At 69.0% G+C, this 113,154-nt stretch carries 100 protein-coding genes, 2 pseudogenes and 1 CRISPR repeat array (2 of these 103 only partly in view); of the genes and pseudogenes, 59 read left to right on the top strand and 43 right to left on the bottom strand.

Annotated features, from left to right (window positions below):
- The 3 genes from moaA to WI697_RS07720 all read right to left on the bottom strand — a co-directional run.
- Nucleotides 1-312 carry the 5' end (the start) of a GTP 3',8-cyclase MoaA gene (moaA, locus tag WI697_RS07730; RefSeq protein ID WP_345958034.1) on the bottom strand. Its footprint begins 732 nt before the window's first position, so the window shows 312 of its 1,044 coding nt (coding positions 1-312); the start codon lies at nucleotides 310-312; its stop codon lies beyond the left edge, outside the window.
- 152 nt (nucleotides 313-464) lie between these two features.
- On the bottom strand, nucleotides 465-1,574 hold the full coding sequence (locus WI697_RS07725; RefSeq protein WP_062763294.1) for a DUF2336 domain-containing protein: 1,110 nt from the start codon (nucleotides 1,572-1,574) through the stop codon (nucleotides 465-467).
- A gap of 313 nt (nucleotides 1,575-1,887) precedes the next feature.
- The gene (locus WI697_RS07720; protein WP_014744739.1) at nucleotides 1,888-2,100 is read right to left on the bottom strand and encodes a DUF3553 domain-containing protein; all 213 of its coding nucleotides are present in this window, start codon (nucleotides 2,098-2,100) and stop codon (nucleotides 1,888-1,890) included.
- A 275-nt stretch (nucleotides 2,101-2,375) separates the two neighbouring features.
- Between WI697_RS07720 and WI697_RS07715 the strand changes: the two genes are divergently transcribed.
- From WI697_RS07715 to WI697_RS07690, 6 genes are all read left to right on the top strand, one after another.
- Nucleotides 2,376-3,044: a histidine phosphotransferase family protein gene (locus WI697_RS07715; RefSeq protein WP_062763292.1), complete on the top strand. Its 669-nt coding sequence runs from the start codon at nucleotides 2,376-2,378 to the stop codon at nucleotides 3,042-3,044.
- 119 nt (nucleotides 3,045-3,163) lie between these two features.
- Nucleotides 3,164-5,905, top strand: coding sequence for a hybrid sensor histidine kinase/response regulator (locus WI697_RS07710; RefSeq protein ID WP_296719311.1), 2,742 nt, complete (start codon nucleotides 3,164-3,166; stop codon nucleotides 5,903-5,905).
- On the top strand, nucleotides 5,902-6,399 hold the full coding sequence (locus tag WI697_RS07705) for a chemotaxis protein CheW (protein WP_014744742.1): 498 nt from the start codon (nucleotides 5,902-5,904) through the stop codon (nucleotides 6,397-6,399). Before WI697_RS07710 ends, WI697_RS07705 begins: the two co-directional genes overlap by 4 nt.
- Before the next feature lie 96 nt (nucleotides 6,400-6,495).
- Nucleotides 6,496-6,861 (top strand): response regulator, encoded by a 366-nt coding sequence (locus WI697_RS07700; protein WP_014744743.1) that lies wholly within the window; start codon nucleotides 6,496-6,498, stop codon nucleotides 6,859-6,861.
- 47 nt (nucleotides 6,862-6,908) lie between these two features.
- Nucleotides 6,909-8,102 carry a protein-glutamate methylesterase/protein-glutamine glutaminase gene (locus WI697_RS07695; protein ID WP_345958109.1) on the top strand — a complete coding sequence of 398 codons (1,194 nt, stop codon included), beginning with the start codon at nucleotides 6,909-6,911 and terminating at the stop codon, nucleotides 8,100-8,102.
- On the top strand, nucleotides 8,102-8,911 hold the full coding sequence (locus tag WI697_RS07690) for a CheR family methyltransferase (RefSeq protein ID WP_062763893.1): 810 nt from the start codon (nucleotides 8,102-8,104) through the stop codon (nucleotides 8,909-8,911). Before WI697_RS07695 ends, WI697_RS07690 begins: the two co-directional genes overlap by 1 nt.
- A 146-nt stretch (nucleotides 8,912-9,057) precedes the next feature.
- Here WI697_RS07690 and ctrA read toward each other — a convergent pair whose 3' ends face one another.
- Nucleotides 9,058-9,789, bottom strand: a complete 732-nt coding sequence (gene ctrA, locus WI697_RS07685; protein ID WP_014744746.1) for a response regulator transcription factor CtrA — start codon at nucleotides 9,787-9,789, stop codon at nucleotides 9,058-9,060.
- A gap of 276 nt (nucleotides 9,790-10,065) precedes the next feature.
- On the opposite strand from ctrA, the gene fliI reads away from it, so the two are divergent.
- The 5 genes from fliI (at nucleotide 10,066) to WI697_RS07660 (ending at nucleotide 15,469) form a co-directional block, all read left to right on the top strand.
- A complete protein-coding gene (gene fliI, locus WI697_RS07680; RefSeq protein WP_062763891.1) occupies nucleotides 10,066-11,403 on the top strand; it encodes a flagellar protein export ATPase FliI in 1,338 nt (445 codons plus the stop codon).
- A gap of 6 nt (nucleotides 11,404-11,409) precedes the next feature.
- The gene (locus WI697_RS07675) at nucleotides 11,410-11,850 is read left to right on the top strand and encodes a flagellar FliJ family protein (protein WP_014744748.1); all 441 of its coding nucleotides are present in this window, start codon (nucleotides 11,410-11,412) and stop codon (nucleotides 11,848-11,850) included.
- 500 nt (nucleotides 11,851-12,350) lie between these two features.
- Nucleotides 12,351-13,529 (top strand): COG1470 family protein, encoded by a 1,179-nt coding sequence (locus tag WI697_RS07670; RefSeq protein ID WP_228382268.1) that lies wholly within the window; start codon nucleotides 12,351-12,353, stop codon nucleotides 13,527-13,529.
- A gap of 4 nt (nucleotides 13,530-13,533) precedes the next feature.
- Nucleotides 13,534-14,526, top strand: a complete 993-nt coding sequence (locus WI697_RS07665) for an ABC transporter ATP-binding protein (protein ID WP_082828503.1) — start codon at nucleotides 13,534-13,536, stop codon at nucleotides 14,524-14,526.
- A complete protein-coding gene (locus WI697_RS07660; protein ID WP_014744751.1) occupies nucleotides 14,519-15,469 on the top strand; it encodes an ABC transporter permease in 951 nt (316 codons plus the stop codon). Before WI697_RS07665 ends, WI697_RS07660 begins: the two co-directional genes overlap by 8 nt.
- 34 nt (nucleotides 15,470-15,503) lie before the next feature.
- On the opposite strand, the gene WI697_RS07655 is transcribed toward WI697_RS07660, so the two are convergent.
- The 3 genes from WI697_RS07655 to WI697_RS07645 all read right to left on the bottom strand — a co-directional run bounded on the left by WI697_RS07655 (nucleotide 15,504) and on the right by WI697_RS07645 (nucleotide 17,783).
- On the bottom strand, nucleotides 15,504-16,757 hold the full coding sequence (locus WI697_RS07655) for an MFS transporter (RefSeq protein ID WP_345958033.1): 1,254 nt from the start codon (nucleotides 16,755-16,757) through the stop codon (nucleotides 15,504-15,506).
- A 62-nt stretch (nucleotides 16,758-16,819) separates the two neighbouring features.
- A complete protein-coding gene (locus WI697_RS07650) occupies nucleotides 16,820-17,428 on the bottom strand; it encodes a TetR/AcrR family transcriptional regulator (protein ID WP_345958032.1) in 609 nt (202 codons plus the stop codon).
- Between the two features lie 28 nt (nucleotides 17,429-17,456).
- Entirely contained in the window at nucleotides 17,457-17,783 is a 327-nt protein-coding gene (locus tag WI697_RS07645) for a hypothetical protein (RefSeq protein WP_062763883.1), read from the bottom strand.
- 183 nt (nucleotides 17,784-17,966) lie between these two features.
- Between WI697_RS07645 and WI697_RS07640 the strand changes: the two genes are divergently transcribed.
- The gene (locus WI697_RS07640; protein WP_062763881.1) at nucleotides 17,967-18,317 is read left to right on the top strand and encodes a hypothetical protein; all 351 of its coding nucleotides are present in this window, start codon (nucleotides 17,967-17,969) and stop codon (nucleotides 18,315-18,317) included.
- Nucleotides 18,318-18,400: 83 nt separating this feature from the next.
- On the opposite strand, the gene WI697_RS07635 is transcribed toward WI697_RS07640, so the two are convergent.
- The 17 genes from WI697_RS07635 to WI697_RS07555 all read right to left on the bottom strand — a co-directional run bounded on the left by WI697_RS07635 (nucleotide 18,401) and on the right by WI697_RS07555 (nucleotide 42,632).
- Complete coding sequence (locus WI697_RS07635; RefSeq protein ID WP_345958031.1) at nucleotides 18,401-18,868, bottom strand: hypothetical protein; 468 nt, start codon at nucleotides 18,866-18,868, stop codon at nucleotides 18,401-18,403.
- A 75-nt stretch (nucleotides 18,869-18,943) separates the two neighbouring features.
- Nucleotides 18,944-22,801 (bottom strand): hypothetical protein, encoded by a 3,858-nt coding sequence (locus WI697_RS07630; protein ID WP_345958030.1) that lies wholly within the window; start codon nucleotides 22,799-22,801, stop codon nucleotides 18,944-18,946.
- A gap of 137 nt (nucleotides 22,802-22,938) precedes the next feature.
- Nucleotides 22,939-23,724, bottom strand: a complete 786-nt coding sequence (locus tag WI697_RS07625; protein ID WP_062767245.1) for a MinD/ParA family protein — start codon at nucleotides 23,722-23,724, stop codon at nucleotides 22,939-22,941.
- A complete protein-coding gene (locus WI697_RS07620; protein ID WP_296719352.1) occupies nucleotides 23,721-25,043 on the bottom strand; it encodes a flagellar biosynthesis protein FlhF in 1,323 nt (440 codons plus the stop codon). Before WI697_RS07620 ends, WI697_RS07625 begins: the two co-directional genes overlap by 4 nt.
- An 85-nt stretch (nucleotides 25,044-25,128) precedes the next feature.
- Nucleotides 25,129-27,228: a flagellar biosynthesis protein FlhA gene (gene flhA, locus WI697_RS07615; RefSeq protein WP_062767241.1), complete on the bottom strand. Its 2,100-nt coding sequence runs from the start codon at nucleotides 27,226-27,228 to the stop codon at nucleotides 25,129-25,131.
- A 108-nt stretch (nucleotides 27,229-27,336) separates the two neighbouring features.
- Nucleotides 27,337-28,866 (bottom strand): sigma-54-dependent transcriptional regulator, encoded by a 1,530-nt coding sequence (locus tag WI697_RS07610; RefSeq protein WP_345958029.1) that lies wholly within the window; start codon nucleotides 28,864-28,866, stop codon nucleotides 27,337-27,339.
- Between the two features lie 115 nt (nucleotides 28,867-28,981).
- Nucleotides 28,982-29,749 carry a motility protein A gene (locus tag WI697_RS07605; protein ID WP_014744760.1) on the bottom strand — a complete coding sequence of 256 codons (768 nt, stop codon included), beginning with the start codon at nucleotides 29,747-29,749 and terminating at the stop codon, nucleotides 28,982-28,984.
- A gap of 102 nt (nucleotides 29,750-29,851) precedes the next feature.
- Nucleotides 29,852-30,205: a flagellar motor switch protein FliN gene (gene fliN / locus WI697_RS07600; RefSeq protein ID WP_014744761.1), complete on the bottom strand. Its 354-nt coding sequence runs from the start codon at nucleotides 30,203-30,205 to the stop codon at nucleotides 29,852-29,854.
- A gap of 78 nt (nucleotides 30,206-30,283) precedes the next feature.
- Nucleotides 30,284-30,991, bottom strand: a complete 708-nt coding sequence (locus WI697_RS07595) for a FliH/SctL family protein (RefSeq protein WP_014744762.1) — start codon at nucleotides 30,989-30,991, stop codon at nucleotides 30,284-30,286.
- A 44-nt stretch (nucleotides 30,992-31,035) separates the two neighbouring features.
- On the bottom strand, nucleotides 31,036-32,058 hold the full coding sequence (fliG, locus tag WI697_RS07590) for a flagellar motor switch protein FliG (RefSeq protein ID WP_014744763.1): 1,023 nt from the start codon (nucleotides 32,056-32,058) through the stop codon (nucleotides 31,036-31,038).
- Between the two features lie 6 nt (nucleotides 32,059-32,064).
- Nucleotides 32,065-33,771: a flagellar basal-body MS-ring/collar protein FliF gene (gene fliF, locus WI697_RS07585; RefSeq protein ID WP_345958028.1), complete on the bottom strand. Its 1,707-nt coding sequence runs from the start codon at nucleotides 33,769-33,771 to the stop codon at nucleotides 32,065-32,067.
- 379 nt (nucleotides 33,772-34,150) lie between these two features.
- Nucleotides 34,151-34,480 (bottom strand): DUF1153 domain-containing protein, encoded by a 330-nt coding sequence (locus tag WI697_RS07580; RefSeq protein ID WP_081598994.1) that lies wholly within the window; start codon nucleotides 34,478-34,480, stop codon nucleotides 34,151-34,153.
- 195 nt (nucleotides 34,481-34,675) lie between these two features.
- Nucleotides 34,676-36,379, bottom strand: a complete 1,704-nt coding sequence (locus WI697_RS07575) for a flagellar hook protein FlgE (protein ID WP_062767233.1) — start codon at nucleotides 36,377-36,379, stop codon at nucleotides 34,676-34,678.
- A 167-nt stretch (nucleotides 36,380-36,546) separates the two neighbouring features.
- Nucleotides 36,547-37,326, bottom strand: a complete 780-nt coding sequence (locus WI697_RS07570; protein WP_345958027.1) for a flagellar hook assembly protein FlgD — start codon at nucleotides 37,324-37,326, stop codon at nucleotides 36,547-36,549.
- A gap of 22 nt (nucleotides 37,327-37,348) precedes the next feature.
- Complete coding sequence (locus WI697_RS07565) at nucleotides 37,349-40,273, bottom strand: flagellar hook-length control protein FliK (RefSeq protein WP_345958026.1); 2,925 nt, start codon at nucleotides 40,271-40,273, stop codon at nucleotides 37,349-37,351.
- Between the two features lie 114 nt (nucleotides 40,274-40,387).
- The gene (locus WI697_RS07560) at nucleotides 40,388-41,665 is read right to left on the bottom strand and encodes a sensor histidine kinase (RefSeq protein WP_062765403.1); all 1,278 of its coding nucleotides are present in this window, start codon (nucleotides 41,663-41,665) and stop codon (nucleotides 40,388-40,390) included.
- Between the two features lie 127 nt (nucleotides 41,666-41,792).
- On the bottom strand, nucleotides 41,793-42,632 hold the full coding sequence (locus tag WI697_RS07555; RefSeq protein ID WP_345958025.1) for a gamma-glutamylcyclotransferase: 840 nt from the start codon (nucleotides 42,630-42,632) through the stop codon (nucleotides 41,793-41,795).
- 261 nt (nucleotides 42,633-42,893) lie between these two features.
- Between WI697_RS07555 and WI697_RS07550 the strand changes: the two genes are divergently transcribed.
- Nucleotides 42,894-44,921 carry an acetoacetate--CoA ligase gene (locus WI697_RS07550; RefSeq protein ID WP_345958024.1) on the top strand — a complete coding sequence of 676 codons (2,028 nt, stop codon included), beginning with the start codon at nucleotides 42,894-42,896 and terminating at the stop codon, nucleotides 44,919-44,921.
- Between the two features lie 140 nt (nucleotides 44,922-45,061).
- Nucleotides 45,062-46,006, top strand: coding sequence for a sensor domain-containing diguanylate cyclase (locus WI697_RS07545; RefSeq protein WP_345958023.1), 945 nt, complete (start codon nucleotides 45,062-45,064; stop codon nucleotides 46,004-46,006).
- On the opposite strand, the gene WI697_RS07540 is transcribed toward WI697_RS07545, so the two are convergent.
- Complete coding sequence (locus WI697_RS07540) at nucleotides 45,987-47,054, bottom strand: hypothetical protein (protein WP_345958022.1); 1,068 nt, start codon at nucleotides 47,052-47,054, stop codon at nucleotides 45,987-45,989. The genes WI697_RS07545 and WI697_RS07540 overlap by 20 nt on opposite strands.
- Nucleotides 47,055-47,203: 149 nt before the next feature.
- Between WI697_RS07540 and WI697_RS07535 the strand changes: the two genes are divergently transcribed.
- Nucleotides 47,204-48,106, top strand: coding sequence for a LysR family transcriptional regulator (locus WI697_RS07535; protein WP_345958021.1), 903 nt, complete (start codon nucleotides 47,204-47,206; stop codon nucleotides 48,104-48,106).
- Between the two features lie 50 nt (nucleotides 48,107-48,156).
- Here WI697_RS07535 and WI697_RS07530 read toward each other — a convergent pair whose 3' ends face one another.
- A complete protein-coding gene (locus tag WI697_RS07530) occupies nucleotides 48,157-49,233 on the bottom strand; it encodes a zinc-binding metallopeptidase family protein (protein ID WP_345958020.1) in 1,077 nt (358 codons plus the stop codon).
- Nucleotides 49,234-49,400: 167 nt separating this feature from the next.
- On the bottom strand, nucleotides 49,401-51,563 hold the full coding sequence (locus tag WI697_RS07525; RefSeq protein WP_345958019.1) for an anthranilate synthase component I: 2,163 nt from the start codon (nucleotides 51,561-51,563) through the stop codon (nucleotides 49,401-49,403).
- Between the two features lie 377 nt (nucleotides 51,564-51,940).
- Between WI697_RS07525 and WI697_RS07520 the strand changes: the two genes are divergently transcribed.
- The 7 genes from WI697_RS07520 (at nucleotide 51,941) to WI697_RS07490 (ending at nucleotide 57,954) form a co-directional block, all read left to right on the top strand.
- Complete coding sequence (locus WI697_RS07520; RefSeq protein ID WP_231889447.1) at nucleotides 51,941-52,267, top strand: ArsR/SmtB family transcription factor; 327 nt, start codon at nucleotides 51,941-51,943, stop codon at nucleotides 52,265-52,267.
- Nucleotides 52,264-52,701 carry a YeeE/YedE family protein gene (locus tag WI697_RS07515; RefSeq protein ID WP_345958018.1) on the top strand — a complete coding sequence of 146 codons (438 nt, stop codon included), beginning with the start codon at nucleotides 52,264-52,266 and terminating at the stop codon, nucleotides 52,699-52,701. The genes WI697_RS07520 and WI697_RS07515 overlap by 4 nt, the downstream gene beginning before the upstream one ends.
- A 60-nt stretch (nucleotides 52,702-52,761) precedes the next feature.
- Nucleotides 52,762-53,223 (top strand): DUF6691 family protein, encoded by a 462-nt coding sequence (locus WI697_RS07510; protein ID WP_296719407.1) that lies wholly within the window; start codon nucleotides 52,762-52,764, stop codon nucleotides 53,221-53,223.
- A 4-nt stretch (nucleotides 53,224-53,227) separates the two neighbouring features.
- Complete coding sequence (locus WI697_RS07505; RefSeq protein ID WP_345958017.1) at nucleotides 53,228-54,136, top strand: MBL fold metallo-hydrolase; 909 nt, start codon at nucleotides 53,228-53,230, stop codon at nucleotides 54,134-54,136.
- A 48-nt stretch (nucleotides 54,137-54,184) separates the two neighbouring features.
- Complete coding sequence (locus WI697_RS07500; protein WP_014744781.1) at nucleotides 54,185-54,403, top strand: YgaP family membrane protein; 219 nt, start codon at nucleotides 54,185-54,187, stop codon at nucleotides 54,401-54,403.
- A 39-nt stretch (nucleotides 54,404-54,442) separates the two neighbouring features.
- Nucleotides 54,443-56,182: a SulP family inorganic anion transporter gene (locus WI697_RS07495; protein WP_345958016.1), complete on the top strand. Its 1,740-nt coding sequence runs from the start codon at nucleotides 54,443-54,445 to the stop codon at nucleotides 56,180-56,182.
- 125 nt (nucleotides 56,183-56,307) lie between these two features.
- The gene (locus WI697_RS07490; protein WP_345958015.1) at nucleotides 56,308-57,954 is read left to right on the top strand and encodes a right-handed parallel beta-helix repeat-containing protein; all 1,647 of its coding nucleotides are present in this window, start codon (nucleotides 56,308-56,310) and stop codon (nucleotides 57,952-57,954) included.
- 41 nt (nucleotides 57,955-57,995) lie between these two features.
- On the opposite strand, the gene hxsA is transcribed toward WI697_RS07490, so the two are convergent.
- The 5 genes from hxsA to WI697_RS07465 form a co-directional block, all read right to left on the bottom strand.
- Nucleotides 57,996-58,604, bottom strand: coding sequence for a His-Xaa-Ser repeat protein HxsA (gene hxsA / locus WI697_RS07485; protein WP_345958014.1), 609 nt, complete (start codon nucleotides 58,602-58,604; stop codon nucleotides 57,996-57,998).
- Nucleotides 58,592-59,818 (bottom strand): His-Xaa-Ser system radical SAM maturase HxsC, encoded by a 1,227-nt coding sequence (gene hxsC / locus WI697_RS07480; RefSeq protein WP_345958013.1) that lies wholly within the window; start codon nucleotides 59,816-59,818, stop codon nucleotides 58,592-58,594. Before hxsC ends, hxsA begins: the two co-directional genes overlap by 13 nt.
- An 18-nt stretch (nucleotides 59,819-59,836) precedes the next feature.
- Nucleotides 59,837-61,297, bottom strand: a complete 1,461-nt coding sequence (hxsB, locus tag WI697_RS07475) for a His-Xaa-Ser system radical SAM maturase HxsB (RefSeq protein ID WP_345958012.1) — start codon at nucleotides 61,295-61,297, stop codon at nucleotides 59,837-59,839.
- Nucleotides 61,294-61,641 carry a hypothetical protein gene (locus tag WI697_RS07470; RefSeq protein ID WP_062765445.1) on the bottom strand — a complete coding sequence of 116 codons (348 nt, stop codon included), beginning with the start codon at nucleotides 61,639-61,641 and terminating at the stop codon, nucleotides 61,294-61,296. The genes hxsB and WI697_RS07470 overlap by 4 nt, the downstream gene beginning before the upstream one ends.
- Nucleotides 61,642-61,739: 98 nt before the next feature.
- Nucleotides 61,740-63,224 (bottom strand): methyl-accepting chemotaxis protein, encoded by a 1,485-nt coding sequence (locus WI697_RS07465; protein WP_345958011.1) that lies wholly within the window; start codon nucleotides 63,222-63,224, stop codon nucleotides 61,740-61,742.
- Between the two features lie 474 nt (nucleotides 63,225-63,698).
- On the opposite strand from WI697_RS07465, the gene WI697_RS07460 reads away from it, so the two are divergent.
- From WI697_RS07460 to WI697_RS07405, 12 genes are all read left to right on the top strand, one after another.
- Nucleotides 63,699-64,526: a putative hydro-lyase gene (locus WI697_RS07460; RefSeq protein ID WP_345958010.1), complete on the top strand. Its 828-nt coding sequence runs from the start codon at nucleotides 63,699-63,701 to the stop codon at nucleotides 64,524-64,526.
- Nucleotides 64,527-64,618: 92 nt separating this feature from the next.
- Complete coding sequence (locus tag WI697_RS07455) at nucleotides 64,619-65,695, top strand: TRAP transporter substrate-binding protein (RefSeq protein WP_345958009.1); 1,077 nt, start codon at nucleotides 64,619-64,621, stop codon at nucleotides 65,693-65,695.
- A gap of 63 nt (nucleotides 65,696-65,758) precedes the next feature.
- Nucleotides 65,759-66,367 carry a TRAP transporter small permease subunit gene (locus WI697_RS07450; RefSeq protein WP_062765453.1) on the top strand — a complete coding sequence of 203 codons (609 nt, stop codon included), beginning with the start codon at nucleotides 65,759-65,761 and terminating at the stop codon, nucleotides 66,365-66,367.
- A 73-nt stretch (nucleotides 66,368-66,440) separates the two neighbouring features.
- Entirely contained in the window at nucleotides 66,441-67,727 is a 1,287-nt protein-coding gene (locus tag WI697_RS07445) for a TRAP transporter large permease (protein ID WP_345958008.1), read from the top strand.
- A 93-nt stretch (nucleotides 67,728-67,820) separates the two neighbouring features.
- Complete coding sequence (locus WI697_RS07440; protein ID WP_345958007.1) at nucleotides 67,821-68,501, top strand: DUF2848 domain-containing protein; 681 nt, start codon at nucleotides 67,821-67,823, stop codon at nucleotides 68,499-68,501.
- 54 nt (nucleotides 68,502-68,555) lie between these two features.
- Nucleotides 68,556-69,914, top strand: coding sequence for an amidase (locus WI697_RS07435; RefSeq protein WP_345958006.1), 1,359 nt, complete (start codon nucleotides 68,556-68,558; stop codon nucleotides 69,912-69,914).
- Nucleotides 69,915-69,937: 23 nt separating this feature from the next.
- A complete protein-coding gene (locus tag WI697_RS07430) occupies nucleotides 69,938-70,756 on the top strand; it encodes a hypothetical protein (protein WP_345958005.1) in 819 nt (272 codons plus the stop codon).
- A gap of 90 nt (nucleotides 70,757-70,846) precedes the next feature.
- A complete protein-coding gene (locus WI697_RS07425; RefSeq protein WP_345958004.1) occupies nucleotides 70,847-72,004 on the top strand; it encodes an NADH:flavin oxidoreductase/NADH oxidase in 1,158 nt (385 codons plus the stop codon).
- A gap of 126 nt (nucleotides 72,005-72,130) precedes the next feature.
- Nucleotides 72,131-72,292, top strand: coding sequence for a hypothetical protein (locus WI697_RS07420; RefSeq protein ID WP_345958003.1), 162 nt, complete (start codon nucleotides 72,131-72,133; stop codon nucleotides 72,290-72,292).
- The gene (locus tag WI697_RS07415) at nucleotides 72,292-73,050 is read left to right on the top strand and encodes a metal ABC transporter ATP-binding protein (RefSeq protein ID WP_345958002.1); all 759 of its coding nucleotides are present in this window, start codon (nucleotides 72,292-72,294) and stop codon (nucleotides 73,048-73,050) included. The genes WI697_RS07420 and WI697_RS07415 overlap by 1 nt, the downstream gene beginning before the upstream one ends.
- Before the next feature lie 14 nt (nucleotides 73,051-73,064).
- Nucleotides 73,065-73,949, top strand: a complete 885-nt coding sequence (locus tag WI697_RS07410) for a metal ABC transporter permease (protein WP_296719465.1) — start codon at nucleotides 73,065-73,067, stop codon at nucleotides 73,947-73,949.
- On the top strand, nucleotides 73,946-74,905 hold the full coding sequence (locus WI697_RS07405; RefSeq protein ID WP_345958001.1) for a metal ABC transporter substrate-binding protein: 960 nt from the start codon (nucleotides 73,946-73,948) through the stop codon (nucleotides 74,903-74,905). Before WI697_RS07410 ends, WI697_RS07405 begins: the two co-directional genes overlap by 4 nt.
- Here WI697_RS07405 and WI697_RS07400 read toward each other — a convergent pair.
- The 5 genes and pseudogenes from WI697_RS07400 to WI697_RS07380 all read right to left on the bottom strand — a co-directional run bounded on the left by WI697_RS07400 (nucleotide 74,874) and on the right by WI697_RS07380 (nucleotide 79,206).
- Nucleotides 74,874-75,566 carry a helix-turn-helix transcriptional regulator gene (locus tag WI697_RS07400; RefSeq protein ID WP_062765473.1) on the bottom strand — a complete coding sequence of 231 codons (693 nt, stop codon included), beginning with the start codon at nucleotides 75,564-75,566 and terminating at the stop codon, nucleotides 74,874-74,876. The genes WI697_RS07405 and WI697_RS07400 overlap by 32 nt on opposite strands.
- A 5-nt stretch (nucleotides 75,567-75,571) precedes the next feature.
- Nucleotides 75,572-75,889 (bottom strand): hypothetical protein, encoded by a 318-nt coding sequence (locus tag WI697_RS07395; protein ID WP_062765474.1) that lies wholly within the window; start codon nucleotides 75,887-75,889, stop codon nucleotides 75,572-75,574.
- 95 nt (nucleotides 75,890-75,984) lie between these two features.
- The gene (locus WI697_RS07390) at nucleotides 75,985-76,755 is read right to left on the bottom strand and encodes an enoyl-CoA hydratase-related protein (RefSeq protein WP_385998661.1); all 771 of its coding nucleotides are present in this window, start codon (nucleotides 76,753-76,755) and stop codon (nucleotides 75,985-75,987) included.
- Nucleotides 76,756-76,947: 192 nt separating this feature from the next.
- Nucleotides 76,948-77,172 (bottom strand): annotated as a pseudogene (locus WI697_RS07385) (MarR family winged helix-turn-helix transcriptional regulator); the annotation flags it as partial.
- Between the two features lie 138 nt (nucleotides 77,173-77,310).
- Nucleotides 77,311-79,206: an acyl-CoA synthetase gene (locus tag WI697_RS07380; protein ID WP_385998659.1), complete on the bottom strand. Its 1,896-nt coding sequence runs from the start codon at nucleotides 79,204-79,206 to the stop codon at nucleotides 77,311-77,313.
- A gap of 235 nt (nucleotides 79,207-79,441) precedes the next feature.
- On the opposite strand from WI697_RS07380, the gene WI697_RS07375 reads away from it, so the two are divergent.
- The 9 genes from WI697_RS07375 to WI697_RS07335 all read left to right on the top strand — a co-directional run bounded on the left by WI697_RS07375 (nucleotide 79,442) and on the right by WI697_RS07335 (nucleotide 90,623).
- Nucleotides 79,442-80,200 carry an SDR family oxidoreductase gene (locus tag WI697_RS07375; RefSeq protein ID WP_345957999.1) on the top strand — a complete coding sequence of 253 codons (759 nt, stop codon included), beginning with the start codon at nucleotides 79,442-79,444 and terminating at the stop codon, nucleotides 80,198-80,200.
- A gap of 167 nt (nucleotides 80,201-80,367) precedes the next feature.
- Entirely contained in the window at nucleotides 80,368-81,069 is a 702-nt protein-coding gene (locus WI697_RS07370) for a TetR family transcriptional regulator (RefSeq protein WP_345957998.1), read from the top strand.
- A gap of 322 nt (nucleotides 81,070-81,391) precedes the next feature.
- Nucleotides 81,392-82,429 carry a substrate-binding domain-containing protein gene (locus WI697_RS07365; protein ID WP_298645427.1) on the top strand — a complete coding sequence of 346 codons (1,038 nt, stop codon included), beginning with the start codon at nucleotides 81,392-81,394 and terminating at the stop codon, nucleotides 82,427-82,429.
- A 133-nt stretch (nucleotides 82,430-82,562) separates the two neighbouring features.
- Entirely contained in the window at nucleotides 82,563-84,128 is a 1,566-nt protein-coding gene (locus WI697_RS07360; RefSeq protein WP_345957997.1) for a sugar ABC transporter ATP-binding protein, read from the top strand.
- A gap of 110 nt (nucleotides 84,129-84,238) precedes the next feature.
- A complete protein-coding gene (locus WI697_RS07355) occupies nucleotides 84,239-85,162 on the top strand; it encodes an ABC transporter permease (protein ID WP_322111416.1) in 924 nt (307 codons plus the stop codon).
- A gap of 60 nt (nucleotides 85,163-85,222) precedes the next feature.
- Nucleotides 85,223-86,230: a sugar-binding transcriptional regulator gene (locus WI697_RS07350; protein ID WP_345957996.1), complete on the top strand. Its 1,008-nt coding sequence runs from the start codon at nucleotides 85,223-85,225 to the stop codon at nucleotides 86,228-86,230.
- 168 nt (nucleotides 86,231-86,398) lie between these two features.
- The gene (locus tag WI697_RS07345) at nucleotides 86,399-88,201 is read left to right on the top strand and encodes a glycerol-3-phosphate dehydrogenase/oxidase (RefSeq protein ID WP_345957995.1); all 1,803 of its coding nucleotides are present in this window, start codon (nucleotides 86,399-86,401) and stop codon (nucleotides 88,199-88,201) included.
- 18 nt (nucleotides 88,202-88,219) lie between these two features.
- Nucleotides 88,220-89,062, top strand: coding sequence for a class I fructose-bisphosphate aldolase (locus WI697_RS07340; protein WP_062765497.1), 843 nt, complete (start codon nucleotides 88,220-88,222; stop codon nucleotides 89,060-89,062).
- Between the two features lie 64 nt (nucleotides 89,063-89,126).
- The gene (locus WI697_RS07335) at nucleotides 89,127-90,623 is read left to right on the top strand and encodes an FGGY-family carbohydrate kinase (protein ID WP_345957994.1); all 1,497 of its coding nucleotides are present in this window, start codon (nucleotides 89,127-89,129) and stop codon (nucleotides 90,621-90,623) included.
- 4 nt (nucleotides 90,624-90,627) lie between these two features.
- Here the strand turns inward: WI697_RS07335 and WI697_RS07330 are convergent, their stop codons facing one another.
- A complete protein-coding gene (locus WI697_RS07330; RefSeq protein ID WP_345957993.1) occupies nucleotides 90,628-91,422 on the bottom strand; it encodes an SDR family oxidoreductase in 795 nt (264 codons plus the stop codon).
- A gap of 55 nt (nucleotides 91,423-91,477) precedes the next feature.
- Entirely contained in the window at nucleotides 91,478-92,617 is a 1,140-nt protein-coding gene (locus WI697_RS07325; RefSeq protein WP_345957992.1) for a DUF2855 family protein, read from the bottom strand.
- Between the two features lie 67 nt (nucleotides 92,618-92,684).
- On the opposite strand from WI697_RS07325, the gene WI697_RS07320 reads away from it, so the two are divergent.
- On the top strand, nucleotides 92,685-93,314 hold the full coding sequence (locus WI697_RS07320; protein WP_345957991.1) for a TetR/AcrR family transcriptional regulator: 630 nt from the start codon (nucleotides 92,685-92,687) through the stop codon (nucleotides 93,312-93,314).
- A gap of 12 nt (nucleotides 93,315-93,326) precedes the next feature.
- Here WI697_RS07320 and WI697_RS07315 read toward each other — a convergent pair whose 3' ends face one another.
- The gene (locus WI697_RS07315) at nucleotides 93,327-93,572 is read right to left on the bottom strand and encodes a hypothetical protein (RefSeq protein ID WP_345957990.1); all 246 of its coding nucleotides are present in this window, start codon (nucleotides 93,570-93,572) and stop codon (nucleotides 93,327-93,329) included.
- Between the two features lie 112 nt (nucleotides 93,573-93,684).
- On the opposite strand from WI697_RS07315, the pseudogene WI697_RS07310 reads away from it, so the two are divergent.
- From WI697_RS07310 to WI697_RS07285, 6 genes and pseudogenes are all read left to right on the top strand, one after another.
- A pseudogene (locus tag WI697_RS07310) lies at nucleotides 93,685-94,200 on the top strand (RNA polymerase sigma factor); the annotation flags it as partial.
- Nucleotides 94,201-94,253: 53 nt separating this feature from the next.
- Entirely contained in the window at nucleotides 94,254-95,276 is a 1,023-nt protein-coding gene (locus WI697_RS07305; RefSeq protein WP_345957988.1) for a FecR family protein, read from the top strand.
- Nucleotides 95,277-95,440: 164 nt separating this feature from the next.
- Nucleotides 95,441-97,765: a TonB-dependent receptor domain-containing protein gene (locus tag WI697_RS07300; protein ID WP_345957987.1), complete on the top strand. Its 2,325-nt coding sequence runs from the start codon at nucleotides 95,441-95,443 to the stop codon at nucleotides 97,763-97,765.
- A gap of 194 nt (nucleotides 97,766-97,959) precedes the next feature.
- On the top strand, nucleotides 97,960-98,256 hold the full coding sequence (locus WI697_RS07295) for a hypothetical protein (RefSeq protein ID WP_345957986.1): 297 nt from the start codon (nucleotides 97,960-97,962) through the stop codon (nucleotides 98,254-98,256).
- A gap of 20 nt (nucleotides 98,257-98,276) precedes the next feature.
- Entirely contained in the window at nucleotides 98,277-99,815 is a 1,539-nt protein-coding gene (locus tag WI697_RS07290) for a PepSY-associated TM helix domain-containing protein (RefSeq protein ID WP_345957985.1), read from the top strand.
- Nucleotides 99,812-100,153: a DUF3325 domain-containing protein gene (locus WI697_RS07285; RefSeq protein WP_345957984.1), complete on the top strand. Its 342-nt coding sequence runs from the start codon at nucleotides 99,812-99,814 to the stop codon at nucleotides 100,151-100,153. The genes WI697_RS07290 and WI697_RS07285 overlap by 4 nt, the downstream gene beginning before the upstream one ends.
- Here the strand turns inward: WI697_RS07285 and WI697_RS07280 are convergent.
- On the bottom strand, nucleotides 100,104-101,078 hold the full coding sequence (locus tag WI697_RS07280) for a DMT family transporter (RefSeq protein WP_345957983.1): 975 nt from the start codon (nucleotides 101,076-101,078) through the stop codon (nucleotides 100,104-100,106). The genes WI697_RS07285 and WI697_RS07280 overlap by 50 nt on opposite strands.
- Nucleotides 101,075-101,746: a TetR/AcrR family transcriptional regulator gene (locus WI697_RS07275; RefSeq protein WP_345957982.1), complete on the bottom strand. Its 672-nt coding sequence runs from the start codon at nucleotides 101,744-101,746 to the stop codon at nucleotides 101,075-101,077. Before WI697_RS07275 ends, WI697_RS07280 begins: the two co-directional genes overlap by 4 nt.
- A gap of 308 nt (nucleotides 101,747-102,054) precedes the next feature.
- A CRISPR array of direct repeats spans nucleotides 102,055-104,056; the repeat unit is 32 nt; unit sequence GTCGCACCCCGCGGGGGTGCGTGGATTGAAAC.
- Nucleotides 104,057-104,408: 352 nt separating this feature from the next.
- On the opposite strand from WI697_RS07275, the gene WI697_RS07270 reads away from it, so the two are divergent.
- The 4 genes from WI697_RS07270 (at nucleotide 104,409) to WI697_RS07255 (ending at nucleotide 106,734) form a co-directional block, all read left to right on the top strand.
- Nucleotides 104,409-104,597: a DUF1843 domain-containing protein gene (locus WI697_RS07270; protein ID WP_062765517.1), complete on the top strand. Its 189-nt coding sequence runs from the start codon at nucleotides 104,409-104,411 to the stop codon at nucleotides 104,595-104,597.
- 69 nt (nucleotides 104,598-104,666) lie between these two features.
- Nucleotides 104,667-104,882, top strand: a complete 216-nt coding sequence (locus WI697_RS07265) for a DUF1843 domain-containing protein (RefSeq protein ID WP_345957981.1) — start codon at nucleotides 104,667-104,669, stop codon at nucleotides 104,880-104,882.
- Between the two features lie 23 nt (nucleotides 104,883-104,905).
- Nucleotides 104,906-105,109, top strand: a complete 204-nt coding sequence (locus tag WI697_RS07260) for a DUF1843 domain-containing protein (RefSeq protein ID WP_014744828.1) — start codon at nucleotides 104,906-104,908, stop codon at nucleotides 105,107-105,109.
- A 110-nt stretch (nucleotides 105,110-105,219) separates the two neighbouring features.
- Entirely contained in the window at nucleotides 105,220-106,734 is a 1,515-nt protein-coding gene (locus tag WI697_RS07255; RefSeq protein WP_345957980.1) for a GDL motif peptide-associated radical SAM/SPASM maturase, read from the top strand.
- A gap of 36 nt (nucleotides 106,735-106,770) precedes the next feature.
- Here WI697_RS07255 and WI697_RS07250 read toward each other — a convergent pair whose 3' ends face one another.
- The gene (locus tag WI697_RS07250) at nucleotides 106,771-107,688 is read right to left on the bottom strand and encodes a LysR family transcriptional regulator (RefSeq protein ID WP_345957979.1); all 918 of its coding nucleotides are present in this window, start codon (nucleotides 107,686-107,688) and stop codon (nucleotides 106,771-106,773) included.
- 98 nt (nucleotides 107,689-107,786) lie between these two features.
- Between WI697_RS07250 and WI697_RS07245 the strand changes: the two genes are divergently transcribed.
- The 5 genes from WI697_RS07245 to WI697_RS07225 all read left to right on the top strand — a co-directional run.
- Nucleotides 107,787-108,776, top strand: a complete 990-nt coding sequence (locus WI697_RS07245; protein ID WP_062765529.1) for a TAXI family TRAP transporter solute-binding subunit — start codon at nucleotides 107,787-107,789, stop codon at nucleotides 108,774-108,776.
- 4 nt (nucleotides 108,777-108,780) lie between these two features.
- Nucleotides 108,781-110,640: a TRAP transporter permease gene (locus WI697_RS07240; RefSeq protein WP_345957977.1), complete on the top strand. Its 1,860-nt coding sequence runs from the start codon at nucleotides 108,781-108,783 to the stop codon at nucleotides 110,638-110,640.
- Entirely contained in the window at nucleotides 110,637-111,974 is a 1,338-nt protein-coding gene (locus WI697_RS07235) for an acyclic terpene utilization AtuA family protein (RefSeq protein WP_345957976.1), read from the top strand. Before WI697_RS07240 ends, WI697_RS07235 begins: the two co-directional genes overlap by 4 nt.
- Nucleotides 111,971-112,279, top strand: a complete 309-nt coding sequence (locus WI697_RS07230; protein ID WP_345957975.1) for an AtuA-related protein — start codon at nucleotides 111,971-111,973, stop codon at nucleotides 112,277-112,279. Before WI697_RS07235 ends, WI697_RS07230 begins: the two co-directional genes overlap by 4 nt.
- 144 nt (nucleotides 112,280-112,423) lie before the next feature.
- A protein-coding gene (locus WI697_RS07225; RefSeq protein ID WP_345957974.1) for a TonB-dependent receptor crosses the window boundary here: on the top strand, nucleotides 112,424-113,154 show its beginning. 1,489 nt of this gene lie beyond the right edge of the window; only the first 731 of its 2,220 coding nucleotides appear in the window; its start codon is at nucleotides 112,424-112,426; its stop codon lies off the right edge, out of view.

Raw genomic sequence — 113,154 nt, 5'->3', positions numbered from 1 at the left:
GGCGGCGACGTCCCGGCCCAGCTCGCCGATCAGATCCATGATCCCGCGGCGGACCAGCGGCTCGCCGCCGGTCAGGCGCAGCTTGCGTACCCCCAGGGCCATGAAGGCGCGCGACAGCCGGGCCAGTTCTTCCAGCGTCAGCAGATCGGCCTTGGGCAGGAAGGTCATGCTTTCGGCCATGCAGTACACGCAGCGCAGATCGCAGCGGTCCGTGACCGACAGGCGCATGTAGTGCACATGCCGGCCGAAGGGATCGACCAGCGACGGGCGATCGCTCAGGGAGATGGGGGAGGCATTGCGGATCTGGCTCACTGCGGCGGCTCGCTCGTCCGGAGGCCCGTCATGGAAAGGCCGTCATCAGGGGCGTGTCCCGTTCACCGGGCTGTCTTGAGACAACATTGTGGGGGTGCAGAGGTTGCCGCGCAAGGGCCGCAACGCAACCGGGCGGGGCCGCGTCCGGCGGTTCAGATCGCGTCGCCGTCCCACAGCGCCAGAATGGCGAGCGCCCGCCGGCGGTCGACCATGTCGAAAAACGCCACCGCTTCAAGCAGATCCTTGGGATCCGACACCCTGGTGCCGCGGCTCATCTTGCGGGTGAGCATGAACAGCGTCGAGAAGCCCTGACGGGTGACGTCGGCCGCCCTGCAGGCGATCGCCAGGGCCTGGCCGGTGGTCTCGAAGGCGATCCGTCGGGCGGTGATCGGGCGGATCTCGGTCATATGGGCGAGCGCCGCCTCGAACAGCGCGATCTCGCCCTGGCGGTAGCTTTGCAGCAGGAAGGTCTCGGTGACGCCGCCGCCGCGCGCCAGCATGGCGACGCGCTGCCGCGCCCGGCCCTGATCTTCGGCCAGGCGGCCGGTTTCGGTCACCCTGCGGTCCACCACCCGGGCGACCGCCCGCTCGATCATCTCGGGCGAGACGTCGAACCGCTGGACGATGTGGCGGCGCAGCGACGCCCCCACCCACCAGAACATCCGATAGGCCAGCCCCGCCGGCAGTTCCTGGCGCTGCAACAGCGGCGGCTGGATCACCTCCATCCGCTGCGACAGCATCACGATACGCTCCAGCAGCTTCGGCGAGAGCGGCGCCGCCCGGTTCGCCAGCCGCGCCGTCACCACCTCGGCCTCGGCGGCATCCAGCAGGGCGCCGGTGACGGCGTCGCTCAGATCCGGGCGCTGGGCGATGGCGGTGCGGTGGGCGGAAGAGCGTTCGCGGGCGATCGCGATCAGATCCGGATCGGTCAGGATCGGCGAGCGCGACAGCAGGGGATGGGCGACCTCGATCCGGTCGTTGGCCAGCATCACGAACAGGTTGGGCGGCAGTTCCCCCGCTTCGGGCATCGCCGCCAGTTCTTCCGCCAGTTCGCGGCGGAGCGTGTGCTCGATATCTGCAACCAGGGGTTGGATCAAATGGGCAACGACGCCGCGCACCCGTTCGGTCAGCTTGCGCTCACGGTCGATCAGCATCGTTGCGATGGTGCCGGCAATCGCCTGCCGCTGCGATGGTGGCTTCTGGAGAGCCGCCCGCGCGAGTGCTTCGACCTCGCGTTCGATCACGATCCCCCCGCCGACCACCAGCAGCTTCCCCGATATGGCCCGGCTTCCCTCTCCACGACAACGGGATCCACGATGCGGATCATCGAAGCGTCCCGGGGCGGGTATGGTGATGCGGGGGCAGGTATCATCACGTTCCGTGGCAGAGCGGCCGCAGGCCGGCCCATAGCAGAGTGACCGCAGGTGCTGGTCTTTGGCGGAGAACCGCAGACCCTGCCCTTCGGCGGAGAAAGTCTCGCGGGACGAAGCGTCCGGCGCATCCTGTATTTACGAAGCCCGGATGGCGGCTGCAACCGCAAAAGCTGTACCGTGGCTTTCCGGTGCCCCTGGTCGCTCAATCGTCATCATCCGGCGGGTTCGGTCCGCGGACCAGTTCCAGATCGACGACATCGGCATGCACGGTGCGCTTCCCGCCATGTTCGAAATTGACGGTGACGCGATGGGCGGCCACGCTCTGGACCTGACCCAGCCCCCAATCGGGCTGACCGGGCAGGCGGACGAGGCTTCCCGGCGGGTACAGCATGCCGTAAGGTGCCGGCGTGGTCATCTGACGATCCTTCCGGATTGGGTCCGTTCCCGACACAGATGGGGTGGCGGCATCGCCTGCACCAGGGGCCGTTTCCGGGGAGCCGATGCCGTCCGTGGCCCGGATCCGGGGGGTGCGCGCATATGGTTACGGCAATCGCGCTGCGCCTAAGGGAAATTTAACGCTTGCCGCCGTAAAAGAAGAAGGCGAGCCCCGGTAGGTTCACCGGGGATGCGATCGGTTTCAGGGAGTGACGCGACGTGGGCGAGGGAGATTGGGTACGACTCTCCGGACTGGTGTGTGCCAGGCTCTGCCACGACCTGGTCGGTCCCGTCGGTGGTGTCGTCAACGGCGTTGAGTTCCTGGCCGAAGACGGCATGGGAGACGACGCGCTGCAGCTGCTGGCCGACAGTGCGGCCCGCGCCGCCCGCCGGTTGAGTTTCTATCGTCTGGCCCTGGGCGCCGGCGGCAATCCCGACGAACGGGTGGCGGCCGGCGATCTGTCGGCGGCACTCGCCGGATACTTTACCGACGAGCGTGCCGGTCTGGACGTCATCGCCTGGCCGAGCGACGGCAATGTGCTGAGGGCCCATGGCGGCATCGTGCTGTGCCTGGCGGCAATCTCGGCACAGGCCCTGTTGCGCGGCGGCACGGTCACCATCGCCTGGCGGACCACGGTCGAGGGCGGCAGCGTGAGCGTGGTGGCCGAAGGCGGCGCCATGCGCCTGCCCGAGACGCTGGTCCCGTCGATCGAGGGACGGATCGATCCGGCGGCGCTGGATGCCCGCACCGTGCTGCCTTTCATGGTTTCCGAAATGGCCGCCGCCGTCGGCGGCCGGCTTGCGGTTGCCACCGACTGGTCGGGCGCCGATCTGCGCCGCCTGACCATCACGGGCGATCTGCCGGTCTTCACCGCCCGGGCCGGCGTCTCCAGCCTGGAGCGGACCGGCGAAACCGGCCCCTGAACCCCTCTCTTCGCCGCCGGCGGGCCTGCCCGCGGCGGCCCCGTCTGCGGACACTCCGACGACTTCACACGCAAGGCGCCACGGCGCCAGCCATTCACGGCAGCAGGGATGAGAACGCCATGGACGAGCTGCTGAGCGAGTTCCTCACCGAAACGACGGAGAGCCTGTCCACGCTCGACGTCGAACTGGTGCGCCTGGAGCGCAATCCAGACAATCCGGAACTGCTGCAGAACATCTTCCGCCTTGTACACACCATCAAGGGAACCTGCGGGTTCCTGGGCCTGCCCCGGCTCGAGAAGGTGGCGCATGCGGCCGAGAACGTGCTGGGCAAGGTGCGTGACCGCGAGCTGACGGTCACCCCCTATATCGTGACGCTGATCCTGGAGAGCCTGGACCAGATCAAGGAGATCCTGGCCGAGCTGGAACGGACCCAGGCCGAGCCGGCCGGCAATGACGCCGACCTGATCGGCCGCCTGGATGCCGCGGCCGAAGGCGTCGAGGCTCCGGCCAAGACCGCCGCGCCGACCGGTGCCGACGGCGCGCCCGATTTCGAGGCGGTGCGCCGGATGATGGCGGCCGAAATCTCGGGCAACGCCCTGCCGGACGACGAGGACGAGACCGAGGCCGAAGCCCCGGCGGGCCTGCCGGTGGGCACGGCCCAGCCGCAGGCGCTGGTGGCCGCCGGTGCCGGTGCGGTCGCGACCCAGCAGGCGCCGGCGGCGGCAGAGGCCGCACCGCGGGCCGATGCCGGCGATCACCACGATGCCGGCAGCAATGGCGGCCCGCGCGAAAGCCACATCGCCGGTCAGACCATCCGCGTCAATGTCGACCTGCTCGAACATCTGATGACCATGGTCAGCGAACTGGTGCTGACCCGCAACCAGCTGCTCCAGATGGTGCGCGGCCGCAGCGACAGCGAGTTCACCGTGCCGCTGCAGCGCCTGTCCCATGTCACGTCCGAGCTGCAGGAAGGGGTCATGAAGACCCGCATGCAGCCGATCGGCAATGCCTGGGCCAAGCTGCCGCGCATCGTCCGCGACCTGGGCCAGGAACTGAACAAGAAGCTCGACCTGAAGATGTACGGCTCCGAAACCGAGCTGGACCGTCAGGTTCTGGAGCTGATCAAGGATCCGCTGACCCACATGGTCCGCAACTCGGCCGATCACGGTCTGGAGCGGCCCGACGAGCGGCGGGCGGCGGGCAAGCCCGAGACCGGCACCATCACCCTCAACGCCTATCACGAAGGCGGCCACATCATCATCGAGATCGCGGATGACGGCCGCGGCATCGATCTTACCAAGGTGCGCCAGAAGATCGTGAAGGTCGGCCTTGCCACCGAGAACGAACTCGACGGCATGACCGACACCCAGATCGCCCAGTACATCTTCCGGCCGGGCTTCTCCACGGCCGAGAAGGTGACCAGCGTCTCGGGTCGCGGCGTCGGCATGGACGTGGTGCGGACCAATATCGAGAAGATCGGCGGCACGATCGAGCTGCGGACCGTCAGCGGCAAGGGTTCGACCTTCGTCATCAAGATCCCGCTGACGCTGGCGATCGTGGCGGCGCTGATCGTGGAAGCCGCGGGCGACCGTTTCGCGCTGCCGCAGATCAGCGTGGTGGAGCTGGTGCGTGCCTCCAACACTTCCGAGCATCGCATCGAGCGGATCAACAGCCGGCCGGTTCTGCGCCTGCGCGACCATCTGCTGCCGCTGGTGAGCCTGGGCCACGCCCTGGCCCTGGTCGACGAGCACGACCCGCAGGTCGAAATCGACGACGACGGCCTGTTCGTGATCGTCTGCAAGGTGGGCACCTTCTCGTTCGGCATCATCGTCGACCAGGTCTTCGACACCGAGGAAATCGTGGTCAAGCCGGTGGCGCCGATCCTGCGCGACATCACCATGTTCTCGGGCAACACCATCCTGGGTGACGGCAGCGTGGTCATGATCCTGGATCCGAACGGCCTGGCGACCTCGGTGGGCGAGATCCAGACCGCCAGCGACCGCCGCGCCGAGGCGGCAGCGGCCGAGGCAGCCGCCAATGCCGACGACAAGCTGTCCCTGCTGGTGTTCCGCGCCGGCGGCGAGGATCCGAAGGCGGTGCCGCTGTCGCTGGTGGCGCGCCTGGAAGAGATCGACCTGGCGACGGTGGAACGCTCCGACGGCCGGCCGGTGGTGCAGTATCGCGGCCAGATCATGCCGCTGGTCATGGTCAACGAGGGCCAGGAGCTGGCGCGCGAGGGCCGGCAGCCGGTGGTGGTCTTCACCGAGCGCAACCGCACCATGGGCCTGGTGGTCGACGAGATCGTCGACATCGTGGAAGACAGCTTCAATGTGGAGCTGCGCAGCCGCCGCGACGGCCTGATCGGCACCGCGGTGATCGCCGGCCGCACCACCGACATCGTGGATGTGGGCTATTACCTGCTCCGCGCCACCGGCGACTGGTACGAGGCCGAGCCGCGCAAGATCGGCGCCGCGCGCGCCCGTCGGGTGCTGCTGGTCGATGACAGCGCCTTCTTCCGCAGCCTGATCGCGCCGGTTCTGCGCGTGTCCGGTTACGAGGTCTCGGGTGTGGAAAGTGCCGAAGCGGCGCTGAAACTGCGCGACCAGGGCGCCGAGTTCGATATCATCGTCAGTGACATCGAGATGCCGGGCATGGACGGCTTCGCCTTCGCCCGCACCATCCGCGAAGAGGGCGCCTGGTCCCAGGTCCCGATGATTGCGCTGTCGTCGCATACCGCGCCCGAGGATTTCGATCGCGGCCGCGACAGCGGGTATGACGACTATGTGGCGAAGTTCGACCGTGAGGGCCTGATCGCGGCGATCGGTCAGGTGATGAACATGGCGAAGGGGAGCGTGGCATGAGTGCGGATATCGTCCGCTACGCCGGTGGCGGCAACGCCCTGGCCCGCACCGGTGACGACGAGGTCGTCGGCGCCCAGCGGCAGTTCGTGACGGTGGTGATCGAACGGCAGACCTTTGGCATCCCGGTGCTGGTGGTCCAGGACATCCTGGGCCCCCAGAAGATCACCCGGGTGCCGCTGGCCCCGGCCGAGGTCGCGGGCGCGCTGAACCTGCGCGGCCGCATCGTCACCGCGATCAATGTCCGCCGGCGGCTGGGCCTGGCGCCCCGCCCGGCGGAGATGAAGGGCATGAACGTGGTCGTCGAACACGACGGCGAGCTGTACAGCCTGATGGTCGACGGGGTGGGCGAGGTGCTCTCGCTCGACGACGCCCGGTTCGAACGCAACCCGGCCAATCTCGCGCAGCATTGGCGAGACGTCTCTCTCGGGGTATACCGACTGAACGACAAGCTGCTGCTGGTGCTTGATGTCGAGCGTCTGTTCGAATTCGGCTGATGCCGCCCCTCGCGCCGGCCCGGCCTGTCCGACCGAAGCCTTTCCTCCCCACAAGTGCCCGGGCGTCGGGCGGCGCGTTCGAGGATCCGATCTGAAATGAAGACCTGCCTGATCGTTGACGACTCCAAGGTCATCCGCATGGTCGCGCGGCGCATCCTTGAGGGTCTCTCCTTCGCCACCAGGGAAGCCGCGGATGGTCAGGAGGCGGTGGATCGCTGCCGCGAGGCCATGCCGGACGCCGTGCTGCTGGACTGGAACATGCCGGTGATGAACGGGCTGGAGTTCCTGAAGGCGCTGCGTCAGATGCCGGGCGGCGACGCGCCGATCGTCGTCTTCTGCACCACCGAGAACGATCTCTCCCATATTCAGGAGGCGATCATGGCGGGTGCGAACGAATACATCATGAAGCCGTTCGACAGCGAGATCATCGAAACCAAATTCACGCAGGTGGGCCTCATCTAGTGAGCTCTTACACAGCAGGGGGCGGAGGCGTCGAACCCTATCGCGTGATGGTGGTCGACGACAGCGCGGTCATTCGCGGTCTGTTCATCCGTGTCCTAGAAGCCGATCCCGAGATCCGTGTCGTCGCCTCTGCCGCGAATGGCCGGATCGCACTCAACCAGCTGAAGCGCCAGCCGGTGGAAGTGGTCGTGCTCGACATCGAGATGCCGGAAATGGACGGTCTGACCGCCCTGCCGGAGCTGGTGCGGGCGCAGCCCGGGCTCAAGGTCATCATGGCATCCACGCTGACCCGCAAGAATGCGGCGGTCAGCATGGAGGCCCTGGCCAAGGGCGCGGTCGACTACATTCCCAAGCCGAGCGCCACCAGCGAGGTCTACTCGAACGAGGGTTTCTCGCGCGAGCTGCTGGCCAAGGTGAAGGCCCATGCCGATCGCGGTCGCCGCGACGGCACGGCGCCGGCACTCGGCAGCGGTGGCGGTGCCGCCGCACCGGCGGCGCCTTCAGCCGCCGCCAGCCCGACCACGGCCTATCGTCCGCGGACCGAGCCGGCGGCACCTGCCGCACGTCCGGTCGCGGCGCCGGCCACGGCGGCGGATCTGCCGCAGCGGCTGGGCCTGCAGCGCAAGCCCGTGGTGCTGCGCCCGTTCCCGCCGGCCTTCCGTGCCAAGGCGCTGGCGGTCGGCAGCTCCACCGGCGGCCCGCAGGCGCTGTTCACCCTGTTCGGGGCGCTGGGGCCCGCGCTGCAGCGGATTCCGGTGTTCATCACCCAGCACATGCCCGCCACCTTCACCACCATCCTGGCCGAGCATCTGGCCCGCGCAAGCGGCCTGCCCTGCGTCGAGGCCGAGGACGGCATGCCGGTGAAGGCCGGTCGCATCCACGTCGCCCGCGGTGACTGGCACATGGTGCCGACCGAAGCGGCCGGCGGGGCGGTGATCCGGATCAACCAGGACGCGCCGGAGAATTTCTGCCGGCCGGCGGTGGATCCGATGCTGCGGGGGCTGGCGAAGATTTATGGCCGCAATCTGCTGACCGTGATCCTGACCGGTATGGGGTCGGACGGGCAGCGTGGTGGCGAACATGTCGTTCAGGCGGGCGGCGTGGTCATGGCCCAGGACGAGGCGTCGAGCGTCGTCTGGGGCATGCCGGGTGCGGCTGCCCAGGCCGGGCTGTGCAGCGCCGTGCTGCCGCTGGATCGTATGGCCGGCGAGGTCCGCCGGCTGGTCGACGGAGGACCGTGATGGCGCCGGAGGATTTCGCCTTCATCAGCGGCATGCTGAAGCAGCGGTCCGGGCTGGTGATCGGCCCCGACAAGCTGTACCTGCTGGAAAGCAGACTGTCGCCGCTTGCCCGGCGCCGGGGGCTGCCGGGACTGCCTGAGCTGATCGCCGAGCTGCGCAAGCCGTCGGCGGAAGAACTCCGGCGCGACGTCACGGATGCGATGACGACGAACGAGACGTCGTTCTTCCGCGACATCAAGCCCTTCGACGAGCTGCGCAAATTCGTGCTGCCCGAGCTTCTGGCCCGGCGGCAGGATCGTCGCCAGCTCAGGATCTGGTCGGCCGCCGCGTCGACCGGGCAGGAAGCCTATACCATCGCCATGCTGTTCAAGGAGATGGGGGCCAAGCTCGACGGCTGGCGGCTGGAGATCATCGGCACCGACCTTGCCAACGAGGTGCTGGACAAGGCCAAGGCTGCGACCTATTCGCAGTTCGAGGTGCAGCGCGGCCTGCCGATCACCATGCTGGTGAAGTATTTCCAGCAGGATGGTGAGCAGTGGCGCCTGAACCAGACCATCCGGTCGATGGTGCAGTTCCGTCAGCACAACCTGCTGAACGGCGCGGCGGGCTTCGGCACCTTCGATGTCATCTTCTGCCGCAACGTGCTGATCTACTTCGATCAGGACACCAAGCGGAAGGTGCTGGAGGATCTGCGCAAGGTGATCGCGCCCGACGGCTTCCTGTTCCTGGGCGGTGCCGAAACCGTGCTCGGCATCACCGACCGCTTCCGGCCGCTGCCGGATCACCGGGGCGTTTACGTCCCGGCCTGATCCGGCGCCCGCCGGGCGGCGGACACCACACAGGCAAAGACGACACAGACGAAACCGCCGGCGGAACCTCTTCCGCCGGCGGTCTTTTTTTGGAGAGAGTGCCGACGCGGCAGCCGGGCGGCTGCCGGTCGCTCAGGCCCGGTCGCTCAGGCGGCGTCGGTGCGCCGGCGGCCCGATCCGTCGTCACCGCTGCGGCTGCCCAGTTCCGGATCCTTCAGCACATAGCCGCGGCCCCAGACGGTATGGATGTAGTTGTCGCCATGGGTGGCGCTGGTCAGCTTTTTGCGCAGTTTGCAGACGAAGACGTCGATGATCTTCAGCTCGGGCTCGTCGATGCCGCCATAGAGATGGTTGAGGAACATCTCTTTGGTCAGCGTCGTGCCCTTGCGCAGCGACAGCAGTTCCAGGATGGCGTATTCCTTGGCGGTGAGATGGACCGGCCGCTCGTCGACCGTGACCGACTGCTTGTCCAGATCGACCGTCAGCCGGCCGGTACGGATCACCGACTGGGCATGGCCGCGCGACCGGCGCACCACCGCCTGGATGCGGGCGACCAGTTCCGCCATGTCGAAGGGCTTGGTGACATAGTCGTCGGCGCCGACGCCCAGACCCTTGATCTTCTTGTCGGTATCGGTCAGCCCCGACAGGATCAGCACCGGCGTCTGGACCCGGGCGGCGCGCAGCCGGCGCACCACCTCGTAGCCGTCCATGTCGGGCAGCATCAGGTCCAGGATCATGAGGTCGTAATCATAGAGCCGCCCGATCTCGAGGCCTTCTTCGCCGAGATCGGTAGTGTCGCAGACGAACCCTTCCTTTTTCAGGGCGAGTTCGATCGAGCGGGCAGTCGACGGATCGTCTTCGACGAGCAGAATACGCATGGACCAGCAACCTCTTCCGATCGGCGGCAATCCGCCAGTCCCGCACGTGGTCTGGCGACCATGGCGCGCTGGAACGACCCTTCTTATGTCGTCCCACGGTATCACGTCGGGATTGTGATGAAAATCGGACAGACGTGTTTGCGAGCACTTCTCAGGGTGTAGGATCGCTTATTGGGATATCGTTCGTCGCTCTGCCCTGAAAAGGGGGCGGCAGACGGAAGACCGGCGGATGGACATTTCGCGGACAGGGGGATGGCAGATGGAGGGGCGGGGTCGATGCAGGATCTGATCCGCTCTCTGGCGGGCACGATCGAGGCGCTCGACAGCTATGTGGTGCGTGGGCGCATCGTGGCGGTGCGCGGGCTGATGGCCGAGGCCAGCGGCGTGGCTGCGCGCACGGCCCTTGGCGACCATGTCCGCATCCGGCTGCGTGACGGCGGCCGGCTTGCGGCCGAGGTGGTCGGTTTCCGCGACGGCCGTGCCCTGCTGATGCCCTTCGGCCCGCTCGACGGCGTGGCGCTGGGGGCCGAGGTGGAGGCGAGCGGCGGCGAGGCGACCATCCGCCCCTCCGAAGGCTGGCTCGGCCGGGTGATCGACGGCTTCGGCCGGCCGATCGACGGCAAGGGGCCGCTGGTGCCCGGCGCCCGTCCGCGGCCGATGCGGGCGCCGCCGCCGCCCGCCCATGCCCGCACCCGGGTCGGTGCCAAGATCGATCTGGGCGTGCGGGTGCTGAACACCTTCGTCACCTGCTGCCGCGGCCAGCGTCTCGGCATTTTTGCGGCCTCGGGCGTCGGCAAATCGGTGCTGATGGGCATGATCGCCCGCTATACGGCGGCCGATGTCTCGGTGGTGGGGCTGATCGGCGAGCGTGGCCGCGAGGTGCAGGAATTCATCGAAGGGGCGCTCGGCCCCGAAGGTCTGGCGCGGAGCGTGGTGGTGGTCGCAACCTCCGACGAGCCGGCGCTGATGCGCCGCCAGGCCGCCTATACCACTCTCGCGGTGGCCGAGCATTTCCGCGACCAGGGCGCCGATGTGCTGTGCATGATCGACAGCATCACCCGCTTCGCCCAGGCGCAGCGCGAAATCGGCCTGGCGGCGGGCGAACCGCCGGCGAGCAAGGGCTTCACGCCATCGGTCTTCGCCGAACTGCCCCGCCTGCTGGAACGGGCGGGGCCCGGCACCGGCCAGGGCTCGATCACCGGCCTGTTCACGGTGCTGGTCGAAGGCGACAACCACGACGAGCCGGTGGCCGACGCCACCCGTGGCATTCTCGACGGCCATATCGTGCTGGAGCGGTCGATCGGCGAACGGGGCCGCTATCCGGCGGTGAATGTGCTGCGCAGCGTGTCGCGCACCATGCCCGACTGCAACACCCCCGAACAGAACGCCGTCGTGATCCGCGCCCGCCGCCTGCTGTCGACCTATGAGGACATGGCCGAGATGATCCGCCTCGGCGCCTATCGCGCCGGTTCGGACCCCGCGGTCGACGAGGCGATCCGCTATCACGAGGGGCTGGAGCGGTTCCTCTCGCAGGGCAAGGCCGAACGCGCGACGCTGGCCGAAGGCTATGACCAGCTGGCCCAGCTGCTCGGCATGCCGAAGCCCGGAGGCTGATCCCCGATGGCGAACCCGGTCAAGGCCCTCGACGGGCTGATCCGCCTGGCCCGCAACGGCGTCGATGCCGCCCGGCGCAACGTCACCGCGGTCGAAGACCAGATCACCGCGATCGAGGCCGACGACGCCCGGCTGGTCGCCGAGGTCGCGGCCGAAAAGGCGGCGGCAGGCAACGACCCGGCGATGATCGCCGGCTGGGTCGCCTATGCCGGCCGGGTCGACCGGAGGCGGGCAGAGATCGCCCGGCATCTGACCCTTCTGCGCAAGGCCCGCGAACGCGCGCTTGAAGACCTGGCCGAGGCCTTCCGCACCGTGAAGCGCTATGAAATCGCCCGCGACAACCGCTTGGCCCGCGCCGCCCACGAAGCCGATCTGCGCGAAACCGACCGCATGGACGAAATCGGCATGGCCGGCTTCCGGCGCAAGGCGGCGGAGGAGGGGGAGTAGTCGGGACGGCTCGTCGGCAAGCCGCAGGTCTCGCAAGTCCCGCCACTTTCCACCCGGAAACACTTGAACCCCACCCCGCATCTGCCTACGCTTGCCGGCGTGACGGATGACAGATCCGTCGCATACGACATCGTCGTCCAGCGTAAGGAAGATGGGCATGAAAATCCGTCCCTCGCACGACTGCGTCGTCAGCCGCATCGCGTCCGGCAAGGCCACGCCCGGCGGCACCGTCATTCACAGCACAGCCTGACCACCATCCTGCGGGATCGGGTCTTGCATGGCCCGATTGCGCCAGGGCCGGCACGTGATGCCGCCGGGTCTGCACCGGCCGGGCCACGGTGTCGGCAGGGGCCGGGGGTCTGGTCTGCCTGATCCATGCGGGGGTGCGCCCCGTTCAGGCTGCCCGATCTTCGGCAGAGAGAGAGACCGGCATATCCGCGCGGAGGGAGGCGGACATGCCCGGGGTGGCGCCTTGCGCCCCCGTTCCGGCGAAGAGAATGATGAAGACGATGCTCCTTCGCGCCGCGGTGATCGCGGCGCTGCTGATGCCCGCCGCCATCGCACCCATGGCGGCCTCGGCCGAGACCAGCTCAGGGCCCGACGGGTTCTGGATGACCACCCCCTATCCCGATCTGGCGGTGAAGCCGGGCGAGACCGCCTCGATCCCGCTGACCCTGCGCAATCAGGGCCTGCCGCCGCAACGCGCGACACTCGACGTCTCGGGCCTGCCCGAGGGCTGGACCTCCACCCTGAAAGGCGGCGGCCGCGAGATCGGCGCGGTGATGGTCGGCCCCGACGACCGCGAGCGGATCACGCTGGAGGTGACCCCGCCCAAGACCGGCGCCAGGGCGCCGGTGCCGCTTGCGGTCAATGCCCGCCATGACGGCGAGACCACGACCCTGCCGCTGACCATCCGGCTGTCGGATGCGGCGGGTGGCGGGCTGAAACTCGCCCCCGAACTGCCGGCGCTCCGCGGAACCGCGCGCACCACCTTCAGCTTCCGGATCAAGGTGACCAATCAGAGCGGCGAGGGGGGCCTGTTCAACCTGTCGGCCCAGGCGCCCGACGGTTTCCAGACCCGGTTCAAGCGCGGCTACGGCACCGAAGAGATCACCGGCCTGCCGATCGAGCCCGGCGCGTCCGAGACCCTGACGCTGGAGGTGGTGCCGCTGCGGACCGCCCCGGCCGGCCGCTACCCGGTCAAGGTCGCGGTGACCGGCGGCGAGGTCAGCGCCGCCACCGATCTCGGCATCGAGATCACCGGCCAGCCCGACCTTGCCATTTCGGGCCCGCAGGAACGGCTGTCGGGCGATGTGGTCGCGGGCGAGCAGACGGAGTTCCCCTTCACCGTCACCAATACCGGCTCGGCCCCGGCCGAGGGGCTGGAGATGTCGGCGACCCCGCCCTCGGGCTGGAAAGTCGAATTCGCGCCGCAGCAGATCCCGAGCCTGGCCCCCGGCGCCGACGCCCAGGTGGCGGTCAGGATCACCCCGTCGGAAAAGGCGGTGGCGGGGGATTACGTGGTCGGCGTGCGCGCCGGCAGCGGCAGTCTTTCGCAATCGGTGCAGTTCCGCACCACCGTCACCACCTCCACGCTCTGGGGGATGATCGGTCTGGGCGTGATCGCCGTGGCGGTGCTGGTGCTGGCCGGTGCCGTGCTGCGCTATGGGCGGAGGTGACGCGATGACGCCCGAATTTTCATCCCGACCCGAGGGTGGTGCGATCGCAGCCACCCCGGCCGGGCCGCCGGTGATCGAGGCGCGTGGCCTGGTCAAACGCTATGGCGCGGCGGTCGCGGTCGCCGGCATCGACCTTCAGGTCGGTGCCGGCGAGGTGGTCGGCCTGCTCGGCCCCAACGGGGCCGGCAAGACCACCACCATCCTGATGCTGCTGGGGCTGACCGAGGCCAGCGCCGGCCAGGTCCGCATCCTGGGACACGACCCGCTGCGCGAGCCGCTGGCGGTGAAGCGGCGGGTCGGCTATCTGCCCGACCAGGTCGGCTTCTACGAGGCGATGACCGCGCGCGAGAACCTGGCCTATACCGCCCGCCTCGCCGGGATCGACGGGTCGGAGGCCGCCCGTCGGATCCTGGCGGCGCTGGAGCGGGTGCGGCTGGTGGAGGTTGCCGGCCGGCGGGTTTCCACCTTCTCGCGCGGCATGCGCCAGCGCCTGGGGATCGCCGAACTGCTGATGCGCGACTGCCGGGTGGTGATCCTGGACGAGCCGACCTCGGGGCTGGATCCGCAATCGACCCGCGAGCTGCTGGCGCTGATCCGCAGCCTCGCCGCCGATGGCATGACCGTGCTGCTCTCGTCTCACATGCTGGATGTGGTCGAGACGGTGTGCACGCGGGTGGCCCTGTTCAATCGCGGCCGGATCGGCTTCATCGGCACGGTGGAGGCGCTGGCCGCGCGGATCGGCGGCGGGGTCTATGTCATCGAGGTGGAGGCCGATGCCGGCGACCTGCCGGGCCTGCTGTCGGGGCTCGACGGCATCGAAGCCGTGATCCCCACGGCCCATGGCGGCTGGCAGATCGAGGCCCGTGCCGATCTGCGGGCGGCGATCGCCCGGCGGCTGGTCGAGGCCGGCATTGCGCTCCACACGCTGGATCTGAGGCGCGTGCGGCTGGACGAGGCCTATGGCCGGTTCTTCGAGGAGGCGGACAGAGATGCGTGAGGGATCTCCCTTCACCGGGGTCGGCACGATCGCGCTCAAAGAAGCGGCCGACCATATGACCGGGGCGCGGCTGCATCTGATCATGCTGCTCGTGCTGCTCACCGCCGCCGGCGCGCTTTATGGCGCGATCGGCACCATCCGTGCCGGGGCCACCGACGACACGTTTCTGTTCCTGAAACTCTTCACCACCGCCCGCCAGCCGGTGCCGTCCTTTGCCGGGCTGCTCGGCTTCCTGCTGCCGCTGGTGGCGATCGCCCTCGGTTTCGATGCGATCAATGCCGAACACGGCCGGCGGACGATGAGCCGCCTGCTCGCCCAGCCGATTTATCGCGATGCGATCCTGTTCGGCAAATTCCTGGGCGGGCTGCTGGTGATCGCGGTGGCGATGGTGACGCTCTGGCTCGGCACCACGGGGCTCGGCATCCTGTTCCTGGGGCTGCCGCCCACGGGGGCGGAGGTGTTGCGCGGCCTGGCCTATCTGGTGGCGACCATCGCCTATGCCGGGGTCTGGCTGGCGCTGGCGATGACGCTGTCGACGGTGATCCGCTCCACCGCCACCTCGGCGCTGGCGGCACTCTCCATCTGGCTGGTGCTGTCGGTGTTCTGGGGCATGATCGCACCGGTGGTTGCCTCGGCGATTTCGCCGGTCGATCCGCTGAACCCGATGTCGCTGATCGATGCCTTCCAGACCCAGCAGGCGGTGGCGCGGCTCTCACCCCAGACGCTCTATGGCGAGATTACCGCCATCCTGCTCGACCCGGCGGCCCGATCGGTGGGGCCGCTGTTCATCGACCAGCTGCGGGGCGCGCTGCTCGGTGCCCCGCTGCCGACGATCGAAAGCCTCGCCATCGTCTGGCCGCAGATGTCGGGGTTGATCGCCGCGATGATCCTGCTGTTCACCGCGGCTTATGTGCTGTTCCAGCGCCAGGAGATCCGGGCCTAGGATTGCTGCCCGGGGCGATCACGAGGCCGCGGGATCACGAGGCTGCGGGCGCCCGGCCGGCCGTCGTGCCGGCCGGGCCGTCCCGGTCGGCCTCGTCGCCGGCGGTCATCTGCAGCACGGCGGCGATCGTGCCGACCACGATCAGGCTGACCCAGCCGGTGGAATAGCTGCCGCTCCATTCAAAGCTGAGCCCGCCCAGCCAGGCCCCCAGGAACGCGCCGACCTGATGGCTCAGGAACATCACCCCGAACAGCGCGCCGAAATTGGCCGGGCCGAACAGGCCGTTGATCAGCCCGCTGACCGGCGGCACCACGCTCAGCCACAGAACCCCCATCGCGGCCGCGAAGATCAGCGTGGTCTCGACGCTGACCGGCACCACGAAGAACACGGCGATGGCGGCGGTGCGCAGCAGATAGATCAGCGCCAGCACGTTGCGATTGCCCCAGCGCTGGCAGAGATAGCCGGCGCCCAGCGTGCCGAAGGCGTTGCAGATGCCGATCAGCGCGATCGCCTGGGCGCCGACGATCGGCGGCAGGCCGCAGATGCCGATGAAATTCGGCAGATGGGTGGCGATGAAGATCAGCTGAAAGCCGCAGGCGAAGAAGGCGATGGTGGTGATGATGAAGGTGCGGTTGCCCAGCGCCTGGCCGATCGCCGCCCGGGCATTGACCGGCGGCACGGCCCCCGCGGCGGCAGGTGCGGGGGCGGGGCCGCGCCGGAACAACAGCGTCGCCACCGCCATCAGCGCCGCAAGCAGGGCAAGGCCGATCATGGCGTCCTGCCAGGTCCAGCGATCGATCATGCCCTGGGCGGCCGGTGCGATCACGAAGGTGCCGAGCGATCCGGTGGCGGCCAGGATCGACACCGCCGTTGCCCGCACCGCCGGGCTGGCCAGGCGCGAGACGATGCCGACCAGCACGCCATGCGATGTACCGGCGACCGCAAGCCCGATCAGCAGCCCACCGCCCAGATAAAGCCCGACATGGCTGCCGCTCGCCGCCAGATAGAGGCCGAGACCATAGAGCGCCGCGGCGATCAGCACCACCAGCCGGCCGCCGAAGCGGTCGCAGAGCGCGCCCATGAAGGGCTGACCGATGCCCCAGGCCAGGTTCTGCACCGCCATGGCGAAGCCGAAGGTGGCGACGGTGATGCCGGTGCCGCGCACCATCGGCTCGACGAACAGGCCGAGGCTTTGCCTCAACCCCATGGACAGTGACAGGATGATACCGGCAGCGACCAGCGACAGGATCAGCGCCGGGGTCCAGGATCGTGCAGCGGCGTGTGGCACGGGGGCGTCCTCCTCGTAAGACATCCCCCCACGATAGAGCCGCACCCGGCCCTGGAAACTCACTAGTCGGTATACATCAGCTCCCGCGCGGCGGCCGGCGCCACCGCCGGGCTGCCGCAGGCGACCAGCAGCGCCGCCGCACGGCCGCCGGCCAGGGCATAGGCGACGTCGCGGTGGATCAGCGTGTGCACGATCGCGCCTTCCAGCAGGATCATGACCTGCCGGCCGACCAGATCGGGGTCGTCAACGCCGCCCGCCGTCAGCTCTTCCACCAGCCAGGCCTCGAACCTCTTCTTGTGATCGGCGGCCATCACCACGGCCGGATGGCCGGGCTGGCCGGCCATCTCCAGCGCCGCCCTGGTAAAGCCGCACCCCCGCCATCCGGGCCGCTTCGCAGAATTGGCCAGCGCCGTGAACATGGCCAGGATCCGATCCGGCAAGGGCCGGTCATCGGGCCCCAGCCAGCTGCGGTACCGCTCCACCGTCGGCGCATCGCGCGCGGCCAGATAGGCGGCGATCAGCGCATCCTTGCTGTCGAAATGATAGTACAGCGTCCGCTTGGTGACACCGGCCCGCGCGGCGATCGCATCCACGCTGACACTGCGCAAACCCTGTTCATAAAACAGGGCCTCGGCGGCTTCGATGATGGTGGTGCGGGTGGCGTTTTCCATGGGGGCGGGGCTTTCGGGAGGGAGGCGCCTACGACGCTTCGGGGAGCGGCAGCCTGCCGGCCAGATACCGGGCAAGACTGCGAGAGCCGGTGACGGCTGCCTCCAGGTGGCGGCTGCGTTCATCCTGGCCGGCATCCTCGTCATTGGCGATCGACGCGTGCAGACCCACCAGCCAGGCGATGAACATGGCCCCGGCAACTGATTGCGGGGTCAATTTCACGGCTTGAGCTTCGATCGTCAGGCGACGTTCGTCCAGCAAAAGCGGCGAGGGGCCATCCTCTGTCATCCAGAGGGCTGCGACGTGATCGTCGAGCATGGCCCATTCGGCAGCAAGTTCTGCAACCGCGCAGGACATCCGACCTTCTCCCGTGTCGATGCGTGGACGAAACCCCGCAGCCGGCTGCGGTTTCCGCTGCCGGCCGGGCTGCGATACGATAAACTCCACTGGTCCGTATGATGCAACGTGCATCACGTAGATGCATAGTGCGCCTGATCATGCCGCTATGCAAGCCCTCCGTTACGCAGGTGATCGATCCCGATGTCTCCGAACAAGCCGATCCGCAAAGTCTTCACGCTGCCGGCGGACGTTGCTGCCGACATCGAACGGGCCGCCGCGCGCTGGGAGGTGAGCGAAGCGGAGGCCATCCGCCGTCTGCTGGTCGAGGGTCTTCGCAGTCTCGGCAAACCGGAGGTTCTGCTTGAACGCTGCCGCGACGCACTGGCCGAAGGCCGGAGCTTCGGCTGGATCCTGGCCAACATCGTCGACGGCCATCCGCGGCTGGTGTCCTACAGCCTCAACGATGGCCGGCTGGTCATCACGCTGACCGGGAACTGCCTGGTGACGTATGACGAGGCGAGTGGGGCGTGGGATGTGAGGCGGGGAGCGTAGAAGGCTGCCGGCCGGATGGCCTTGGCAATCAGCCTTCCCTGGACTTCTGAGGGGAGGCGTCTCCACCACGTTGCAGGGCTGCCCTAAAGCAACGCCAACCGCGCCATCAGGGCCGGGTTGGACCAGTTCGGGCGGCGTTCCTCGAAGGTGACGCGCAGGCCGCCCGAGGTGGCGTCGAGCAGCAGGACCAGTTGGAGGAAGCGGGGCATGACCTCGCTGCCGACATCGGCGATGACGGCGGCGGCGGCCGCTTCGGGGAGCGGCCAGGGGGTGGCGGCGAGGTGGGTCATGTAGGTGTCGAGCGCGTGGCGCGGCACGACCAGGCGGTCGGGCACGTAACGCAGGCGCCAGAGCACGGCGGCGGGGGGGCCGTCTTCCGAGAAGCGCAATTGCAGCCGGCCGCGATGTTCGACCAGATAGTCATGGGCGATGGCGGGGTTGTCGGCGGTGACGAGATGCGCGCGCCGTTCCCCCACCGCCTGCCAGCGGCGGTCGAGCGAGGTGATCGGATGCTCCGGGTCACTGCCCGGCGGGGTGTCGTCGGCGGACATCTCGGCGGATCTCATGCTGGCCATGCACGCGCTTCGGGCGGGGCCTGATCAGCCATCATAGCGCGATCGGGCCGGTCATGCGACCACGCCGCTGCCATCGGGGCGTGGCGCCGGGCGTGCATGGGCGGGCAGGCGCATCGGTGGTTCGGTTCGTATGGCGAGACCGCCTTGCAGGCCCGAGACCGCGAGCACGTCGTCCATCACCCGTGCCAGCGCCGCGGCGGTGCCGGGCGGCAGGGCGCGGGCGGTGCGCATCACCATGTCGACCCGGCCGGGGGCTGCCAGGCCGTCGAGCTGGATGTCGCCCAGACGACTCAGCCGGGTTTCGACCACGAAACGGCAGATGCCGTCGCCGCGCCCGCCGCCTTCCCCGGTGCCGTCATCATCCCGGCGAGGCTGGTGGATGTGGATCTGCACCGGGATGACGGTGGCATTGGCCCAGCTGGGGATCTGGATGCTGCGCCACTCACCGCCCAAAGCCTGGCCGGCAGATGTCTGGGCGCCGCGGCCGGCGCCGTCGAACTCGGACAGTACGGCACGGGCCGTGTCGGCGGCGTCCAGCTCGTTCAGCTCGTCGGCGAGCTTGTCCGCCGCCGAGGGGCGGTTGCCCGAGAGCACCTGCTTCATCAGCATCATCAGATTGGCGGCGAAATCCCGGCCGGGCGTGGGCAGCACGGGGGCGAGCAGGCGTTCGGCCGCGGCCGGATGCAGGGTGGCGATCAGCCGCGCGGCATCGGCCAGGGACTGCCAGTCGCCCGGTGCCGCGGTTCCGGGAAGCGGAACGGCAGGCGCGCCGCCGGGGGTGGCACCGCTGCGGCCGGCGGGCGGGGCTTCGGGCGCCACCACCACCGCCAGCCGCGTGCCCGGCGGCGGCAACGGCCCGGGCCGGTCGATCGACAACAGGCCGAGGGCGGTGGAGACCAGCATCCGGCCATTGCCGTCCCGGCCCAGCACCACGCCGGTCACACGGCTCGCCTCGGGTCCGTGTTCGGGGGCCGGGCGGACCGGCGGCGCATCATCGACAGGCGGGCGGGCGCTGCGGCCGGCCTCGGCCAGGATCAGCGCCCGGGTGCGTTGCGCCAGTTCGCGGGCGCCGGCCAGATCCTCGCCGGCCGCGACCGGATCGGTGGCCATCGTCGATGCAGGATCGGCCGGGATGGGGGCGGTGGGCCCCGCATGCACGGCTGTGGTCGGCGCGGCGGGCTGCGCCGGGGAGGTCGGCAGGGGGGCCGCTGCCGGCGGGGGCGCCGCCGGTGCGGGCGCCGGTGCCCAGAGCGGCCGGGCCACCGGTGCCGCCCCATCCTCTGCCGGCCACCCGCCCGTCGGAACGTTGAGCGGCTGGAACCCGGCCGCCGACGCCTGCGGCGGCGCCGGGCGCGGCAAATCGGGCTGGTGGGGCTGGGACGCCGGTGCCTGGGCGGGCGTCTGATATGGGGTCGGCTCCGCATGGGGGACCGTCGCGCCGGTGGTCGGGGCCGTGGCGGGCCAGGCTTGGATTGGCGGTGGCTGGACGGACGGGGCCTGCACGGACGGGGCCGGCGTGGAGGGGAGCTGGGCCGGCGGGCTGGCGGCAGGCCGGGTCGGATCGCCGCCATGGGCCGCGGCATCAGGCGTCGGCAGGACGGGGGGTCCGGCCGGGCCGGGCACGCGCGGGGCGGCTGCGTCGGCCAGCAGGGCTGCGGGGGCGGGGGGCTGGGCCGGCGACGACTGAACGGCAGGGTCTGCCGGCATGGCCGCTTCAGGCTGCGGCACCGTCGGTTGGGGCACGGCCGAGACGGCGGCCGTCGGGCCGAAGGCGGGCGTCGCGGCAGGCGGAGCGCCGGCAGGTGGAGCACCGGCGCTGGCAGCCGCGGCAGGTGGCGCCTGGACATGCGGCGCCTGGGCATGCGGGGCTCCGGCGACGGGTGCCTCTGGTGCGGAGGCCGTGGTGAACGGGCTCTGCATGGCGGGCGGCGCCTGCGGCGGGCGGGCGGCGGATGGCGGGGGCTGTGCAGCCTCTGGCGACGGCGCTGCGGACATGGCCGGCGCCGGGATCCCCCGGGCCGGGGTTTGCGGCGCGGGGGATGCCGGGCGCCAGGCGGTTTCGGGCGTTGCCACGGCCGGCCGGCCCGGTGCCGCGGGTTGCGGCCCTGGTGCGGTTTCCGGCGTGACCTGTGGCCCCTGGGCGAGGCCTGGCGATGGCGGCGCAGCCGCTGGTGTGCCGGTGGGCGCGGATGGCGGAGACGGCAATGTCGGGCCGGCGGCGCGGGGCGCTTCGGGGAGCTGCGCCAGCCAGGCGGTCGCACTGCCCGCGGGGGCTGACGGCTGCGACGGCTGTGTCGATGTCCATGGCTGCGGCCCGGCCGCGGGCGCCGGTGCCCGGCCATCGGATGGCAGGGGGGCGGGCATGCGGGGCGGCAGCGGGCCTGCTGTCGGATGATCGGCCTGCCAGCCCGTCGCGGGCGCGGGCTGTTGCCAGGCGCCGGCCTGCATCGGGCTGGGATCGGGTGCCGCTGCACCGGGCAGGGCCGGCGCCGGTGCGGGGACGGCAGGCGCGGCCGGACCCGGTGGAGGAGCCGGCATCGATGTGGCGCCGCTCGGGGCGCCGATCGGGCCGGCCGGCGGCCAGGATGCAGGCGGGGGCGTGCTGCCGGTCGCAGGCCATGGCGAGCCTGCCGGCGCCGGGGGGGCCGATGTGGCGCTGCCTGGTGATGCTGCGGTCGGCAGGGGCTGGGGTGAGGCAGGCTGGCCCGACGGTCCCGGCGCCGGTGTGACCGGGCCGGGGAGGGGCGCCGGTGTCGCGGCCGTCCGTCCGGGCACGGGGGCCGGCAGTTCCACCGACAGCAGGGTGAGACCGGTGCCGGCCGGTGCGCGGGCGGCCCATTCCACCAGCCGGGCGACCGGGTCGACGCCGGTCGGCTGGGGCCGGGGCGCCGTGCCGGTGGTTTCGCCCAAGGTAGTCGCGGCCGAGGATGTGGCGGCCCGGGATGTCGCGGCCGAGGATGTCGCGGCGGGATGGGGCAGCGGCGGCGATAGGCGGAGCGCCAGCAGGGCGCGGTCGCGCTGCGGCGTCGCGGCCGTCTCGGGGGCGGGGGCTTCGGGATCGGGGGCGGGCAGGCCCATCGTCTCGACCAAGGCGCGGCCGGCGACATCGAGCAGGGTGACCGGCACCCGGCCGCGATGATCGGGCAGGCGGCCGACCGAGGCATGGTCCACCCGTGCCAGAACCCCGTCATCGGCGAGCAGGCCGGCGGCGAAAGAGGGCGCCGGGGCGGCAGGCGGCGCGGCCCGTGCCGAGGCGGGCGCCGAGGGGGCGGGCGTGGCCGCCGTGGCAGAGGCGGGCGCCGAGGCGGGCGCCGTGCCGTCGCGCGGCGCCGCGGTCAGGGCCAGCTGGCCGAGCGGGGTGCGGACCAGCGGCCGGCCGGCCTCGTCGCGGCCGCGCAGCACCACCGGCAGGGCGATCCGGCCGGCGGTGTCTTCGGGCGGTGTGGGCTGGCGGACCTCGGACCCGCTGGTCGTGGCCGTCGCACGGGCCGTGCCGTCGGGGCCGGTCAGGCGGGGATCGCCGGAGCGGCCGGTCTCGGATCCCTGGAGGCCGGTTGTGCCCTGCTGGCGGACGGGCCGGCCATCGGCGGTGGTGGCGGCCCGGCCGTCGGGGCTGCGCGGATCGGGGGGCGATGCGTCCCCGGGCCGGCGGGGAAGCTGGCCGGGCGGCTGACCGCCGGTGCCGGGGTTGCGGCCGCCGGTTGCATCGCGCTGCACGGCGCCGTCCTGCCGGCTGCCCGTCCGGCCGGGATCGCCCGCCGGGGTCTGGGAAGGCTGGCCCTGATCCGGCGCGCGTCGCTGGCCCGCGCCGTCACGCCCCGTCGCCCCCTCTCGTCCACCGGCCGGGCGGCCGTCGACGGAGGTGCGGATCAGGGCGGCAGGGATGGCAGGCGGGATGATCTCGACCATGGCGTCCCGGGCGGATGCGCGGATGACCCGGCAGATTTTGCCGGGTCAGGGCAATTATTGCCGGGTGCCACGCAAGTTTCGTGCAGAAAACGCCCCCAGTCGGACCTTGCCTGCCGGACCAGACCCGTCAGGACGGGTCAGACGGCCAGGTCGCCGGCGATCTTGTCGACGTCCATGGCCGCCGGGGCGTTGGGGTGGCGGATGGTCAGCGGCGTCTGGCGGCGGATGGCCTCGCGCACCAGCTTGTCGCGGCGCACGATGCCGGCAAGCCTGGGCGCGACGCCCAGGAAGTTCTGGGCGGCGTTGCGCAGGGTTTCATAGGTCCGGAAGCCGCCGGCCTGGCTGTCGGCCATGTTGACCACGATCCGCTGGTCGGCCTCGGGGTTGTCGCGCAGCATCGCCTTCACGAAGGCATAGGCATCGGTGATCGAGGTCGGCTCGTCGGTGGTCACCACCAGGGCGGTGCCGGCGGTGGCGGCCAGCGCGCGCACGGACTGGTCGAGCCCGGCGGCCAGATCGATCAGCACGGTATCATACTGGCGCGCGGCCTGAACGATGCCGAGGCGCAGCATGGCGACCCGTTCCGCCGGCAGCCGGCCCAGCGAGCCGGACCCCGAGCGGCCGGGCAGAATGTCGAAACCGCCGGCCTCGTAGCTGCTGATCGCCTCGGCAAAGCCGATCCGGCCGGTGACGACACCCGCCAGATCGGTGGGCGGCGTCAGCCCCAGCTGGACGTCGACATTGGCGAGGCCCAGATCGCCGTCGAACAGCAGCACCCGCCGCCCGCGGCGGGCGAGCGCGCCGGCGAGCGTGATCGAGAACCACGTCTTGCCGACGCCCCCCTTGCCGGAGGCGATGGCGACGACGTTGCGGGCGCGCAGCTTCGCGGCGGGATGTATGTGAACCGAACGGTCGACGTTCATGGGCGGATCTCGGCGTCTCGGTCGAGCTTGGCGGGGCGGAGGTTTAGCGGATCTCTAAGCAAGAGTTGCGCCAACCCGGTCGCGCTCAACGGGTTCAGTCCTTCGGAAACATGAGCGGTCACGCTGGCCTCCGACAGCCGGACGCGTGCCGCGGCGGCGGCGCAGATCACTGCGCCCAATCGCCTGGCACCGTCGAGCCGGGTGCAGATCGCCCGTCTGGGATGCAGCACCGAGAAGGCGGCCCCCTGGTCGGCGGCCTCGAACGGGTCGATCCCGGCCGGCAGCACCAGCACGGGTTCCAGTTCGGCCGCATCGATCAGGGTGGCGAGTTCCTCGGTCTCTTCGGTGAAGAAGGGGTTCACGCCGGCGGTGTCCACCAGCAGGGTCATCGGTTCTCCGGCCGCGTCGGCCCGGGCACGGGCGGCGACGCGGGCCAGTTCCCGCGACGAGCCGGCGACCAGCAGATCGATGCCGAGCAGGCCGGTATAGGCCGCGAGCTGTTCCACCCCGCCGGCGCGGATGGTATCGGCCGTCACCACCGTCAGCCGCCGGCCCTGGGTGAGGGCACGGGCGGCGAGTTTGGCGACGGTCACGGTCTTGCCGGCACCGGCAAGACCGATCAGCGCCAGCGCCTGGGGGCGGCCGGCCGTGCGGCCCAGCGGGTCGAAACCCACCACCCGGTCCAGCGCCTGGGCCAGCGCCCGATCCGGTGCCTCGCCCGCGCGCAGCCGTTCGCGGACCATGGCCAGCAGCCGCCGGCCGGCCTGGCCGCCGATGCCATGGAAGGCGAGCGCCCGTTCGATCTGGGCGAGTTCGGGCGAGACCGCCTTGGAGACGGTCTCCGGATCTTCCTCTGCCGCAGCGGCTTCCCGGCGGGCGGTCGCGGCGGCGGCCGGCGTGATCGATGCGGTTTCCTCGCGCTCGAACTCCAGCTCGATCTCGTCGTCGACATCATCGGCGCGGCTGCGAAGCACGGGCCGCGCCGGGGGCGAGGCGGGCGGCAAATCGGGGGGCGGTGCCACCGGCGGTACGGCGCGCGGGCCGCTGCGCAAGGGCATTTCGGCCGCCCCCGGGCGCCTGCGGCCGGCAGCGGCCCGGCGTTCGGCCAGCACCGCTTCCGCGGCCGGCACGGCGGCGGGCAGGCTGGCGGGCGTGGCGACCGAGGATCGTGCAGCCCCGTCAACCGCAGCGGTCACCACCACGCCGCGGCCGTCTTCGGCCGGCACGGTGGCGACGATGATCGCGTCCTCGCCCAGCACCTTGCGCACCTCGGCAAGCGCCTGGGCCATGTTGCGGGCCTGGAAGGTCTTCAGCCGCATGGGCAGACCTCCCGGGGCCGGTCGATGGCTGTCCGGCGGTCACCGGCCCGAAGGCGTCGGAGCTGAGACGTCGACAGCAAACTCATCAGATCTGGGCCACCGTTCGGATGCGGGCGCGGGAATCGATCTCGTTCTGGGACATGACCACGGTCATGGGCCGGAAGCGCTCGATGATTGAACGGACATAGGGTCTGATCATGGGGCTGGTCAACAGCACCGGTGTCTCACCCAGCATCGCCTGACGTTCGAAGCTCTGCCGGACACGCGAAATGAACTCCTGAAGCTTGGTCGGCGCCATGGCCAGCTGCTTCTCGTCGCCCTGGCCGACCAGGCTTTCGGCGAAGGCATGCTCCCAATCGGGCGACAGCGTCACGATCGGCACATAGCCCTGGTCCGAGGTCACCGAGGCGCAGATCTGGCGGGCGAGCCGGGCGCGGACATGTTCCGTGATCAGCATCGCCGACTGGGTATAGCTGCAGGCTTCCGACACGCCTTCCAGAATGGTCGGCAGGTCGCGGATCGAGATGCGCTCGCGCAGCAGGTTCTGCAGCACCCGCTGCAGCCCGCCCACGGTGATCTGGCTGGGCACGATCTCGGCCACCGTCTTCTGGTGGTCGGGGCCCAGCTCGTCGAGCAGTTTCTGCGTCTCCAGGCGCGAGAGCAGCTCGGGCATGTACTCTTTCACCATCTCGGTCAGATGGGTGGTGAGCACGGTGGCCGGGTCGACCACGGTCAGGCCGCGGAAATGCGCCTCTTCGCGCCGGGTCTCGTCCACCCATTTGGCCGGCAGGCCGAAAGTGGGCTCGGTGGTCTCTTCGCCGGGCAGCGAGATCGGCTCGCCGCGCGGGTCCATCACCAGCAGCATGGCGGGGCGCAGCTCGCCGCGCCCGGCCTCGATTTCTTTCACGCGCAGGACATAGGTGTTGGCGGGCAGCTGCATATTGTCCTGGATGCGCACCGCCGGCATCACGAAGCCCAGATCGCCGGCGATCTGGCGGCGCAGCGCCTTGATCTGCTCTGTCAGCCGATGGCCGCGCTCTTCCGAAATCAGCGGCAGCAGGCCATAGCCCAGCTCGATGCGGACCAGATCGATGTGCAGCGCCGAGGAAATCGGCTCGTCCATCGGCACGGCCGGCGGAGGGATGTCGGCCTCGGCGGCTTCCACCGCCAGACGCTGGCTGCGCTTCATCAGCCGCCAGGTCATGAAGCCCAGCACGACCGCGAAACCCCAGAAGGGCACGGTCGGGATGCCGGGCAGAAGCCCCATGAACAACAGCAGGCCGGCCGCGACGCCCAGCGCCTTGGGATAGCGGCCAAGCTGGCCGATGATCGCCTGGTCGGCGGTGCCGATGATGCCGGATTTGGTGACCAGCAGGCCGGCGCCGGTGGAGATCAGCAGGGCCGGGATCTGCGAGACCAGACCGTCGCCGACGGTCAGCAGGGTATAGCTGCGCAGCGCCTCGTTGAAGGTGATGCCCTGCTGCACCGTGCCGATGATGATGCCGCCCACCACGTTGATCACGGTGATCAGCAGGCCGGCGATGGCATCGCCGCGCACGAATTTCGCGGCACCGTCCATGGCACCGAAGAAGGTGCTTTCGTCCTCCAGCTCCTTGCGCCGGGTGCGGGCGGCGGCCTCGTCGATCAGGCCGGCGGACAGGTCGGCGTCGATGGCCATCTGCTTGCCGGGCATGGCGTCCAGGCTGAAGCGCGCCGACACTTCGGCGATGCGGCCCGAGCCCTTGGTGATGACCACGAAATTGATCAGCACCAGGATGATGAAGACCACCACGCCGATCAGGAAGTTGCCGCCCATCACGAACTGGCCGAAGGCCTCGATCACCTGGCCGGCGGCCGATGTGCCCTCGTGGCCATGGCTCAGGATCAGGCGCGTCGAGGCGATGTTCAGCGCCAGGCGGAACATCGTCGAGACCAGAAGGATGGTCGGGAAAGAGCTGAAATCCAGCGGTTTCTGGATGAACAGCGTGATCAGCAGGATCACCACCGACAGGCTGATCGACATCGACAGCAGCAGGTCGAGCGTCCAGGTCGGCACCGGAAAGATCATGACGATCAGGATGCCGAGCATGCCCAGCGCCACGACCAGATCGGCACTGCCGAGCATGGCGCCAAGCCGGCCGAGCAGGCCGCCGCCGCCACCGCCCGGCCCGCCGCCCTGCGGCATGCCGCCGGGGCCGCGTCCGGTCACGGGTGTCGGAAGACCGCCTCGTTCAGCCATCGGTAGCAGCCTTGGTCATGCATCCATCCCCCGCCACGGTGTGATCGCCCCGGATCAGCGGTCGTAGGCGCCGGAGCGTTCGAAATCCCCGCCCGCCGGCGGCGGCACCGCCACGCCTTCTTCGGCATACAGCTTCAGCTTGTTGCGCAGCGTGCGGATCGAAATGCCCAGGATCGTGGCGGCATGGGTGCGGTTGCCCAGGCAGTGCTGGATGGTGTTGATGATCAGGTCGCGCTCCACCTCTGCCACCGTCCGGCCGACCAGGGCGCGGGTGGCGTCCTCGTCGTCGGCGGCGACCGGTGCGGCCGGGGCCGCAGGTGCGAAGCCCGCCGGCTGGCCATAGGCCGCGGGCGGCACGCCATAGGCCGCGGGTGGCCCGCCATAGGGGTTGGCATAGGGGTTGTGCGCGGGCACGCCCGCCGGTGCCGCAGGCGCGCGCGGGGGCTGGAAATCCTGCCGCCGGGCCGCAGCCGTCGCCAGGCTGGTGCCGTCGGCCAGCATGATCGCCTCGGCACCGATCTCGGTGCCGCGGGCCAGCAGCACCGCCCGGTGCATGGTGTTTTCAAGCTCGCGGACATTGCCCGGCCAGTCATAGCCGAGCAGCAGGTTGCGCGCATCGGGCGACAGCGGCCGGTCGGGCAGGGCGTTGGCGGCGGCATAGCGCTGCACGAAATGATCGGCCAGCGCCGCCACGTCCGATGGCCGCTCGCGCAGCGACGGCAGGCGCAGATTGACCACGTTCAGGCGGAAATAGAGGTCTTCGCGGAAATTGCCGCGGCGGACCTCGTCTTCCAGATTGCGGTTGGAGGTCGCGATCAGGCGGATGTCGACCTTGACCGGCCGGGTACCGCCGACCCGGTCGACCTCGCGTTCCTGGATCACGCGCAGCAGCTTGGCCTGCAGGCGCGGGTCCATCTCGCTGATCTCGTCCAGAAGCAGCGTGCCGCCATCGGCCTCTTCGAACTTGCCGACCCGGCGGGCGACGGCGCCGGTGAAGGCGCCCTTCTCGTGGCCGAACAGCTCGCTTTCCAGCAGGTTTTCAGGGATAGCGGCGCAGTTGACCGACACGAAGCGCTGGTCGGCCCGGCGGCTCTTGCGGTGCAGGAAGCGCGCCATGACCTCCTTACCCGTGCCGCTTTCGCCGGTGATCAGCACCGTGGCATCGGCGGGCGCGATCTGTTCGGCCAGCGACACCACCCGTTCCATGGCCGGGTCGCGGAAGATCAGCGCATGGTCTTCCGAGGCGACCGCCTCCAGCACCGCCGCGATCAGCTCCGGGTCCGGCGGCAGGGGGATGTATTCGCGTGCGCCCGCCTTGATGGCGCGCACGGCGGCCTGGGCATCCGCCCCCACCCCGCAGGCGACGACCGAGACATGGATGCGTTCCTGTTCCAGGCTTCGGACCAGACGGCCGATGTCGAGACCGACATCGACCATCACCAGCTCCGCCCCGTGGCCCGCACGCAGATGGTCCAGCGCCGCTTCCACGTCGGGAACCTGCGACACCTTGGCGCCGCGCGACACGGCGATGCGCGTCGCCGCGCCGATCTGGCCGCCCAGGGAACCGATGATCAGAAGTCGCATCTCGGGGTTACTCCTGCCGCCGTTACGCCCCGGGGGGCGTCACCGGCATTCTTGAACCGGAACTCGTCGTCTTGGGGGGGCCGTTCCGCACGGGCGGCGGCCCCTGGCGTCTTGGTCAGTCGTAGAACTGGATCCGCTTTGCCGGGGGCAGCATCGCGTTCAGGGTCAGTTCCAGCCGGCGGGGATTTTCCTGCCGGCCGATCGAGGTCGCCCCCGCCAGAAAGATCTGCTTGAACATCTGCTCCTCCATGGAGTTGCGTTCCAGCTTGCCCGCCAGCGGGTTGAACACCATGTTCGCCAGCACCGCGCCGTAGAAGGTGGTGAGCAGCGCCACCGCCATCGCCGGGCCGATGGTGCTGGGGTCTTCCAGATTGCCCAGCATCTGCACCAGACCCACCAGCGTGCCGATCAGCCCCATGGCGGGCGCCACTTCGGCCGAGCGCTTCAGGATCTGGGCCGACTGCATATGGCGATAGGCCATCTGCGAAATGTCGCGCTTCAGGATCCGCTCCACGTCTTCCACCGGTATGCCGTCCACCACCATGCTCAACGCCTTGTGCAGGAAGGGTTCCCCCTGCAGCTGGGCCAGCGTCTGCTGCAGGCCCAGCACGCCCTTGCGCCGGGCCTGATCCGCCAGTTCCACCACCTGCATCGCCGCCTTCGACGGATCGACCGGCTTCGACACCATGGTCTTCACCAGCAGTTTCTGGGCCCGGATCACCTCGGCCAGCGAAAAGTTGACCATGGTGATGAAGAAGGTGCCGCCGATGACGATCAGGATCGACGGGATGTCGATGAAGGCGCCGACCGAGCCGCCGAGGATGATGGCCGCCGCCACCAGAAGGAAGCCGACGATAAGGCCGATGACGGTTGCGAGATCCATGAGGTCCTGGGTTCCGGTCCGGTCCGACGTGGAAGGCGGTGGGGGGCGAGGGGCAGGCGCTGGAGGTTGACGTCAGAAAAGAACGGTGTGCGGACCGGAAGGTCAGCCGCGATCGGTCTTGATGATTTCGGTCATGGTCACGCCCAGCCGGTCTTCCACGACGACGACTTCGCCGCGGGCCACCAGCCGGTCGTTCACGTAGATGTCCACCGCCTCGCCGACCTTGCGGTCCAGCTCCACCACCGCGCCGCGACCCAGCTTCAGCAGCTGGTTCACCTGCATGGTGGCCTTGCCCAGCACCGCCGAGACCTGCACCGGCACCTGATAGACGGCTTCGAGGTCGGCGGCACTGCGCGGCACGTCGGGGACCTGCTGGTCCATCTCATCGCGCGAGGGCTCCCGGCGGCGTTCGCCGTCGAATTCCTCGAGGCTCAGATTGTCCTTGTCGTCGGCCATCGATGATCTCCGCGCCGCGGCGCCGGTTGGAGGGGTGAGAGAGGGAGAGGGGGTGAAAGGGAAGAAGGCGTCAGGTCATCATTCGGACGGCGCATGCCCCGGCGTCAAGTGCTCCATGCCGGAACCGTGCCCCGACGCGGTCGCCTCCGCCAGGGTTTCGTCGATCCGCTGCAGGATATCCTCGCGTGAGAGCACGGCCATGCCGCCCGGCCAGACCAGCCGGGCATCGCCCGGCGCGATGCCCGGATCGGCGATCACCCGGCACTGGCCCAGAACGCCTTCCTCGGCCAGCACCGGCGCCACGCGCGCGCTCATTACCGCCTCGGCGGCGGGGTTGACATGCAGCACCGCCTCGCCGGTTTCGGCAATGCCGGCGATGCAGTCGCGCAGCATGGTCTCGATCCGGTCCAGGCGCTGTTCCTCGGTGCAGCCCAGCTTGACCGCAATCATGCGGGCCAGCCGGACCAGATCGGCGGTGGTGGCATCCAGCCGGTCGTGCCAGCCATGGATCGCCTCGGCCGACTGGCGTTCCAGCCGCTGGATGGCCTGCAGGGTCTGCTGCTCGATCGCGGCCAGCGCCTGGGCGGCACCCGCCCGCCGGCCTTCCTCGAAGGCGGCGGCCTGGGCCTCGGCGAGCTGGGCTTCCGAAAAGGTCGGCGGCGGGGGCGGCGGCGGCGGCACGGGGGCGGCTTCGACCACCGGCTCGGGCTTCTTCTTGCGCGGCCGCCCGAAATCGATGTCGTCGTCGAAGCTGACGTCGAAGGTGAACTTCTTGTAGCCCGCCATGTCTCTGCCGTTCCTCCGGGGCCGGATGCCGTGACTGCGGATCCTCAGTAGACCAGGACGTCGTCGCCCTTGCCGTCGGCGATGACGATTTCGCCCTTGTCGGCCAGGTCCTTGGCGACCATCACCATGTAGGCCTGGGCCTCGTCGACGTCGCGCAGCCGGACCGGACCCATCGCCGCCATGTCTTCGCGCAGCATCTTGCCGGCGCGTTCCGACATGTTCTGGACGAACAGCTCGCGGATCTTTTCGGATGCGCCCTTCAGCGCCAGCGCCAGCTTGTCCTTGTCGACCACGCGCAGCACCGTCTGCACGCCGGTGGGGGCCAGATTGCCCAGATCCTCGAACGTGAACATGAGCGAGCGGATCTTCTCGGCCGAATCCTTGTTGCGGCCTTCCAGCGCGTCCAGGAAGCGCGATTCCGCCTGCCGGTCGAGGTTGTTGAAGATCTCGGCCATCATCTCGTGGGCGTCGCGGCGGCTGGTGCGGGCCAGGTTGCTCATGAATTCGGCCCGGAGCGTGCGCTCGACACCGTCGAGCACTTCTTTCTGGACCGGCTCCATGCGCAGCATGCGCATCACCACTTCCATGGCGAAATCATCGGGCAGGGCGGCCAGGATCCGGGCGCTGTGTTCCGGCCGGACCTTAGAGAGCACCACCGCCACGGTCTGCGGGTATTCGTTCTTCAGATAATTGGCCAGGATCTGCTCGTTCACATTGCCGAGCTTGTCCCACATGGTGCGACCCGCGGGACCGCGGATCTCTTCCATGATCGCCTCGATCCGCTCCTTCTCCAGGCCCGAGGCCAGCAGCAGGCGCTCGGTGGTCTCGAAGGTGCCGACCAGGGTGGAGGTGGACGAGATCTGTTCGGCGAAATCGACCAGCAGCCCCTCGACCATTTCGGACGAGACCTTGCCGAGCGAGGCCATGACCTGCGAAATCTCGCGGATCTCGTCGTCCTCCATCATGCGGAAGAGCTTGGCGGCATATTCATCGCCCAGCGCCAGCAGCAGGATGGCGGCTTTTTCGGGGCCGCCCAGCCCCCGGAGTTCACTCTTGCCACGTGCCATGGGGGCTCAATCCTCTTCCCGGATCCACGAACGGATCACGGCCAGTGCTTCTTCGGGATGGCGGTCGACGATTTCGGCGATCTTGCGGATCGAGGACTGCCGCACCCGGCCCTCGACCTGGCTGATGTCGATCATCGCCTCGCTGCTTTCGATGGCGGCGGCCAGCGCCCGTTCGGCGGTGGGGCCGGCCAGGGCCGGAACCGGGTTGCCGTCGGGGCCGGGCAGGGCGGCCATGGGGGTGCCGTCGGGGCCGGGGATCATGGTCACGCCACCGACGCCGCCCATGCCGCCGGCACCGGCTGCGGCACCCGCGGGCTGCGGGCCCAGCCGGCCGACCAGCGGCCGCAGCACCAGCAGGATGACCAGCAGGGCCACGATCGCCAGCACCACCATTTCGGCGATGCGCATATAGTCGCTGGTCTCCAGCCCCAGCAGGCCGGCATCGGTCACCGTCTCCTGGCTGCGGGCGAAGGGCAGGTTCACCACCTCGATCCGGTCGCCGCGCTGATCGTCGGCGCCCACGGCGGAGCGGACCAGCTGGGTCAGGCGCTCCATCTCGTCGGCGGTGCGGGGCTGATAGGTCTGGGTGCCGTCATCGGCGGTGACATAGGTGCCGTCGACCAGCACCGCCACCGACAGCCGCTTGATCGCACCGCCCTCGCGGACCTCGTTGCGCACGGTGCGCGAGATTTCGTAATTGACCGTCTGGCCGTCGCGGGTCGACTGGGTGCGGCTGCCGCCGGCTCCCTGGCCCTGCTGCGCATCGGGGATGTTGTTCGACGCGGTCACCGCCTCGTCGCCGGCCTCGGTCGACAGTTCGCTTTCGTTGTTCTTCTGGCGCGACCGGATGACCTGACCATCGGGGTCGAAGGTTTCCTGCGAGATGGTCACCCGGTTGTGGTCGATATCGGCATGGACTTCCACCTGCACCCGGCCGGGGCCGACCGATTCCTCGATCAGGCGGGTGACCTGGGCGCGCAGCTGGCTTTCGACGTTCTGGCGCACCTCTTCGGCGGCGGTGAGGGCGGCACCCGGGGCGCCTTCGGTGCCGCCGTCGCCGCGGGCGAGCAGGGTGCCGCGGTCATCGGCGATCGCCACCCGTTCCGGGCGCAGCCCCGGCACGGCGGCCGCGACCAGCTGCTGGATGGCCCGCACCTGGCCCTGGGTCAGGCTGCGGCCGCCCTTGGGGCTGACCACGATCGAGGCGGTGGGTTCGGCCTGATTGCGCGAGAACAGTTCCCGCCGCGGCAGCACGATATGGACCCGGGCGGCCGAAACCGCATCGATGGTCATGATCGTGCGCTGCAACTCGCCTTCCAGCGCGCGGACCAGGTTGACGTTCTGGGCGAAATCGGTGGTGCCCAGGCCTTCGGAGCGATCGAAGATCTCGTAGCCGATCGACCCGCCCTTGGGCAGGCCGCCTTCGGCCAGGGTGAGGCGCAGCCGGGCGATCTGATCCTGCGGCACCATGATCCGGCGGCCGTCGGGGCTGAGCGTGTAGGGCACGCCCGACTGTTCCAGCTCGGCCACGACCGAGGCCGCATCGGCAGTGTCGAGGTCGCCATAGAGCAGGCCCATGGTCGGGCTGCCCAGCCGGGTGGCCAGGAAGACCGCGAAGATCAGCAGACCGCCCGCCACGGCACCCAGTGCCGCAAGCCGCGCCGGCCCCAATCCCTTCAGTGCCTGCATCCAGGCCTTCAGCGTATCCGCCATGAGACCCGTTCCACTCCGTCTCGCAATGCCCCGATCGGGGCGCCCGACGATCCTCTTCCCGCGATGCCTGACCCCGGGTCCGGGGATCGGCACGCACGAAGAAGCCGGGCGATGCAGTGCACCGCCCACCCCTGTTTACGCGATCTTTGGTGAACAGAAGGTTAATGCCCGGCAGATTTTGCCGGGTGGGCGGCAAAAATTTCCGCCTGGATCATACTGTGGTTCAACGCAATGGCAATGTCTTGTTTTTGTAGAAAATGCAAGGAAATCCACGGCGATGATATCCGTGGACCGGGACCGCGCCGGCAGGGGGGAGATGGCGGGCGGAGGATCGATGTCTTAACGAAAGGTAAGCATTTGCCGGGATCGTGTGGCCAGATCAACCCTTGCGTCCGCGGCGGGAACGGCTGGCGATCAGCCGGCTGGCCTCGGCGCCATGGGTCTGGCGCCAGCTTTCGAACTCTTCGAGGCTGAGGGCATAGCGCCGGCAGATCTCGTCGAGGGCGGCGGCACCGGCCATCACCGCCGCCACGACCTCGATCTTCCGTCGGGCGACCCACCTGACCCCGTTGCCGGGCGGCAGGTCGAAACGCAGCGTGGTGGACCGCTTCTGCCGGGGAGGCTTCTCCGGCAGGACAAGAACATTGCCGTCGGTGGCCTCGGCAATGTCGGGCGCTGGGGATACCAGCTTCAACCTGGGTGTGGTCATCGGAAGGGCGGTCTCGCAACGGTTGCGGGGCATGGGGCGACCTCGCCCGAACACCCGACACGGATCCGATGCTAGTCCGATGTGTTTAACAAAATCTGAAGGCCGGCAGCACGACGCCGGGCACCGCGGCCCACGCCCCCGTTTCGGGAGGGCGGGGCGCGATGCCCGGCGTCGTCGGCGTGGGTGCCGCCAGGATCAGCGCTTGGTGCTGATGATTTCCTGCAGCATCTCGTCGACGGTGGTGATGATCTTCGAGCTGGCAGAATAGGCGCGCTGGGTGATGATCATGTCGGTGAATTCCGACGCCAGGTCGACATTCGAGGTCTCGAGCGAGGAGGGCGAGATCAGGCCGGCGCCGCTCTGGCCCGAGGCGCGCAGGTTGAAATTGCCCGACTTGTCGGTCTGGGCAAAGACGTTGCCGGTGCGCTCCTGCAGGTTCTGCGGGCTGGCGAAGGTCGCGATCGGCAGCTTGTAGAGCTGCTTCTGCTCGCCATTGCTGAACGAGGCGACCACGAAGCCGTCGGCGTCGATCTTCACCTCGGTCAACTCGCCCGACGAGGCGCCGTTCTGGCTGAGGTCGCGGACCTCGTAGTCGCCGGCATACTGCCGCAGACCATCGGCCTGGCCGGTGCCGAGCGGGCCGGCGGTGCCCCAGTCGACGGTGATGTCCGACGAGCCCGCGCCGGCCGCCCAGTCGATATGCAGCGCATTGGTCAGCGAGGGCGTGACGGTGTTGAGCGTGCCGTCGGAATTGAAGGTGACGACGCCGGCGGCGATCTGCGCCTGCGGGGTCGGCGCGGTGGTGACGACGTCGTTCTTGTCGACGGCGTTGATTTCAACCGCCCATTCGTTGTTGCCGACCTTCAGGAAGTTGACCATCAGATCGTGGCCGCGGCCCTGGCCGTCATAGACGCGCACCGAGCGGCTGAAATCGGACGACACTGCCCCCGAGCTCATGTTGAGCGCGCTGTTGGTGGCATCATAGGTGGCGGCGACCGGGGTGCCGGCGGTGTCGAGGGCGAGGGAGCCGCTGGCCGCGGTTCCGGACACGTCCAGCGTCCGGCGCGGATCATAGGCCGAGATCGAGATCGTGCCGGCGGTGGCGGTGCCGCCCAGCTCGGCGACGAAGCTGCCGGTGCCCTCCACCAGATCGGCCAGTTCGGCCAGGGTCGAGAACTCACCCGCACCTGTGCCCGCGGTGAAGGTCACCGTGTTCACGCCATCCGACAGGGTGATCGTCTGGCCGGCGGTGACGACGCCGGCGGCGATCAGATCGTCGGAGGTGGAGACGCCGGGGGTCGAGGTGCTGGTCGAGGTGGCGCCGGTATAGGTCTCCTGATTGGTGTTCAGGTTGACCGCGACCGTCATCTCGGTGGTGGCCACCGCCGTGCCGCTGATCTGGCCGACATTCACCGTCTCGAGGCTCGAAATGTCCGCCGAGGAGGTGGTGTTGGTCACATTGCCCGCCTCGCCCGGCAGGCGGCCGGCCGAATCGAGCGGCCAGCCCTGCAGGTAGAAGCCGGCGGCGTTGCGCAGATAGCCCTGCTCGTCGGGCACGAAAGACCCGGCGCGGGTGTAGAGCACCTCGTTGGTGCCCGTGGCCTTGCCTTCGACGACGAAGAAGCCGTCACCCGAAATCGCCACGTCCAGACCCGAGGTCGTGCCCTGAACCAGGCCCTGCTGGTCGATCAGCTGCTGCACGCTGGCGCGCACACCGCCCGGGGCATAGAAGGACTCGGAACCGCTGTCGGTGACCAGGGTCTGGAAGTTGGTGGTCTTCGCCTTGTAGCCGACGGTGTTGACGTTGGCGATGTTGTCCGAGATGACGCCCATCGCCGTGCTCTGGGCGCCCAGGCCCGACACACCGGAATAGAGCGAGCCGTAGAGACCGAAGCTCATCAGGGGCACTCCTCAATCATGGGGGCGGGGCACGTCCGCCCGCCTGATTCTGACTTTCGGGCCGGGGTATCTGGTCCACCGGCCGATGGTTCTGACGGGCTGCCGTCCTGGCGACCCGCCCAAGCTCTGAAGGTCGGCGCGGTCTGCGCCGTCGCTTCCCGAGATCCTTAAGCCGCGGCCGCTTCCTGAGCCGCGAGAAGTGTCGACTGGTCGATGAGACCGGAGTTGTAGAGCTGCTGGAGGGCCTTCAGCGTGGCGTCGGCCTCGCTGGTCGCGGCCGAGGCATCGCGGATGCCGGTCACTTCGGAGAGCGGGATTTCCACCCCGTTCACGTTCAGCACGACATTGCCGTTGGTGATGCCGACGCTGTCGACGGTGCCGGTGATGGAGGTGGTGACCGCGATCGTCTTGCCCTTGGCATCGAGCGCGGTGACGCTCATCCGGTACTGGCCGTCGTCCAGCAGCTTGCCCTCGCTGTCCTTGCCATCCCATTCATAGTTGTGCACGCCCGCCGTGGTCTCGCCCGCTTCGGAGCGGACCACCTTGCCGCTTTCGTCGATGATGTTGACCGTCACCTTTTCGGCGTTCTCGGGCAGGCGGTAGTGATAGCTGGCGCTGCCGTCGGTCATCTGGATCGTGTCGCCATTGGCGTCGACGACCTTGCCGATATACGAGGCGGCGTTCGCAACCTGCTGGCCTTCCGACAGCGAGATCAGGCTCTCCAGATTGCTGTTGGACTGGACGAGCTGCTCGGTCTGCGTGAACAGGACCAGCTGGTTGGTGAATTCGTTGGTGTCGAGCGGATTGGTCGGATCCTGGTTCTTGAGCTGCGTGGTCAGCAGCGTCAGGAACTGATCGAAATCATCGGCGAGCTTGTTGTTGGCGAGCGTCGCCTTCGACGTCGTCGCAGTGGTCGTCGTGGTGTTCGTGACGGAGCTGGTCGCCATGATGTCCTCTGCTCCTCTCGCCTCAGATCCGCATGTCGACGCGGCGGCCGTCGATGGTGGCCACCTGGTCCGCCGCCAGGCCGTTCAGACTGCCGATCCCGGCCAGCGGGTCGCGATCGATATTCGTGTCGCGGTCGCGGCGCGGGGCGCCATTGCCGCGGCGGTCGCCGTCACCGGCCATTCCGTTAAAGCCCTGGCCTGCGAAGTTCTGGCCTGCAAAGCCCTGGCCCTGCTGACCGGAGCCCTGCTGCCCCGCCATCTGCTGTCCACCCGCCTGGTTGGCGAGCGAACGGTCGACGTCGTAGCGCAGTGCGCCCGGCTCGATCTTGAACCCGGCCTGGGTGAGGCTGCGTTCCAGATCGCCCGCATCGGCGGAGAGGGCATCGACGGCCTCCGGCTTTTCGGCCGAGAAGCGGGCACTGATCCGGCCCTGGGCGTCGATCTTCATTTCGACCCGGACCCGGCCGAGATCGGCCGGCATCAGGGTCATCACGAAGTGGCTCTCACCACCTGCCAGCGGCATACCACCTGCCGGAGACATGCTGCCTGCCAAGGCCGTATGCATGTGCTGTGCCACCTGCATCGCCGGCCGGCCCGGTGCGGCATCCTGCATCGGCAGGGCCTGGGTCTGGCCGGCCCAGCCGGTGCGGAACTGACCGGTTTCGGGCAGACCCATCGCCGCGGCCAGATCGCCGCCGGCTGCCGTGGGGCGGCTCACCTCGTCGAAGCTGGTCATGGCCGAAAGGGCTGCCGCACCGGCGGGAAGCGCCTGAATCGGGGCCTGAACCCTGGGATTTGCGGCCTCGCGGGCCGGTTCGGCGGCGGAACGCGGGGCCGCGGTCGGCTCGGCATCGGTCTGCCGGGGGCCGGCGGCTGCGTCCGGTCGGGCGGTCATCGGCTCTGAGGCCCGATCCGTCCGGGCCGCCGCGGCGGGGGCGGCATCGGTTGCGGCGGATGCCGCCGGGGCTGCCGCCATTTCCGTGCGGCCGGCCGGCGGATCCTGCCGGGGCGGGAGGTTCTGACCGGCTGCGCGGGCATTTCCTGCCGGGGCGGCAGTTTCTGCCGTCGGGGCCGGGGCCGGCGCGGCAGTCCTTGCCGTCTGCGGGGCCGGGGCCGCCGGGGTTTCGGCGGCCTGGACCCGGTTGGTCTGGGTCCGCTCGGCCTGGACCTCAGCAGCCGGTGCCTGAACGGTCGGGGCCTGAACGGTCGGTGCCTGCACGGCCGCGGCCTGCGTGGTCGGGGCCTGCATGGTCGGTGCCTGCATGGTCGGGGCCTGGGCGGTCGCCGCGGCGCTCCGGCCAGCGGCCGCCGGCACGCTTGCGGCCTGTGCCGTCGTCACCCGAGCAGGCGCCGCCTGAACGGTGTCGTCGGTGATGGTCGCGGTCTCGGGCACGTCGCGCCCGGCCGGGGTGGTTTCCGCCATCGATGCCGCCTGCGGGGCCGGCTTCGTCTCGGCAGAGGGGGCCGTCGTTGCGGTGCGGGCATCCGCCACGTCACGCGGCGCGACGATCGGCGTCGTGTCGGCCGCCGCCATCTCGGGCGTTGCCATCTCGGGCGTCGTCGTCCCGCCGGCCGTCGCACGAACCGTGACCGGGCGGTCGACGGCCGGGCCATCGATCACCGGTGCCGTTTCCAAACCGGTCATGGGGGCAACCGGGCGGCCGGCCGGTGCAGGGGTCCCGGCTGCCGCCGGCTCTGGCGAAACCGGCTCTGGCGAAACCGGCGCGGCATCAGGGGTGGCGTTGCGGCCGGTCGCGACCGTGGTCGTATCGGTATGGGCGGTGAAGGCGACGGTGCGGCCGGCCGGGCGCGCCAGACCGACGGGCAGATCCATCCGCGCCACCAGCTCGCCGCCCATCATGTCCACGGCCTGGTCGGCGACGACCGACTGGCGGGTGCGGGTGGTGACCACGCCGTCATTGCCGGCCCGGACCGTCACCGCCAGAACGGCGTCGTCGCCTGCCGGCGGGTTGTCGAGCGCCGCCGAAACCGCCTCTTCGAAGCTGATCGCCCCCGGCACGGTGACGGTTCGTCCGGCCCCGGCTGCATCGGGCAGGGCGGGCGCTGCCGCGGGCGGCTGCGCCACGCCGGCGACCACGACCTCGTCGGGGGTAAACGTCAGGGGTGCCGCGGCCGTCGTCGCGGGCGCAAGGATTGCCGGTGCAGGGGCCGCGGCGCTCGCGACCGCCGCCAGCGTCGCCGGATCGATCTCATCGTCGTCATCGGCGATGGCGCGGGGGGCGCGCGGCGCCTGGCCGGCGGGGGCCTCTATGCCGGCAGCTCGCCCGGGTCGGAGGTTGACGCCGCCCTCGGGCACGGCCGGTGCGCCGTCCATGCGGATGCGGGCGGTATCGATCACCACTGCGGCCGCGGTCACCGCGCGGGCGGCCAGGTCCTGGCCAAGCGGCGACGATGCGGCGGTGTCGTCGTCGATATCGGTATCGCTCCCGGTATCGGGCGCCGGGCGATCGACGGCAGCAATTGCCGGTCCCGGCAAATCCTGCCGGGGGGAAACTGCCGGATCGGTGGCGTGGTGCGGAGGCTCCGACGTGGCCTCGGCGCCTGCCGCTGCGTGCGTCACGGGCGGTGTGTTCGCGGCCCCCGGGGTCTGTGGCGCCTCTGCCGCCATCGGGGTGGCAGGGGCGGCGGGCGGGGATGCGGGCGTATCGGTGCCCTGATCCACCGTCACACCGACCGTGCGGCCGGCCGGGGCAGGAATGGCGGGACCGGATGCCGAGGGGGCTGTGGGCTGGGCCGGGGCACGCACCTCGCCCGCCACATCGGCGGCCGCCGTCACATGTGCGGCAAGCAGCGCCTGGAAGGCGGCTGCACTGTCGTCCGACACCGTCACGGCCTGGGGGGCAGCCGTGCCGCCGGCAGATCCGGCGGAACGGCCGACCAGGCCCGACAGAAGTTCGGTCAGCGATGCGGGGGCAACAGCGGACATCGGCAACGGCTTTCGACCGGGGGGCCGCACCCCGACGGTCGGGAATGCGTGCGCCCCCGGAAACAGCAAGTACCGTGCCAGTCACGGGTCGGATATGCGGGTGTGCGCGAGAGGTCAGTCCGCCCGTCGGGCGTCGGGTGCGGCCAGCGGCAGGTCGAAGCACGAGGTGGTGCCCCGGCCCTCGGTGCTTTCAAGCGTCAGCGTGCCGCCCTGCAATTCCACCAGCATGCGGCTGATCGTCAGGCCGAGCCCGGTGCCCTTGACCTGGGTTTCGGCGCCGCCGTTGCGGGCCTGCTCGTAGGGGCGCATCAGCCGCGCCAGATCTTCCGGAGCGATGCCGGGGCCTTCATCGCTGATCGCCACGATGAAGCGATCGTTCTGCACCCGGTTGTCGACGGTGATCGACCCGCCGGGCGGGCTGTATTTGATGGCGTTCGACAGCAGGTTCAGCATCACCTGCTTGAGTGCCCGATCGTCGGCGACGATCTCGGGCGAGGGGCGCAGCGGCGTCCAGGCGATCCGCACCCGCTTTTCGATCGCAAGCCCGCCGACCACGCGAATGGTCTGCGACAGCACCGGATTGGCGGCCATGGCGGTTGGTGTGACGTCGTATTTGCCGGCCTCGATCTTGGCCATGTCGAGCAGGTCGTTGATGATCGAGAGCAGGTGCTTGCCGCTGCCGTGGATCGAGTTCAGATAGCCCAGATAGGTCTCGTTGCCGATCGGTCCCAGAACCTGCTGTTCCATCAGCTCGGCAAAACCGATGATCGCGGTCAGCGGCGTGCGCAGCTCGTGGGTCAGCGTGGCCAGAAACAGCGATTTCTGCTGAAAGGCGCCTTCGGCCGACAGCCGCTGGGCGTAGTTTTCCTCGGCCAGCCGGACCAGTTCTTCCGCCTGCTGTTCCAGAAGGCTGCTCTGATGGGTCAGTTCGGCCTCGTGTGCGGCCAGGCGGTCGGCCTGATCGAGGGCGGTCGCCACCGTCACGCCCAGATCCATCACCGCGCCCAGGGCGTCGAGCTGCCGCTGCAGAACGGCGGTGGCGTGGGCATCCATGCGCGGGCAGCCGTCCAGCGCCAGAACGGCGATCGTGGTGCCGTCTTTCGCCCGGATCGCGGCCAGCAGCAGATCCTCATCACCTTCGCCGCCCAGCTGACGTGTCACCCGGGCGAACAGGTCCTGGGAACCGGGGCTGCCGCGCCCATCGGCCTGTGTGCCCGCAAGGACACGCGGGCCGCGTTCATCCAGCCCGACCAACAGACCGGCGGTTGCGTCAAGCGCCGAGGCCGCGGCCGTTACCAGCTGGCTCAACGCCGGCGCAGACTCCGATCCGAGAACCCGATAGCGGCGCAGCGTCTCGATTTTCCGCCGGTCGGTGGTCAGGTCGAACGTCATCTCTCCTGCGCGGCCCGGTCGCCGCCCGCGGTGGCGCGCCCGTTCCACAGTGCAGGGCGCATGATGTGTCCTGGTTAACCCGTGGTGACGGTCCTGTCCACAGCATTCCGCGTGACGAATATGGGACTCAGCGACCACTGATGTCTTCGGGCATATCCGTGTACGCCTGTTGGTGGTATTCCACCCGTGATAGCAGGGCGACCATGCGCCGGTCGTGGATGCCGGCGGCGTCGAGCGCCCCCACGCAGGCCCGCAGATAGTCGGCCGACGAGCCCAGCTCGCCGGTGGCATGGGCGATGATCCGGGCGGTCTGGTCTTCGGTCAGCCGGCCGGCATAGCGTTCATGGGCGGGGTTGATCACGAAAGTCAGGGCCGGCACGGGCCCCTCTGGTGTCTGGGCCGATACCCAGCGCGGCAGGTAAGAGGCGGTCAGCATCTCGCGCCGCCAGATCAGGGCAAGTTCGGCGCGCCAGTCGGCCGGGTCGGGCATCAGGGTCATAGCGGTGCACGACCCGCCGCGGTCGAGCGCCAGCATCAGCCCGGGCTGATCGGGCGTGCCGCGGCCGAAGGGCATCCACAGGCAGAAGCTGCGGTGCAACCCCACCACCCGCGCGCGCCGCCGCTCGGTGATCGCCACGCAGGGGTTCCACATCAGCGAGCCATAGCCGAACAGCCGCGGCGCGCCGCCCGCGAATGCGCCGGGCGGGGCGGTGTCGAGCATCTCTTCCAGCGATTGCGCCAGCTCGGCATCGTCCAGAATATGGATGTGCGGATAAAGCCGGGCGAAGCGGCGGCGGATCTCGTCGGCCTGCAACATTTCGCGGGTGACGCCATGCGGCCCGCCGCCGGCGAGCGGTCCGTCGGCCATTCCGGAGCCAATCGTTCCGGAGCCGGTGGTGGTTCCCGAAGCCGCTGCGGCGGTGGTCTCGGAAAGGGCGGCCGCACGCCCGTTGTCGGGTGAGGTCATGCCGTGGCGTCACCGATGATGGCCGGCGGCCTGCGGAAGTGTGGCGCAGGCCCCGTGGAGAATGACAGTATAGCGACGCAGCGACCTTTTGTCTCGGCGCGCCGCAGCGGCGAGCGCAATTGATCGGCATGCGAAATAATACAACAGTCTTGCGTATCTTGCCTCTCAGAGGCTAACACTTGGACGACACGAACGGCCCCGGGCAGGGAAACGGCCGGTGAAGACCGGCATAGCCGAGGGCCGCGCCCCAGGAGGAAGCACATGCCCATGCGTATCGAAGAGGGCGCCGAACTCTGGCGCCCCTCGGCCGAGACCGTCGAGGCCGCGCGCATCACAGATTTCATGCGCTGGCTCGCGGCCGAGCGCGGCGTCGAAACCGGCGATTACGAGGCGCTGCGCCGCTGGTCGGTGACCGAGCCCGCGGCCTTCTGGCAGGCGCTGATCGACCGCTTCGGCATCCGCTTCTCCAGCCCGGCCGAAACCGCGATCGCCTCGGAAGAGATGCCGGGGGCGGTGTGGTTTCCGGGGGCGACGATCAACTATGCCCGGGTCGCCTTCGATCAGGCCCGGCCGGGCGAGGTCGCGATCTTCCACCAGTCGGAAGTCCGCCCGCTCCAGGCGCTGACCTGGGACGCGTTCGAGGTGAAGGTGCGGGCGCTGATGGGCCGGCTGCGCGCCATGGGCGTGAAGCCCGGCGACCGGGTCGCGGCCTATCTGCCCAACACGCCCGAGGCGGCGATCGCCTGCCTGGCGGCGACCGGCGTCGGCGCCATCTGGTCCAGCTGCTCGCCCGACTTCGGCACCCGATCGGTGCTCGACCGTTTCGGCCAGATCCGGCCGAAAGTGGTGTTCGCGGTGGACGGCTATGCCTATAGCGGCCGGCAGTTCGACCGGCGGGCGGTGGTGAAGCAGATCTTCGAACATCTGCCCGATGCCGAGCATCTGGTCTTCCTGCCCTATCTGAACCCGGCCGATCGCAGCTTGCCTGTCGAGAGCGCCGTGCTCTGGGACGATCTGGTCGAGGGGCCCGAGGCGATGGCCCTTGCCGCGACCCAGGAATTCGAAGAGGTGCCGTTCGAACACCCGCTCTGGATTCAGTATTCCAGCGGCACCACCGGCCTGCCCAAGGGCATCGTCCACAGCCATGGCGGCATCGTGCTGGAGCATGTGAAGAGCCACGGCCTTGCTGGCGATCTCAATCCGGGCGACCGCTTCATGTGGTTCACCACCACCGGCTGGACGATGTGGAACAGCCAGCTGTCGGGGCTGCTGGTCGGCGCGACGCTGGTGATCTATGACGGCAACCCGGCCTGGCCCGACCCCTATCCGCTCTGGCGGCTGATCGAGAAGACGAAGCTCAACGTCTTCGGCACCTCGGCCGCCTGGCTGACGGCCCAGGCCGCCGCCGGGGTCGAGCCCGGCGCCATGTTCGACCTGTCGGCCCTGCGCTCGATCGGCTCCACCGGCTCGCCGCTGCCGCCCGAGGGCTATGCCTTCGTCTACGAAAAGGTGAAGCGGGATCTGTGGCTGAACGCGATCAGCGGCGGCACCGACACCTGCGCCGCCTTCGTCGGCGGATCGGTCATTCTGCCGGTCAATGCCGGCGAGATGCAGGCGCGGGCGCTCGGCGTCGATGTCGCGGCGCTGGACGACGAGGGCCGTGAATTGATCGGCGAGGTGGGCGAGCTGGTGATCCGCCGGCCGATGCCCTCGATGCCGGTCATGTTCTGGAACGACGAGGACGGTAGCCGCTATCGCGAAAGCTATTTCGAGATGTATCCCGGCTGGTGGCGCCATGGCGACTTCCTGAAGATCACCAAGCGCGGCACTGCGGTGATCTATGGCCGGTCGGACAGCACGCTCAACCGTCACGGCATCCGCATCGGCACGGCGGAGGTCTATCGCGTGGTCGACAATCTGCCCGGCGTGCGCGACAGCCTGATCGTGAACCTGGACCTGCCTCATGGCCGGTTCTTCATGCCGCTCTTCGTGTCGCTGGAAGAGGGGGCGAGCCTGGACGAGGCGCTGCAGAACCGGATCCGCCGCGAGATCCGCGAGGCCTGCTCCCCCCGCCATGTGCCCGATGTGATCGTCGAGATCCCCGACGTGCCCTACACGCTGACCGGCAAGAAGATCGAGGTGCCGGTGCGCCGCATCCTGATGGGGGCGCCGATCGAGAAGGCGGCCAATCCGGGGGCCATGCGCAACCCGGAAAGCCTCGACGTCTTCGTCGCCTATGCCGACGAGGTCCGCCGCCGGATCCGCGATGCGGAAGAGACTGCGGCCTGAGTCGGGCTTTGCCCCGCCGCCCGCGCGGCGGGGCGTTTCCTCTGAACTCTTCATGGTTTCTTATCCGGGGCGGCCCATATTCTAACCTCATGACGGCCCGACCAGCTGGTTGCGGAGGGGCCGGCTGGGGAGGGGAATGGATGGCCAATATCCTGACCGGTGAGACCGCGATCTCGCTGCCGGCGCTGTTTGCGGCGCTGCCGGTCGCGGTGATGCTGATCGGTCGCGACGGCCGCATTCTCGCCGCCAATCCCGCGACCGCAGTCCTGCAGAAGGGCCCGCCAGAGGCGATGCTGGGCCAGCAGGTGGCGTACATCCATCCCGACGCAATCCGTAACATGGCACGTGACCTCTGGTTGGCTGAAGCGGGCCTGGAGATTCCGGATCACCAGGTGACATTCGGCGATCGGCAGTATCAGGTATCGGTCCGTGCGGTCCGCAACGACACGGGCGAGGTGGCGGCCGTTGTGGTCGCCTTCACCGATATCAGCCGGTTGAAGCGGGTTGAACGGCGCCTGTCCGAAACAAACCGGCGGCTGAAGGCGCGGGTCTGGGAAGATCACCTGACCGGCATTCCGTCCCGCCGCTATCTGGATGCCGCCCTGGCGCGCGAGGTTCGCCGTGCCCGACGTGGCGGGCAGGCGCTGTCGATCGTGATGGCCGATATCGACCGGTTCAAATCCTATAACGACCGCTATGGCCATCCGGCCGGCGATGACTGTCTGCGCCTGGTGGCGCAGGCCGCATCGGCGGCGCTGGGCCGGGGCGAGGACGAGCTGTGCCGCTATGGTGGCGAGGAATTCGTCGCCATCCTGCCCGGAACCGGCACCGATGGTGCCGCCGATGTCGCCGAGCGGATGCGCTGCGCGGTGGCCGACCAGACGATCCCCCATGACGGTGTGCCCTGGGGCCATGTGACCATCAGCCTGGGGGTCGCCAGCCTGCCGGCCGTCGATCACGGCAGCCATCGCGACCGTGATGCCCTGATCGCAGCCGCCGATGCCGCCCTTTACGCCGCCAAGGCGGCCGGCCGCGATCGGGTGGCGCGGGCCGGTGACGACGGATCTAGCCCCCGATCAGCTTGATGCAGTCATCGGCCCGGTTCAGCGTCGGCGCGTAGGCCCGATAGGCGGCCTGATAGTCGTCGACGGCTCCGGACAGCTTTTGAAGCACCTCGGTATAGTTAATACCCTGTGTATCCTTCTGGCTTCTGCTGGCCAGGGCCATCGCGTCGGTGGTTGCACGCGCCTGCGCGATTGCCGCTTCGGGGGAGGACGCCGAGGCGGCCGCACCCCCCGCCTGGCCCGGCAGGGCCCGGGCCGCAAGTGCCGAATAGATCGTCTGATAGTCGATGCCCCGGCCACTTCGCACCCGTTTCGGGATCTCGACATAGATCCGCTGCAAGGCTCCGGTCAGCCGGCTCTGACGCTCGCCCCAGGCCGCATATTCGTCGCGAGTGATGGCGTTCAGCTTGTCGGCTTCGGCCAGTGTCGCGGCCAGAACCCGGACCGCTGCCGCATCCGACGATCCGTCATAGGCCGCACGTGCGTTGATCGTTGCCTGTTTGAGAGAATGTGCGGCCTCGACGAAGTCTGCCCATTCTTTGAAGCGGGTGGTGTTGATCGCCTCTGCTGCCTGGTAGCCGGGGCGGTTCTGGTCCGTCGCCGCCTGGACCAGGGCCTTGGCCTGGGCCTCGCTGGCGTAAGGCGGAAAGCGGATCGCCTCGCTCACGAAGCACTGCAGCGCTGCCACGCCCGAGATATAGAGCAGGTCGAGTCCGGGCGGGGCCACATAGTCGCGGGTAATGCCCAGCAGACCGGCACCGATCGCGATGCCGATCGACAGATCCGTCGGCGCCCCGAAAGCCAGAGCCGAAACGCCTGCGCCGGCAAGCCCGATCAGGCCGATTGAATACAGATCGGAGTAGCGTGCGGACTCGACGTAGTTGGCATTCCACGTGGTGATCGTCTTGTTCGCAGAAGACACCAGGTCGGCAATCTCGTAACGCGGCATCGTCGACGGCACCGAGCCGACCTCGACTTTGGGCACATTGGGAATATAGATGCCGGCACAGCCACTGATCGCGAGTGCGGTCGTCGCGACGACCAGGAGCCTCTTGATTTCTCTGTGCATGCCCGGACTCACATCTGGTGAAGACCTGAATAATATGCATAAACGGTATCATGGTCACCTGTTCTGTCAACCATAAGGGCGTGTGGGGCGGGGGACGATCGGCCTCTATGGCGGCTTGCGCGACGCGGCCGAAAGCCTAGACTGCCGCCATGGTCGATTTCCGCAGCCTGGAGAGCTTCGTCTGGATCGCCCGCCTCGGCAGTTTCCGGGCGGCGGCGGACAAGCTGAATGCGGCACAACCCTCGGTTTCAGCGCGTATCGCCAAGCTGGAGCAGGAGCTGGGCGTCCAGCTCTTCGATCGCAGCGCCCGCAATGTGACGCTCACCTCGAAAGGGCGGGTGCTGCTGGACTATGCCGAACGGCTGCTGGGGCTCAGGGCCTCGATGCTCTCGGCTGTGGCCGATATTTCGGGGCTGGGCGGCACCATCCGCATGGGGGCGGCCGAGACCATCGTCCACACCTGGCTGCCGCGACTGATCGAGCGGATCCACAAGCATTACCCGGGTGTCACGCTGGAGCTGGAGGTCGATACCTCGCTCAACCTGCGTGACGGGCTGGTCAATCGCGGGCTGGACATCGCTTTCCTGCTGGGACCGGTCAGCCAGCCGACGGTGCAGAACCGGCCGCTCTGCCACTATCCCCTGGCCTGGGTGGCGAGCCCCAGGCTCGGGCTGCCGCGCGACGGCGCGGTCACGCTCGACACCCTCGCCAACTGGCCGATCATCACCTATCCGCGGCTCAGCCGGCCCTATATCGCCATTCAGGACATGATGCACGGCCTGCCCGGCCGCCGGCCGCGGATCTACGGCTCCAGCTCGCTCGCCACCATCGTGCGGATGACCCTGGACGGGATCGGGATCAGCGCCATCCCGCCCCGGATCGTGCGCGAGGAACTGGCGTCCGGCGCCCTGCATCTGGTGGAAGCCGATGCCGCCGCCATGCTGCCGGGGATGGATTTTACCGTCTCCTGGCAGGCCCAGGCCGATACGCCCCTGGCCCGCGCCATTGCCGAAGCCGCGATCGAGACTGCGGCAGGCGATACCGAGGCCTGAGGGGGCTGGTCGAGTGGGGGCTGGGCGAGGGAGCCCTGGTCCGGGCGGCGTCAGCCCGCCTCGCGGATCAGATCGTGGACGAAACGCAGCTTGTCGATCACGGCGGGGGCCAGCACGAAGGGATAGAGATCCTGCTGGCCCATGCTGCGGTTCAGGCTGTTGACGGCATAGGTCAGCGGCAGCCAGGCCTCGATCAGCGGTGCGAAATCGCGCTGGCGGTAGGCATCGAAATCATAGGCGACGTCGCTGGGGGCGGCGGGATCCAGGATGTTCTGCGGCTTCAGGCGGATGCCGAAGGCATGCGCCGTTTCCAGCGTGTCGACGATGTGAAGGTAATGCGCCCAGGTCTCGGCGAAATCCTCCCAGGGGTGAGAGGCGGCATAGGTCGACACGAAACGTTCCTGCCAGTCGGCCGGCGGGCCTTCGGCATAGTTGCGGGCCAGCGCTTCGGCATAGTCGCAGCTCTCGTCGCCGAACATCGCCCGGAACCGGTCCAGCCGGCCCAATGACGGATCGGCGTCGCGGATCAACCGGTTCCAGTAATAATGGCCGATCTCGTGGCGGAAATGGCCGAGCAGGGTGCGGTAGGGTTCGCCCATGTCGCGGCGGATCCGCTCGCGCTCGGCATCATCGGCCTCGGCGACGTTGATGGTGACCAGCCCCTCGGCATGGCCGGTCATGATCCGCGGCGCCTCGGGGTCGACATCGGCCAGGAAGTTGAAGGCAAGCCCCCCGACCGGATCCTCCCATTTGGCCGCGACCGGCAGGCCCAGGCGGAGCAGGGCATAGATCAGCCGGTGCTTGGCGACCTCCAGCCTCTGCCAGGCGGCGAGATTGGCCGGCACGGCAAGGTCCGGCACGGTGCGGTTCAGCCGGCAGGCCTTGCACCAGGCATGCGGGCTGCTGGTCGGGATCAGCCAGTTGCAGGCGTCGTGGGTGGCATTGGCGCAGAAGCGGAACATCTGATCGGGCATCGCCAGCGGCCGCCAGCGCCCGCCGGTTTCGGGTTCCAGCGCGCTCAACGTCGTGGCATCCGGCAGATAGCCCAGCCGGTGCCCGCAGCGCAGGCAGGTTGTGTTCTCGAAGAACAGGGTCTGGCTGCAGTTCTGGCAGGAAAAAAGCTTCATCCGGGCGGGGCATCCGATCTGGTCGCGCAGCCGGCAGGATGCATGCGGATTGCATGCGCCCTGCCGGCTCTCTCGCACGATATGAGAGATGCGCGAAGTGTGTCCAAGTCTTTTCTGGTCCCCGTTGCTTTCGGTGCTTCGTTGCGCGGCCCCTGACGCTCGCCGGTTTACCCCAGCCCCCGGCACAGATTGGCGATCATGCGCGGGCCCGCCTCGTCCTGAAGGCTGAGCAGGCTTTCGGGGTGGAACTGCACGGCGCGGATCGGCTGCTCGCGGTGGCGCAGAGCCATCACGATGCCGGCCTCGTCGACGGCGGTCGCCTCCAGGCAGTCGGGCAGTTCGGCGGCGAACAGGGAATGGTAGCGGCCGATGGTGATCTGCTCCGGCAGGCCCTCGAACAGCAGATCGGGGACAAGGATGCGGATGCGCGACGGCTTGCCGTGCATCGGCACCGGCAGGCGGCCCAGCCGGCCGCCGAAATACTCCACGATCCCCTGCAGACCCAGGCAGACGCCGAAAATCGGGATGCGGGCGGCGGTCAGCAGGTCGAGCGTGGCGTTCATGCCGAAATCCGCCGGCGATCGGGGCCCGGGGGAGAGCACGGCCAGATCGGGGGCCAGGCGGGCGGGCAGGTCGGCCGCGAGCGGCGCGCGCCAGGTGACGGTTTCCGCGCCGGTCGCCTTCAGATAGGCCGAAAGCGTGTGGACGAAACTGTCCTCGTGGTCGACCAGCAGGATCCGGCGACCCTTGCCCGGACGGGGCGGTATGGCCTCGCGGCGCTCCTGATCCGGACGCTCCAGCACGTCGATCATCGCCGAGGCCTTGAGCACGGTTTCGGCCTCCTCCGCGGCCGGTTCGCTGTCGAAGAGCAGGGTGGCTCCGGCGCGGACCTCGGCCACGCCCGCCTTCACCCGGATGGTGCGGAGCGTAAGGCCGGTGTTCATGTCGCCGTCGAAGCCGATCCGGCCGATGGCGCCGCCATACCAGGCGCGCGGGCTCTTCTCCATCCGCTCGATCCAGCTCATCGCCGCCCGCTTGGGCGCACCGGTCACCGTCACCGCCCAGCAATGGCTGAGGAAGGCGTCGAGCGCGTCATAGCCGTCGGCCAGCATGCCCTCGACATGATCGACCGTGTGGATCAGGCGGGAATACATCTCGATCTGGCGCCGGCCGACGATGCGCACGCTGCCCGGGACCGAGACCCGCGACTTGTCGTTGCGGTCGACATCGGTGCACATGGTCAGCTCGGCCTCTTCCTTGGCCGAGGCGAGCAGGGTGCGGATGCGCTCGGCATCCTCGATCGCATCGCGGCCGCGCGCGATGGTGCCGGAAATCGGGCAGGTCTCGATCCGCCGTCCGGTCACCCGGACATACATTTCGGGGCTGGCGCCGATCAGATGCTCCGACCGGCCCAGATTGATCAGAAAGCCATAGGGGGCGGGGTTGCGGCGGCAGAGGCGCCGGAACAGTTCCGACGGCGGTGTCGTCGCCGGGCGGCGGAAGACGCGGCCGGGCACCACTTCGAACAGATTGCCGGCGGCGAATTCAGGCAGGGCGGCTTCGACCATCGCGGCGTATTCGCCCGGGCCCATGTCGTCGGCCGCGGCATTGGCGGCGGGCGGCGCCGCGATGTCGGCATGCACCTCGCGCGGCAGATCGTCGGTGGAGGCGCCGTCGACGGTGAAGTCGTAGGCGATCGACCAGGCCCGGCGGGCGGCGTGATCGACCGAGATCACCCGGTCGGGCAGGTAGAGCACGATGTCGCGATGATCCGACATCCGCTTGCGGGCCAGGGGGATACGCTCGAAGGCCAGTGCGATGTCGTAGCCGAAGGCGCCATAAAGGCCCAGATGCGGATCCTCGGGGCTCGCGAACAGATCGATGATCGCGCGGATCGCCGAGAAGGCCGAGGGCTGGCGGCTGCGGTCCTCTTCCGGAAATTCGGCCGGGCCGTCGAGAATGCGGGCGGTGACCTGGTCTTCGTCGATCATCAGCCCGGAGACATGGGGGTGATCGCCCAGCGCCCGGGTGATCGCCGGCAGCAGCACCCGGCCGCGGGCATTCAGCGCCCGGATGTCGACCTCGGCACCGGCAAGCCCGGTCATGCGCGCGGTAAAGACCAGCGGCGGATCGGTGAAGCCCAGATCGAAACGGACATAGCGGCCCGGATAGTCGTAAGAGGACGCAAGCAGCACGCCGGGCCGGGTGTCGAGCGCATCGATCAGCGGCTGGGTGGCACCGTCATGGGGCAGGGCCTCGACATGGCGGCGCACGATCACGCCGCCGGCGGTGCGCCAGCTGGACGGGGCAGGGATGGTCTCGGCGGTCATGCGGCGGGCTCTCCTTTGCCGTGGAACAACCGGATGGTCCGGCCGGATGGGCGGGAGAGCGGGCAGGGGTTGCGGCCCGCCCGCGTGCGGGCATGGGCGGCAGTCTCGGCCGGACCCCCGTCTTCCGGGGCGGCCGTGCGGTCGGTCAGACGCGCGTGATCGGCGACCCCGGTCGAACGGGGCCCCGCCACTGGCGGCCATGGATGGCCGGATATGTGCGCATCGTGATCATGACCTGAAGCATTGCCGCAATCGGGGCGCCCCGTCAACGCCCGGCATGCGGCAACCCGTCGCGGGCAGGGACGGGAGGATCTTTCCGATTCGGGCTTGTGGAATCTGCGTATCTTCATATATTCGAAGATATGAAGATCGAAGCCATGACAGAGACCGCCGAGCGGGTCGCCGAGTTGATGAAGACGCTGTCGCATCCGAAGCGTCTGCTGATCCTGTGCAACCTGGTGGAAGGCGAACGATCGGTCGGCGACCTCGCCCGGCTGACCGATATGCGCGAGACCGCGGTGTCGCAGCAGCTGGCCCTGCTGCGCCGGGAGGGCATCGTCGCCCCCCGGCGGGAGGCCCAGAGCATCCTCTATCGCCTGGCCCGGCCGGATGTTGCGAAACTGCTCGGCTTTCTCTACGCAACCTATTGCACGCCTTCGGAAACTACCGAAGGTGCGGCACCCATCACGGAGAGCGTGGCATGACGCCCGAGATGATCCAGAGCTGGAGCATTGCCCTGATCGGCGGCGTGCTGATCGGGGCGGCCGCGGTCTGGCTGATGGCGGCCCAGGGGCGGATCATGGGGGTGAGCGGCATCCTGGCCGGCCTGCTGCCGCCGAAGCCTGCGGCGGGTGGCGATCGCGGCTGGCGCATCACCTTCGCGCTGGGGCTGATCGGCGGCCCGCTGATCGTCCAGGCGGTGACCGGCGCCCCGGCGATCGGCGCCCCGGTGGTGTCGCTGCCGCTCCTGGTGGTGGCGGGGCTGCTGGTCGGCTTCGGCACGGTGATCGGCTCGGGCTGCACCAGCGGCCATGGGGTCTGCGGCCTGTCGCGGCTGTCGGCGCGTTCGCTGGTCGCGACAGGCACCTTCATGGCCACCGGTGCGTTGACCGTTCTGGTCATGCGACACCTGATCTGATCAGGCCAAAATATTGAGACAACACGCTATCCGCATACCCTGCGGATCAAGGAGACGTTCATGCTCAAGCTCGCCTCAGGGTTGATCACCGGTCTGATCTTCGGTGCCGGTCTGGCGCTTGCCGGGATGACCGATCCGGCGGTGGTGCTGGGCTTCCTGGATGTCGCCGGTGCCTGGAATCCGGCACTCGCCTTCGTGATGGGCGGCGCGGTGATCGTGACCTTCATCGGCTTCCGCATCCTGCGCGGCCGCCGCCATCCGCTGCTCGGCACCGGTTTTTCCTGGCCGACCGCAACCGCGATCGACCGACGTCTGGTCGGTGGTGCGGCGATCTTCGGCATCGGCTGGGGGCTCGCCGGCTATTGCCCGGGCCCGGCGATCGCCTCCCTCGCCGGCGGCCGGATCGAGGTGGTGATCTTCGTGGCGGCCATGCTCGCCGGCATGATTGCCGCCCGCTTCATCTCCGCCGCGCCGGCTTCGGCGTCTCCGGCCTCCGCGTCCCCCGCTGCCCTGAAGAGGTGATCCGATGTCCGCGACCGCGTTCCAGCCCGATTTCGCCATCCCCGCCGCCGTGGCACCCGAGGTCGAGAGCTTCTTCGACCCGGCCACCTTCACGGTCACCCATGTGGTCGCCGATCCGGCGACGAAGCGGGCGGCGATCGTCGATCCGGTGCTCGACTACGACCCGGCCTCGGGCCGGACCTCGACGCAGTCGGCCGATGCCGTGATCGCCCATGTCCGCGCCTGGGGCCTGAACATCGACTGGATCCTGGAGACCCATGTCCATGCCGATCACCTGTCCTCGGCGCCCCATATCCGGGACGCGCTGGGCGGACGGGTCGGGATCGGCGCCAATATCCGCACCGTGCAGAAGACCTTCGGCGACGCCTTCAATGCCGAGCCCGGCTTTGCGCGCGACGGCAGCCAGTTCGATCATCTGTTCGCGGATGGGGAGCGGTTCGCCATCGGCTCGATCGAGGCGGTGGCCCTGCACACGCCCGGCCATACGCCGGCCTGCATGACCTATGTCATCGGCGATGCCGGCTTCGTGGGCGACACGCTGTTCATGCCCGATTACGGCACCGCACGCTGCGATTTCCCCGGCGGCGACGCCCGGGTGCTCTATCGCTCGATCCGGCGCCTGTTCGCGCTGCCGGGCGAGACCCGGCTGTTCATGTGCCACGACTATCTGCCCGAGGGGCGCAGCGACTATCGCTGGGTCACGACCGTGGCGGAAGAGAGGGCGCGCAACATCCATGTCCACGAAGGCATCTCCGAAGATGATTTCGTGGCCATGCGCCAGGGCCGCGACGCCACCCTGTCCATGCCCCGGCTGATTCTGCCCTCGGTGCAGGTGAACATGCGGGCCGGCGAGATGCCGCCGGCCGAAGCCAATGGCGTCGCCTATCTCAAGATCCCGGTGAACCTCTTCTAAGGCATCAGGATTCGGCCGGAAACCAAAGGGTCCCGACCGGGCCCGCAGATGACGGAAGATGAAAACATGAAGGCGAATGTCGGCGGTCTCGACCGCGTGCTGCGCATCGTCGTGGGCCTGGCCCTGCTGTCGATGCTGCTCTGGGGTGACGAGGGCTGGAAGTGGTACGGGCTGATCGGCCTGCTGCCGCTCGCCACCGGCCTGGTCCGCTGGTGCCCGGCCTATACGCTGTTCGGCATCCGCACCTGCCCGCTGGCGCGGCGCTGACCGCATAAACCCGCCCCCTGCCTGAAGGTCGACCTCGCCATGGCCCGTTTCCGTCCGGCCGCGCTCGACTGGCTGCGGCGCTATGACGGCCGGACGGCCGGCGCCGACGGTCTTGCCGCAGTCATCGTGACCATCATGCTGGTACCGCAAAGCCTGGCCTATGCCATGCTGGCGGGCCTGCCGCCGGCAGCGGGGCTCTATGCCTCGATCCTGCCCCTGATCGCCTATGCCGCCTTCGGCAGCAGCCGGACGCTGGCGGTGGGGCCGGTGGCGGTCATCTCGCTGATGACCGCGGCCGCCACCGCCGAAGCGGCAGCGGCGACCGGCATCGCGCCTGCCGCAGCGGCCCTGCTGCTGGCAGGGCTGTCGGGGCTGATGCTGCTCGCCATGGCGGCGTTGCGCCTGGGCTTCGTCGCCAATTTCCTCAGCCACCCCGTGGTCGGTGGTTTCATCACCGCCTCGGGCCTGCTGATCGCGCTGGGCCAGACCGGCCATCTGCTGGGCGTTTCCGCCCGCGGCGACACGCTGCCGGCCATTCTGACGGCGCTTTACGACGGGCTGCTTACCCGCGGCATCAACCTGCCGACCCTGGTGGTGGGGGGGCTGTCGCTCATCTTCCTGTTCTGGTGCCGCAAGCGGCTGAAGCCGCTGCTGGTCACGGCCGGCTTCGGGCCGCGTGCGGCCGATGCCGTCGCCAAGGCCGCCCCGGCCGTGGCGGTGCTCGCCTCTATCCTGGCGGTGGGGCAGCTGGATCTGGCCGCCGCGGGGGTGAAAGTCGTGGGCGCGCTGCCCGCGGGCCTGCCGCCGCTGACCCTGCCGCCGCTGGATGCCGATGCCGTGCTGGCCCTGCTGGGCCCCGCGGCGCTGATCTCGCTGATCGGTTTCGTGGAGAGCATTTCGGTCGCCCAGACCCTGGCCGCCAAGCGCCGCCAGCGGATTTCCGCCGATGCCGAGCTGGTCGGGCTGGGGGCGGCCAACATTGCCGCCTCGGTCACCGGCGGCTATCCGGTCACCGGCGGTTTCGCCCGGTCGGTGGTGAATTTCGACGCGGGGGCGGAAACCCCGATGGCGGGCGTGTTCACCGCGGCCGGCATCGCGCTCGCCGCCCTGTTCCTGACCCCGGCCTTCCGCGACCTGCCGCAGGCGGTGCTGGCGGCGACCATCATCGTCGCCGTGCTGTCGCTGGTCGACCTCAAGGCGCCGCTCAGGGCCTGGGCCTATTCCAGGGCCGACGGCATCGCCATGGCGGTGACCATTCTGGGGGTGCTGCTGGCGGGGGTGGAGGCCGGCATCCTGGCGGGTGTGGTCGCCTCGCTCGCCCTGTTCCTGCGCCACAGTGCCCGGCCGCATATGGCGGTGGTGGGACAGGTGCCTGGCAGTGAACATTTCCGCAATGTCGATCGCCATCGCGTCGCCGTCTCTGACACCGTGCTGACGGTGCGGATCGACGAAAGCCTCTATTTCGCCAATGCGCGGGCGCTGGAAGACCGGATTGCGTCGCTGGTCGCCTGCCGGCCCAGCCTCCGCCATGTGGTGCTGATGTGCCCGGCGGTGAATCTCATCGACCTCTCCGCCCTGGAAAGCCTGGAGGCGATCAACCGCCGCCTCGCCGAGGCCGGCATCAGCTTTCATCTGTCGGAAGTGAAGGGCCCGGTGATGGACCGGCTGGCGCGCAGCCACTTCCTGGACGAGCTGACCGGCCAGGTCTTCCTCAGCCAGCATGCGGCGATGCAGGCACTGGATCCGGGTTGTGTTGCCGCATCCTGCAACAAGTCCTGAATAATGACAATGCCGGAAACATCATAGCGTCGTCCCCACGGCGGTGAATGTCACTGCCGGGGGGCGAGGTGCGGACATAGGGCCGGGCCTCGTCTTCATGATCAGACATGAAGAAGGTTCCGAGCATGACGAATACCATTGCAGACCTGAAGGCCCTGGCCGTCACGTCTTCCACCACGGAAGTCGAGGTGCTGGGCTATCATGGCGTTGCCGATGGCGGCGGCGGCCTGTTCGCCTGGCGGGCGGGGGCGACCGCCACCGATGACGGTGGGCTGTGGATCGAAAGCACGGTTGCGACCGGCGGTCTGTGGCAGCGGATCGTCGACAGCGCCGCCCCGGTCAGCGTGCGCTGGTGGGGTGCCCGTGGCGATGGCAGCACCGACGACACCGCCGCCATCCAGACGGCGCTGGATGCGGGCTTCTCTGCGGTGCATCTGCCGGCCGGCGTCTATCCGGTTTCGGCCACGCTGACCGTGCCGGTGGGGACGATCGTCACCGGCGAGGGCTCGGGTGGATTCCGCCCGACCGATGCCCGCACCACTATCGTCAAGACCAATGGCGACACCGGTGGCGATGCGGTGATGGAGACGGGGAAGTCCTGCACCATCCGCGATCTGAAGCTGCAGCCGCATAACGAGGCGGCGGTCACCTATGAGCGGGCAGTCTATCCCACCGGTACCGGCAACACCTCGATCGGCCTGAAGGCCGGCTCGGCCAGTACGGTCGAGGACGTGGTCTCGCTGGGCTTTGCCGATTCGGCGATGGTTCTGGGCACCACCACCAAACTGATGCGCTGCCACATCTTGCGCTCGCGCCGGGGCATCACCACCAGCGGCTCTGACGGCATGATCACCAACAGCGTGACCATGTTCTGCCACGAGGCCGGCATCCTGCTGACGACCAATTACTGGATCGTCACCGGCTGCCGCATCGAATGGAACGCCACCTACGGCATCCAGTCGAACAGCGGCGAGCACACCTTCACCGCCAACCTGTTCGACCGCAACGGCTGGGCCGGCCTGTACCTGAACGGCGGCTGGGGCAATGTCGTGACCGGCAACTACTTCTCGCGCAACGGCGCCGGCGGCGACGGCACCATGGGGCGCTGGAACTGGGCGACCCCGAACCACCGCGCTTATCTGGCACCGCCCACGCCGGCCGACAGCTGCCATATCAAACTCTATTACCAGCGTGACTGCACCATCACCGGCAACCGCTATCGTGCCGGCGTGGATGACGGCGGCAGTGGTGCCTTCGCACCCGGCTATGTCTACAACATCGATGGCAACTTTGGGGCCACATCGAACGTCACGATCTTCGCCAATGCCGGCGAGGGTGGGTCGACCGGCGCTTTCGGCGGCTATGCGCTGAGCTATCCGGCCGGCTCGGGCCTCTTCGGCGGAACCGATACGGCGGATCAGCAGCTGGGTTATGGCCGGAATGTGCGTCTGGGGCGCGTTGCCACCCCGGGCACATCGACGCCGCGTCAGCCCTATGGCCTGCCGCAGGCGGCCTCGGTCGACGTGCCGATCGACCACGCGATCGGTGGGCGGATCAAGGTCTGGACCAATTCCTGGAACAGCACCCCGTCCTATGCCGAAATCACCTTCACCCGCGCCTCGGGGGCTGCCACGACGGCGACGGTGGTGATCGACAACGTCATCGGCACCAATGTCAGCGCCGCGGCCATTTCGACCGATCCCGCGGTCATGACGGTGACCTTCCCGGGCACCCGCTTCTACAACGTCTCCCACGACCTGCACACGATGTGAGGTCAGACCCGCCGGCCTGGTGCCGGCGGGTTTTTTTTGCCTCACATGCCGGTGATGCCAAGCTTTACCAGCGTGTCGCCATCCAGCCGGCCGGTTACCGGCAGATGGCTGTCGCCCTGGAAGGTCTTGATCGCAGAGCGGGTCCGCTCGCCCAGGATCCCGTCAGCCGGCCCGGCGTCGTAGCCGCGGGCATTCAGGGCAATCTGGGCCCTCAGGACCATGTCGCGCAGCTCCTGGCGTGTGGCCGCCACCGCGCCGCCGGTCCCCGGTCCCGAAGTCGTGGCCGGGGATCTGCTGCCCGAAGATGTCCGGCCAGGGGCCGTATAGTCCGGGGCCGTATAGTTCGGCGCCGTGTAGCCTGGGGCTGTGTAGCCGGGCGTGCTGCGATAGCTGCTCGACGAATAATGCGAACGATGGCTTGAGTGGCTGCGGTGGCTGGAATGGCTGCGGTGGCCCGCGAAGCGAGTGAGGCCGGCGCCTGCGGCATCGAACGGGTTGTCGAACACGGGGACAGGCAGACGGCCGTCCGGGCCGAATTCGGGGGCAGAGCCGGGCGCGGCAAGCGCAGGCTGCGGCAGCAGGCCGGACAGCATCGCCGGCAGGGAGAGCCCCGCCAGGGCGGTGACGGTCTTTCTGATCAGACGGGACATGACGGTCTGGTTCCCTGATGGGCCGCGGGCGGCCAGTGGTCGAGCGGCCCGACATCGCGTCCGATCCATCGGCTGTCGGCCGAGGTGAAAAAGCCGGCGCAGTCCTGCCGGGCCGGGCAGGGGGCGCAGACCGGGGCAAAATCGTTCTTCCAATCCGAAATCGACGCCCGGGCGAAAGCGAGAAGATCGGCAGGAAGCACGCAGAGCGGCAGATTGTAGATCGATACCGTCATGCCGAGCGCCGCCAGCCGATGGACGGCGCGGGACAGGGCACCGGCATAGTCGGCCGGATCGATCCAGATCAGCGTGCGATTGCGCCGGGCGAAGCCCATCGGTTCCAGCCCCATGAAGGCGATGTGGGCCGCGAAGGGCAGGGCGCGATAGATGAAGCGCGCAAGCGCTTCCAGGCGCGCCACGGTCGGTCGGGTCAGGACCACACGGATCTCCACCGTCGCGCCGACCGCTGCAAGATTGTACAGGCCCGCCATGGTCTCGGCGAAGGCGCCTTCGGCCTGCACCACATGGTCATGCAGGCTGGCGACGTCGCCATAAAGGGGGATGCCCCAGGTCACTGCCTCGGGGGCGGCACCGGCCATGGCGCGTGCCAGGCCGGGATCGGCGAAACGCCGGCCATTGCTCAGCACATGCAGGGATGCTGCCGGCAGATGCCGGCGGGCGCTCCGGATCACCTCGATCAGGCCGTCATCGAGCAGGGTCGGCTCGCCGCCGGATATGCCGAGCTGGGTCTCTTCGGGGTCGATCAGCGTGATGATCTGCGTCAGATGTTCGACGCGATACGTGTCGTCGACCTCACGCGGGGGCTGGGAGCACATCAGGCAGAGGCTGTTGCAGCGTTCCGTGGCAAGCAGTGTGTTCGCACGCGAGCCGCGCCGCCAGAGTATGGTGACGAGCCCGCCTTCGGGGGCGAGCCCGACCACGTCACCCGGCGCCACCAGATCCCGTCGGCTTCCGCCGCCCCACCAGGGGCCATGATATCCCACCGGCGGCGCGGCATGGCCGGCCCCGAAGACGCCGGCGGCAAGAGCCTCGATGCCGACAGGCAGAATGCCCGCGGAAAGATCATCCTGCCAGAGCAGGCAGTGCTCAATCGGCACCCGGCCGGTGGCGAGAACATCGATATCCGCGACCTTGGCGACGTCGACGGCGGCCGGAGGGCCGGTACGGATCAGGCGCTGATGCAGGGGCAGGGACATGGCGTGCAGCCTCTTCGATCAGTCGAGGCGGATATCGCCGCCAGGCTCGGCCGGCTGTCGACGGCCGATCCAGGCTGCGAAGATCCGGTTGACCTCGGCATCGTTCGCTGCAATCCGGGCGAAGAGCAGGCGAAACAGCGCCTTATGGCGTGCACAGTGATCGCTGAAAGCGCGATGGCCGACCGGGTCGCCTTGCGTGGCCAGATGGTGAACCGGGTCATTGCCGCAATAGGGCAGAAAGGCGCAGCTCCAGCATCCGGGCAGGCTTTCCGCCAGGCCGGCGGCGAGGAGGGCGCGGAGGGTGCCGCTGCCGGCAAGCTCCCGGAACGGCGTGTGAACGTCCCCGATCCTCAGCCGATGATCCCCGCTTGCCGCCAGCATCCGCGCCTCGTCCGAGACATAGACGCCGCCATCATGGTTATAGACCAGCACGCCGTGCCCGGCACCCGCGGGGGAGCGGAGATCGACATAGCCGCCGCCGAAGGGGGTGAGGATGTGGGTCAACAGGATTGTGGCATAGGCTTCCTCGATGTGCCGGCCGGCACGGCAATGTTCGATGCAGCGATCGAGCGCCCGGCGATAGAATTCGATGAAGCCGGTGACGGAAGGAGCAAGGCCGGGTTGGCGGCGGGCGAAGCCGTAGGGGGCGACCGGCCGCAGAAAGACCGAGCGGAAGCCAAGGTCGACATAAGCGTCCACGACCTCGTCGGGCCGGTCGAGCGCGTCGCCGGTGATGGTCGCAATCGCAGCGACGGCCTCGGCTCCCAATATCCGGCGCGCGCGGTCCAGCGCGCGTCGGGTGGCATCGAAGGCGCCGCCCCCAGGTCGCCGGCGATGGCGGTCATGCAACGCGGCGGGGCCGTCGATCGAGGTCGAAAGCGCGATCTCGTGCTCCAGGCAGAAGCGGAGCATGTCGTCATCGAGGCGCTGCAGGGTGGAGACCATCGAGAAGGTGAGCGGTCTTCCGTCTGACCCGGCGCGATCTCGGGCAAGGGCCACGATCTGCCGGACCCGGTCGAACGCGAAGGCCGGTTCGCCGCCCTGGAACTCGATGGTGAGCGCGGGGGCGGGGCTTTCGAAGATCCGGTCGACCGCGGCTCGGGCTGTCTCTTCCGACATGTCGAAGCCGGCGGCAGAGGGGCCGCGGCGCGAGACCTGGCAGTAGTCGCAGCCGTGGTCGCAGCGCAGCGTCACCACGCAGATATGCAGCGACGGTCCCTCGGCGACGAACCGCTTCCGGGTCGCAAGCTGGGCCGCGGTGATACGCCGGGTCGTGGCGGTCAGCGGGTCGTGCAGGAAGCCCCGGGCAAGAAGGTCGTCCCGGATGTGGGGGGCCAGGTCGGCGGGATCCTCGATCAGGCGGCGGAAGTCCGTCTGGTTCAGAAACGCGAAATCACCGCCGTCATGGGTGACGAGGACCTGCCCCGGCGGGATGGTCAGCCGCTCGAAGCGCAGGGGCATGAGGTCGAGCTTGTTCATCCGGGCGCCAGCGCCGCCATGGCCGTGCTGAAGACGGCGTCCCGCACGCCGGCAGTGCGATCGCGCAACATGACCCGCAGGGACTGATCCGTCAGTCGGTCCAGAAAACGAGCGGCGAGCGCCGCATCGACCGGCGCGCCGTCCGGAGATCTGCGGGCAAAGGCCACGAGCCGGCTGCCCTCGGGCGCATCGGGCACAAGCCAGATCAGGGCCTCTGCCGCCATGTCATAAGCCGTGTGAAGAACGGCTTCGGCGGGATAGGCGGCGTCGAGCCGGAGAAGCTGCTCCGGCTCGACGGCTGCTGCAATCTGGCTGGCGGGTAAAGGCATGGCAAGGAGGCCCATGACGGCAGAACGTCTGGTGACGCTAATCCCGCATGGTCACTCTTTGCAATTGAAAAGACATGTCTGCCGTAAAATCACAGCTTAAGATTGTTGGTCGCTTACCGCGCCAGCACCGTCGCGGCCTGTTTGGTGGTCTGAACCGTGCCGGCGACGCGGCTGACCGCGTCGGTGATGCCGTCCAGGCTGCGGGTGACGGTGTCGACTGCGGCGGCGGTGGTGTGCATATTGGCCGACAGGTCGCGGGTGACGACGCTCTGTTCCTCGACCGCGGCCGCGGTGGTGGTGACATGGTCGCGGACGGTGAGGATCGAGCCGCGGATGGTGCGCAGCGCTTCCGCCACCTCGCCCGACAGCCCCTGCATGCCCTCGATTTCGTTCGAGATGCGGGTGGTGGCATCGGCCGACTGGTTGGCGAGGGTCTTGACCTCGGTTGCGACCACCGCGAAGCCGCGACCGGCCTCGCCCGCGCGGGCGGCTTCGATCGTGGCGTTGAGCGCGAGCAGGTTGATCTGGCCGGCAATGCCGCGGATCACCTCGACCACGCCTTCCATCGAGCGGGCGACACCGTCCAGCCGCTGGGCGGCCTCGTCGGCGCGCGTGGCCCGGTCGACCGCGCCATCGGTCGCTTCCCGCGACTTCACCATGCTCTGCGAAATCTCGGCGATCGAGGCTGCCAGTTCTTCCGTCCCCGCCACCATCATCTGAACCGCGCCGCTGGTCTGGCCGGCGGCCGTGGCGGCCGCGCCGGCCTCGTTGGTGGAGCGGTCGACCGCGTGGTCGATCTCGGCGAAATTGCGGTCGATCAGGGTCTTGAGATCGGTCAGCATGCCGATCTGCCGGGTGATGTCGGTGGCGTATTTCACCACCTTCACCGGCCGGCCCTCGGCATCCAGGATCGGGTTGTACGAGGCCTCGATCCAGACCGTGCGACCGCCCTTGGCGATGCGCTTGAACTGCCGGGCCTGATACTCGCCGCGCCGCAGCGCCGTCCAGAACACCTTGTAATCGGCGCTATCCCGTTCGGCGGCGTCCACGAACATGGAATGGTGGCGGCCCTGGATCTCGTCCAGCCGATAGCCGATGACGTTCAGGAAATTGTCGTTCGCCCACAGCACCTTGCCGTCCAGATCGAACTCGATCACGGCCAGCGCCTTGCGGATCGCCCGCATCTGTCCGTCCAGATCGGCGGCGGCGGTCTTCTCGGCGGTGACGTCGGTGGCGTATTTGACCACTTTCACCGGCCGGCCCGCGCCATCGAGCACCGGGTTGTACGAGGCCTCGATCCAGACGACCTTTCCGCCCTTGCCGATCCGGCGAAACTGACGTGCCTGATACTCGCCCCGGCGCAGCGCGTCCCAGAAGGCGGTATAGGCCGGGCTCTCGCGCTCCGCCACATCCACCAGCATGCGGTGGTTCTGGCCCTTGATCTCGTCGAGCGTATAGCCGACGAGGGTCAGGAAATTGGCGTTGGCATCGAGTATCCGGCCATCCATATCAAACGTAATCATGGCCTGGGAACGGTTGACGGCGGCAATCACTGCCTCGGCATCGCTCCGTCGACGCGGCGACAGGAAATCGAACATGTGGTCGTCCCTCACGATCTGGGCTTTGATGGTCTGTGCGACATCTTTGACGGTGCCCCGGGTCTTGGTCGCGAAGGTTGAAGGGCAGTCTCATCTTCGCAGCGCATCTTTGGAACAGGTGCGGAGCAGGCGTGAGGACATGATGATGCTGATCATCTTAAATTTTCATTAGCATCAGTTGCCGACTGTTCTGAATTTCGCGCCACGACGCAAAATGCATCATTTCATCAACCAAAAGAAGAAAAGAGGGCGGGCTCCTTTTTATCTGGTCCCGATGGCGTGCATGGACGGCCACTCAAGCCGCGCCTTGCCCGGAGACTATGCAACCGTGGTGACTGATCGAAAATTCCGATCAGTCACCATCCAAACGAATCATTGGACCCGCTCAGTCGGGACGGCGTAGCCTGACGGACACGGAGATGCCATGGGAGGGCGTCTCCGGCCCCCAGTTGACGACAGGACGGACGGGACGAGATGGCGGCAGGCACCAGGCATGCGGCGACGGGAGAGCTGTGCGTCGACCGGGCGGATCCGGCGATCTGCCGGGCGGCGATCCGCAGCGGCGCCTTCACCGGGCAGACGGCGGGGCTCGCCCCCGGTTTCGTGCAGGGCAATGTGATCATCCTGCCCGCCGCGTATGCCGGGGATTTCCTGCGCTTTGCCCAGGCCAACCCCAAGCCCTGCCCGCTGCTGGCGGTGGGGGAGCCGGGCGATCCGAAGCTGCCCGGGCTGGGCGCCGATATCGACATCCGCAGCGACGTGCCGCGCTATCGCGTGTTCCGCGACGGCGTCGCCGCGGCAGAGGAACCCACCGATATCGGTGATCTCTGGCAGGATGATTTCGTCACCTTCGTGATCGGCTGCTCCTTCTCGTTCGAAGAGGCGCTGATCCAGGACGGGCTGGAGGTGCGCCATGTCGCCCGCGGCCGCAATGTGCCGATGTATCGCAGTTCCATTCCGCTGACGCCCGCCGGCCGTTTCGGCGGCGGCATGGTGGTGTCGATGCGGCCGTTCAGGGCGGCAGACGCCATCCGTGCGATCCAGGTGACGAGCCGCTTCCCGGCGGTGCACGGCGCGCCGGTACATCTGGGCGATCCGGCGGAGATCGGCATCACCAACCCGGACCGCGCCGATTTCGGAGACGATCCGATCATGGAGGCGGGGGAAATTCCGGTCTTCTGGGCCTGCGGCGTCACGCCCCAGGTGGCGGTGGAAGCGGCGAAGCCGCCGATCGCCATTGCCCATGCCCCCGGACATATGCTGATCACCGATCTGCGCAATGCGCGGCTGGCGGTGATCTGACGAGCCGACAGGCCCGATCGACGAGATCGGGTGGCGATGTGATCGGGCGGCAATGCAACCGCCCGACGACCGACACAGGAGTTCAGGATCAGATGACCAGCATCAGCAAGGCCCTTCTCGCCGGCGTCACCCTTCCGGCGGCCGCCCTCGCCATTCTGGCGGCACCGGCATCGGCCGCCGACATTCCGTCCGCGAAGCTCAGCTTCGTGGGCAGCTGGAGCGGGCTCAGCCTGCACAAGAATTTCGAGAAGCCGTTCTGGTCCGAAACCCTGCCCGCCGACAGCAAGGGCGCCGTCGAGGTTCAGGTCACCACCTTCGATCAGATGGGTCTGGCCGGTGCCGAGGTCTACCGCCTGCTGTCGCGCGGCGTGTTCACCATCGGCGCCACCGTCGCCGACTATTCGATCGAGGATGCGCCCGAGATCGAGGGCCTGGACATGCCGATGATCGCGCCGGGTGTCGCCGATGCGAAGAAGGTGGTGGAGGCCTATCGTCCGACCCTGAACGAGGCCTTCGGCAAGCGTTTCAATGCCGAGATCCTGGCGATCGTGCCCTATCCCAGCCAGATCGTGTTCTGCAACGCGCCGATCGCAAGCCTGGCCGATCTGAAGGGCAAGAAGGTCCGCGCCAGCGGCCGCACCACCGCCGAATTCCTGAACGCCATCGGCGCCGAGGGCATCACGCTCGCCTTCTCGGAAGTGCCGGCCGCCCTTCAGCGCAAGGTCGTCGACTGCGCCGTCACCGGCTCGCTGTCGGGCTACAGCTCGGGCTGGCACGAGGTCTCGACCCATCTTCTGCCCATGCCGCTGGGCGGCTGGGACTATGTCGTGACCGCGGTCAACAAGGACAAATGGGCCGAGGTCGACCCGGCGACGCAGAAGTTCATCCAGCACGAGATCGCGACCAAGTTCGAAACCCCGGTCTGGAACGCCGCGGTGGGCGAGACGGTCGAAGGCATCGCCTGCCTCACCGGCAAGGGCAGCTGCACCCGCGGCGAGCCCGGCAAGATGACCCTGGTTCAGGTCACCGACGGCGATCGCGATCTGGCCCGCAAGGTGCTGACCGAGACCATCCTGCCCGGCTGGGCGGGGCGCGTGGATCCGGCGGTGGTCACCGCCTGGAACCAGGGCGTCGGTGCGGTCACCGGCCTCACGGCGGCGAAGAAGTGATCGCAGCCCTCGCGTAAGATCAGTCTTTGTCCCACGCCACCAGCCGCCGCAGGAACCGACCCCATGGCCAGAACCGCCTCTACCGGTCCGCTCGTCCGAACCCTCGATTGCCTTCTTGGCATATCGACCAGGATCAGCCGGGCAGGGGTCTGGGCCTGCGGCGCGCTGCTGTTTGCCGCCGTGGCGATGATCGTGATCGAGATCGTGCTCCGGGCCTTCGGCTCGTCGCTGCACGGCGCGCATGAACTCTCGGGCTATGTGCTGGCCATCGTCACCTCGTGGGGGTTGGCCTGGGCGCTGATCGAAAAGGCGCATATCCGGATCGACGTGATCTATATGCGGGTCGGCCCCCGGCTGCGGACCGTGCTCGACCTGATCGCGATCCTGATGATGGCGCTGTTCGTGGTGGTGCTGCTCTCCCAGGTCTGGGAACTGGTTGCCGGCACGCTGAAGCGCGGCTCCACCGCCAACACGCCGCTGCAGACGCCGCTCTGGATCCCGCAGATGCTGTGGATGGCTGGCCTGGTCTGGTTCGCCTTCACGGTTTTCGTGCTGGCCGCCCGCACCGTGCTCGGCGCGCTGACCGGCGATCGCGATGCCGTGGCCCGCGTCTGGGGCAATCGCAGCATCGAGGACGAGATCGCGGAGAACGACCATTCGACGCGCGGCTGACCTGCCGCCGCCAGCATCTCCGTAGCTCTCCGCCTCGCTCCGCCCGTCAGCCTCCTCAGGGGAACCTCGTCCCGTGCTCGGCATCGCCCTTGTCGTCCTGCTTGTCCTGCTTCTGCTCAGCGTGCCGATCGCGGCCACACTGGTCGGCCTCGGCCTGTTCCTCGACCAGACCTTTTCGTTCTTCCCGCTCTACAAGGCGATGGGCGAGGTGTTCTGGAGCGCGAGCAACAGTTTCCTGCTGATCGCGGTGCCGCTTTTCGTGCTGCTGGGCGAGATCCTGGTCCGGGCCGGCATTGCCGGGCGCACCTATGCCGCCCTCGACAAATGGCTGTCCTGGATGCCGGGCGGGCTGCTCCACGCCAATATCGGCACGGCGACGCTGTTCTCGGCCACCTCGGGTTCGTCGGTCGCGACCGCGGCGACGGTGGGCTCGGTCGCTATGCCCCAGGCCAAGGCGCTCGGCTATGACGACCGGCTGTTCGCGGGCTCGATCGCGGCCGGCGGCACGCTCGGCATCATGATCCCGCCCTCGATCAACCTGATCGTCTACGGCTTCCTGACCGAAACCTCTATCCCGCGCCTGTTCCTGGCCGGGCTGATCCCGGGCCTGCTGCTCGCGGCCCTGTTCATGGCGACCGCGGCCGCCGCCTGCACGCTCCGCCCTGAGCTTGGCGGCCCCCGCCGCCCGGCGCGCTGGTCGGAACGGTTCCGGGCGCTGCCCGACCTGCTGCCGGTGCTGGGCCTGTTCGCGGTGATCGTGGGCTCGATCTATGCCGGCTGGGCGACGCCGACCGAGGCGGCGGCGCTGGGCGTGGTTGCGGCACTGGCGCTGTCGGTCGCCAACCGCACCTTCAACCTCCGCATGCTGAAAGAGGCGGTGGAAAGCGCGGTCAAGACCACGGCGATGATCATGCTGATCATCATCTCGGCCTATTTCCTCAACTTCGTGCTCGCCGGCGCCGGCGTCACCCGCCAGCTGGCCGCCCTGATAGACGGTCTGGGCTTCGGCGCCTATGGCATGCTCGCCTGCATCATCCTGCTCTATGTCATCCTGGGCTTCTTCATCGAGACCCTGTCGCTGATGGTCATCACCATCCCGATCGTGGCCCCGGTGGTGATCGCGCTCGGCTTCGATCCGATCTGGTTCGGCGTGCTGCTGATCCTGATGATCGAAATGGCGCTGATCACGCCGCCGGTCGGGCTCAACCTCTATGTCGTCCAGGGCGTGGGCGGGGGCATCTCGCTCAACCGGGTGATGACCGGCGCGCTGCCCTTCGTCGCCGCCATGCTGGTGATGGCGCTGCTGCTGGTGCTCTTCCCCGGCATCGCCCTCTATCTGCCGGGGGCCATGGCGGGCTGATCCCCCCGCATCCCGCCCCCCCCACATCCCGCATATCGCAGATCACCGCCAACCTCCGGGCCCGATCGCCCGTTCAGAGGAGACGCCCCCCTCATGTCCGTCATCAGCCTCGACACCACCGAAGGCACCCGCCGGATCGACGTCGCCGAACTGGTCATCGCCGGCTGGGCCGGCCGCGACCGCCATCATGTGGAGGAACATATCCGCGAGCTGGAGGCGATCGGCGTGCCCCGCCCGTCGCGGGTGCCGCTGTTCTACCGGCTTTCCGCCCAGATGCTGACCCAGGACGAGACCATCGAGGTTCTGGGCCCCGACAGTTCGGGCGAGGCCGAGGCGGTGCTGGTCGGCGATACCGACGGCACGATCTGGGTGACGGTCGGCTCCGATCATACCGACCGGCGGGTGGAGGCCTATTCGGTCGCCGTTTCAAAGCAGATGTGCCCCAAGCCGGTCGCCCGCGACGCCTGGCGTTTCGACGAGGTCGCCCCCCATTGGGACCGGCTGATCCTGCGCTCCCGCGCCGTCTTCGGCACCCGGACGGTGCTTTATCAGGAAGGCCCGGTGAACGGATTGCTTGACCCGCGGGAGCTGGTTCGGGACTACAATGCCGGCCGGGACGGTCTGGCCCCCGGCCAGGCGATGCTCTGCGGCACGCTCGCGGTCATCGGCGGCATCCGCCCGGCCGACGCTTTCGAGGTCCAGCTGGAGGACCCCGTGCTTGGCCGGCGGATCACGCACCGCTATACCCCGAAGATCCTGCCCGTGGTCGCCTGACCCCGCGGTACCAGGCCTTCGCCTTCATAACAGTCCGACGAGGAAGCGCGCGAGATGACCTATCCGACCCCTCTGTCCCGGATCGCGGCCGGGTTCAACGACGGCAGCGTCTCGGCCCTGAAGCTGGCCGACACTGCGCTCGCCCGCATTCATGACGAGGGGTTCGCGCCGGGCGCGCAGATCTTCACCCGCGTCTATGACGCCTCTGCGCGCGCCGAGGCCCTGGCCGCCGACCACCGCCGCGCGGCCGGGCTGTCCCAGGGGCCGCTGGCCGGCCTGCCGATCTCGATCAAGGATCTGTTCGATGTGGCGGGCGAGACCACCATGGCGGGCTCGGTGGTGATGACGGATGCCGCCCCGGCCATGGAAGATGCCCCGATCGTGGCCCGGCTGCGTGCGGCCGGTGCGGTGATCACCGGCAAGACCAACATGACCGAATTCGCCTTCTCGGGCGTCGGGCTCAACCCGCATTACGGCACGCCCGGCAATGTCTTCGATGCCGCGCGCATCCCCGGTGGCTCGTCGGCCGGTGCCGGCATTTCGGTGGTGAAGGGCATGGCGGCGGCGGCCATCGGCACCGATACCGGCGGCTCGATCCGCATCCCGGCCAATTTCGCCGGCATCGTCGGCTTCAAGCCCTCGCAGGCGCGGGTGCCGCTGGACGGCGCGCTGCCGCTGTCGTCCACCCAGGATTCGATCGGCCCGCTGGCCCCCACCGTCGCCTGCTGCGCGCTGGTCGATGCCGTGCTGGCGGGCGAGGCGCCGCGTATCCTGCGCCCCCGGGCGCCCGAGACGCTGACCTTCGCCGTTGCCCGCGGCCTGCCGATGGACGGTGTCGACGACCAGGTCGCCAATGCCTATGACGCGGCCCTGAAGCGGCTGCGCGATGCCGGCGTCCGGCTGATCGATCTGGAACTGCCCGAGATTGCCGAGGTGCCGCAGCTGAACGCGGCCGGCGGCTTCTCGGCCGCCGAAAGCTGGGCCTGGCACCGCGCGATCATCCAGACCGGCGCCGAGCGCTATGATCCGCGGGTGCTGTCGCGCATCCGCCGGGGCGAGGCGATGGGGGCGGCCGATTACATCGACCTGATCAAGCGCCGCCGCCGGATGGTGGCCGCCGCCGATCTGGCGCTCCGCCCCTTCGACGCGCTGCTGATGCCGACGGTGCCGATCGTGCCGCCGCGGATCGCGGATCTGGCCGATGATGCCGATTACACCCGGCTGAACCTGCTGGTGCTGCGCAACCCGACCTTCGGCAATGTGCTCGACCTCTGCGGCGTCACCCTGCCGATCGCAGAGCCGGGCGCGCTGCCGGCCGGGCTGATGCTGCTGGGCCGCAACGGCGCCGATCACGACCTGCTCGACGTGGCGGCCGGTGTGGAGGCGCTGGTCGTCCGCACCCGCACCGCCTGAGCGCCCCTGGCTCCCCCCGCGCCATGGAAACGCTGCTCGCCGACCTCTCCGTCCAGCTGTTGCCGATCGCAGCCCGCGTGGTTGCGACCGCGATCGTCGTCATGGGCGTCTCGCTGCTGGTTCAGCATGCGGGCCCCGCCCTCGGCGGTATCGCCGCCGGGCTGCCCATCGTCATGGGGCCCGGCTTCTTCTTCCTGATCGGCCACCACCCGCCGGATTTCCTGCATGATGCGGCGGTGGCGACGCTGATGGCGCTGGTGGCGACCCTGATCTTCGTCGCCTGCTTCATCGTGGTGGCGAAACGGGCAGGGCCCTTCGCCTCGGTCGGCGCGGCCATCCTCGCCTGGTGCGTGGTGGCCGCGGTGACTGCGGCCCTGCCGGTGGAACTGGTGGTGGCGCTGCCGCTCTATGTCGTGGTCGCCATCCTGGCGCTGCGCTTCTGCCGCAATGCCGCCGGCGACGGCCCGGCCCCGCGGGGCGCGCGGCGCGTCGCCGATCTTGTCCTGCGCGGCATCCTGGCCGGCACGCTGGTCGCCAGCGTCTCGGTGGTGGCGGCCCTGGCGGGGCCGGTCTGGGCCGGGCTGCTGATGGGCTTCCCGATCGGCATGATCACCATCTCGCTGACCGTCCACCAGCGCTATGGCGGCGAAACCGCCCGCCAGACCATGCTTGCGGCGCTGGGCGGCATGAGCAGCCTTGCCGTCTTCACCACCGTCATGGCCCTTGCCGTCACCTCCACCCCGCCGATGACCGCCTGGGTGCTGTCGCTGGCGGCCTCGCTGCTGCCGCCGATGGGGCTGGCGGCCCGGCAGATCCGGCGGGGCCGCTCGAACGGGGTTTGAATACGTCGTGATGTCGACACCGGGCTTGGCACCGCCGCCCGGTCGTTCCATCCTCTCCGCGATCCCGTTCGATGCCTCGCGGAGAGACCGATGTCCGACAAGCCTGCCGCCGCCACCCCCGCTTCTGCGCCTGCATCCACGCCTGTGCCGAGTGCCATTCCGGCGCCGGGGCGGGATCCGCAGCTGTTCAAGCCGATCAGCTTCCGCAGCGTCACCGCGCGCAACCGGATCATGATTGCGCCGATGTGCCAGTACAGCGTGCCGGACGGGCTGGTGGGCGACTGGCATCTGGCGCATCTGGGCGGCTTCGCCAAGGGCGGGGCGGGCATCGTCTTCGCCGAGGCGACCGGTGTGCTGCCCGAAGGGCGGATCACGCCCTGGTGCCCGGGACTGTGGTCGGATGCGCAGGAAGCCGCCTTCGCCCGCGTGGTCGATTTCGTGGCCGGGCAGGGCGCGGTGCCGGCGATCCAGCTGGCCCATGCCGGGCGCAAGGCGTCGACCGATGCGCCCTGGCGGGGCGGCGGGCTGCTTACCCCCGATCAGGGCGGCTGGCAGCCGGTGGGCCCGACCGATGCCGCCTTCTCGCCCGCCCATGCGGTGCCGACGGCGTTGACCGAAGACGGCATCCGCCGCATCGCCGATGCCTTCGCGGCCTCTGCCGCGCGCGCCCGCCGGGCCGGATTCCGGATCATCGAGGTCCATGGCGCCCATGGCTATCTGCTGCATTCCTTCCTGAGCCCCTTGTCCAACACCCGCGACGATGCCTTCGGCGGCGATGCCGACCGGCGGATGGCGGCGCTGATGCTGGTGCTGGATGCCGTGCGATCCGAATGGCCAGCGGAGCTGCCGCTGTTCCTTAGGCTTTCCTGTTCCGACTGGGTCGAGGGCGGGCTCGATATCGCGGCCTCGGTCGAGATCGCGAAGCGGGTGAAGGCGCGCGGCGATGTCGACCTCATCGACTGTTCCTCGGGCGGCGGCGATCCGCGCCAGAAGCTGCGCGCCTATCCCGGTTATCAGGTGCCCTTCGCCGAGGCGATCCGGCGCGAGGCGGGCATCGCCACCGCCGCCGTCGGGCTGATCACCCAGCCCGAACATGCCGAGGAGATCATCGCCAATGGCCGTGCCGATCTGGTGGCGCTGGCCCGCGTGACCCTGGGCGATCCGCATTGGCCGCTCCGCGCCGCCAAGGCGCTGGGGGCGGAACTGCCCTGGCCCGACCAGTACAGCCGCGGCATTCTTCAGCTCTGACCGGGCTTCTGACCCGACCGCTCCGGCGGTCGGGATCGTCCATGTAAGAGTTATGTTATACTGTTGCATTGACGTGGCGGCAGGCGTAAGCAGGAAGGGTTCCGTCTCCTTCCGGACCTTGAGCCCATGGACATGCATCGCCCCGTCGCCACGCCGCCCCTTCCCCATCCGCCGCCGGGGAGGGTGCTGACACGAAGCGCGCTGGGGGCGGGCGTGCTGCGCCGGCTGATGGTGGCGGCGGTGCCGGTTGCCCTGCTCTGGCTGGCGGTGACGGGGGCGATCCGGTGATGATCTCTCCTGCCGCCCGGGGGCGGCTGACCCCGATTTCGGCCCCGGGGCCGCGGGTCGTCTGCACCGGTCTCACCCTCGGCTACGGATCCGGCCGACCGGTCGTGGAGGGGGTGAGCCTGACGCTCGCCCCCGGCAGCCTGACCGCCGTCGCGGGGCCCAACGGGGCCGGCAAATCCACCCTGCTCAAGGCGCTGACCGGGCAGATCGTCCCCGAGGCGGGGCAGATCGATCTGGGTGGCCTGGGCCGGCGAGCCCTCGGCTACCTGCCCCAGCAGACCGAAATCGACCGCAGCTTTCCGATCCGGGTTGCCGAGATGGCGGCGATGGGGCTCTGGCAGCGGCTCGGGCCGTTCCGGGCGATCGGCCGGCGGCAGGGTGCTGCGGTGCTGCAGGCGCTTGAGACCGTGGGGATCGCCGATCTGGCCGACCGGCCGATCGCAGCCCTGTCGGGCGGGCAGATGCAGCGCCTGCTCTTCGCCCGGCTGCTGCTGCAGGATGCCCGGCTGATCCTGCTCGACGAACCCTTTGCCGCGATCGACGAGGCGACGGCGGCCGAGCTGATCCGGGTGATCCATGGCTGGCACGACGAGGGCCGCACCGTGCTGGCGGTGCTTCACGATCTGGACGCGATCCGCAGCCATTTCCCCGACTGTCTGCTGATCGCAGGCCGGCTCGTCGCCGCCGGCCCCATCCATCGCGTGCTGACACCCGGGAACCTGTCCCTGGCGCGGCTTGCCCGGATGCAGCAGAGCTGACGGAGGGGCCCTGGATGATCCACGACCTGCTGATCGGCCCCTTCGCCGACTATGCCTTCATGCGCCGTGCGCTGGCGGGCTGTCTGGCGCTGGCGCTGGGGGCGACGCCGATCGGCGTGTTCCTGACCCAGCGGCGGATGAGCCTGACCGGCGATGCCATGTCCCATGCCATCCTGCCCGGTGCCGCGATCGGCTATCTGGCCGCCGGGCTGTCGCTCGCCTGGATGACCCTGGGCGGCCTGATCGCCGGGCTGGTGGTGGCGGTGCTCTCTGGCCTCGTCGCCCGCCGCACCGGCGGGCGCGAGGATGAAAGCCTGGCCGCCTTCTATCTGCTGTCGCTGGCGGCGGGCGTGCTGATCGTGTCGCTGCGCGGCAGCAATGTCGATCTGCTGCATGTGCTGTTCGGCTCGGTGCTGGCGCTGGACGATGCGGCACTGTTCCTGCTCTCAGGGATCGCCTCGGTATCGATGCTGACCCTGGCGGTGATCTGGCGGCCGCTGGTGCTGGAATGCGTCGATCCGGGCTTCCTGCGCGCGGTGGGCCGCTCCAGCCCCATGGCCCATTACGGGCTGCTGGTGCTGTCGGTGCTGAACCTGGTCGGCGGCTTCCATGCCCTGGGCACGCTGATGTCGGTGGGGATCATGATCCTGCCGGCCGCCGCCGCGCGCTTCATTGCCCCCCACGCCCTGTTGCCGCGGATCCTGGCGGCGGTGGCGATCGCCTTCCTCTCAGGGGTGGTCGGCCTGCTGCTTTCCTACCATCTGGGCCTGCCCTCGGGCCCGGCGATCATTCTGGCGGCCGGCGCCTGCTATCTGGCGGCGCTGCTCGCCACCCCGGCCGGCGCAGGCCGCCGCGTCCGCCCGGACGCTTCCTCCCGGACAGAAAGGACCGTCTCATGATCAACCGCCGCCACCTGCTGGCCGCGGGCACGCTGGTTGCGCTTGCCCTCCGGCTGCCGGTTCCCGCCCTTGCGGCCGACGAGCCGATCAGGGTCGTCGCCAGCTTCAGCATTCTGGGCGACATGGTGCAGCAGGTGGGCGGCGACCGGGTGCGCGTCACCACCCTGGTCGGCCCCGATGGCGATGCCCATGTCTGGCAGCCGGCGCCGGCCGATGCCCGCACCGTTGCCGATGCCGATCTGGTGGTGATGAACGGCCTGGGTTTCGAGGGCTGGATGGACCGCCTGGTCCAGGCCGCGGGCTATGACGGCCCGGTTGCCGTCGCGACCACCGGCATCGTGCCCCGCCAGATGGCCGAAGCGGAGGCGGGCGAAGAGGATCATGATCATGCCGAGGGTGGTGATCACGATCATGACCACCACCATGGCGGCACCGATCCCCATGCCTGGCAGAGCCTGACCAATGCCAGGATCTATGTCCACAATGTGCTGGAAGCGCTGATCGCGGCCGACAGCGACGACCGGTCGGTGTTCGAGGCCAATGCGGCGGCCTATCTGAAAAAGATCGACGCGCTCGACGCCCGGATCCGGGCTGAGATCGCGAGCGTGCCGGCCGACCGCCGCAAGGTCGTGACGTCCCACGATGCCTTCGGCTATTTCGCGGCCGCCTATGGCGTCGGGTTTCTGGCGCCGGTGGGGGTGAGCACCGAGGCCGAGGCCTCGGCGGGCGATGTCGCAAAGCTGATCGATCAGATCCGGGCGGAGAAGATCCCGGCCGTGTTCATGGAGAACATTTCGGATCCGCGGCTGCTGGATCGGATCGCCTCGGAAACCGATGCGAAGATCGGCGGCACGCTCTATTCCGATGCGCTCTCGCCCGCGGGCGGGCCGGCTGCGACCTATCTGGAGATGATGGACTACAATGTCAGGACGCTGGTGGCCGCGCTTCGCACCTGACCAGGGCCATGTAATCCTCGATCCGCTTGCCGGGCTCGGGGCGGAAATGGGTGCCGGTGCGGGTAAGCTGGCGGATCCGGTCGATGCGGAAGGCCCGGAAATCGCCGCGCAGCTCGCACCAGCCGGTCAGCGTCCAGACCGCGCCCCAATGCTGCAATTCCAGCGGCCGGACCACCCGTTCGGATGCGGCGCCGGCCGCATCGGCATAATCGAGCATCAGCTTCTCGCGGGTCGCAATCGCCTCGCGCGCGGCCTTGAGCCGCTGGCGGTCGGCGGCGGTCAGCCGGAAGCCATAGGCGGCGGCCGTGGTGGGGATGGTTATGCCGCGGGTGGGGGTGGCGGCGCGGAGCTTGATCTCCAGCTCTTCCGCCGCCCGGGCCAGGCTTTCATCGGCATGGGCGCGGACCATGGCCACGCCCCAGGTCAGGGCTTCAAGCTCTATGGCCGACAATGCCAGCGGCGGCAGGAAGAAACCGTCGCGGAGCAGATAGCCCATGCCGCGCTCGCCATCCACCGGCACGCCCTGGGCCTGAAGATCGGCCAGATCGCGATAGACCGTGCGGACCGAGACTTCAAGCTCGTCGGCCAGCTGTTGTGCCGTGCGCAGCCGACCGCCCCGAAGCGACTGAAGAATGGCGAAGAGGCGGTCGGCGCGGCGCATCGGCGTCAGCTCGCGTGGGCGATGTCGAGATGGGTCATCACCACGCTACCCCCGTCGATGGCAGTAAGGAAGGGGCGGGCGGTGGGTTCCTGCATCAGCGCATCGGCCGCGGCGCGGGCTGTGGCCAGATCCTGCCATTCGATGCAGTCGATCCAGACCCCCATATCGGCGAGACCCAGGCGCCGGCGCACGAAGCCGGGGCGGGTGGCCAGCCAGCCGTCCATGCGGGCGGCATCGGCGGTGAAGGCCTGTGGATCTATGCCGGGTCTGAGGCGGAAGCGGACGATTTCGAGAACCGGGGAAGGCTGACTGATCTGGTCCATGGGGCTGAGGCCTTGTCTGGGTTGTCCCATCTGCGCCCCATCCATAGCGCACGTCTCCTGACAGCATCTTGTCAGGAGACGTGAACGCATCGTGATCAGCCGAGTTTGGTGAAGTCCGGCTTCCGCCGCTCGGCAAAGGCGGTGAAGGCCTCGCGTGCCTCGGGGCTTTGCAGACGCTCGAAGAACAGCCGGCTTTCCCTGTCCATCACCGTGGCGATGGCGGCCGCGTCGCGCATCAGCCCCTTGGTCGCCTTGATCGCGCCGATCGGCTGCTGCGCAAGCCGGCCGGCGGCAGCACGTGCGGCGCCGAGCACATCGTCGGCGGGCAGGGCCGCATTGACCAGGCCGATCTCGGCCGCGTCGAAACCGCTCAGCACCTCGCCCAGGGCAAACATCGCGAAGGCGCGGCGATGGCCGATCGCGGCCGGCAGCAGCAGGCTCGATGCCGCTTCCGGCACCAGGGCCAGGCCGACGAAGGGGGTGGAGAGTTTGGCATCCCGGGCGACATAGACCAGGTCGCAATGCAGCAGCATGGTGGTACCGATGCCGACCGCCTGGCCCAGCACGGCCGCCACCACCGGCTTCTGCATCCGGGCGAGCTGTTTCAGCACCCGCTGGACATGGCGCACCGCCGGGCCCTGGCCGGCGGCGATCTTCGCGAAATCGCCGAGGTCGTTGCCGGCGGTGAAATCGCCGCCCTCGCCGCGGATCAGCACCACGCGGATCGCATCATCGGCCTCGGCCGCTTCCAGCGCGTCGGCGACGGCGCCGTACATCTCGTTGGTGATCGCGTTCTTCTTCGCCGGGCGGGCGAAGACGATCTCCATGATCCCGTCGGCGGTGGTCGTGCGGATATCGTCGGTCACGATCGGTGACGTCATGATGGGGGTGCTTTCCTGATCCTCGGGCGGGAGACCGGCATCGGTGTTCGTGCCGACCGTCTTCAGCCAATGCGCGATCACCGCGCGCTCCTCGGGCGAAAGCCCGTGGGCCATGCGGCGGGTGAGGTCGTTGGCGCGGCGCGCGGCGACCCGGCGGATCGCCTCGCCACGCTCGGTGAGCCGGAGGGTGACCGCCCGCCGGTCGGCCGGATCGTCGGTGCGGGCGACCAGCCCGGCCGTTTCCAGCTTCTGGACGAGGGTGGAGGTGGCGGACTGGCCAAGATCCAGCGCCGCCCCCAGCGCCGTTACCGACGACGGCCCGCGCTCCCCCAGCACGAACAGCGCCGCCGATTGCGACGTGGTGATGCCCAGATCCTCGAGCCCGGCCTCGGCGATCGCCATCACCCGCCGGTTGGCGGCGGCCAGAAGGTGGATCAGGCGGGGCGTTCTGGACATGCGCTCCTGTCTCCGAACTGCATCGACGTCGAAGTATATGCATCGACGTCGATGCATTTCAATATCCATCGATGTCGATGTATCTCAGCCGAAGACGACCCGGTGCGGCACCGGGAAGCGGCCCAGGATCTGCTCCACCCGATCGACCAGCGCCGCCCGGTCGTCGTCCGGAACCGGCATGCCGTCGCCTCGGGTCAGCGTCACCACCGCACAGGTGCCGAGCCTGTCGTCGGGGCCCGTCGCCACGGTCGCGGCCAGGCCCTCCAGCGCTGCCAGTTCGGCCGCATAGACCCGGTCGGTGGCAAGCTGGCGCAGCGTCGGTTTGAAGATCTTGCCGATCGCGGTCACCGGCATCTCGGCCAGGATGATCACCTCATGCGGGGCGGCGGGCCGTTCGGGTACCCGGTCGCGCGCCCAGGCGACCAGCTCGTCGGAACTGGCGGCGGCGCCGGGCTTCAGCGTCACGAAGGCGACCGGGATCTCGCCCGCATAGGCATCGGGCCGGCCGACGGCGCCCGCCAGGGCCACGGCGGGATGGGCGTGCAGCACCTCTTCGATCGATTGCGGATCGATATTATGGCCGCCGCGGATGATCAGATCCTTGGCGCGGCCGACCAGGAAGATCCGCCCCCCGGCGTCGATACGGGCCAGATCGCCGGTCGAAATCCAGCCGTCGCCGACGAACAGCCCGGCATCGAACCGGCTCTGTTTGTAGCCCGAGATGGCATTGGGGCCCTTGAGGCACAGCACGCCGATTTCGTCGACCGCGGCATCGCGTGCCACCTTGCCGTCGGCATCCAGGATCACGGTCTTCATCGGCTGGTACGGAAAGCGGATGCCGACCGATCCCGCCAGCGCCTCGCCATAGGGCGGGTTCACGGCCGAGGCGCAGGTGCCCTCGGTCAGGCCGTAGCCTTCCAGAAGCTTGATGCCGGTCAGGCCTTCAAAGCCGCGGATCACCTCCAGCGGCAGGGGGGCGGCGCCGACCACGGCGAAACGCAGGCTGGAGAGATCGGCACCCGCCACCGGCACCTGCATCAGCGCAGTCAACACCGTCGGGACCGAGGAGAAGGTCGTGACCCGGTAGCGCTCGACGATCTTCCAGAAATTGCGGATCAGATCGGGGTTGCGATAGCCGGCCGGGGTGGCGAGCAGCACCCGGGCACCGGCCATGAACGGCGCCAGACCGGTGACATGGACGGCGTTGACATGGAACAGCGGCAGGCCCGACAGCGTGCAGTCGGCCGGCGACATGCCGATCACCCGCGACAGGATCCAGCCCATATACAGCTCGTTGCGGTGCAGATGGCGGGCGAGCTTGGGCGTTCCGGTGGTGCCGCCGGTGTGGAAATAGGCGCAGACATCGTCCGGGCCGGGTTCCGACCAGCCGACCGGCCGGTCGGCGGGGGCGGCGGTGAGCAGGGCCCCCCAGTCCTTCACCTTCGGATGCGCGGCCATGTCCACCGGCCCGCCGCCGACCTTGATGACCGCGGTGATGCCCGGCAGGCGCTCGGCCGCGGCCAGCGCCTTTTCCCAGAGGTCGAGCCCGGGGATGGGGCCGGGGGCCAGGATCAGCTTCGCATCCGCCGCCTCGGCGATTTCGACGATCTGGTCGATGCCGAGCAGCGGATTGATCGGCGCCGCGATGCCGGCCGCCTCCGCGCCCCAGAGCGCGATATGGGTCTCGGGCAGGTTGGGCATCAGCATGGCGACGGCCTCGCTGCGGCCAAGGCCGAGGGCCGCGAAGGCGTTGGCCGCCCGGGTCACGCTCTCGAAAAAGGCGGTATAGCCAAGCTCGCGCGGGGTCTCCTCGGCGGTGCCGGCCGACAGATGGGTGATCGCCGGGGCATCGCCATAGGCCATGGCCGCCCAGCGCAGCACGTCATAGGTGCTGGTGAAACCGAGGCGCTGGTCGAGCGGCATCTCGGTCTCGATCCGCTCGACATCGGCGATCGAGGCGATGCGGAACCGGGGCCCCATCGGGTGGCGGGTGGCGGCGGGGCTGGGGGTCGTGGGCATCCGGGGCGGTCTCCCTTCGTCCTGATTTTTCGGGCCTGTTTTTTCAGGTCTGGTGTTGCCGGATGATGCCCGTTCCGGGACGCGCGGTCGAGACGCGAGACGGGTCGTGTCCCGGTATGTGACCGGTGTCGCAGAATAAATGACCGATGGTCATTTAATATCGGACACGGTTCACGACTGTCAGGAAGATCCGCCGATGTCCACGCCCCTCTCCAGCAGCCGGCCCTTCGCGGGCCGCACCGTTCTCGTCACCGGCGCCAGCAGCGGCATCGGCGCCGCCATCGGCCGCCGCCTTGCCGCCGACGGCGCGGCCGTGATGCTCGCCGCCCGCCGCACCGACCGCCTTGAGGCGCTTGCCGCCCAGATCACCGCCGCCGGCGGCACGGCCGCGATCGCCACCGTCGACATCGCCGACCGGGCCGCTGTCCAGCGCCTGGCCGACGAGACCGAGGCCCGCTTCGGCGCAATCGACGTCCTGGTCAACAATGCCGGCCTGATGCCGCTCTCGCCGCTCGCCGCCGGCAAGGTCGACGAGTGGGAGCGGATGGTCGACGTCAATCTGAAGGGCGTGCTCTACGGCATCGCCGCCGTGCTGCCGAAGATGCAGGCCCAGGGCCGCGGCCATGTGATCAATGTGGCCTCGGTCGCCGCCCACAAGGTCTTCCCCGGCGCCGCGGTCTATTGCGCCACCAAATTCGCCGTCCGGGCCCTGTCGGAAGGGCTGCGGATGGAGGCGGGGCCGAAGATCCGCACCACGGTGATTTCGCCCGGCACGGTGGCGACCGAGCTTGCCGACACGATCACCGTGCCCGAGGTGGCGGCCATGGTCCGCCGCTATCAGGAGATCGCCATCGGCCCCGAGGCGATTGCCGATGCCGTGGCCTATGCCATGGCCCAGCCCGCAACCGTCGACGTGAACGAGATCGTCATCCGCCCGACGGCGCAGGACCTCTGAACCTCGTGACAGCCGGAGGGGCGCCGTGGCGGCGGCCCTCCGCTTCGCGTGTGCGCGCAGGTCGACATGCCGTCCCGGCCTTGCCCCGCTGCGACTTCCCGGCCATTCTGACACCCAGATGGGACGATCCGTGCGGACGTCCCGCCACTGGCCAGGATGGAGCCCCCTTGACCATTGCCCCCGGACGGCGCGCACGCAGTACCGAAGCCAAGGCGGCCCGGCGCGAGGCGATCCTCGATGCCGCCCGGCGGCTTTACGAGGCGGCGCCGACGATCGAGGCGGTGGGTATCGAAGAGGTCGCCCGCGCGGCCGGTGTCGCCAAGGGCACGGTCTATCTTTATGCGCCGTCCAAGGAAGCGCTGTTCCTGGCGCTTTATGAGCGCACCACCCTGGCCTGGCTCGACCGGCTGGAGGCGCGGCTTGCCGCCAAGCCGGCGGCCGATCCGGCGCGGGCGGGCTATGCCGCCGATGCGGCCCGGGCTGCGGCCGCCGCCGTGGTGGGGGCCTGTACGGATGTGCCGTTGATGGCCCGGCTGAACGCCGCGCTGCACGGCTCGCTGGAACCGCGGCTGGATGCGGATGCGCTTTATGCGGTCAAGATCGGCATGATCGAACGGTTGAACGGCATCGCCCGCGATCTCGGCCGGGTGCTCGGCCTGCCGGCGCGGGAGGCGGCGGAGGTTGTTCCCGGCCTGTTCGTGTGCATGATCGGTTGCCATCATGTCGCGATGCCGCCGCCCAATCTGGCCGGGCTGTACGAGCGGCCCGAGATGGCGCCATATCGGCTTGATTTCAGACGGTTGATGGGGAATTCCCTGCGGGACATGTTCCTGGGACGGCTGGCCGCCCGTCCGGAAGAGCCTGCCTGACATAAATCCGAATCCTCCCTCTTTTATTCCCTGATCCGACCGGTTGCGATGGCCGGTGCCTGCGCGCGAGAGGCGAGCGGCACCGGCTTTTTTGCGTGTTCCGGTCCCCTTGACTCGGCCTGTCACGGCGCCGTAACGTCGGGGCGTGAAAGAAATTCTGATCTATGAAAAAACTTTCACAGCCATCATCGGGCCGCGGAATGCGGCCGCAGTGAAGCACCGACGCAGGCCGGGAGGGCCGGGCGGAGGGTATGGGCCAGAACGGGCGCCGAGGGATCCGAAGCCAAGCGATCCCGGGCCGAGACGTTGGGGAAACGCCGAGATGAAGACTTTCACCGCCGCCCTGCTCGCGGGGGCGATCGCCGTGGCCGGGATGGGCATGACCACCGCCGCGGCCAAGGCCGAAGAGACCTCTCCCTTCCGCTGCAAGGAAGGCGAGACCTATGCCATGAACGTCATGGTGTCGGGCGTGGAATACTGGTTCCCGGTCTATGAGATGTTCAAGCAGGCCGCCCATCAGATGGGCTGCAAGACCGTCTATACCGGCACGCCGGATTACGACGTCACCAAGCAGCTGGCGACCTTCGAACAGGTGCTGGCCAAGCAGCCGGCCGGCGTGCTGCTGCACCCGATGAACCCCGATCCGTTCATCGAGCCGATCGATCGCGCCGCAGAGATGGGCATCCCGGTCGTGACCTTCGCGGCCGATTCGCCCAACAGCAAGCGCGTCGCCTATGTCACCTCGGACAATTTCCGCGAGGGCGCCACGGCCGCCGACACCATCGCCAAGGCCATGGGCGGCAAGGGCGAATACGCGATCCTGGAAAACCCCGGCCAGGACAATCACGACCGCCGGGTGTCGTCCTTCATCAGGCAGATGGAGGAAAAGTATCCGGAGATGAAGCTGGTGGCCCGCACCGCCACCAACCAGGATCCGACCCGCGCCTATAACGCGGTGCTGACCATGGCCCAGGCCCATCCCGGGCTCGGCGCCGTGTTCATGCCCGAGGCGAGTTCGGCGCTGGGCGCCGCCCAGGCGGCGAACGAGCTGGGCGGCAAGATCAAGGTCATGAGCGTCGACGTGAACGCCAAGGTTCTCGACATGATCAAGGCCGGCCAGATGTTCGGCGCGATCAACCCGAACCAGGGCGTGCAGGGCTATATGGGCTTCATGATGCTGTTCCTGGCGGCCCATCCCGACCTGATCGACCCGATGAACGACTATAAGCGCAGCGGCTTCAACCCGTTCACGCTGCCGGTCATCGACAACGGCTTCTCGATCGTGACGCCCGAGAACGCCCAGGATTTCTATTGGGACGCCTACCTGAAGCGCCGCGGCACCAAGGGCATCGACGAGTGAGCTGAGGGGGGCGGCCCCTGCGGCCGGGCGGGTGACCGCCCGGCATGCTCCCGTCCTCTTTCTCCTGCTTCCTCTCTTTCCTGCCCCCTCTCTTTCCTGCCTCAGCATCACCCGAGAACGGTCCGGCTGATCCATGACCCATCCTGAACCGGTGGCCGGCGCACAGGGCGAGACCGTCCTGAAGCTTAGCGGCATCACCAAATCCTTCGGCCCGGTCAGGGTGCTGACCGGGGTGGATTTCGACCTGAAGGCGGGCGAGGTCCATGCGCTGGCCGGCGAGAACGGTGCCGGCAAGTCGACGCTGATGAACATCATCGACGGCATCCACCGTCCCGATGGCGGCCGGGTGGAGCTGTTCGGCGAAGCGGTGCATCTGTCGGGGCCGGCCGAGGCCCAGGCGCGGGGCATCGGCTTCGTGCATCAGGAAATCGCCCTCTGCCCCGATATCTCGATCGCCGAGAACATCTTCATGGCGGCCCCCCATGCCCGCGGCCGCTGGTTCCTGAACCGGCGCGAGCTGCGGCGCAAGGCCGAGGCGGTGCTGGGGCTGCTGCACCCGATGCCGGTGGATACGCTGGTCGGGCAGATCGGCATTTCGGCCCAGCAGCTGGTCGAGATCGCCAAGGCGCTGACGCTCGACTGCCGGATCCTGATCCTGGACGAGCCGACCGCCGCCCTGACCGAGGCCGAAACCCGGCGGCTGTTCGACGTGATCCGCACCCTGAAGGCACGGGGCATCGCGATCATCTATATCAGCCATCGCATGGCCGAGATCTTCGAGATCTGCGACCGGATCACGGTGCTGCGCGACGGCCGCAAGGTGGTGACCAAGGCGATCGCCGACACCACGCCCGAAGAGGTGGCGGAACGCATGGTCGGCCGCGAGCTGGGCGACCTCTACCCGGAAAAGCCGGGCGTGCCCGCGGGCGCGCCGGTGCTGCTGCAGGTGGAGGGTCTGGCCGATGCCGACGACCACATCGCCGATATCGCCTTCGACCTGAAGGCCGGTGAGATCCTGGGTCTGGCCGGGCTGATGGGCGCCGGGCGAAGCGAGATCGCCCAGACCGTCTGCGGGCTGCGCCACCGCGCGGCCGGGCGGGTGGTGGTCGAGGGGCACGAGGCGCGGATCCCCGACTATCGCGGCGCCACGAAACAGGGCCTCGCCTATCTTTCCGAAGACCGCAAGGGGGCGGGCGTGTTCCTGGACATGTCGATCGCGGCCAATGTCTCGGCCCAGGATCCGGGCCGGGTGGCCGGCCGGCTGGGCATGATCGACGGCCGCGCCGAGGCGGCCCAGGCGGCCGAATTCGGCCGGCGGATGTCGCTGCGCATGGCGGGGCCCGGCCAGAAGGTGTCGGAGCTGTCGGGCGGCAACCAGCAGAAGGTGGCGATCGCCAAGCTGCTGCTGACCGGCCCGCGCATCGTCTTCCTGGACGAGCCGACCCGCGGCGTCGATGTCGGCGCCAAATCCGAGATCTATCAGATCCTCCGCGGCCTGGCGGCCGAGGGCAGGGGGGTCGTGGTCATCTCGTCGGAACTGCCCGAGCTGATCGGCCTGGCCGATCGCATCCTGGTGATCCGCGAAGGCCGGATCGCCGGTGAGGTGGCGGGGCCGGAGATGACCGAGGAACACATCATCCGACTTGCATCCGGCGTGGGCGCCCCCGGCGCCGCCGGCGAAGGGAGCCTGCGGCCATGAGCACGGCAGAAACCAACCGCGCAGAGACTGACGGGCGGGAGACCGGAGACATCAGGGCCGGGGCGCAGCCGGCCGAACCGCGGCTGTCGCTGCTTGCCCGGTTCAACAAGATGCGCGAGGCCGGGCTGATCGTGATCATCGCGGCGCTGTTCGTGATCATGAGCTTCGCCTCGCCCTATTTCCTGACCGTCGCCAACATGAAGGCGCTGATGCTCTCGTTCTCGATCGAGGGCATCGTGGTGGTCGGCATGACCATCCTGCTGATCGTGGGCGGCATCGACCTGTCGGTGGGGGCGGTGGTCTGCTTTGCCATGGTGGTGGCGGGCAAGCTGTTCCTGCTGGGCGTCGACCCCTGGACGGCATCGCTGGGCGGCATCGCCGCGGCGGCGATGTGCGGCGTGATCATGGGCGCCTGTGTCACGCGGATCGGTCTCAACCATTTCATCGCCTCGCTCGCGATGATGGTGATCGTCCGCGGCGCCTGCCTGGTGATCACCGAGGGCACGCCGCTGTCGCTGTTCTCGCTGCCGAAAGAGTTCAAATTCGTCGGTCAGGGCTCGCTCGGCCAGGTGCCGGTGGTGATCCTGATCTTCCTGGCGATCGTGGTGGTCTTCGACCTGCTGATGCGCCGGGCCGTTGCCTTCCGCCGGGTGTTCTATACCGGCAGCAACCCCAAGGCGGCCGACTATTCCGGCATCCGCACCTCGCGCGTCATCTTCTGGGTGACGGTGCTGAGTTCGGCCCTGGCCGGGCTTGCCGGGGTGATCTTCATGGCCCGCTTCGGCGCCGCCACCCCCACCTTCGGCGTGGGCATGGAGCTGAACGTGATCGCGGCCGCGGTCATCGGCGGCGCCAGCCTGAAGGGCGGGTCCGGTTCGGTCTTGGGCGCGGTGCTGGGTGTCGCCCTGCTGTCGCTGGTGACCAATTCGCTCATCCTGCTCGACGTCTCGGTCTACTGGCAGGATATGGTGAAAGGTCTGATCCTGCTTGTCGCGGTCTCGGTCGACCATATGCTGAACCGCAGACGCGCCTGACCTGCCACCCGACCCATGACCGAACCGCTCAAACGTCGGGTGCCCATGCGGAGAGTGACCATGCGGCATGACGACCGGACGCCCACCGGGGATGTCAGACAATACGACCTGACCCGCCGGATCTACCGGGCGCTGGTGATGCATTATGTCGAGGGCCTGAAACAGGCCGAGATCGCCCGTCTGACCGGCCAGTCGATCGCGACGGTCAGCCGGCTGATCAAGCAGGGCCATGATCTGGGCATGGTGGAGATCACCGTCCGTGCGCCCTTCCAGCCTTCGCTGGAGCTGGAGCGGCGGCTGGCCCGGGCGGCCGGGCTGATGGAGGCGCTGGTGGTGCCCAACCTGTCGACCAATGACGAGGTGGCGCTGGCGAGCGTGGGCGAGGCGGCGGCCGGGCTGCTGCTCTCGCGCCTCAAGGATGGCGACACGATCTGCATTTCGGGCGGCAAGGGCGTCAGCGCCCTGGTCGCCGGGCTGAACCCGGCCAGGCGCTACGACGTGTCGGTGGTGCCCGCAACCGGCCTGGTCGAAGGGCCGCTTTATACCGACGTCAACTATGTGGCGGCGCAGATGGCCGAGAAGCTGGGCGGGCGCGCCCATCGCATCCATGCGCCGATGTTCGCCGACACCGTGGACCAGCGGGCGATGCTGATCGATATGCGCTCCACCCGCGACATCCTGGACCGGGCGCGCCATGCCGATATCGCGGTGGTGGGTGTGGGCTCGGTCACGCCGGCCGGCAGCTCTTACTACGACCTTCATCCGGAACTCGCCGACGACCGGACGGAGATCGAGCGCTCGGGCGCCGAGGCCGAACTGCTCGCCCATCTTCTGGATGGGGCCGGGCGGGTCTGCCGCTATCAGATGAACGACCGGCTGGTGGCGGTCACCCCGGCGGAACTCTCGCGCGTGCCGTTCTCGATGGGCGTCGCGGTCGGGCCGGCCAAGATCGGCCCGATCCGCGCCGTGCTGCGCGGCCGGCATCTGAAGGGGCTGGTGACCGACGAGACCACGGCCGATGCCGTGCTGCCCGGCCTTGAGGCGGAGGCACCTGCCGCCGGGAGCTGAGCCCGACCCCCCACATCAAGCCCCCAGATCCTTCCGCCGACGACGCCCGCCGCATCGCAGCCTTGCGATGCGCGAGGGGAGGCTTTGTCTCCGCGCCGCCGGCCCACCCCCCCTCGCTTTCCCGTCCCTTGTTTCGCGTCACCGCAGTTTTCCGGAGGCCTGCCCGTCATGACCACCCGCACACGCGGATACCGGCTGGATGTTCTGGCCAAGGCGCCCGATCCTGACGTCGTCGTGATCGGCGGCGGCATCAACGGGATCAGCGTCTATCGTGAACTGGCCCTGCAGGGGCTGCGGGTGGTGCTGGCAGAGGCGCAGGATTACTGCGCCGGTGCCAGCGGTGCCCTGTCGCGCATGATCCATGGCGGCCTGCGCTACATGGAGAACGGCGAGTTCGATCTGGTGCGCGAGGCATTGCGCGAGCGGGACCTGCTGCTGCGCAACGCGCCGCATTTCGTGGCGCCGCTCGCCACCACCGTGCCGGTCTTCGAATATCTCTCAGGGATCGGCAATGCGCCGCTGCGCTTCGTGGGGTTGAGCCGCAAGCCCAGCCGGCGCGGGGCTGCGGTGCTGAAGCTGGGGCTCACCTTCTACGACATCTTCACCCGCAAGAGCCGGATGGTGCCGACCCATCGCTTCGCCGGCAAGGCCCGGACCGCGCGGGACTGGCCCGACCTCAATCCGAAGGTCAAGTGCAGCGCAACCTATTACGATGCCTGGATCACCCATCCCGAACGGCTGGGGCTGGAGATGATCCGCGATCTGGAAGCGACCTGCCCCGATGCGGTGGCGGTGAACTATCTGGCCGCCGAGGGCACCGATGGCGACGCCCTGCTGCTGCGCGACCGCATCGGCGGTCGGGAATTCCGCCTGCGGCCGAAACTGGTGGTGAATGCTACCGGCGCCTGGATCGACCTGACCAACCGGCGGGTGGCCAACCTGGTGGATGCCCCCGGTGCCGGTGCGCTGCCGCGGATGATCGGCGGCACCAAGGGCTCGCATCTGATCGTGCGCAACCCGCGGCTGCTGAAGGCGCTGGGCGACCAGATGATCTATTACGAGAACCAGGAAGGCCGGGTCTGCATCCTGTTCCCCTATTTCGGCAATGTCCTGATCGGGTCCACCGACATCAAGGTCGACACGCCCGAGGGTGTGCATTGCGAGACCGACGAGCGGGCCTACATGCTGCAATCGCTGCGCTTCGTCTTCCCGGATATCGAGATCACGCCCGACCAGATCCTCTACACCTTCTCGGGCGTGCGGCCGCTGACCAATGCCGCGGCGGCGACCACCGGGCAGATCCCGCGCGACCACCATTGCCGCTTCGTGCCGGAAGAAGCGGGGCTGCCTTTCCCGGTGATGTGCATGATCGGCGGCAAATGGACCACCTTCCGCGGCTTCGGCGAGATCGCCGCCGATCAGGCGCTGGACCGGCTGGGCGGGCGACGGCGGGTGTCGACCGACACGCTCGCGATCGGCGGCGGCCGCGATTTCCCGCCGGCCGGGCCGGCGCGGGAGCGCTGGATCGCCGATCTCGCGGCCGCGACGGGCATCGGTGTCCATCGGGCACGGGCGCTGGCCGAACGTTACGGCTCTGCCGCGCGCCGGCTGGCGGATGATTTCGTGGCCGCGGGCGACCGGCCGCTGGCCACCCATCCGGGCTATGGCACCGCCGAAATCCGCCATCTGATCCGGGCCGAGCATGTCGAGGCGCTGGAAGACCTGATCTGCCGGCGCACCTCGCTCGCCATCTCGGGCGAGCTGTCGGCCGATCTGCTGGATGAACTGCTGGCGCTGCTGGCCGGGGAGCGCGGCTGGACGGCGGACCGGGCCGCCGATGAACGCGCCCGGACGCTGGACCGGCTGGCCGCGCTGCACGACGTGACCGAAGACATGCTCCGCGCGCGCAACGACACAACCCGGGCCGCAAAACGGGCCCGGACAGAACCTGCCTCTGAACACCTGGCTTGAAGAAAGGGCCCATCGTCGATGTCCGACAAATTCCGCCTCAACCGCCTGTTCCGCAACGGCCGCTGCCTCGACGTCGCGATCGACCACGGCATCTTCAACGAGCCGACCATGCTGTCGGGGCTGGAGGATGCGAAGGCCGTGTTCGATAGGCTGATCGCGGCCGCACCCGATGCGATCCAGACCAATTTCGGCCAGGCCGACCTGCTGCAATCGGTGCCGACCCCGGTGAAGCCGGCCCTGGTGATGCGGGTCGATGCGGCGAATGTCTACAACCGCCACAAGCACACCCATATGTGGTCGACCCTGCAGCAGGCCGATGATCCGGTGCTGCCGGCGGTGCAGCTGGATGCGGCCTGCGTGGTGATCAACCTGCTGATGCTGCCGGGCGAACACGACCTGTTCCGCCAGTGCGTGGAGAACATCGCGAAGGTCCGCGCCGCCTGCGATCGCTATCGCATGCCGCTGATGATCGAGCCGCTGGTGATGGCGCCCCATTCCGAGGCCGGCGGCTATATGGTGGACGGCGATGCCGAAAAGATCGTCGCCCTGGTCCGCTTCGCCCGCGAGCTGGGCGCCGATGTGATCAAGGCCGACCCGACCACCAATCCCGAAGACTTCCATCGCGTGGTCGAAACCGCCCGGTGCCCGGTGCTGGTCCGCGGCGGCGGCAAGGAGGATCTGCTGACGGTGCTGAAGAAGTCGGAAGCGCTGCTGAAGCAGGGGGCGAAGGGGCTGGTTTATGGCCGCAACGTCTATCAGCACGACAACCCGACGGGGGTGACCCGGGCGCTGATGACGCTGATCCACGACGACGCCACCGCGGAAGAGGCCTTCGCGGCGTATAAGGCTGTTGCCGCCTGAGGCGGGGGCGGGCGCTGCCCCCAAGGCAGCGCCACCCGTAAGAAGACGTCAGGGAGGAAAAGACATGGCCTATCTTCTGGGCCTCGATGCCGGAAACACCATGGTGAAGGCGGTGCTGTTCTCGATCGACGGCGTCGAGCTTGCCGTTGCCGAGAAGGGCGGGTCGACCCGTCATCCGCGGCCGGGCCATGTCGAACGCGACCTGGACGAACTCTGGGCCTGTGCGGCCGCGGCGATCCGCGGCTGCATCGCCCGGGCCGGGATCGACCCGGCCGAGATTGCGGCGATCGGCTGCGCCGGCCATGGCAACGGGCTGTATGCGCTGGACCGCGACCGGCAGCCGCTGATGGGCATTCAGTCGATCGATGTCCGCGCGGGCGGGCTGGTCGAGCGCTGGAACCGCGACGGCACCACCGACCGGATCTGCCGTCTGGCCCTGCAACGGCCCTGGGCGGCACAGCTGCCGACCCTGCTGTCGCATATCCGCGAAACCGACCCTGAAACCTTCGCCCGGATCGGCACCGCGTTTACCTGCAAGGATTACATCGCCTTCCGGCTGACGGGAGAGGTGGCGAGCGACGAGACCGATATGAGCGGCGCCGCCTGCCTGAAACTGCCCGACGGCCGCTATGACGACGAGCTGCTGGCCGCCTATGGGCTGGAGGGCTGCGGCGGCATCCTGCCGCCGGTGCACCGGTCGAGCGCGGTGACCGGCCGGGTGACGGCGCGGGCGGCGGCCGATGCCAGGCTTGCCGCCGGCACGCCGGTGGTCGGCGGGCTGTTCGATGTGATCGCAAGTGCGCTCGGATCGGGCGTCGTCCGCACCGGTGCCGCCTCTCTGGTCGCCGGCACCTGGAGCATCAATCAGGTGATCGTGGACGAGCCGATCCGCGACAACCCGCCCTTCATCACCTCGGTCTATGAAGGCACCCGCTTCATGGAGGTCGAGGCCTCGGCGACCTCGGCCGCCAATCTGGAATGGTTCATGCGCGAATGGGTGGCGCCCGAGGCCGATGCCGCCGAGCGGCCCTATGACATGGTCAACCGGCTGGCCGGTACGGTCAGGCCCTCGGCCGATCTGCCGATCTTTCACCCCTTCCTGTTCGGGGCCGGTGACGATGCCGCGGCGCGGGCGGGGTTCTTCGGCCTGGCCGGCTGGCATCAGCGGGCGGATCTGATGTTCTCCCTGTTCGAAGGTGTCGCCTTCGGCCATCGCGCCCATGTCGACAATCTGCGCCATCGCGGCATCACGGTCGCCGATGCGGTGCTCTCGGGCGGGGGGGCCCGCAGCCGGGTCTGGTCGCAGATCTTCGCCGATGTGCTGAACCTGCCGGTCACCGTCACCCGCTGCCAGGAAACCGGGGCGCTGGGTGCCGCCATGGTGGCAGGGGTCGGCGCCGGCATCTTTCCGGATTTCGCCGCCGCCGCCGCGCGCATGGTGGTGGTGGACCGCGCCCATGAACCGGATGCGGCGGCCGCAGAGATCCACGACCGCCGCTATGGCGTCTATACCACCCTGGTCGAGGCGCTGCGCCCCCACTGGAAGCGGTGGGGGAGCTGACGGCTTACGCCGGGCGCGCGTCCTTGATCCGGCGGCGCAGCTTGACCATGCCGCCGATCCAGCGGTCATAGTCGTTGGTCTTGTTGCGCATGTAGTTGAGCACCACCTCGTGCGGCAGGATCAGGAAGCGCTCGTCGTCGAGCGCCTTGACCACGATGCCGGCCACGTCTTCCGGCGTCAGCACGCCGTCGAGCGAGGCGGGATTGCCGTCCATGGAGCGCAGCATGGCGGTATCCACGCCCTGCGGGCAGAGCACCGACACCCTGATGCCGTCATCCTTATGGGCGATGGCGAGCGATTCGGCGAAGCCGATCGCGGCATGTTTGGTGGTGGAATAGGTGGTGCTGCCGATCTGCGACAACAGCCCGGCGGCCGAGACGGTGTTCAGGAAATAGCCGGCGCCGCGCGCCTTCATGCGCGGCAGCAGCGCCTTGGCCGCATGAATATGGGCCATCACGTTCACGCCCCAGCTGCGCTGCCAGTCGGCTTCGGTGGCGGAGGCGACGTCGTCGAAATCCGGATCGCCGATCGCGATGCCGGCATTGGAGCAGAAAAGGTCGATCGGGCCGAACGTCGCTTCGACATCGTCGACCACCGCCAGAATGTCGTCGAATTTCGAGACATCGGCCCTGTAAGACGCGGTGGCGGCGCCCTGGGCGACGGTTTCGGCCGCACCGGCCTCGTTCAGGTCGACGGCGATCACCGCCTTGGCGCCCTCGTCGGTGAAGCGGCGGCAGAGCGCGCGGCCGATGCCCGCGCCGCCACCGGTGACGACGACGACCTTGTCCTTCAGCTGCATGGGGGGAGTTCCTCCGGCTTTTCTGTTTCTTGGTTCGTGAGACGTTGCGGGAAGACTATACGGTTTCCGGCCCGGCCGCTGGAAGCGCCACATAGCCTGCCCGGGGATCCGCCGTGCCGGTATGGAGCGCGCGGATGATCCGGGCGGCGGCCCCCAGCCCGCGGGCTTCCTCGATCCGGATCCAGGGATCGGCGCCGGTGGTGGCGGCGGTCATGAACCGGGTCTGGTCCAGGTTGAAGCGGCGGGTGAATTCGGCCCCGCCCCAGTCGGCATTGCGTTTGCGGATCTGCACCGGCGCGAAGAACATCACCGGCGCCGGGCCGGGCAGGGCGGCACCGGCCGCGAGCGTCCGGTCGAGCGGCGCAGTGTTGGCCGCCGATCCGACCAGACAGTCATGGACCAGGCCCGGGCCGAAATGGCCATGGATGCGCGCACGTAGCCCGTCGTCGCCCGAGAAATCGACATAGGTGGTCGGGCGGTCGGCGGCGATGCCACCCAGCTCGTCATAGGTCACCACCCGGTCGTAGAGGCCGAGCGCTTCGGTGAAACCGCGATTGGCCCGGCTGGTGAGGCCGATCAGCTCGGGGCGACCCGCAAGGCCCGCCAGGCAGAAGGCGGCCCCATAGGCCGTCTTGGCCGAGGCGGACGAGATCACCAGCCGCGCCGCCCCGAACCATCCATTGTCGGCCAGATAATCCGCCAGCACGAAAGAGGTGATGAACAGCGGCCGGATCAGCATCTGGGCGTTTTCCAGGGCCGGCGCCCAGACCGGATCGGCGGTGCAGCGGGTATACTGGTTATAGGCCGAGACCAGGGGCAGGCGATGCTCCGCCTGGTCGTAGAAGCCGCGCTCCGTCACCCGGCCGGGCTGCATGACGATCCGGGTCGCGATCGGGAAATAGCCGTAGAAGCGCTCGCCCGGCGCGATGCCGTCGACATCGGACGCCTCGACCTCGGCAAAGCCCCAGACCGGCATATGGCCGTGATCGGGCCGGCCGGTCGGAAAGAAATCCCAATAGCGCATCGCCTCGCCGAAGGCGGCATAGGTGATGTTGTTGGTGGTGAGCGCGAAGCGGTCGAGCCGGAGCCGGATGCTGCCCGGCGCGGCGGCCGGGGCGGGTATGGTCTCGACCAGGGCCGCGCCGAGATCGGCCTTCGGTGTCAGCAGGCGGGTGATGGCAGGGCTGTCTGTCATGGGTGTATCCTCCCTTTATCTGCCATCAGCCTAGCCCTTTGCCGGGCTCCGGGGGTTCGGATTTGCCATGCCTGCCACGCCGCTGACACCGCCGGTCGCAAGGCCGCTGAAACGGCCGGTTCAGGCCCGCGCGCGCTTCACCGTTCAGACGATCTATGACGGTCTGGTTCGGATCTGGCTGCGCGACGGGCCGGATGCGGTGACCATGAAGGCGGTCGCCGCCGAGACCGGTTTTGCGGTCGGCACGCTCTATGACTATTTCCCGAACCGGGCGGCGCTGCTTTCGGGCTATGTCCGCCACTGCATCGACGATCTGATCCGGCGGCTGGAGGCCGATGCCGCCGCGGAACCCGATCTGCCCTGGGCGCCGCGGATCGTGCGGCTGGTGCGGATGACCTGCGGCCAGGATGGTGCCGCGCCCTGTTTCGACCACGACATGCTGATGGTCGAGCACGCGATCGCCGAAGAGAAACATCATCGCCGCGCCTATGAGGAATTGTCCGCCGCCTGGCTGCGGATCCTGGAGGTGACCCCCGACCGGCCGCCGGGCATCGACGCCGCGGCCATCCGCGCCGCCTTCCTCACCGTGCTCGGCACCCGCCGCTATGTGCTGCTGGTGGAGCCGACCGGGACGGAGGTGGGGGACTGGGCCGGGCGGCTGGAGCGGATGTGCCTTGGGGCGCTGGCTGGCGGCTGAACCCGGATCTCGTCATCCCGGAATGGCGAGGGTCCGGCCTTCGGCGGCGACACGCCAGCTTGCCACATCGCCCAGCATGATGTCGGCGGCCTGCCGCGCCCGTTCCTGTGCGGCGGCAAGGCCGTCGGTGCCGGCCGCATCGTCGGCCTCCATGGCGGCGATCAGGGCGGCGATGTCGGCGGCCATGCGTTTCGAACGGCGGGCGCTGCCTTCGAAATCCCCGATGACGCGAATGCCATAGGCGGCCGTGGCCAGCACCGGCAGGCCGGCAGCGGCCGTCTTGGTTCCGGCGCTTCAGTGATATTGATAATGAGTTGCAGAATCGATAGCCTGCCGTCCCTTTTCGCTTCTCCGCAGACGGCTGCCGGCCATGGCCCCGACGAAATCCGCAGACCTGCCCGGGCTGGTCGAGAGCTTCCAGATGCACTACGGCGATCTGCTGCGCTTTCTGCAACGGCGCTGCGGCGACCCCGAACGTGCGGCCGATCTGATTCAGGATCTGTACTTCCGGGTCCGCGCCGCCGAGGAAGAGGGGCGGGTGGTTGAGGATCCGCCGGCCTGGATGCGCCGGATCGCCATCAACCTGGCGATCGACGGTCAGCGCCGTGACCTTCGCTTGCGGCGCGAGCAGAGCGACGAGATCGAAGGCATGGCGGTGCCCTGCGAGCGGCCCCTGCCGGACCGCGCGGTTGCGGCGCGCGAACGGCTGCGGGTGCTTGACGCCGCTTTGCAGGCGCTGCCTGATAACCCGCGCCGGGCGCTGCTGCTGCATCGTGTCGAGGGGCTGACCCAGGCCGAGATCGCGCGGCGGCTGGGGGTGTCGGAAAGCATGGTGATCAAATACGTGGCCCAGGCCCTGAAACATTGCCGCGACTGGCAGCGCCGGATCGACGAGGGGGCTCTGCCGCTCGTCGGGCATGGCCGGCAGGGCGGCGCCTGATGGTCGCGTCCTCGCCATCCTCTCCCCCATCCCCGCCCGAGGGTGGCGATGTCTCGGATATCGCCATCGACTGGCTGGTGCGTGTGCGCCTGGGGGCGGCCGATCCGGAGGGCTTCGCTCTCTGGCGCGCGGCCTCACCCGCGCATGAGGCGGCGGCGGTCGAGGCCGAAGCCCTGCTCGACGAGATCGGGCAGACGCCGACCGCACAGACCTTCGGGGCCGAGCGGGTCGTGCCGCTCCGCCCGCCCCCGGCCCCGACCCTGCGGCACCCCCCGGCCCTGTCGCGCCGCCGCCTGCTGACCGGCGCCGCTGCGGCCGGCGTGGTTGCAGCCGCAGGCGCAGGCGCCCTGGTCGCCGCCGGGCCCGGGGCCGGCGGCCGGCTGATCGCCGCGCTCGATGGCGGCGAGACGACATCCCGCGGCGAGCGCCGGGCGATCACCCTCGCCGACGGCAGCCGCGTGACACTCGCCGGCCGCTCGGCGATCCGCGTCGATGTTTCGGCGGCCGGACGACGCATCGAGCTGCTGGCCGGCGAGGCGCTGTTCCAGGTGGCCGCCGACACCACACGCCCCTTCATCGTGACGGCCGGCACCGGCCGTGCAGAGGCCATGGGCACGCTGTTCTCGGTTGCCTGTGCGGGCAGGGCGGCCCGGGTGGTGGTGGTCGAGGGGCGCGTCGAGGTGGCCCCCGCCGACGGCCGCGCGCCGATGACCCTCACCGCGGGCCAGGCCGCCACCACCGGCCCCGACATGACCGCAGAGCCGGTCGACGCCGCAAGCCTCACCGCCTGGGCCCGCGGCCGGCTGATCGTGACCGGCCAGCCCCTGTCCGAGGTGGCCGCCCGCCTGGACCGCGACGGTGCGCTGCGCCTGCTGGTCCTGGGCGACACCGCCCGCACCCTTCCCGTCACCGGCGTCTTCGACCTGGACGATCCGGAAGGGACGCTGCGGGCGATCGCAACCGTGCTGCCGGTGCGCGTGCGGCGGGTGGGGGGTGTGGCTGTGGTGACTGCGGCGGCCTGAGCCGTGCCCGCCACGCCCTGAACGCCCCGCCCCGAAAAAAATCACGGCCCCCACTGTCGGTTCCCGTCCGCCCGGTCGTCCTGGTCATAGAAGCTGCGAATGATCCGCAATCGCTTTGTGGATCGGCGGCAGCCGACAGGACGGCATCTGCACGGAGTATCGGTATGACTGAACGGGGTATGGCGGGGCCGGGTGCCCGGCCCGGCGGGCGCAAGGCGGGGATCGGGCTGGCGGCGGCCGGTGCGGTGGTGATTGCGCTGGCGCCGGCAGGGCTGGCAACGCCGGCCAGAGCGCAGGCGGCGGCAACCGCAGAGGCCGGGCTGGTCACCTTCGACATTCCGCCGCAGATGCTGGATGGCGCGCTGACGGCGCTGGCCGATCAGGCCGGGCTGGTGCTGCTGTTCTCGGCACCCGAGGCGGCGAGTATTCCGTCGGACGGGCTTCGCGGGCCGCATCAGGTGGACGAGGCGCTGCGCCGGTTGCTGGCGGGCACGGGCTACGGCCATCGTTTCGTCGACGGGCGCACCGTCACCATCGATCCGGTGCGCACACAGGCGGGGTCCGTCGTGCTGCCCGACATGCTGGTGACCACAACGGCAGCCGGCTATGAACAGAAGCTGGTCGATGCACCGGCGAGCGTTACCGTGATCCCGCGCGAGGAGCTGGAGAAGCGGCCCTTCCGATCGCTGTCGGATGCCGTGCGCCATGTCGAAGGCGTGAATGTTGTGGGCGGCGACAAGGGTTCGATCTCGATCCGCGGCATGGAGGCCGGCCATGTGCTGATCCTGGTCGACGGCAAGCGCCAGGAGACCAGCGCCGCCAACCCCAAGGGCGCCAATGCCGAAGGGCTGGCGCAGAACTGGATCCCGCCGCTGGAGGCGATCGAGCGCATCGAGGTGGTGCGCGGGCCGATGTCGACGCTTTACGGCTCGGAAGCGATGGGCGGCGTGATCAACGTCATCACCCGCAAGGTCGGCCGCGACTGGTCGGGGGCCATTGGTGCCGACTATACCGCCCAGGGCCACGGCAGATACGGCGATGAATGGCAGGGAGACGTCTACCTGTCGGGACCGCTGGTCGAAGACCGGCTGGGGCTGCAGGTCTGGGGCTATGAGAAGCGGCGCGACGAGGACGACATCGCCAGCGGCCATGGCCGGTCGCTGCGCCGCAACGGCACGGCCCGGCTGACCCTGACCCCCGACGACATCCATGAAATCCAGCTGGAAGGCGGCCGCACCACCCAGGAATTCCGCAACCGCCTGGACAAAAGCGGTCAGGACCGCGAGACCGAATACACCCGCGACCATATGTCGATCTCTCATGGCGGCAACTGGTCGTTCGGGCGCAGCGATGTGGCGGTGTATCGCGAGGTCGCCCGTCGCGAGGGGCCGACCGAGACCTGGCGGCCCGAAGCGACCAATATCGTGGCCGATGCGAAGCTGGTGGTGACGGAATTCGAGGAGCATGTGCCGACCATCGGCCTGCAATGGAAGGAGTCCGAACTTTCCTCCGGCGGCTATCGCGGACGCACCGATGGTGACCGCACCACCACCTCCGTCTGGGAGCGTTCGGCCTTCGTCGAGAATGAGTGGCGGGTGACCGACAGCCTGAGCCTGACCGGCGGTCTTCGTGTCGACGACAACGAGTATTTCGGCGACCACTGGACCCCGCGTGCCTATGCGGTGTGGCGGATGGCGCCCGACTGGACGCTGAAGGGCGGCATCGCCAAGGGTTTCAAATCGCCCACTCTGGTTCAGATCAACCCCGATATCGGCAACCCCCAGCGCGGCGGCGCCGTCACCTGGGGCAACCCCGATCTTCAGCCCGAAGAGAGCGTGAATACCGAAATCGGCCTCTATTACGAAGGCGCCGGATTCTCGGTGAATGCGACGCTGTTCAATACCGACTACAAGAACAAGATCGCCAATACCGGCTCGGCCATTCTGCGTGACCAGGATGGTGAGATCATCTACAGCCCCGACGGATCCGGCACGCCCTATAGCGGCTATTTCAACATCGGCGAGGCGACCATGCGCGGCCTGGAACTGGCCGGCCGCTGGCAGATCACCGAGAGGCTGGGCCTGCGCGGCAACTATACCTTCATCGATTCCGAGATGAACACCAAGGGTGCCACCTTTTACAACTACAGCCTTGAAAGCCTGGACGGCGAGAAACTGGTCGGCGTGCCCGACCACACGCTGAGCCTGACGCTGGACTGGCTGGTGACCGAGGATGTCTCGACCTTCGTGACGGGATCCTATCGCAGCCGCGAGAGCCGGATTTCCTTCGGCCAGGGCAACACCGCCAGCGACGGCATCGGATCGACCACCACTTTCGATCTGGGCGGCACCTGGAAGATCCATCCCAACCTGTCGATGAACGCCGCGGTCTACAACGTCACCGACCAGGTGCATGAGCCCGAGGAGGGCAAGTACTGGTATGTCGAGGACGGCCGCCGTTTCTGGCTGGGGCTGCGGGCGAGCTTCTGAGTCCGGGAAAAAATACCGCCGCCGGTGTCGGGTTTTCCGGCTGGCTGCGTTCAAACCCTGCTGGTGATGCGTCTGCGACGCAATTGCGGACGGGCATCCGTCGCCGGCCGGCAAAAACACAGACGAATGGAGACGGGCATGACGGATCGGCACGGGCGGCGGGGCGGCCGCCGCCGGGGCGGGGAGGCGATGTGGTGACGGCGCAGGTCGAGGCACGGGCAGGGGAACGCCTGCCCCATGCGCTGGGCGTGATCCTGCGGGTTCTGGCGGCGGGGCCGCTGGGCTATGCGCTGGGGGCGATGACGGCGTTGGTGGCCGCGCGCCATCTGCCGGGCCCCGCGCGCGATGCCGCCCAGGCGGGGATGATGCTGGGCTTTCTGGTCCATGGCGGTGTGGTGATCTGGGTGTTCGCGGCGGCGAGTGCCGCCCGGGCCTGGGTCTGGCTCTGCCCGTTTGCCGTGGCATTGCTTCTGGCCTGGAGGCTGCCATGAGGGCCGGGTTCCGACAGTCCATGGCGTGGCTGCATGAATGGGCCGGGCTGCTGACGGGCTGGCTGCTTTTCGCCATCTTCCTGACCGGCACCATCTCCTTCTTCCGCGACGAGGTCACCCACTGGATGCAGCCCGAGCTGCACGGGCTTCGGGCCGAGGCCGGGGCGGCCGACCGGGGGCTCGACTGGCTGCGCGCCAACGCGCAGGGCGCCGAGACCTGGATGCTGTCATTGCCCGATGAACGCTCCCCCGTGCTGGGGGTCGCCTGGCGGCCCGAGGGCGCGCCCGAGGGGCGGGCCGGCTTCCGCCGTGCCGAACTCGACCCCGCCACCGGCGCCGAGCTGCACCCGCGGGAGACGGCGGGCGGGAATTTCCTCTACCGCTTCCATTTCGAGCTGTACGGCATGCCGCGCGATACCGCGCGCTGGATCGTGGGCGTCGCCACCATGTTCATGTTCGTGGCGATCATCAGCGGCATCATCACCCATCGCCGGATCTTCAAGGACATCTTCACCTTCCGCCCCGACAAGGCCGGGCAGCGGTCGTGGCTGGATGCCCATAACGCCACGGCGGTTCTGGCGCTGCCCTTTCATGTGATGATCACCTATAGCGGCCTGGTGCTGCTGGCCGGCACGCTGATGCCCTTTCTGTTCGACGGGCCGCGCGGTGGCGGCGAGCGGGGCGGGGCGCGGCCGCAGGCTGTGGCCCCGGCGTCGCCCGCCCTGCCGGTTGTGCCGCTGGCGCCGTTGATCGCTGCTGCCGAGGCCCGCTGGGGCGGGCCGGTCGGCAGTGTCGCCGTCACCCGGCCCGGCCGGCCGGGGGCAGAGATCGAGTTGCGGCCGCTGCACGCCGCCAGCCTGCCGACGGCAGGCCGTACCGGCGACCGGCTGATCCTGGATGCCGCCGACGGCCGGGTGATCCGGGCGGTGGACGGGGCGGCGGGGATGAGCACGGTGGCCGAGATCAACACCGTGATCAACGTGCTGCACCGCGCCCGCTTTGCCGAGCCCTGGTTGCGCTGGCTGTTCTTCGTGGCGGGGGTTGCCGGCACGATCATGGTCGCCTCGGGACTGGTGCTCTGGGTGGTGAAGCGCGCCGCACAGCATGCCCGCAATGGCGGCCCCTCGATCGGCTTTCGGATCGTCGAGCGGCTGAATGTGGCGGGTATCGCCGGGCTTTGCCTGGCCACCGCCGGCTATTTCTGGGCCAACCGGCTGTTGCCGGCAGGTCTGGCCGGGCGGGCGGATTGGGAAATCCGGATCTTCTTCCTGGTCTGGGCGGCGACCGCGCTTCACGCTCTGGCGCGCCCCGTCCGCCGCGGCTGGGTGGAACAGCTGGGCGTGGCGGCCCTGCTGCTGGCGGTTCTGCCGCTGACCGGGCTGGCCGGTCTTCTGGCCGGGGATGCGCGGGTGATCGGCTTCGCGCTGGTGGCACTGGCGACCGCGGCGGGGCTTGCCCAGGCCGCGCGTCGGCTGTCGCGGCCGGCACCCGCCGGCAGGCCCGCCAGCAAACCCGGCCCACGCCGCCGCGCGGCCCTGGCGACGGGAGAGCGGGCATGACGGCGGCTGCGTTCACCTGGCCCGCCTGCGTGCTGGCCTGGGCGGGCTTCCTGGGGCTGGCGCTCGCCATGGACCGCCATCACGACCAGGTGCTGGGCGGCAGGCCCTCGATGCGGCGCCGCCGGCTGGCGACGCTGGCCGGCTGGGCGCTGCTGGGCCTTGCCGGCGCCGCCTCGGTGGCGGGCTGGGGCTGGTCGATCGGGCTGGCGGCACTTTGGGGCGTGCTGGGCCTGGCCGGTGGCGGGCTGGTACTGGGGCTTGCCTATGCGCCGCGCCGGCTGCCGGCGCTTACCGCAGCTCTGGCCCTGACGATGTGGCTGCCGGCGCTGCTGGTCTGACCGGCCGCCGCCGGGTGGGCAGGGTGACGATGGCGAGGCACGCGATCACCAGCCCGACACCCGCCCAGCCGGCCGGCGGCAGCCTTTCGCCCACCACCAGGATCGCCAGAATGGCGGCGACCACCGGTTCGATCAGCGAGATGGTGGTCGCCAGGCTGGCGGGGATCCGCGCCAGGCCCAGGCCGAAGCAGACATAGCCCAGGAACATCGGCACCAGCGCCATATAGATCCCGACCGCGGCATTGCCCCAGGATGTGAGGAAGGGCGCGCCGGTCATCGCCAGCACCGGCATCAGCAGCAGCCCGCCGATGCCGAAGGTGGCGCCCATGGCGACCGACGAGCGGAGGCCGCGCAGCATCAGCCCGCGCGCCGTCCAGGAATAGAGCGCATAGGTGAAACCGCCGATCAGCCCCAGGCCGATGCCGGCGATCACGGCATCACCGGTGTCAGAGGCCCCCACCTCCGTCACCCCGACCTCGGTGCCGCCTTCCGCAAGGCAGAGCAGCAGGATGCCGGCGACACCGGTCAGCGCCCCGGCCAGCCAGCGGGGCGACAGGCGGGTGCGGTCGAAGATCCGTTCGATCAGCGCCGAGAGCAGCGGGGCGGAGCCGATGGTGACCACCGTGCCGATGGTGACGCCGGCCAGCCGCATGGAGGCATAGAAGGCGAGCGGATAGACCGCGACCGCCACCCCGCCCAGGATCAGCAGCACCCGGTTGCGGGCAAGATCGTGCCGGGCGCGCAGGATGCCGCGCCCGGCGCGCAGGGCCTGAAGCAGCCCGCCCAGCCCCATGGCCGCGGCCCCGATCGCGGCGGCGCCGACCTCGGGCGCGAAGGTTGCGGCCGTGCCGGTGGTGCCCCAGACGAGGGCGGCAAACAGCACCGCCAGAACGCCCAACCCGTGGTCGCGTGATGTGTTATTCACTTCAGATCCGCCCCGCCATCGGCCATCATATCCCTCACCATCTCTTCCGCCATGCTGCGGGCCTCGATCATCAGCGTGCTTTGCCCCTCCAGCCCGGCGCGGGCCATGGCGCCTTCCAGCAGAAAGGCCAGCCGCTTCGCCAGCCGCGCCGCCCGCGCGCCGTCGCCGCCGGCCAGCCCGACCAGCGGGGTGGCCAGCAGGGCCTCGACCTCTTCCTTGTGCCGCCGCACCGCCTGGCGGCCGATATCGCCGGCGGCAAGCTCGGCTGCGGCATTCAGCAGGCCACAGCCGCGAAAACCGTGCTCATAGGCGAATTCGGCGTGGTCGCGATAGGCATCGAAAACCGCAAGCACCCGATCCAGCGGCGTTTCCGCCACCGCGGCCCGCCGGGCGTAAAGCCCCAGCCATTCGCCATGGCGCGCCTCCAGATACTGGTTCACCAGATCGGCCTTGGAGGCGAAGTTGTTGTAAAGGCTCTTCTTCGCCACCCCCGCCCGGGCCACGATGGCATCGATGCCGGTGCCGGCGATCCCATGGTCATAAAACAGCGCCGCCGCCGCCCGCAGCAGGCGGTCACGCGCGGGAAGGGCGCCATCGGCGGGGCGGCCGGTCTCGTCATCCGTGGCGGCAGGGGGTGTGGCGGCAGGGGGCAGGGTGGCAGGGGACATAGGCCTCAGCCTCTATGAGTAGGTAGACCGATCTACCTACTTCCCCGCCCGCCCGTCAAGCGCCGACAGCCCCGGCCGCCATCAAAGATGACGCCACCCCGCCTTTCTGGCAGACTGATCCCCACAGGCTTTGCGCGAACCCCAAGCACACGTAAAAACCCCGGGAGGTTCGCAGTGCAGATTTTCCATATTTATCAAGCGCATGCATTTTGCAATGACATGACGCACACGCATCGGCATGGTCGGCCATGAGGTTCGCGCAAACCGGCTTTTTTTCCGCGCCGAATCAGGGTATTGAAGAGGGGTAGGTCGCACCCCGCGGGGGTGCGTGGATTGAAACGGGACGAATAGCCCGGTGCTCTCTGATGTCGGGGTCGCACCCCGCGGGGGTGCGTGGATTGAAACGTTTCCGCTGCCGGCGGGGGCGTGGAGATCCCCGTCGCACCCCGCGGGGGTGCGTGGATTGAAACGCCCGGTCCGGGGACCGGGTCGATCCACTCTATGTCGCACCCCGCGGGGGTGCGTGGATTGAAACGAGCCGGGTCGAATTGGGCGGCAGGATCGAAGGGGGTCGCACCCCGCGGGGGTGCGTGGATTGAAACGCCCGCGCGGGCTTCACGGGTTCGATCTGCCCCGTCGCACCCCGCGGGGGTGCGTGGATTGAAACTTAAAGTTGTTGGCCGCCTCGGCGGGTGACCCGGGTCGCACCCCGCGGGGGTGCGTGGATTGAAACGCCGTCAAGTCGACGGATCCCAGCTTCGTCGGCGGTCGCACCCCGCGGGGGTGCGTGGATTGAAACGCATGCGACGCAGCAATATGCTGCCGTCTCCGGGTCGCACCCCGCGGGGGTGCGTGGATTGAAACCGGGCATCCCCGCGACCCTCCTGGAAGACATTGAGTCGCACCCCGCGGGGGTGCGTGGATTGAAACCGGTGCGCAGCAGGATTTCGGCACGGCGCGCCGGTCGCACCCCGCGGGGGTGCGTGGATTGAAACTGCGCCGCAGTGAGCACAGAAGCGTGCTGAAGCAGTCGCACCCCGCGGGGGTGCGTGGATTGAAACAGCAGTTTCGCGGACGAACGGTAGGCGCAGGGGTCGCACCCCGCGGGGGTGCGTGGATTGAAACCAGGCTTCGGACGATCAGCTGCACGGTCTCCCGCGTCGCACCCCGCGGGGGTGCGTGGATTGAAACCTGGCGAGACGTGTACGCGCCGATGGTCGTCACCAGTCGCACCCCGCGGGGGTGCGTGGATTGAAACGTGAAAAGCTCGGCCGGGCAGATGAAGATCCTCGGTCGCACCCCGCGGGGGTGCGTGGATTGAAACGTCATCTTCGGGGTCGCCCTCAGCTTCATCCGCCTGTCGCACCCCGCGGGGGTGCGTGGATTGAAACTGACACCCACCCACGGGAACGAATGGTTACGATGTCGCACCCCGCGGGGGTGCGTGGATTGAAACGCACGGGCGGGGCGGCGGCGGCAGACTTGGGCTAGTCGCACCCCGCGGGGGTGCGTGGATTGAAACATTAAGTCTCCCATAGGGGAGGCAGGAAGCCCGCTTGTCGCACCCCGCGGGGGTGCGTGGATTGAAACAGCGACCCGCCATCCGAGATCCCCGATCACGGCGTCGCACCCCGCGGGGGTGCGTGGATTGAAACTGAGACGGACAAGGCGTGTGCCGCAGTCGAATACGTCGCACCCCGCGGGGGTGCGTGGATTGAAACCGCGGCCCCCATCCGCGCGGTCAGGCTCGACAGGTCGCACCCCGCGGGGGTGCGTGGATTGAAACGGCCGTGTAGTCCGACAGCCTGATAACCCGCACGTCGCACCCCGCGGGGGTGCGTGGATTGAAACAGGTCGCTTGGGAAAACGCGGACGCCGATCCGGGTCGCACCCCGCGGGGGTGCGTGGATTGAAACGCGCCACAGCAGAGAGTCGCCTGTCCGCAGCTGTGTCGCACCCCGCGGGGGTGCGTGGATTGAAACGGTCAGCTCTGCGTCATGCTGGCGAACCTTCAGATGTCGCACCCCGCGGGGGTGCGTGGATTGAAACTCCTGCTTGAGCAGCCCGCGCTGGATGAGCAGGGTCGCACCCCGCGGGGGTGCGTGGATTGAAACGAGGCGCCGACGTCGGCGTCCCAGGTCGACCCAGTCGCACCCCGCGGGGGTGCGTGGATTGAAACAGTCTTTCCGGTCAATTCGGCCCATAGCTGCCAGTCGCACCCCGCGGGGGTGCGTGGATTGAAACCGGTTGTGATCGACATCCCCGAGGACTTGCCGGCGTCGCACCCCGCGGGGGGGCGTGGATTGAAACTCGCAGGCTGATCCACCGGCGCCGGCCGGCTTCCGGTCGCACCCCACAGGGCCGCCTGAACCGACCTCCAGAATCTGAACCGACCCCATGGCCGGCGGCCACGTCCCCGGCCATGGGCTTTGTCATGCCCGATGGTTGTGGCTTGTCCGGCAGCGCTGGCCGGTCGGCGCAACCTCTGCGTTTTGCATCGGAATCGACTCGCCTTAAGCGCGTTTCTGTGCGTACATATTCATACGCATGGTGGCAGAGGCGTGATCTGCGGGGCGTCTGGGGCGGGTGTCTGCGCCAGGACGGGCCGGCAGGGACCCTGGGCGCCCCGGCCTGACCTGCGTCAACCGGCAGGGAGGTTACCGTGACCGAATTTACCCCCATTACGCCCTATGGCGTCGCCATCCGCACGGCGATGGCCAGTGGCAATGTCGATGCGCTGAAGGTGGCGCTGTCGCTTGCCCAGGAACTCTATGCCCGGGACGGCGATGTGCGCTCGGCGGTTTCGGCCGCCCGCGCCCAGCTGGCGAACGCCCGCACGTCCAAGGCCTGATCAGGCCCGGCACGTGATTTTGCCGCGCGATCCATGACCGGATCGTGACCCAGTCGAAGGAGACCGAAGATGAGCGAGTCCGTCGGCCGCCCCCTTTATGCGGCGTCGCCGCAGCCTCACCCGATCCCGCTTTATGCCGCCACCCTGCATGCCGCGGTGGCCCGCAACGATGTGGATGAGCTGGACAGCCTGATCTGCCAGGCGGAAGCCTATCTGGAGAAGTATGGCGACCTGCCGTCGCTGATCGAACAGCTGAAGACCGAGATCGCCAAGCTGGAACGCTGAGCGCCGCGGGCGGGAGAAACGCCATGGTCGACAAGACGTCCGACGGCGCCACCGCAATGGTGAGTGCGCTTTATGGCCCCAGTGTGCGCGCTGCGATCGTCAGCGGCGATCTGGGGGTGTTGAAGGCGACGCTGGCTGCGGCCGAGACCCAGAACCGCCAGCAGGGCGATATCCGTGTCGCGCTGGCGGCGGCCCGTGCCGCCCATGCCGGGCTGAAGCGGGGCTGAGGCCCCGGATCGGTCCCGGTGGTTCCCCGGCCGGCATGCACCCCGCCGGCCGGCCGGGGAACCGACCTGCATCAGATTGCCGTTTGCCCCGGAGTGTCGGAGGTGCCTGCATGCCCGATGGTCAGACCCCGGCGGAGCGCGCCATCCCCCGCGCCCGCAGCCTGGACGACATCGTCGATCTGGTTCCCGTCCATGTGGTGTGGGAGATCACGCTGGCCTGCAATCTGAAGTGCCAGCATTGCGGATCGCGCGCCGGCCATGTCCGCAAGGGCGAGCTCAGCACCGCCGAATGCCTGGATCTGGTCGACCAGATGGCCCGGCTGGGCACGCGCGAGGTGACGCTGATCGGCGGCGAGGCCTATCTGCGCCGCGACTGGCTGGAGATCCTGGCCCGCGTGCGCGCCCATGGCATCCTCTGCCTGATCCAGACCGGCGGCCGCAACCTGACCGACAAGCGCCTGGAGGCGGCGATCGCCGCCGGCATCAACGGCATCGGCGTGTCGATCGACGGGCTGGCGCCGCTGCACGACCGGCTGCGCGGGGTGCCCGGATCCTTCGATCAGGCGATGTCGGCGCTGACCCGCGCGAAGGCGGCCGGGCTCAGCATTTCGGTCAACACCCAGATCGGCGCCGAGACCATGGAGGATCTGCCCGAGCTGATGGACCGGATCATCGCGGCCGGCGCCACCCATTGGCAGATCCAGATGACCGTCGCCATGGGCAATGCGGTCGACAACCCCGACATCCTGCTGCAACCTTATCGGCTGATCGAGCTGATGCCGCTTCTGGCCCGGCTGTATCGCGAGGGGGCAAGGCGCGGGCTGACCATGGTGGTCGGCAATAATATCGGCTATTTCGGCCCCTATGAATCGCTCTGGCGCGGCTTCGGGAACGAAGCGGTGCACTGGACTGGCTGCGCCGCCGGCCAGAACGTGATCGGCATCGAGGCCGACGGCACCATCAAGGGCTGCCCGTCGCTGGCGACGCACGGCTATGCCGCCGGCAATATCCGTGATCTCGCGCTCGACGACATCTGGCGGAACCAGGAGGCGATGGCCTTCGGTCGCACCCGATCGGTGGAGAAGGATCTCTGGGGCTATTGCCGCAGCTGCTATTACGCCGATGTCTGCCGCGCCGGCTGTACCTGGACCTCGGATTCGCTGCTGGGCCGGCGGGGCAACAACCCCTATTGCCATTACCGGGTGCGCGATCTGGCGAAAAAGGGTCGCCGCGAACGGGTGGTGAAGATCCGCGAGGCCGGGCCCGAAAGCTTCGCGGTCGGCGAATTCGCGCTGATCGAAGAGGCGATCCCGCCCGAGGAGCTGGCGGCCCTGCCGTTGGATCGCCTGCCGGGTTTTTCCGCCACCGACAGCCGGCCGGTGCATATCGCGCCCGAAGACGATGACGATTCCGCCCGCGCCGCCGGCGCCCGGGGCCGCATTCCGCCGCATCTGGATCTCTGCCGGTCCTGCCATGAATATGTCTGGCCGCACGAGACCGACTGCCCGCATTGCGGCGCCGACATCGCCGCTGCCGCCGCCGCCTATGCCGCAAGGCTGGCCGAGGTGCAGGCCCTGGCCGCGCGGATCCGCGCCCGGCTGGACGAGGCGGCGCCCGGAATCTGAGACGCCCGGGATCTGATATGCCGGGGATTGGGGGCGCTATGGGCGCGCCGTCCGCGCCCTGACATGGGTGCGGACATGGCCGAGGAAGGCCTGGGCGGCGGGTGAGAGCGAGTGCCCCGCCCGCCAGACCAGGCCGATCAGCCGGGTGGCGCCGAAATCGGGGATCGGGCGCAGCACCAGATCTTTCGTGTGCAGCACCGGCAGGGTCAGCCGGGGCAGGGCGGTGATGCCCAGCCCTTCGGCCACCAGCGCGCCGGCGGTCGCCAGATGCGCGACGTCGAAACGCGGCGCCAGGACCCGGCCCTGGCGCATGCAGGCGCCGTTGATCAGCTCCCGCACGCTGGTGCCTTCGGCCATGGCGATGAAGGGCATGTCGATCAGCTCGGCCCAGGCATAGGGCCGATCTTCCGCCAGCGGCCCGTCGGCGGTGCCGACCGCCAGAAAATCATCGTCGAGCAGCGGATGAAAGGACAGCCGGCTGCGGGTGGAGACCGTACCGGCGGTGAAGCCGATATCGGCGAGCCCCGCCTCCACCGCTTCGATCACGCTGCCCGAAAGCGCGTCGATGATCCGCAGGTCGAGCCCGGGATGGGCGGCGGAGAAGGTTTTCAACAGGCCCGGCAGCAGGCCGGCGGTGACCGATGGCAGGCCGGCAATGGTCAGCCGCCCGCGCCGCGCGGCCAGATGCGCCTCGACCTCGGCCATGCCGTCGAGCGCCAGATTGACCATCCGTTCGGCCACGTTCACCACCACCGCGCCGGCCGCGGTGGTGGTGAGGTTGCGGGTGTCGCGATCGAACAGCCGGGCCCCCAGCTTCGCCTCCAGCGCGCCGATCTGGCGCGAGAGGGCCGAGGGCGACAGGCCGATGCTCTCGGCCGCGCCGCGGAACGACCCGCTGCGATGGACCGCCAGCACCGCCTGGAAATCGTCGAAGTCCGGAATGTTGCATGCCATGCATCAATTATCGCTGGAAATGCACTTTTTGCAACAGTGACCGATTGCGATAGTGAAACCAGCGCTCCGGATGCACAGGGGCGGACAGGGAGGACAAGATGAAGACCATGTTGCTCTGCACCGTCGCCGGTGCAGCGATGCTTGGCAGTGCCGCCATGATCGGTGGTGCAGCGCCTGCGGCCGCCGCGGAGACCGACCTGCTGATCGGCTCCACCTCTGCCTCATCCAGCCATTACGGCTATTTCGTCGCCGTGGGCCAGCTGGTGAACGAGAAGGTGCCGGGGGTGAAGGCCTCGGTGGTCGAGACCGGCGCCACCATGGACAATATCCGCCGCATGGCCCGCGGGCAGATCGATCTGGGCCTGGTTACCACCAATGTCGCCCAGCATGCGGTGGCGGGCACCAACGCCTTTGCCGACAAGAAGCAGGATCTGGAACTGCTCTGGGTCTATACCGGCGCGCCGCAGAATGTGATCGTGCGCAGCGATGCGGGCGTCGAGCAGCTGGCCGGGCTTAAGGGCGTGCGCTTCAACCCCGGCATCAAGGGCTCTGCGACCGAGTCGACCACCGAAGCGGTGTTCCGCACCCTGGGGCTGAGTGCCGATTACGTGCGCGGCTCCACCACCGACATGGTCGATGCGATCAAGGACAACCGCATCGCCGGCTATGTGAAATCGGGCGCCGGGCAGAAGCTCGACGCCTCGACCATGGACATTGCGACCTTCACCGATATCCGGGTGCTGGGGCTGACGCCCGAACAGGCCGACACGCTGCGTGCGAAGATGCCCGACATCTCGGTGGTCGATATCCCGGCCGGCGCGGCCGAGGGGCTGCCCGCCTATACGACCTGGAGCTTCGGCGTGGGGGTGGGCGCCACCAGCGCCCTGCCGGATGATGTGGCCTATCGGATGGTCGATGCGGTGATGACGGATCGCACGGTGCAGGCCAATGCGCTGGCCGATCTGGCGGGGGCGGATCTCGCCCGGATGACGCTCACCTACGGCACGGTGCCGCTGCATCCGGGTGCTGCGCGCTGGTTCACCGAACACGGCATCGATCTGCCCGAGCGGCTGAAGCCCGTGCGTTGACCCCATGACCATGACCCGCCTTCGCAAGGGGATGGCGCTCGCGGTCGGCGCCTTCATCTTCTATACCGCGGCCGCAGGCGCCTTCGAGGGGCTGATCCAGCGGGCCTGTTTCCTGGCCCTGGTCACGGTGCTGGGCCTGCTGCTGCACCCGCTCGGCGAAGGCCGGTCGTGGCGGCCGCTCGGGGCGGTGGTGGACCTTGCCCTTGCGGCGGTCACCATCGCCGCCTGCGGCTATGTGGTCGTGAACTACGACGAGATCATGACCACGCTGCCCTGGGCCACGACGCTCGACATGATCCTGACCGCGGGGCTGGTGCTGGCGGTGCTGGAACTGGGGCGGCGCACGGTCGGCATCATCTTTCCGGCGCTGGTGGCGCTGGGCCTCGCCTATGCGCTGGGCGGCCATCTTCTGCCCGGGGCGCTGGGCCATCGCGGCTTCGACCTCGCCTTCGTCACCGAGACCATCTTCCTGGGCGATCTGGGCATCTGGGGCATGCTGACCGGGGTTGCCGCCACGGTGATCGCAGCCTTCGTTCTGTTCGGCGCGCTGCTGCTGCACACCGGCGGCGGCCAGGCCTTCATGGATGTCGCCATCCGCCTGGGCGGCCGCCAGCCGGGCGGGGCGGCCAAGATCGCGACCATCGCCAGCGGCCTGTTCGGCATGATTTCGGGATCGGCCGTCGCCAATGTCGCGACCACCGGCAATTTCACCATCCCGATGATGATCCGGCTGGGCTATCCGCGGGCCTTTGCGGCGGCGGTAGAGGCGGTGGCATCGACCGGCGGCCAGATCGCGCCGCCGATCATGGGGGCGGCGGCCTTCGTGATGGCCGAAATCCTGGGCGTCTCTTATGTCACCATCATCGTGGCGGCGGTGCTGCCGGCGGTGCTGTTCTATGTCTCGGTCTTCGTGACCGTGCATTTCGTCGCCCTGCGCCGCGGCCTGGCGGTGGTGCCAGAGGCGGACATGCCGGCCTGGCGCGACATTCTGGCGCTCAGGCGGGTGGCGCCGATCCTGGCGGCGCTGGCCGGGCTGGCGCTGGGCATCCTGCTCGGCCGCTCGGCCTCCACCTCGGCCTTTTATGGCGTTGTCGGCCTGTTGGCCGCCTTCATCGCCACCAGCCTGGGCCGGGTTCCGGCGCGGGAGATGGCGGCACGGGTGCTGGACGGTCTGGCCGATGCCGGGCGCGGGCTGGTGATCATCGGCGTGCTGCTGGCGGGTGCCCAGGTGCTGGTGTCGATGATCAACCTGACCGGTATCGGGGTGACGCTGTCCTCGCTGATCGTCACGCTGGCGGGCAGTTCGGTGGTCGCCATCGCCCTGATCGTGGCCTTCGTCTGCCTGATCATGGGCATGGGCCTGCCGACCACGGCGGCCTATGTGCTGGTCGCCGCCGTGCTGGCCCCGGCGATGACCGCGGCCGGGATCGACCCGCTGGCGGCGCATCTCTTCGTGTTCTATTTCGCCACCATCTCGGTGATCACGCCGCCGGTCTGCGTGGCGGTGTTCGTGGGATCGGGCATTGCCGGCACCAACTGGCTGCCGGCCGCCGGAGAGGCGGTGCGGCTGGGGGCGGTGACCTATGTCGTGCCCTTCCTGCTGCTGCTCTATCCCGGCATGACCATGACCGGCGGCCTGCTCGCCATCCTGGATGCCATGGCGGCGGGGCTCGCTTTGGTCATTGCGGTGCCGGCGCTGCTGACGGGGGTGCGGTTCACCGGGCGGCGCGGGCTCGATCTGGTGCTGCTGCCCACGGCGATCGCGCTCGCCATCTGGCCGCATCCGGTGTCTCCGTTCCTCGCCTTCGCCCTGCTGATCGCCGGCAGACAGGCCGGGCGCCTGCACAGAAAGGCGGCGATATGAAATCCTTGCGCATCGGCACCGGCGCGGGGTTCGCCGGCGACCGGATCGAACCGGCCGTGGAGCTGGCGGCCAAGGGCGATCTCGACTATCTGGTCTTCGAATGCCTGGCGGAGCGGACCATTGCGCTTGCCCAGGAGGCGCGGCTTGCCGATCCCGAAGCCGGCTTCGACCCGATGCTGGCGCGACGCATGCAGGCGGTGCTGCCGATTGCGGCTGCCAGGGGCACGAAGATCGTCACCAATATGGGGGCCGCCAATCCGCTTGCGGCGGCGCGGCTGGTCCGGCGGCTGGCGGGGCAGATGGGGCTTGACCGGCTGAGGGTCGCGGCCATCACCGGGGATGACGTGCTGGACCGGATCGGGCCGCTGCGGCTCGACGAGACCGGCGCCCCCGCGGCGGCGCTGGGGGGCGATCTGGTCTCGGCCAATGCCTATATCGGCGCGGCGCCGATCGCCGAGGCACTGGACCGGGGCGCCGATATCGTGATCTGCGGCCGGGCGTCGGACCCGGCCCTGTTCCTGGGGCCGCTGGTCCATGCCTTCGGCTGGGCGATGGACGACTGGGACCGGCTTGGCCGCGGCACGCTGGTCGGCCATCTGCTGGAATGCTCGGCCCAGATCACCGGCGGCTATTTCGCCGATCCCGGGCGCAAGGACGTGCCCGATCTGGCCCGGATCGGCTTTCCGCTGGCCGAGGTGACGGAGAACGGCGATGCCGTGATCACCAAAGTGGCCGGCAGCGGCGGCCGGGTCTCGCGCGCGTCCTGCATCGAGCAGCTACTCTACGAAATCCATGATCCGGCCTGCTATCTGCAGCCCGATGTGGTGGCGGATTTCTCGGGCGTCACCCTGAACGAGACCGGGCCCGACCGGGTGGAGGTCCGGGGCGGGCAGGGGCGTCCGGCCACCGGCAGCCTGAAGGTCTCGGTCGGCTATCGCGACGGCTGGATCGGCGAGGGCCAGATTTCCTATGCCGGCCCCGGCTGCGTCGCCCGTGGCCGGCTGGCGATCGATCTGGTGCGGCAGCGCCTTGCCGAGGCGGGGCCCCGGGTGCTGGAAACGCGGGGGGAGCTGATCGGCCTGGATGCTATTGCGCCCGGCGTGACCCTGCCGGATGTGCCGGAGCCGTGCGAGGTGCGGATGCGGTTCGCGGCGCGCTGCACCAGCGCCGAAGATGCCCGGCGGGTGGGGGAGGAGGTGGAAAGCCTCTATCTCTGCGGCCCGGCGGGCGGCGGCGGGGTGGCCCGGCAGCTGCGCCAGGTGATCGCCATGGCATCGACCCTGATCCCGGCCGATCAGGTCGCCACCCGGGTGGACATGGTGGAGGACGCATGAAGCTGCACGAGATCGCGCATGCCCGCACGGGCGACAAGGGCGATGTGTCCAACATCTCGGTCATCGCCTTCCGGCCCGAGGACTGGCCGCTGATCCGGCGGGAGGTGACGGCCGAGCGCGTCGCCGCCTGGTTCGGGCCGATGGTGACGGGCGAGGTGCGGCGCTATGAACTGCCCCAGCTTCAGGCTCTGAATTTCGTGCTGGCCGGCGCCCTGGCCGGCGGGGTTACCCGGTCGCTCGCCCTCGATGCCCATGGCAAATGCCTGGGCCCGGTGCTGCTGGGGCTGGAGATCGCCGACCACTGACACCCCGGCCAACCACCCCCCGGGAGGTCCGGCGCGGACCTCCCGGGGGGTGGGTTTTTGCCGCAGATCCTGCTTGCAATCCGGTCCCGGCCCCTCTAGGAGAGATATGTTATAACATTCTGAGAAACGTCAAACGGGGTTGTCATGATCGAAACCGCGCGCCGGACGGTGCTGCTTTGCACCACCGCCCTGGGGTCGCTCTTCGGTGCGGTCACCGCAGCCGGGGCCGAAGAGGCCACGGTGCTGCCGAACCTGGTGGTGGGGGCGGCCAGCCCCATCGCACGCGAAGGCACGCCCGATGACGGCCTGCCGGGGCTGTCGCCGGTGACCACCGGCGGCTTCATCGCCACCACCATCGTCGATCGCGACCAGCTGGACCTGTCCCGCGGCCAGACGCTGGGCGATGTGCTGGACGGCGAGCCGGGCCTCACCTCCAGCGGCTTTGCCCCTGGTGCCAGCCGGCCGGTGATCCGCGGCCTGGACAACGAGCGGGTGCGGATCCAGGAGAACGGCATCGGCGCCCATGACGTCTCGGCGCTGGGTGAAGACCACGGCGTGCCGATCGACCCGATGTCGGCCGAGCGGGTGGAGGTGATCCGCGGGCCCGGCACGCTGCGCTGGGGATCGACGGCCATCGGCGGCGTGGTCGATGTGTCGAACGACCGCATCCCGGTCGACATCGCCCCCGGCATCACCCGCGGCCGCATTCAGGCCGGCGCCGGATCGATCGGCGGCAGGGTCGATGGCGGGGCATCGGTGACGACCCGCAGCGGATCGGTGGCGCTGCATGCCGATGCCTTCGCGCGCAAATCCAACGATTACGACACCCCCGACGGCGCCCAGCCCAATAGCGGGGTGGAAGCCGACGGCCAGTC

It is taken from the genome of Tistrella mobilis, assembly GCF_039634785.1.
In the GTDB taxonomy this organism is placed as follows: domain Bacteria; phylum Pseudomonadota; class Alphaproteobacteria; order Tistrellales; family Tistrellaceae; genus Tistrella; species Tistrella mobilis.
The sequence above is the reverse complement of the archived record's forward strand: the minus strand, read 5'-3'. Positions and strand labels throughout refer to the sequence as shown.

What these genes read in the sequence shown, in the direction of transcription:
- WI697_RS07720 (WP_014744739.1), bottom strand. Translation starts at nt 2,100, where the DNA reads ATGACCACGCCGGCACCTTACGGCATGCTGTACCCGCCGGGAAGCCTC.
- WI697_RS07710 (WP_296719311.1), top strand. Translation starts at nt 3,164, where the DNA reads ATGGACGAGCTGCTGAGCGAGTTCCTCACCGAAACGACGGAGAGCCTG.
- WI697_RS07705 (WP_014744742.1), top strand. Translation starts at nt 5,902, where the DNA reads ATGAGTGCGGATATCGTCCGCTACGCCGGTGGCGGCAACGCCCTGGCC.
- WI697_RS07700 (WP_014744743.1), top strand. Translation starts at nt 6,496, where the DNA reads ATGAAGACCTGCCTGATCGTTGACGACTCCAAGGTCATCCGCATGGTC.
- WI697_RS07695 (WP_345958109.1), top strand. Translation starts at nt 6,909, where the DNA reads ATGGTGGTCGACGACAGCGCGGTCATTCGCGGTCTGTTCATCCGTGTC.
- WI697_RS07690 (WP_062763893.1), top strand. Translation starts at nt 8,102, where the DNA reads ATGGCGCCGGAGGATTTCGCCTTCATCAGCGGCATGCTGAAGCAGCGG.
- ctrA (WP_014744746.1), bottom strand. Translation starts at nt 9,789, where the DNA reads ATGCGTATTCTGCTCGTCGAAGACGATCCGTCGACTGCCCGCTCGATC.
- fliI (WP_062763891.1), top strand. Translation starts at nt 10,066, where the DNA reads ATGCAGGATCTGATCCGCTCTCTGGCGGGCACGATCGAGGCGCTCGAC.
- WI697_RS07675 (WP_014744748.1), top strand. Translation starts at nt 11,410, where the DNA reads ATGGCGAACCCGGTCAAGGCCCTCGACGGGCTGATCCGCCTGGCCCGC.
- WI697_RS07670 (WP_228382268.1), top strand. Translation starts at nt 12,351, where the DNA reads ATGAAGACGATGCTCCTTCGCGCCGCGGTGATCGCGGCGCTGCTGATG.
- WI697_RS07665 (WP_082828503.1), top strand. Translation starts at nt 13,534, where the DNA reads ATGACGCCCGAATTTTCATCCCGACCCGAGGGTGGTGCGATCGCAGCC.
- WI697_RS07660 (WP_014744751.1), top strand. Translation starts at nt 14,519, where the DNA reads ATGCGTGAGGGATCTCCCTTCACCGGGGTCGGCACGATCGCGCTCAAA.
- WI697_RS07650 (WP_345958032.1), bottom strand. Translation starts at nt 17,428, where the DNA reads ATGGAAAACGCCACCCGCACCACCATCATCGAAGCCGCCGAGGCCCTG.
- WI697_RS07645 (WP_062763883.1), bottom strand. Translation starts at nt 17,783, where the DNA reads ATGTCCTGCGCGGTTGCAGAACTTGCTGCCGAATGGGCCATGCTCGAC.
- WI697_RS07640 (WP_062763881.1), top strand. Translation starts at nt 17,967, where the DNA reads ATGTCTCCGAACAAGCCGATCCGCAAAGTCTTCACGCTGCCGGCGGAC.
- WI697_RS07635 (WP_345958031.1), bottom strand. Translation starts at nt 18,868, where the DNA reads ATGTCCGCCGACGACACCCCGCCGGGCAGTGACCCGGAGCATCCGATC.
- WI697_RS07630 (WP_345958030.1), bottom strand. Translation starts at nt 22,801, where the DNA reads ATGGTCGAGATCATCCCGCCTGCCATCCCTGCCGCCCTGATCCGCACC.
- WI697_RS07625 (WP_062767245.1), bottom strand. Translation starts at nt 23,724, where the DNA reads ATGAACGTCGACCGTTCGGTTCACATACATCCCGCCGCGAAGCTGCGC.
- WI697_RS07620 (WP_296719352.1), bottom strand. Translation starts at nt 25,043, where the DNA reads ATGCGGCTGAAGACCTTCCAGGCCCGCAACATGGCCCAGGCGCTTGCC.
- flhA (WP_062767241.1), bottom strand. Translation starts at nt 27,228, where the DNA reads ATGCCGCAGGGCGGCGGGCCGGGCGGTGGCGGCGGCGGCCTGCTCGGC.
- WI697_RS07610 (WP_345958029.1), bottom strand. Translation starts at nt 28,866, where the DNA reads ATGCGACTTCTGATCATCGGTTCCCTGGGCGGCCAGATCGGCGCGGCG.
- WI697_RS07605 (WP_014744760.1), bottom strand. Translation starts at nt 29,749, where the DNA reads ATGGATCTCGCAACCGTCATCGGCCTTATCGTCGGCTTCCTTCTGGTG.
- fliN (WP_014744761.1), bottom strand. Translation starts at nt 30,205, where the DNA reads ATGGCCGACGACAAGGACAATCTGAGCCTCGAGGAATTCGACGGCGAA.
- WI697_RS07595 (WP_014744762.1), bottom strand. Translation starts at nt 30,991, where the DNA reads ATGGCGGGCTACAAGAAGTTCACCTTCGACGTCAGCTTCGACGACGAC.
- fliG (WP_014744763.1), bottom strand. Translation starts at nt 32,058, where the DNA reads ATGGCACGTGGCAAGAGTGAACTCCGGGGGCTGGGCGGCCCCGAAAAA.
- fliF (WP_345958028.1), bottom strand. Translation starts at nt 33,771, where the DNA reads ATGGCGGATACGCTGAAGGCCTGGATGCAGGCACTGAAGGGATTGGGG.
- WI697_RS07580 (WP_081598994.1), bottom strand. Translation starts at nt 34,480, where the DNA reads ATGACCACACCCAGGTTGAAGCTGGTATCCCCAGCGCCCGACATTGCC.
- WI697_RS07575 (WP_062767233.1), bottom strand. Translation starts at nt 36,379, where the DNA reads ATGAGCTTCGGTCTCTACGGCTCGCTCTATTCCGGTGTGTCGGGCCTG.
- WI697_RS07570 (WP_345958027.1), bottom strand. Translation starts at nt 37,326, where the DNA reads ATGGCGACCAGCTCCGTCACGAACACCACGACGACCACTGCGACGACG.
- WI697_RS07565 (WP_345958026.1), bottom strand. Translation starts at nt 40,273, where the DNA reads ATGTCCGCTGTTGCCCCCGCATCGCTGACCGAACTTCTGTCGGGCCTG.
- WI697_RS07560 (WP_062765403.1), bottom strand. Translation starts at nt 41,665, where the DNA reads ATGACGTTCGACCTGACCACCGACCGGCGGAAAATCGAGACGCTGCGC.
- WI697_RS07555 (WP_345958025.1), bottom strand. Translation starts at nt 42,632, where the DNA reads ATGACCTCACCCGACAACGGGCGTGCGGCCGCCCTTTCCGAGACCACC.
- WI697_RS07550 (WP_345958024.1), top strand. Translation starts at nt 42,894, where the DNA reads ATGCCCATGCGTATCGAAGAGGGCGCCGAACTCTGGCGCCCCTCGGCC.
- WI697_RS07545 (WP_345958023.1), top strand. Translation starts at nt 45,062, where the DNA reads ATGGCCAATATCCTGACCGGTGAGACCGCGATCTCGCTGCCGGCGCTG.
- WI697_RS07540 (WP_345958022.1), bottom strand. Translation starts at nt 47,054, where the DNA reads ATGCACAGAGAAATCAAGAGGCTCCTGGTCGTCGCGACGACCGCACTC.
- WI697_RS07535 (WP_345958021.1), top strand. Translation starts at nt 47,204, where the DNA reads ATGGTCGATTTCCGCAGCCTGGAGAGCTTCGTCTGGATCGCCCGCCTC.
- WI697_RS07530 (WP_345958020.1), bottom strand. Translation starts at nt 49,233, where the DNA reads ATGAAGCTTTTTTCCTGCCAGAACTGCAGCCAGACCCTGTTCTTCGAG.
- WI697_RS07525 (WP_345958019.1), bottom strand. Translation starts at nt 51,563, where the DNA reads ATGACCGCCGAGACCATCCCTGCCCCGTCCAGCTGGCGCACCGCCGGC.
- WI697_RS07520 (WP_231889447.1), top strand. Translation starts at nt 51,941, where the DNA reads ATGACAGAGACCGCCGAGCGGGTCGCCGAGTTGATGAAGACGCTGTCG.
- WI697_RS07515 (WP_345958018.1), top strand. Translation starts at nt 52,264, where the DNA reads ATGACGCCCGAGATGATCCAGAGCTGGAGCATTGCCCTGATCGGCGGC.
- WI697_RS07510 (WP_296719407.1), top strand. Translation starts at nt 52,762, where the DNA reads ATGCTCAAGCTCGCCTCAGGGTTGATCACCGGTCTGATCTTCGGTGCC.
- WI697_RS07505 (WP_345958017.1), top strand. Translation starts at nt 53,228, where the DNA reads ATGTCCGCGACCGCGTTCCAGCCCGATTTCGCCATCCCCGCCGCCGTG.
- WI697_RS07500 (WP_014744781.1), top strand. Translation starts at nt 54,185, where the DNA reads ATGACGGAAGATGAAAACATGAAGGCGAATGTCGGCGGTCTCGACCGC.
- WI697_RS07495 (WP_345958016.1), top strand. Translation starts at nt 54,443, where the DNA reads ATGGCCCGTTTCCGTCCGGCCGCGCTCGACTGGCTGCGGCGCTATGAC.
- WI697_RS07490 (WP_345958015.1), top strand. Translation starts at nt 56,308, where the DNA reads ATGACGAATACCATTGCAGACCTGAAGGCCCTGGCCGTCACGTCTTCC.
- hxsA (WP_345958014.1), bottom strand. Translation starts at nt 58,604, where the DNA reads ATGTCCCGTCTGATCAGAAAGACCGTCACCGCCCTGGCGGGGCTCTCC.
- hxsC (WP_345958013.1), bottom strand. Translation starts at nt 59,818, where the DNA reads ATGTCCCTGCCCCTGCATCAGCGCCTGATCCGTACCGGCCCTCCGGCC.
- hxsB (WP_345958012.1), bottom strand. Translation starts at nt 61,297, where the DNA reads ATGAACAAGCTCGACCTCATGCCCCTGCGCTTCGAGCGGCTGACCATC.
- WI697_RS07470 (WP_062765445.1), bottom strand. Translation starts at nt 61,641, where the DNA reads ATGGGCCTCCTTGCCATGCCTTTACCCGCCAGCCAGATTGCAGCAGCC.
- WI697_RS07465 (WP_345958011.1), bottom strand. Translation starts at nt 63,224, where the DNA reads ATGTTCGATTTCCTGTCGCCGCGTCGACGGAGCGATGCCGAGGCAGTG.
- WI697_RS07460 (WP_345958010.1), top strand. Translation starts at nt 63,699, where the DNA reads ATGGCGGCAGGCACCAGGCATGCGGCGACGGGAGAGCTGTGCGTCGAC.
- WI697_RS07455 (WP_345958009.1), top strand. Translation starts at nt 64,619, where the DNA reads ATGACCAGCATCAGCAAGGCCCTTCTCGCCGGCGTCACCCTTCCGGCG.
- WI697_RS07450 (WP_062765453.1), top strand. Translation starts at nt 65,759, where the DNA reads ATGGCCAGAACCGCCTCTACCGGTCCGCTCGTCCGAACCCTCGATTGC.
- WI697_RS07440 (WP_345958007.1), top strand. Translation starts at nt 67,821, where the DNA reads ATGTCCGTCATCAGCCTCGACACCACCGAAGGCACCCGCCGGATCGAC.
- WI697_RS07435 (WP_345958006.1), top strand. Translation starts at nt 68,556, where the DNA reads ATGACCTATCCGACCCCTCTGTCCCGGATCGCGGCCGGGTTCAACGAC.
- WI697_RS07430 (WP_345958005.1), top strand. Translation starts at nt 69,938, where the DNA reads ATGGAAACGCTGCTCGCCGACCTCTCCGTCCAGCTGTTGCCGATCGCA.
- WI697_RS07425 (WP_345958004.1), top strand. Translation starts at nt 70,847, where the DNA reads ATGTCCGACAAGCCTGCCGCCGCCACCCCCGCTTCTGCGCCTGCATCC.
- WI697_RS07420 (WP_345958003.1), top strand. Translation starts at nt 72,131, where the DNA reads ATGGACATGCATCGCCCCGTCGCCACGCCGCCCCTTCCCCATCCGCCG.
- WI697_RS07415 (WP_345958002.1), top strand. Translation starts at nt 72,292, where the DNA reads ATGATCTCTCCTGCCGCCCGGGGGCGGCTGACCCCGATTTCGGCCCCG.
- WI697_RS07410 (WP_296719465.1), top strand. Translation starts at nt 73,065, where the DNA reads ATGATCCACGACCTGCTGATCGGCCCCTTCGCCGACTATGCCTTCATG.
- WI697_RS07405 (WP_345958001.1), top strand. Translation starts at nt 73,946, where the DNA reads ATGATCAACCGCCGCCACCTGCTGGCCGCGGGCACGCTGGTTGCGCTT.
- WI697_RS07400 (WP_062765473.1), bottom strand. Translation starts at nt 75,566, where the DNA reads ATGCGCCGCGCCGACCGCCTCTTCGCCATTCTTCAGTCGCTTCGGGGC.
- WI697_RS07395 (WP_062765474.1), bottom strand. Translation starts at nt 75,889, where the DNA reads ATGGACCAGATCAGTCAGCCTTCCCCGGTTCTCGAAATCGTCCGCTTC.
- WI697_RS07380 (WP_385998659.1), bottom strand. Translation starts at nt 79,206, where the DNA reads ATGGGGCCCCGGTTCCGCATCGCCTCGATCGCCGATGTCGAGCGGATC.
- WI697_RS07375 (WP_345957999.1), top strand. Translation starts at nt 79,442, where the DNA reads ATGTCCACGCCCCTCTCCAGCAGCCGGCCCTTCGCGGGCCGCACCGTT.
- WI697_RS07365 (WP_298645427.1), top strand. Translation starts at nt 81,392, where the DNA reads ATGAAGACTTTCACCGCCGCCCTGCTCGCGGGGGCGATCGCCGTGGCC.
- WI697_RS07360 (WP_345957997.1), top strand. Translation starts at nt 82,563, where the DNA reads ATGACCCATCCTGAACCGGTGGCCGGCGCACAGGGCGAGACCGTCCTG.
- WI697_RS07355 (WP_322111416.1), top strand. Translation starts at nt 84,239, where the DNA reads ATGCGCGAGGCCGGGCTGATCGTGATCATCGCGGCGCTGTTCGTGATC.
- WI697_RS07350 (WP_345957996.1), top strand. Translation starts at nt 85,223, where the DNA reads ATGCGGCATGACGACCGGACGCCCACCGGGGATGTCAGACAATACGAC.
- WI697_RS07345 (WP_345957995.1), top strand. Translation starts at nt 86,399, where the DNA reads ATGACCACCCGCACACGCGGATACCGGCTGGATGTTCTGGCCAAGGCG.
- WI697_RS07340 (WP_062765497.1), top strand. Translation starts at nt 88,220, where the DNA reads ATGTCCGACAAATTCCGCCTCAACCGCCTGTTCCGCAACGGCCGCTGC.
- WI697_RS07335 (WP_345957994.1), top strand. Translation starts at nt 89,127, where the DNA reads ATGGCCTATCTTCTGGGCCTCGATGCCGGAAACACCATGGTGAAGGCG.
- WI697_RS07330 (WP_345957993.1), bottom strand. Translation starts at nt 91,422, where the DNA reads ATGCAGCTGAAGGACAAGGTCGTCGTCGTCACCGGTGGCGGCGCGGGC.
- WI697_RS07325 (WP_345957992.1), bottom strand. Translation starts at nt 92,617, where the DNA reads ATGACAGACAGCCCTGCCATCACCCGCCTGCTGACACCGAAGGCCGAT.
- WI697_RS07320 (WP_345957991.1), top strand. Translation starts at nt 92,685, where the DNA reads ATGCCTGCCACGCCGCTGACACCGCCGGTCGCAAGGCCGCTGAAACGG.
- WI697_RS07305 (WP_345957988.1), top strand. Translation starts at nt 94,254, where the DNA reads ATGGTCGCGTCCTCGCCATCCTCTCCCCCATCCCCGCCCGAGGGTGGC.
- WI697_RS07300 (WP_345957987.1), top strand. Translation starts at nt 95,441, where the DNA reads ATGACTGAACGGGGTATGGCGGGGCCGGGTGCCCGGCCCGGCGGGCGC.
- WI697_RS07290 (WP_345957985.1), top strand. Translation starts at nt 98,277, where the DNA reads ATGGCGTGGCTGCATGAATGGGCCGGGCTGCTGACGGGCTGGCTGCTT.
- WI697_RS07285 (WP_345957984.1), top strand. Translation starts at nt 99,812, where the DNA reads ATGACGGCGGCTGCGTTCACCTGGCCCGCCTGCGTGCTGGCCTGGGCG.
- WI697_RS07275 (WP_345957982.1), bottom strand. Translation starts at nt 101,746, where the DNA reads ATGTCCCCTGCCACCCTGCCCCCTGCCGCCACACCCCCTGCCGCCACG.
- WI697_RS07265 (WP_345957981.1), top strand. Translation starts at nt 104,667, where the DNA reads ATGAGCGAGTCCGTCGGCCGCCCCCTTTATGCGGCGTCGCCGCAGCCT.
- WI697_RS07260 (WP_014744828.1), top strand. Translation starts at nt 104,906, where the DNA reads ATGGTCGACAAGACGTCCGACGGCGCCACCGCAATGGTGAGTGCGCTT.
- WI697_RS07255 (WP_345957980.1), top strand. Translation starts at nt 105,220, where the DNA reads ATGCCCGATGGTCAGACCCCGGCGGAGCGCGCCATCCCCCGCGCCCGC.
- WI697_RS07250 (WP_345957979.1), bottom strand. Translation starts at nt 107,688, where the DNA reads ATGGCATGCAACATTCCGGACTTCGACGATTTCCAGGCGGTGCTGGCG.
- WI697_RS07245 (WP_062765529.1), top strand. Translation starts at nt 107,787, where the DNA reads ATGAAGACCATGTTGCTCTGCACCGTCGCCGGTGCAGCGATGCTTGGC.
- WI697_RS07240 (WP_345957977.1), top strand. Translation starts at nt 108,781, where the DNA reads ATGACCATGACCCGCCTTCGCAAGGGGATGGCGCTCGCGGTCGGCGCC.
- WI697_RS07235 (WP_345957976.1), top strand. Translation starts at nt 110,637, where the DNA reads ATGAAATCCTTGCGCATCGGCACCGGCGCGGGGTTCGCCGGCGACCGG.
- WI697_RS07230 (WP_345957975.1), top strand. Translation starts at nt 111,971, where the DNA reads ATGAAGCTGCACGAGATCGCGCATGCCCGCACGGGCGACAAGGGCGAT.